At 61.1% G+C, this 113,749-nt stretch carries 102 protein-coding genes, 2 tRNA genes, 3 pseudogenes and 1 riboswitch (1 of these 108 cut by a window edge); of the genes and pseudogenes, 42 read left to right on the top strand and 65 right to left on the bottom strand.

The features are described from left to right. From QMX88_RS07430 to QMX88_RS07400, 7 genes are all read left to right on the top strand, one after another. Window positions 1-170: the final stretch of an urease accessory protein UreD gene (locus QMX88_RS07430; protein ID WP_282367819.1), read on the top strand. The gene continues 676 nt to the left of window position 1, outside the view; the window shows 170 of its 846 coding nt (coding positions 677-846); the start codon falls outside the window, past its left edge; its stop codon occupies window positions 168-170. A gap of 198 nt (window positions 171-368) precedes the next feature. After that, window positions 369-671, top strand: coding sequence for an urease subunit gamma (locus tag QMX88_RS07425; protein WP_020293711.1), 303 nt, complete (start codon window positions 369-371; stop codon window positions 669-671). 61 nt (window positions 672-732) lie between these two features. Further along, window positions 733-1,284, top strand: a complete 552-nt coding sequence (locus QMX88_RS07420; RefSeq protein ID WP_282367810.1) for a GNAT family N-acetyltransferase — start codon at window positions 733-735, stop codon at window positions 1,282-1,284. A 26-nt stretch (window positions 1,285-1,310) separates the two neighbouring features. After that, window positions 1,311-1,847, top strand: coding sequence for a GNAT family N-acetyltransferase (locus QMX88_RS07415; protein WP_282367809.1), 537 nt, complete (start codon window positions 1,311-1,313; stop codon window positions 1,845-1,847). Next, the gene (locus QMX88_RS07410; RefSeq protein ID WP_282367808.1) at window positions 1,844-2,149 is read left to right on the top strand and encodes an urease subunit beta; all 306 of its coding nucleotides are present in this window, start codon (window positions 1,844-1,846) and stop codon (window positions 2,147-2,149) included. Before QMX88_RS07415 ends, QMX88_RS07410 begins: the two co-directional genes overlap by 4 nt. A 161-nt stretch (window positions 2,150-2,310) precedes the next feature. Next, the gene (gene ureC, locus QMX88_RS07405) at window positions 2,311-4,011 is read left to right on the top strand and encodes an urease subunit alpha (protein ID WP_172610566.1); all 1,701 of its coding nucleotides are present in this window, start codon (window positions 2,311-2,313) and stop codon (window positions 4,009-4,011) included. A gap of 273 nt (window positions 4,012-4,284) precedes the next feature. Continuing rightward, complete coding sequence (locus tag QMX88_RS07400) at window positions 4,285-5,418, top strand: sensor histidine kinase (RefSeq protein WP_282367807.1); 1,134 nt, start codon at window positions 4,285-4,287, stop codon at window positions 5,416-5,418. A gap of 581 nt (window positions 5,419-5,999) precedes the next feature. Here QMX88_RS07400 and QMX88_RS07395 read toward each other — a convergent pair. Together QMX88_RS07395 and cbpA are read right to left on the bottom strand one after the other, a co-directional pair. Beyond that, window positions 6,000-6,296, bottom strand: a complete 297-nt coding sequence (locus tag QMX88_RS07395) for a chaperone modulator CbpM (protein WP_282367806.1) — start codon at window positions 6,294-6,296, stop codon at window positions 6,000-6,002. A 2-nt stretch (window positions 6,297-6,298) separates the two neighbouring features. Further along, complete coding sequence (gene cbpA, locus QMX88_RS07390; RefSeq protein ID WP_172610563.1) at window positions 6,299-7,258, bottom strand: curved DNA-binding protein; 960 nt, start codon at window positions 7,256-7,258, stop codon at window positions 6,299-6,301. A gap of 294 nt (window positions 7,259-7,552) precedes the next feature. Here cbpA and QMX88_RS07385 point away from each other — a divergent pair, with 294 nt between their 5' ends. Continuing rightward, window positions 7,553-8,818, top strand: a complete 1,266-nt coding sequence (locus QMX88_RS07385) for an Hsp70 family protein (protein ID WP_282367805.1) — start codon at window positions 7,553-7,555, stop codon at window positions 8,816-8,818. A gap of 420 nt (window positions 8,819-9,238) precedes the next feature. Here the strand turns inward: QMX88_RS07385 and QMX88_RS07380 are convergent, their stop codons facing one another. Continuing rightward, window positions 9,239-10,249, bottom strand: coding sequence for an AI-2E family transporter (locus QMX88_RS07380; RefSeq protein WP_133774480.1), 1,011 nt, complete (start codon window positions 10,247-10,249; stop codon window positions 9,239-9,241). Window positions 10,250-10,437: 188 nt separating this feature from the next. After that, the gene (locus QMX88_RS07375) at window positions 10,438-10,728 is read right to left on the bottom strand and encodes a PsiF family protein (RefSeq protein ID WP_122533784.1); all 291 of its coding nucleotides are present in this window, start codon (window positions 10,726-10,728) and stop codon (window positions 10,438-10,440) included. Between the two features lie 151 nt (window positions 10,729-10,879). Here QMX88_RS07375 and QMX88_RS07370 point away from each other — a divergent pair, with 151 nt between their 5' ends. Next, window positions 10,880-11,764: a DMT family transporter gene (locus QMX88_RS07370; protein WP_282367803.1), complete on the top strand. Its 885-nt coding sequence runs from the start codon at window positions 10,880-10,882 to the stop codon at window positions 11,762-11,764. 26 nt (window positions 11,765-11,790) lie between these two features. On the opposite strand, the gene QMX88_RS07365 is transcribed toward QMX88_RS07370, so the two are convergent. Together QMX88_RS07365 and QMX88_RS07360 are read right to left on the bottom strand one after the other, a co-directional pair. Continuing rightward, complete coding sequence (locus QMX88_RS07365) at window positions 11,791-12,027, bottom strand: hypothetical protein (RefSeq protein WP_037015625.1); 237 nt, start codon at window positions 12,025-12,027, stop codon at window positions 11,791-11,793. A gap of 58 nt (window positions 12,028-12,085) precedes the next feature. Further along, window positions 12,086-12,285, bottom strand: a pseudogene (locus tag QMX88_RS07360) (triacylglycerol lipase); the annotation flags it as partial. Window positions 12,286-12,459: 174 nt separating this feature from the next. Between QMX88_RS07360 and osmE the strand changes: the two are divergent. Both osmE and QMX88_RS07350 read left to right on the top strand, forming a co-directional pair. Continuing rightward, window positions 12,460-12,798: an osmotically-inducible lipoprotein OsmE gene (gene osmE, locus QMX88_RS07355; RefSeq protein ID WP_133774484.1), complete on the top strand. Its 339-nt coding sequence runs from the start codon at window positions 12,460-12,462 to the stop codon at window positions 12,796-12,798. A gap of 288 nt (window positions 12,799-13,086) precedes the next feature. Further along, a complete protein-coding gene (locus QMX88_RS07350; protein WP_065987767.1) occupies window positions 13,087-13,620 on the top strand; it encodes a ferritin-like domain-containing protein in 534 nt (177 codons plus the stop codon). Window positions 13,621-13,948: 328 nt separating this feature from the next. Here QMX88_RS07350 and QMX88_RS07345 read toward each other — a convergent pair whose 3' ends face one another. Next, window positions 13,949-16,018: an AsmA family protein gene (locus QMX88_RS07345; RefSeq protein WP_282367802.1), complete on the bottom strand. Its 2,070-nt coding sequence runs from the start codon at window positions 16,016-16,018 to the stop codon at window positions 13,949-13,951. A 315-nt stretch (window positions 16,019-16,333) separates the two neighbouring features. Here QMX88_RS07345 and QMX88_RS07340 point away from each other — a divergent pair, with 315 nt between their 5' ends. The 7 genes from QMX88_RS07340 to QMX88_RS07310 all read left to right on the top strand — a co-directional run bounded on the left by QMX88_RS07340 (window position 16,334) and on the right by QMX88_RS07310 (window position 21,509). After that, on the top strand, window positions 16,334-16,555 hold the full coding sequence (locus tag QMX88_RS07340) for a hypothetical protein (RefSeq protein ID WP_122533791.1): 222 nt from the start codon (window positions 16,334-16,336) through the stop codon (window positions 16,553-16,555). Window positions 16,556-16,805: 250 nt separating this feature from the next. Continuing rightward, on the top strand, window positions 16,806-17,438 hold the full coding sequence (locus QMX88_RS07335) for a TetR family transcriptional regulator (protein ID WP_192171470.1): 633 nt from the start codon (window positions 16,806-16,808) through the stop codon (window positions 17,436-17,438). A gap of 207 nt (window positions 17,439-17,645) precedes the next feature. Next, window positions 17,646-18,146: an urease accessory protein UreE gene (gene ureE, locus QMX88_RS07330; RefSeq protein WP_192171068.1), complete on the top strand. Its 501-nt coding sequence runs from the start codon at window positions 17,646-17,648 to the stop codon at window positions 18,144-18,146. Further along, complete coding sequence (locus QMX88_RS07325) at window positions 18,143-18,817, top strand: urease accessory protein UreF (protein WP_282367800.1); 675 nt, start codon at window positions 18,143-18,145, stop codon at window positions 18,815-18,817. The genes ureE and QMX88_RS07325 overlap by 4 nt, the downstream gene beginning before the upstream one ends. A 58-nt stretch (window positions 18,818-18,875) precedes the next feature. Continuing rightward, window positions 18,876-19,490 carry an urease accessory protein UreG gene (gene ureG, locus QMX88_RS07320; RefSeq protein WP_037015648.1) on the top strand — a complete coding sequence of 205 codons (615 nt, stop codon included), beginning with the start codon at window positions 18,876-18,878 and terminating at the stop codon, window positions 19,488-19,490. A gap of 33 nt (window positions 19,491-19,523) precedes the next feature. After that, window positions 19,524-20,096: a HupE/UreJ family protein gene (locus tag QMX88_RS07315; protein ID WP_282367795.1), complete on the top strand. Its 573-nt coding sequence runs from the start codon at window positions 19,524-19,526 to the stop codon at window positions 20,094-20,096. A 276-nt stretch (window positions 20,097-20,372) separates the two neighbouring features. After that, window positions 20,373-21,509, top strand: a complete 1,137-nt coding sequence (locus QMX88_RS07310; protein ID WP_282367793.1) for an AGE family epimerase/isomerase — start codon at window positions 20,373-20,375, stop codon at window positions 21,507-21,509. A 334-nt stretch (window positions 21,510-21,843) separates the two neighbouring features. Here QMX88_RS07310 and QMX88_RS07305 read toward each other — a convergent pair whose 3' ends face one another. The 8 genes from QMX88_RS07305 to amaB form a co-directional block, all read right to left on the bottom strand. Further along, complete coding sequence (locus QMX88_RS07305) at window positions 21,844-22,614, bottom strand: SDR family oxidoreductase (protein ID WP_065987776.1); 771 nt, start codon at window positions 22,612-22,614, stop codon at window positions 21,844-21,846. 770 nt (window positions 22,615-23,384) lie between these two features. Next, window positions 23,385-24,101, bottom strand: coding sequence for an ABC transporter ATP-binding protein (locus QMX88_RS07300; protein WP_065987777.1), 717 nt, complete (start codon window positions 24,099-24,101; stop codon window positions 23,385-23,387). Then, entirely contained in the window at window positions 24,098-24,973 is an 876-nt protein-coding gene (locus tag QMX88_RS07295; protein ID WP_192171073.1) for an ABC transporter ATP-binding protein, read from the bottom strand. The genes QMX88_RS07300 and QMX88_RS07295 overlap by 4 nt, the downstream gene beginning before the upstream one ends. After that, window positions 24,973-26,268: a high-affinity branched-chain amino acid ABC transporter permease LivM gene (livM, locus tag QMX88_RS07290; protein ID WP_192171074.1), complete on the bottom strand. Its 1,296-nt coding sequence runs from the start codon at window positions 26,266-26,268 to the stop codon at window positions 24,973-24,975. Before livM ends, QMX88_RS07295 begins: the two co-directional genes overlap by 1 nt. Window positions 26,269-26,270: 2 nt before the next feature. Next, on the bottom strand, window positions 26,271-27,185 hold the full coding sequence (locus tag QMX88_RS07285; protein WP_037015668.1) for an ABC transporter permease subunit: 915 nt from the start codon (window positions 27,183-27,185) through the stop codon (window positions 26,271-26,273). A gap of 184 nt (window positions 27,186-27,369) precedes the next feature. Then, window positions 27,370-28,506 (bottom strand): ABC transporter substrate-binding protein, encoded by a 1,137-nt coding sequence (locus QMX88_RS07280; RefSeq protein ID WP_282367785.1) that lies wholly within the window; start codon window positions 28,504-28,506, stop codon window positions 27,370-27,372. 356 nt (window positions 28,507-28,862) lie between these two features. Next, window positions 28,863-30,146 carry an L-pipecolate oxidase gene (gene amaA / locus QMX88_RS07275; protein WP_282367783.1) on the bottom strand — a complete coding sequence of 428 codons (1,284 nt, stop codon included), beginning with the start codon at window positions 30,144-30,146 and terminating at the stop codon, window positions 28,863-28,865. A gap of 233 nt (window positions 30,147-30,379) precedes the next feature. Then, entirely contained in the window at window positions 30,380-31,870 is a 1,491-nt protein-coding gene (gene amaB, locus QMX88_RS07270) for an L-piperidine-6-carboxylate dehydrogenase (protein WP_282367781.1), read from the bottom strand. A 156-nt stretch (window positions 31,871-32,026) separates the two neighbouring features. Here amaB and QMX88_RS07265 point away from each other — a divergent pair, with 156 nt between their 5' ends. The 4 genes from QMX88_RS07265 (at window position 32,027) to QMX88_RS07250 (ending at window position 36,501) form a co-directional block, all read left to right on the top strand. Continuing rightward, window positions 32,027-32,932, top strand: a complete 906-nt coding sequence (locus QMX88_RS07265) for a LysR family transcriptional regulator (RefSeq protein WP_282367779.1) — start codon at window positions 32,027-32,029, stop codon at window positions 32,930-32,932. 301 nt (window positions 32,933-33,233) lie between these two features. Further along, window positions 33,234-34,433: a nicotinate phosphoribosyltransferase gene (gene pncB, locus QMX88_RS07260; RefSeq protein WP_192171079.1), complete on the top strand. Its 1,200-nt coding sequence runs from the start codon at window positions 33,234-33,236 to the stop codon at window positions 34,431-34,433. A gap of 60 nt (window positions 34,434-34,493) precedes the next feature. Further along, window positions 34,494-35,321 (top strand): ammonia-dependent NAD(+) synthetase, encoded by an 828-nt coding sequence (gene nadE / locus QMX88_RS07255; protein WP_282367777.1) that lies wholly within the window; start codon window positions 34,494-34,496, stop codon window positions 35,319-35,321. A 151-nt stretch (window positions 35,322-35,472) separates the two neighbouring features. Beyond that, complete coding sequence (locus QMX88_RS07250) at window positions 35,473-36,501, top strand: DUF1338 domain-containing protein (RefSeq protein ID WP_282367775.1); 1,029 nt, start codon at window positions 35,473-35,475, stop codon at window positions 36,499-36,501. Here QMX88_RS07250 and azu read toward each other — a convergent pair whose 3' ends face one another. Then, a complete protein-coding gene (azu, locus tag QMX88_RS07245) occupies window positions 36,502-36,948 on the bottom strand; it encodes an azurin (protein ID WP_282367773.1) in 447 nt (148 codons plus the stop codon). A 425-nt stretch (window positions 36,949-37,373) separates the two neighbouring features. Between azu and QMX88_RS07240 the strand changes: the two genes are divergently transcribed. Continuing rightward, the gene (locus QMX88_RS07240; RefSeq protein ID WP_192171083.1) at window positions 37,374-37,604 is read left to right on the top strand and encodes a hypothetical protein; all 231 of its coding nucleotides are present in this window, start codon (window positions 37,374-37,376) and stop codon (window positions 37,602-37,604) included. 146 nt (window positions 37,605-37,750) lie between these two features. On the opposite strand, the gene QMX88_RS07235 is transcribed toward QMX88_RS07240, so the two are convergent. The 9 genes from QMX88_RS07235 to rpsF all read right to left on the bottom strand — a co-directional run bounded on the left by QMX88_RS07235 (window position 37,751) and on the right by rpsF (window position 50,884). Continuing rightward, window positions 37,751-38,647, bottom strand: a complete 897-nt coding sequence (locus tag QMX88_RS07235) for a transglutaminase family protein (protein ID WP_192171084.1) — start codon at window positions 38,645-38,647, stop codon at window positions 37,751-37,753. After that, window positions 38,647-41,148 carry a circularly permuted type 2 ATP-grasp protein gene (locus tag QMX88_RS07230; protein WP_282367770.1) on the bottom strand — a complete coding sequence of 834 codons (2,502 nt, stop codon included), beginning with the start codon at window positions 41,146-41,148 and terminating at the stop codon, window positions 38,647-38,649. Before QMX88_RS07230 ends, QMX88_RS07235 begins: the two co-directional genes overlap by 1 nt. Before the next feature lie 136 nt (window positions 41,149-41,284). Then, entirely contained in the window at window positions 41,285-44,578 is a 3,294-nt protein-coding gene (locus QMX88_RS07225; protein ID WP_282367768.1) for a transglutaminase family protein, read from the bottom strand. A gap of 247 nt (window positions 44,579-44,825) precedes the next feature. Continuing rightward, the gene (locus tag QMX88_RS07220) at window positions 44,826-47,126 is read right to left on the bottom strand and encodes a YgiQ family radical SAM protein (protein ID WP_282367766.1); all 2,301 of its coding nucleotides are present in this window, start codon (window positions 47,124-47,126) and stop codon (window positions 44,826-44,828) included. 127 nt (window positions 47,127-47,253) lie between these two features. Then, a complete protein-coding gene (gene dnaB / locus QMX88_RS07215; RefSeq protein ID WP_065987793.1) occupies window positions 47,254-48,651 on the bottom strand; it encodes a replicative DNA helicase in 1,398 nt (465 codons plus the stop codon). Between the two features lie 150 nt (window positions 48,652-48,801). Then, the gene (gene rplI, locus QMX88_RS07210) at window positions 48,802-49,248 is read right to left on the bottom strand and encodes a 50S ribosomal protein L9 (RefSeq protein WP_122533812.1); all 447 of its coding nucleotides are present in this window, start codon (window positions 49,246-49,248) and stop codon (window positions 48,802-48,804) included. A 19-nt stretch (window positions 49,249-49,267) separates the two neighbouring features. Then, the gene (locus QMX88_RS07205; protein WP_282367762.1) at window positions 49,268-50,164 is read right to left on the bottom strand and encodes a hypothetical protein; all 897 of its coding nucleotides are present in this window, start codon (window positions 50,162-50,164) and stop codon (window positions 49,268-49,270) included. 38 nt (window positions 50,165-50,202) lie between these two features. Further along, window positions 50,203-50,433 (bottom strand): 30S ribosomal protein S18, encoded by a 231-nt coding sequence (gene rpsR / locus QMX88_RS07200; RefSeq protein WP_037015707.1) that lies wholly within the window; start codon window positions 50,431-50,433, stop codon window positions 50,203-50,205. Between the two features lie 28 nt (window positions 50,434-50,461). Further along, window positions 50,462-50,884 (bottom strand): 30S ribosomal protein S6, encoded by a 423-nt coding sequence (gene rpsF, locus QMX88_RS07195; RefSeq protein WP_065987796.1) that lies wholly within the window; start codon window positions 50,882-50,884, stop codon window positions 50,462-50,464. Window positions 50,885-50,984: 100 nt separating this feature from the next. Between rpsF and QMX88_RS07190 the strand changes: the two genes are divergently transcribed. Continuing rightward, the gene (locus tag QMX88_RS07190; RefSeq protein ID WP_282367752.1) at window positions 50,985-51,146 is read left to right on the top strand and encodes a hypothetical protein; all 162 of its coding nucleotides are present in this window, start codon (window positions 50,985-50,987) and stop codon (window positions 51,144-51,146) included. Window positions 51,147-51,149: 3 nt separating this feature from the next. Here QMX88_RS07190 and rlmB read toward each other — a convergent pair whose 3' ends face one another. Together rlmB and rnr are read right to left on the bottom strand one after the other, a co-directional pair. Further along, window positions 51,150-51,899: a 23S rRNA (guanosine(2251)-2'-O)-methyltransferase RlmB gene (gene rlmB, locus QMX88_RS07185; RefSeq protein WP_282367750.1), complete on the bottom strand. Its 750-nt coding sequence runs from the start codon at window positions 51,897-51,899 to the stop codon at window positions 51,150-51,152. Further along, window positions 51,896-54,514 (bottom strand): ribonuclease R, encoded by a 2,619-nt coding sequence (gene rnr, locus QMX88_RS07180; RefSeq protein WP_282367748.1) that lies wholly within the window; start codon window positions 54,512-54,514, stop codon window positions 51,896-51,898. The genes rlmB and rnr overlap by 4 nt, the downstream gene beginning before the upstream one ends. A gap of 213 nt (window positions 54,515-54,727) precedes the next feature. On the opposite strand from rnr, the gene QMX88_RS07175 reads away from it, so the two are divergent. Together QMX88_RS07175 and QMX88_RS07170 are read left to right on the top strand one after the other, a co-directional pair. Beyond that, a tRNA-Leu gene (locus QMX88_RS07175) sits at window positions 54,728-54,814 on the top strand. 195 nt (window positions 54,815-55,009) lie between these two features. Beyond that, window positions 55,010-55,096 (top strand) — tRNA-Leu (locus tag QMX88_RS07170). Between the two features lie 74 nt (window positions 55,097-55,170). Here the strand turns inward: QMX88_RS07170 and QMX88_RS07165 are convergent. The 12 genes from QMX88_RS07165 to QMX88_RS07110 all read right to left on the bottom strand — a co-directional run bounded on the left by QMX88_RS07165 (window position 55,171) and on the right by QMX88_RS07110 (window position 70,280). Beyond that, window positions 55,171-57,105 carry a methyl-accepting chemotaxis protein gene (locus QMX88_RS07165; RefSeq protein ID WP_282367746.1) on the bottom strand — a complete coding sequence of 645 codons (1,935 nt, stop codon included), beginning with the start codon at window positions 57,103-57,105 and terminating at the stop codon, window positions 55,171-55,173. Between the two features lie 162 nt (window positions 57,106-57,267). After that, window positions 57,268-58,560 (bottom strand): adenylosuccinate synthase, encoded by a 1,293-nt coding sequence (locus QMX88_RS07160; protein ID WP_122533816.1) that lies wholly within the window; start codon window positions 58,558-58,560, stop codon window positions 57,268-57,270. 54 nt (window positions 58,561-58,614) lie between these two features. Then, window positions 58,615-59,802 carry an ATP phosphoribosyltransferase regulatory subunit gene (locus tag QMX88_RS07155; RefSeq protein ID WP_282367743.1) on the bottom strand — a complete coding sequence of 396 codons (1,188 nt, stop codon included), beginning with the start codon at window positions 59,800-59,802 and terminating at the stop codon, window positions 58,615-58,617. Between the two features lie 290 nt (window positions 59,803-60,092). Further along, window positions 60,093-60,962 carry a protease modulator HflC gene (gene hflC, locus QMX88_RS07150; RefSeq protein ID WP_122533818.1) on the bottom strand — a complete coding sequence of 290 codons (870 nt, stop codon included), beginning with the start codon at window positions 60,960-60,962 and terminating at the stop codon, window positions 60,093-60,095. Continuing rightward, window positions 60,962-62,143 carry an FtsH protease activity modulator HflK gene (gene hflK, locus QMX88_RS07145; protein ID WP_282367739.1) on the bottom strand — a complete coding sequence of 394 codons (1,182 nt, stop codon included), beginning with the start codon at window positions 62,141-62,143 and terminating at the stop codon, window positions 60,962-60,964. Before hflK ends, hflC begins: the two co-directional genes overlap by 1 nt. A 96-nt stretch (window positions 62,144-62,239) precedes the next feature. Beyond that, entirely contained in the window at window positions 62,240-63,541 is a 1,302-nt protein-coding gene (hflX, locus tag QMX88_RS07140) for a ribosome rescue GTPase HflX (protein ID WP_192171093.1), read from the bottom strand. A gap of 12 nt (window positions 63,542-63,553) precedes the next feature. Beyond that, window positions 63,554-63,814 (bottom strand): RNA chaperone Hfq, encoded by a 261-nt coding sequence (gene hfq, locus QMX88_RS07135; RefSeq protein WP_019691505.1) that lies wholly within the window; start codon window positions 63,812-63,814, stop codon window positions 63,554-63,556. Between the two features lie 105 nt (window positions 63,815-63,919). Further along, window positions 63,920-64,891: a tRNA (adenosine(37)-N6)-dimethylallyltransferase MiaA gene (gene miaA / locus QMX88_RS07130; protein ID WP_282367732.1), complete on the bottom strand. Its 972-nt coding sequence runs from the start codon at window positions 64,889-64,891 to the stop codon at window positions 63,920-63,922. Continuing rightward, on the bottom strand, window positions 64,891-66,867 hold the full coding sequence (gene mutL / locus QMX88_RS07125; protein ID WP_282367825.1) for a DNA mismatch repair endonuclease MutL: 1,977 nt from the start codon (window positions 66,865-66,867) through the stop codon (window positions 64,891-64,893). Before mutL ends, miaA begins: the two co-directional genes overlap by 1 nt. 5 nt (window positions 66,868-66,872) lie before the next feature. Further along, on the bottom strand, window positions 66,873-68,312 hold the full coding sequence (locus QMX88_RS07120) for an N-acetylmuramoyl-L-alanine amidase (RefSeq protein WP_197983590.1): 1,440 nt from the start codon (window positions 68,310-68,312) through the stop codon (window positions 66,873-66,875). A 13-nt stretch (window positions 68,313-68,325) separates the two neighbouring features. Then, window positions 68,326-68,796 (bottom strand): tRNA (adenosine(37)-N6)-threonylcarbamoyltransferase complex ATPase subunit type 1 TsaE, encoded by a 471-nt coding sequence (tsaE, locus tag QMX88_RS07115; RefSeq protein WP_192171096.1) that lies wholly within the window; start codon window positions 68,794-68,796, stop codon window positions 68,326-68,328. Continuing rightward, the gene (locus QMX88_RS07110; RefSeq protein ID WP_282367720.1) at window positions 68,784-70,280 is read right to left on the bottom strand and encodes an NAD(P)H-hydrate dehydratase; all 1,497 of its coding nucleotides are present in this window, start codon (window positions 70,278-70,280) and stop codon (window positions 68,784-68,786) included. The genes tsaE and QMX88_RS07110 overlap by 13 nt, the downstream gene beginning before the upstream one ends. 62 nt (window positions 70,281-70,342) lie before the next feature. Between QMX88_RS07110 and queG the strand changes: the two genes are divergently transcribed. Then, on the top strand, window positions 70,343-71,461 hold the full coding sequence (queG, locus tag QMX88_RS07105) for a tRNA epoxyqueuosine(34) reductase QueG (protein WP_282367718.1): 1,119 nt from the start codon (window positions 70,343-70,345) through the stop codon (window positions 71,459-71,461). 12 nt (window positions 71,462-71,473) lie between these two features. On the opposite strand, the gene QMX88_RS07100 is transcribed toward queG, so the two are convergent. Both QMX88_RS07100 and orn read right to left on the bottom strand, forming a co-directional pair. Continuing rightward, window positions 71,474-72,085 carry a trimeric intracellular cation channel family protein gene (locus QMX88_RS07100; protein WP_122533826.1) on the bottom strand — a complete coding sequence of 204 codons (612 nt, stop codon included), beginning with the start codon at window positions 72,083-72,085 and terminating at the stop codon, window positions 71,474-71,476. 117 nt (window positions 72,086-72,202) lie between these two features. Further along, the gene (gene orn / locus QMX88_RS07095) at window positions 72,203-72,739 is read right to left on the bottom strand and encodes an oligoribonuclease (RefSeq protein WP_282367713.1); all 537 of its coding nucleotides are present in this window, start codon (window positions 72,737-72,739) and stop codon (window positions 72,203-72,205) included. 113 nt (window positions 72,740-72,852) lie between these two features. Here orn and rsgA point away from each other — a divergent pair, with 113 nt between their 5' ends. Beyond that, entirely contained in the window at window positions 72,853-73,884 is a 1,032-nt protein-coding gene (rsgA, locus tag QMX88_RS07090) for a small ribosomal subunit biogenesis GTPase RsgA (RefSeq protein ID WP_192171099.1), read from the top strand. 133 nt (window positions 73,885-74,017) lie between these two features. Here the strand turns inward: rsgA and motB are convergent, their stop codons facing one another. Continuing rightward, window positions 74,018-75,073, bottom strand: a complete 1,056-nt coding sequence (motB, locus tag QMX88_RS07085) for a flagellar motor protein MotB (RefSeq protein WP_282367709.1) — start codon at window positions 75,071-75,073, stop codon at window positions 74,018-74,020. A gap of 3 nt (window positions 75,074-75,076) precedes the next feature. Beyond that, a complete protein-coding gene (motA, locus tag QMX88_RS07080; RefSeq protein ID WP_037015764.1) occupies window positions 75,077-75,928 on the bottom strand; it encodes a flagellar motor stator protein MotA in 852 nt (283 codons plus the stop codon). Between the two features lie 213 nt (window positions 75,929-76,141). On the opposite strand from motA, the gene QMX88_RS07075 reads away from it, so the two are divergent. The 4 genes from QMX88_RS07075 to QMX88_RS07060 all read left to right on the top strand — a co-directional run bounded on the left by QMX88_RS07075 (window position 76,142) and on the right by QMX88_RS07060 (window position 81,532). Further along, the gene (locus QMX88_RS07075; protein WP_282367703.1) at window positions 76,142-77,677 is read left to right on the top strand and encodes an HDOD domain-containing protein; all 1,536 of its coding nucleotides are present in this window, start codon (window positions 76,142-76,144) and stop codon (window positions 77,675-77,677) included. Between the two features lie 46 nt (window positions 77,678-77,723). After that, window positions 77,724-78,539, top strand: a complete 816-nt coding sequence (gene rhdA / locus QMX88_RS07070; RefSeq protein WP_282367701.1) for a thiosulfate sulfurtransferase — start codon at window positions 77,724-77,726, stop codon at window positions 78,537-78,539. Between the two features lie 52 nt (window positions 78,540-78,591). Beyond that, the gene (asd, locus tag QMX88_RS07065) at window positions 78,592-79,461 is read left to right on the top strand and encodes an archaetidylserine decarboxylase (protein WP_192171473.1); all 870 of its coding nucleotides are present in this window, start codon (window positions 78,592-78,594) and stop codon (window positions 79,459-79,461) included. 286 nt (window positions 79,462-79,747) lie between these two features. After that, a complete protein-coding gene (locus tag QMX88_RS07060; RefSeq protein WP_282367699.1) occupies window positions 79,748-81,532 on the top strand; it encodes a molecular chaperone in 1,785 nt (594 codons plus the stop codon). Between the two features lie 43 nt (window positions 81,533-81,575). On the opposite strand, the gene serB is transcribed toward QMX88_RS07060, so the two are convergent. Further along, window positions 81,576-82,793 (bottom strand): phosphoserine phosphatase SerB, encoded by a 1,218-nt coding sequence (serB, locus tag QMX88_RS07055; RefSeq protein ID WP_282367697.1) that lies wholly within the window; start codon window positions 82,791-82,793, stop codon window positions 81,576-81,578. Between the two features lie 130 nt (window positions 82,794-82,923). On the opposite strand from serB, the pseudogene QMX88_RS29590 reads away from it, so the two are divergent. Together QMX88_RS29590 and QMX88_RS29585 are read left to right on the top strand one after the other, a co-directional pair. Next, window positions 82,924-83,674 (top strand): annotated as a pseudogene (locus QMX88_RS29590) (AhpA/YtjB family protein); the annotation flags it as partial. Between the two features lie 74 nt (window positions 83,675-83,748). After that, window positions 83,749-84,453, top strand: a pseudogene (locus tag QMX88_RS29585) (histidine kinase); the annotation flags it as partial. A 55-nt stretch (window positions 84,454-84,508) separates the two neighbouring features. Here the strand turns inward: QMX88_RS29585 and QMX88_RS07045 are convergent. The 11 genes from QMX88_RS07045 to QMX88_RS06995 form a co-directional block, all read right to left on the bottom strand. Next, entirely contained in the window at window positions 84,509-85,216 is a 708-nt protein-coding gene (locus tag QMX88_RS07045) for a PqiC family protein (protein WP_282367692.1), read from the bottom strand. 180 nt (window positions 85,217-85,396) lie between these two features. Next, window positions 85,397-87,664 (bottom strand): DNA topoisomerase IV subunit A, encoded by a 2,268-nt coding sequence (gene parC, locus QMX88_RS07040; protein ID WP_192171107.1) that lies wholly within the window; start codon window positions 87,662-87,664, stop codon window positions 85,397-85,399. 10 nt (window positions 87,665-87,674) lie between these two features. After that, complete coding sequence (locus QMX88_RS07035) at window positions 87,675-88,157, bottom strand: retropepsin-like aspartic protease family protein (protein ID WP_192171474.1); 483 nt, start codon at window positions 88,155-88,157, stop codon at window positions 87,675-87,677. A gap of 35 nt (window positions 88,158-88,192) precedes the next feature. After that, window positions 88,193-89,170: an esterase-like activity of phytase family protein gene (locus tag QMX88_RS07030; RefSeq protein ID WP_282367689.1), complete on the bottom strand. Its 978-nt coding sequence runs from the start codon at window positions 89,168-89,170 to the stop codon at window positions 88,193-88,195. Then, window positions 89,170-91,074: a DNA topoisomerase IV subunit B gene (gene parE / locus QMX88_RS07025; RefSeq protein ID WP_282367687.1), complete on the bottom strand. Its 1,905-nt coding sequence runs from the start codon at window positions 91,072-91,074 to the stop codon at window positions 89,170-89,172. Before parE ends, QMX88_RS07030 begins: the two co-directional genes overlap by 1 nt. A gap of 90 nt (window positions 91,075-91,164) precedes the next feature. Continuing rightward, window positions 91,165-91,782 carry a YqiA/YcfP family alpha/beta fold hydrolase gene (locus QMX88_RS07020; protein WP_282367685.1) on the bottom strand — a complete coding sequence of 206 codons (618 nt, stop codon included), beginning with the start codon at window positions 91,780-91,782 and terminating at the stop codon, window positions 91,165-91,167. 143 nt (window positions 91,783-91,925) lie between these two features. Beyond that, a complete protein-coding gene (gene cpdA / locus QMX88_RS07015; RefSeq protein WP_282367683.1) occupies window positions 91,926-92,735 on the bottom strand; it encodes a 3',5'-cyclic-AMP phosphodiesterase in 810 nt (269 codons plus the stop codon). Window positions 92,736-92,842: 107 nt separating this feature from the next. Continuing rightward, the gene (locus tag QMX88_RS07010; protein ID WP_282367681.1) at window positions 92,843-93,052 is read right to left on the bottom strand and encodes a hypothetical protein; all 210 of its coding nucleotides are present in this window, start codon (window positions 93,050-93,052) and stop codon (window positions 92,843-92,845) included. 2 nt (window positions 93,053-93,054) lie between these two features. Beyond that, on the bottom strand, window positions 93,055-93,462 hold the full coding sequence (locus QMX88_RS07005) for a hypothetical protein (protein ID WP_282367680.1): 408 nt from the start codon (window positions 93,460-93,462) through the stop codon (window positions 93,055-93,057). A gap of 138 nt (window positions 93,463-93,600) precedes the next feature. Next, complete coding sequence (locus QMX88_RS07000; RefSeq protein ID WP_065987826.1) at window positions 93,601-94,053, bottom strand: DUF1249 domain-containing protein; 453 nt, start codon at window positions 94,051-94,053, stop codon at window positions 93,601-93,603. After that, on the bottom strand, window positions 94,044-94,661 hold the full coding sequence (locus tag QMX88_RS06995) for an NUDIX domain-containing protein (RefSeq protein ID WP_192171113.1): 618 nt from the start codon (window positions 94,659-94,661) through the stop codon (window positions 94,044-94,046). Before QMX88_RS06995 ends, QMX88_RS07000 begins: the two co-directional genes overlap by 10 nt. A 219-nt stretch (window positions 94,662-94,880) precedes the next feature. On the opposite strand from QMX88_RS06995, the gene QMX88_RS06990 reads away from it, so the two are divergent. Beyond that, window positions 94,881-95,627, top strand: coding sequence for an RsiV family protein (locus tag QMX88_RS06990; RefSeq protein WP_282367673.1), 747 nt, complete (start codon window positions 94,881-94,883; stop codon window positions 95,625-95,627). On the opposite strand, the gene cytX is transcribed toward QMX88_RS06990, so the two are convergent. Both cytX and thiC read right to left on the bottom strand, forming a co-directional pair. After that, window positions 95,596-96,885 carry a putative hydroxymethylpyrimidine transporter CytX gene (gene cytX / locus QMX88_RS06985; RefSeq protein ID WP_282367671.1) on the bottom strand — a complete coding sequence of 430 codons (1,290 nt, stop codon included), beginning with the start codon at window positions 96,883-96,885 and terminating at the stop codon, window positions 95,596-95,598. The two genes, QMX88_RS06990 and cytX, sit on opposite strands and share 32 nt — an antisense overlap. Window positions 96,886-97,070: 185 nt before the next feature. Next, window positions 97,071-98,987 carry a phosphomethylpyrimidine synthase ThiC gene (gene thiC, locus QMX88_RS06980; protein ID WP_282367668.1) on the bottom strand — a complete coding sequence of 639 codons (1,917 nt, stop codon included), beginning with the start codon at window positions 98,985-98,987 and terminating at the stop codon, window positions 97,071-97,073. 171 nt (window positions 98,988-99,158) lie between these two features. After that, window positions 99,159-99,263: riboswitch (TPP riboswitch) on the bottom strand. Between the two features lie 182 nt (window positions 99,264-99,445). Here thiC and QMX88_RS06975 point away from each other — a divergent pair. The 3 genes from QMX88_RS06975 (at window position 99,446) to QMX88_RS06965 (ending at window position 101,440) form a co-directional block, all read left to right on the top strand. Continuing rightward, complete coding sequence (locus QMX88_RS06975; RefSeq protein WP_192171120.1) at window positions 99,446-100,885, top strand: TolC family outer membrane protein; 1,440 nt, start codon at window positions 99,446-99,448, stop codon at window positions 100,883-100,885. Window positions 100,886-100,962: 77 nt separating this feature from the next. Then, window positions 100,963-101,190: a type II toxin-antitoxin system RelB family antitoxin gene (relB, locus tag QMX88_RS06970; protein WP_074892231.1), complete on the top strand. Its 228-nt coding sequence runs from the start codon at window positions 100,963-100,965 to the stop codon at window positions 101,188-101,190. Further along, the gene (locus QMX88_RS06965; protein WP_237251850.1) at window positions 101,174-101,440 is read left to right on the top strand and encodes a type II toxin-antitoxin system RelE family toxin; all 267 of its coding nucleotides are present in this window, start codon (window positions 101,174-101,176) and stop codon (window positions 101,438-101,440) included. Before relB ends, QMX88_RS06965 begins: the two co-directional genes overlap by 17 nt. Window positions 101,441-101,578: 138 nt before the next feature. Here the strand turns inward: QMX88_RS06965 and waaA are convergent, their stop codons facing one another. Next, entirely contained in the window at window positions 101,579-102,853 is a 1,275-nt protein-coding gene (gene waaA, locus QMX88_RS06960) for a lipid IV(A) 3-deoxy-D-manno-octulosonic acid transferase (protein ID WP_282367647.1), read from the bottom strand. 163 nt (window positions 102,854-103,016) lie between these two features. Between waaA and QMX88_RS06955 the strand changes: the two genes are divergently transcribed. The 4 genes from QMX88_RS06955 to QMX88_RS06940 all read left to right on the top strand — a co-directional run bounded on the left by QMX88_RS06955 (window position 103,017) and on the right by QMX88_RS06940 (window position 106,396). Continuing rightward, on the top strand, window positions 103,017-103,349 hold the full coding sequence (locus QMX88_RS06955; RefSeq protein WP_133774590.1) for a DMT family transporter: 333 nt from the start codon (window positions 103,017-103,019) through the stop codon (window positions 103,347-103,349). Between the two features lie 63 nt (window positions 103,350-103,412). Further along, window positions 103,413-104,588 (top strand): NAD(P)/FAD-dependent oxidoreductase, encoded by a 1,176-nt coding sequence (locus QMX88_RS06950; protein ID WP_282367640.1) that lies wholly within the window; start codon window positions 103,413-103,415, stop codon window positions 104,586-104,588. Next, window positions 104,585-105,394: an aldo/keto reductase gene (locus QMX88_RS06945; RefSeq protein ID WP_282367638.1), complete on the top strand. Its 810-nt coding sequence runs from the start codon at window positions 104,585-104,587 to the stop codon at window positions 105,392-105,394. The genes QMX88_RS06950 and QMX88_RS06945 overlap by 4 nt, the downstream gene beginning before the upstream one ends. Before the next feature lie 36 nt (window positions 105,395-105,430). Continuing rightward, on the top strand, window positions 105,431-106,396 hold the full coding sequence (locus tag QMX88_RS06940) for a metal ABC transporter ATPase (protein WP_282367635.1): 966 nt from the start codon (window positions 105,431-105,433) through the stop codon (window positions 106,394-106,396). A gap of 8 nt (window positions 106,397-106,404) precedes the next feature. Here QMX88_RS06940 and QMX88_RS06935 read toward each other — a convergent pair whose 3' ends face one another. From QMX88_RS06935 to QMX88_RS06905, 7 genes are all read right to left on the bottom strand, one after another. Further along, a complete protein-coding gene (locus QMX88_RS06935; protein ID WP_282367633.1) occupies window positions 106,405-107,217 on the bottom strand; it encodes a hypothetical protein in 813 nt (270 codons plus the stop codon). Between the two features lie 67 nt (window positions 107,218-107,284). Next, complete coding sequence (locus QMX88_RS06930; RefSeq protein WP_282367631.1) at window positions 107,285-107,995, bottom strand: hypothetical protein; 711 nt, start codon at window positions 107,993-107,995, stop codon at window positions 107,285-107,287. Beyond that, complete coding sequence (locus QMX88_RS06925) at window positions 107,995-108,969, bottom strand: glycosyltransferase family protein (RefSeq protein ID WP_282367629.1); 975 nt, start codon at window positions 108,967-108,969, stop codon at window positions 107,995-107,997. The genes QMX88_RS06930 and QMX88_RS06925 overlap by 1 nt, the downstream gene beginning before the upstream one ends. A gap of 73 nt (window positions 108,970-109,042) precedes the next feature. After that, on the bottom strand, window positions 109,043-110,467 hold the full coding sequence (gene hldE, locus QMX88_RS06920; RefSeq protein ID WP_192171128.1) for a bifunctional D-glycero-beta-D-manno-heptose-7-phosphate kinase/D-glycero-beta-D-manno-heptose 1-phosphate adenylyltransferase HldE: 1,425 nt from the start codon (window positions 110,465-110,467) through the stop codon (window positions 109,043-109,045). A gap of 151 nt (window positions 110,468-110,618) precedes the next feature. Beyond that, the gene (locus QMX88_RS06915; RefSeq protein WP_282367624.1) at window positions 110,619-112,022 is read right to left on the bottom strand and encodes a PIG-L deacetylase family protein; all 1,404 of its coding nucleotides are present in this window, start codon (window positions 112,020-112,022) and stop codon (window positions 110,619-110,621) included. A gap of 1 nt (window position 112,023) precedes the next feature. Beyond that, window positions 112,024-112,920, bottom strand: coding sequence for a GNAT family N-acetyltransferase (locus QMX88_RS06910; protein WP_282367622.1), 897 nt, complete (start codon window positions 112,918-112,920; stop codon window positions 112,024-112,026). Then, a partial coding sequence (locus tag QMX88_RS06905) for an ATP-binding cassette domain-containing protein (RefSeq protein WP_282367619.1) occupies window positions 112,914-113,749 on the bottom strand: 836 nt, incomplete at its 5' end. The genes QMX88_RS06910 and QMX88_RS06905, both read right to left, overlap by 7 nt.

The raw sequence follows: 113,749 nt of genomic DNA, 5'->3' as shown, positions 1-113,749 counted from the left end.
AACATTCCCCCGTGCGCGGCGACCTGAGCCAGCTGCCCGGGCTGATCATCGCCCGTTGCCTGGCAGACGAAGCCCTGCATGCGCGGGCCTGGCTGATTGCATTATGGAAGCTGCTGCGCCCTGCCCTGTTGGGCCGGGAAGCGGTGGCGCCGCGGATCTGGAGCACTTGATGGGACGCGTTGCCCGACCCGCTCCCTCGGGGCACGCATAGACATGCTGTAGGAGTGAGCTTGGTCTGGGCCGCATCCGGACGATAGCGATTCATCAGATAGGGACATGTCTCCGACACACCGCTATCGCGAGCAAGCGCACTCCTACAGATACATTGCAGCGCTGACTTATTCAGTTATTTAAGACGGACAAAACCCATGGACCTGACACCACGCGAAAAAGACAAGATGTTGATCTTCACCGCAGGCCTGGTGGCCGAGCGGCGGCTGGCACGCGGTGTGAAGCTCAATTACCCGGAAGCGATGGCCTTCATCTCCGCCGCCCTGCTGGAAGGTGCGCGGGACGGCCAGACCGTCGCCGACCTCATGCACTACGGGACAACTCTGTTGACCCGTGAACAGGTGATGGAGGGCATCCCGGAAATGATCCCGGAAATCCAGGTCGAGGCCACCTTTCCGGACGGCACCAAGCTGGTCACCGTGCATCAACCGATTGCCTGAGCGGCGCATCGACGCTGAGATGCCCACTGAAACAGCCACACAGGAACCCGTGGAAACGAACATGACCTATTCGATTCGTGACGCACTGCTGACGGACATGCCGGCCGTGCTGGCCATCTACAACGACGCCGTGCTCAACACCACGGCGATCTGGAACGAGCAACCGGTGGACCTCGCCAACCGCGAAGCCTGGTTCGCCGCGCGCCAGGCCCAGGCGTACCCGATTCTGGTGGCGGTCGACGCCAACGATCAGGTGCTGGGCTATTCGTCGTTCGGTGACTGGCGGCCATTCGAAGGCTTTCGCCACACCGTTGAGCACTCGGTTTACGTGCGCGCCGATCAACGGGGCAACGGCCTGGGTCCGCTGCTCATGAAAGCGCTGATCGAACGGGCCCGCGCCTGCGACAAGCACATGATGGTCGCGGCCATCGAAAGCGGAAACGCGGCGTCGATTCACCTGCACGCGCGCGAGGGTTTCATCACGACCGGGCAGATGCCCCAGGTCGGCACCAAGTTCGGCCGCTGGCTGGACCTGACCTTCATGCAACTGGACCTGTCGCCCGGCGCCTCTGCTCCACCCTCGCAAGCGCCCGGCATCAAGCCTGTCGCCTGAATGTTCATTCTGAAAGGATTTCGTCCATGAATGCCGCCCACTTACGCCGCGTCACGCCAGAAAGTTTTGCCCACTATCGCCCGGGTCTGGTGGCGCTATTGCTCGACGCCGTGCAAGACGGCGCGTCGGTCGGGTTCATGGCGGATCTAGGCGCCGAGGAGGCTGCCGACTGGTGGGACGGCGTCAAAGCCGAGGTCAAGCAGGGCAACGTGCTGCTGTGGGTGGTGGCAGAAGAAGACCAGGTGCTGGCGACGGTGCAATTGGCGCTGTGCCAGAAGGCCAACGGTCTGAACCGCGCCGAGGTGCAGAAATTGCTGGTGCTCAGTCAGGCGCGTCGGCGCGGGCTGGCAACTCAATTGATGACAGCGGTCGAGCAAGCGGCCCAGCAGCATCAGCGCGGGCTGTTGTTTCTGGACACGCTGGCAGGTTCCGATGCTGAAGATTTCTATCGCGCGCTGGGTTACGAGCTGTCTGGCATGCTGCCGGACTACGCCTGCAACCCCGACGGCGAATACAAGGCCACGGCCATTTACTACAAGTTACTGTCGAGGAAGAGCGCATGATTCCTGGTGAGTACCAGATCCAGCCCGGCGACATCGAGCTCAACGCCGGTCGCCGCACCATCACCCTCAGCGTCGCCAACAGCGGCGACCGGCCGATTCAGGTCGGCTCGCACTTTCATTTTTTCGAGACCAACGACGCCCTGACCTTCGACCGCGCCGCCAGCCGGGGCATGCGTTTGAACATCCCGGCCGGCACCGCCGTGCGCTTCGAGCCAGGGCAGGCGCGGGAGGTGGAACTGGTGGACCTGGCCGGGTTGAGGCGGGTTTTCGGGTTTGCCGGGCGGGTGATGGGGGATTTGTAAGGCTGTTTCTCTGTGGCGCGCGATTGCCCGCCAATGATCGTTCCCACGCTCTGCGTGGGAATGCAGCCCCTGACGCTCCGCGTCATACATCGGACGCAGAGCGTCCAGCGAGGCGTTACCACGCAGAGCGTGGGAACGATCCATGAATTCAAGGAATCGCCATGAAAATTTCCAGACAAGCCTACGCCGACATGTTCGGCCCCACTGTCGGCGACCGTGTGCGTCTGGCCGACACCGAGCTGTGGATTGAGGTCGAGCAGGATTTCACCGTCTATGGCGAGGAAGTGAAGTTCGGCGGTGGCAAGGTCATTCGTGACGGCATGGGCCAGGGCCAGGGCGTGGCTGCCGAAGTCGTCGACACGCTGATCACCAACGCACTGATCGTCGATCACTGGGGCATCGTCAAAGCCGACGTCGGTCTCAAGGACGGGCGCATCGCGGCCATCGGCAAGGCCGGCAACCCGGACATCCAGCCCGGCGTGACCATCGCCATCGGCGCGGCGACCGAAGTGATTGCAGGCGAAGGCATGATCCTCACCGCCGGCGGCGTCGACACCCACATCCACTTCATCTGCCCGCAGCAGATCGAAGAAGCGCTGATGAGCGGCGTCACCACCATGATCGGCGGCGGCACCGGCCCCGCGACGGGCACCAACGCGACCACGGTCACGCCCGGCAAGTGGCACATGATGCGCATGCTGCAGGCCGCCGAAGCGTTCCCCATGAACATCGGCTTTACCGGCAAGGGCAACGTCAGCCTGCCCGAGCCTTTGATCGAACAGGTCAAGGCCGGTGCCATCGGCCTCAAGCTGCACGAAGACTGGGGCACCACGCCTGCAGCCATCGACAACTGCCTGAGCGTCGCTGATCAGTACGACGTGCAGGTGGCGATCCACACCGACACCCTGAACGAATCCGGCTTCGTCGAAACCACCCTGGCGGCGTTCAAGAACCGCACCATTCACACCTACCACACCGAAGGCGCCGGCGGCGGTCACGCACCGGACATCATCAAGGCCTGCGGCTTCCCTAACGTGCTGCCGAGCTCGACCAACCCGACCCGGCCGTTCACCCGCAACACCATCGACGAGCACTTGGACATGTTGATGGTCTGCCATCATCTGGACCCGAGCATCGCCGAAGACGTCGCGTTCGCCGAGAGCCGCATCCGCCGCGAAACCATTGCCGCCGAGGACATTCTTCATGATCTGGGCGCATTCTCGATGCTCAGCTCCGACAGCCAGGCCATGGGCCGCGTCGGCGAAGTGATCATGCGCACCTGGCAGACCGCCGACAAAATGAAACGCCAGCGCGGGCCATTGCCTGGTGACGGCGAGGGAAATGACAACTTCCGCGCCAAACGCTACATCGCCAAATACACCATCAACCCGGCCATCACCCACGGCATCAGCCATGAAGTGGGTTCGGTGGAAGTGGGCAAATGGGCGGACCTGGTGCTGTGGCGCCCGGCCTTCTTCGGCGTGAAACCGACGCTGATCCTTAAAGGTGGGTCGATTGCCGCGAGTCTGATGGGCGACGCCAACGCCTCGATCCCGACCCCACAACCGGTTCACTACCGCCCGATGTTCGCCAGCTACGGCAGCTCGCTCCACGCCAGCAGCCTGACCTTCATCAGCCAGGCGGCCTTTGATGCCGGCGTTCCGGAGCAGCTGGGGCTGAAGAAACAGATTGGCGTGGTGAAGGGCTGCCGCAGCGTGACCAAGGCCGACCTCATCCACAACGACTACCTGCCGAACATCGACGTGGACCCGCAGACGTATCAGGTCAAGGCCGACGGCGTATTGTTGTGGTGCGAGCCGGCCGAGGTCTTGCCGATGGCGCAGCGGTATTTTCTGTTCTAAGCGGAGAACTCACTTTCTTTTGGGCGCGAGCTTGCTCGCGAAGGGGCCGGCGCATCCACCCACTCTTTCAATGGCTGAAATGCCGCCTTCGTGAGCACGGTGGGGCGCGACCCCGGTCTCCTACATGGCTTGTTTTGGCTGCCTGACAGCGCTTCAACTGGACGGCAAGCCAACACTAAGAGGAAGCGCACGCAAATGCGTGATGCTTCCTGCAACAACATGGCGGTACTATGCGCGCTCTCATTCAGCGCCCCGCCAGCAAGGTAGTCCCCCATGCGTCTTTCGGACTTCATCGTTCAGAATGTGGATCGCATCGTCGATGAGTGGGAACGGTTTGCGGCCACGCTGACGCCCGCAGCCGCCCAGATGAGTTCAGTCGAGCTGCGCGACCACGCCGAGGCGATCCTTCTCGCGGCGGCGCGTGACATGAACACCGCCCAGACCAAGGCCGAGCGCATCGCCAAGGCTCAGGGCGAAGACATCGGCAAAACCCCGACACTCGATCAGGCCGCCTCCAGTCATGGCGAGCTGCGGCATATCGTCGGGTTTGATCTGGTGCAGATGACCTCCGAATTCCGTCATCTTCGGGCCACGGTCGTGCGCTTCTGGGCAGAAAACCAGAAAGAGCCGCAGGCCAGTCATCTCACTGACATGATTCGCTTCAACGAAGCCATCGACGAAGCCCTGGCCGAGTCGACGGCCGCCTACGCCGATCGCGTGACGCGTTCCCGTGACATCTTTCTCGCCATTCTCGGCCACGACCTGCGCGCGCCCTTGCAGGCCATCGGCATGTCGTCCGAAGTGCTTATGCGCAAAACCGCGCTGACGGACGCCGATCTTGCGTATATCAAGCGCATCAAGAGCAGCAGTCTGTTGATGGGAACGATGATCAGCGATTTGCTGGAGTTCGTTCGAAGCCGTCTCGGCGTCACGTTGCCGGTCGAACGCAAGCCGATGGAGATGACCCTCGCCTGCCGTGAAGCCATTGACGCGGCCACGGCGGGGCAGCCCGATTGCAACGCAGTGTTCACCAGCACCGGTGAGACCCGGGGCGAGTGGGATCAGGCGCGCATCGCGCAATTGCTGCAAAACCTGATTGGCAACGCCTTACAGCATGGCGCGGCGACGCGTCGGGTCACCGTCACGCTCACCGGCAGCGAAAACCACGTGAGCCTCTCGGTGCACAACGACGGCGAGCCGATTGCGGAAGAAGCCATCGGCAGCATCTTCGACCCGCTGGTGCGCTCGGCCAATGAAAAGGCCGGCATCCACAACCCGTCCACCAGCCTGGGCCTGGGACTGTTCATCGTCAAAGAAGTGGTGAACGCCCATGGCGGCGGCATCACGGTTGTGTCGAACGTCGGAGACGGTACGACGTTTACCGTGGAGTTGCCGAAGAAAGGTTAGCAAGCGACTGCGCGAAATCCGCCAAACACCGCGCTGTTGCAGGGGCGCTCGATACCTGTGGGAGTGAGCTTGCTCACGAAGGCGGCAGTCCTGCCGCCGAAGATGTAACGAATGAGAAGGCCTCTTCGCGAGCAAGCTCGCTCCCACAATGACGTCGTCAGCAGGAAGATCGCTATCTGGCAGAAACGCAGCACTTGTGGGAGTGAGCTTGCTCACGAAGACTGCATCCCTGCTGCCGAAGATGTAGCGGAAGGGCCTATTCGTGAGCAAGCTCACTCCCACAATGACATCGTCAGCAGGAAGATCGCTATCTGGCAGAAACGCAGCACTTGTGGGAATGAGCTTGCTCACGAAGACTGCATCCCTGCTGCCAGAGATGTAACGAATGAGAAGGCCTCTTCGCGAGCAAGCTCGCTCCCACAATGACGTCGTCAGCAGGAGGATCGCTATCTGGCAGAAACGCAGCACTTGTGGGAATGAGCTTGCTCACGAAGACTGCATCCCTGCTGCCGAAGATGTAACGAATGAGAAGGCCTCTTCGCGAGCAAGCTCGCTCCCACACTGCCCTCCACGCCAGCCTGTCAGTCGAGAAACCGCCCCAACCGCTGCCTGAGCATGCGGTTTTCCGCCCTCACGTGTTCAAGCTCGTCGAGCAGGTTCAGCGCCAGGGCGACGCCGTCCCATTCCAGCTGCAATTCGTAATGCAATTTGACCGCGCGTTTGGCAATCGACAGCGCCGCGCTGTCGAACAGCCATTCGTCCGGCTGCCTTCCCTGGGGTTCGAGAATGCCATGTTCGACAATCTCGATGACGAAGGCGGCCGGCAGGTCGACCACCTGACAGAACTCCTGCATGTCGATGACCAGGGTGTTGCTCATGATCAGTTACTCCATTGAGCCCTCGGATCGAACGCGGCCTGCTCGGCCAGCTTTTCCCACAGCGCTTTGGTAGCCTCATCGGTGGATTTGGGCATGACGATTTTCAGTTGTGCGTACAGATCGCCGCGCTGGCCCTGCTTGTTCAACAGACCATTGCCTTTGACCCGCAGCCGCTGGCCGTTCTGGCTGTCCGGACGGATGGTCAGGTTGATCTTGCCGGTCAGTGTCGGGACGGCCACTTTTGTGCCGAGCGCCGCTTCCCACGGCGCGATCGGCACCGTGATGATCAGGTCGTGGCCCTCGACGTCGAACATCGGATGCGGCGCCAGACGGATGATCAGATAGAGATCGCCCTTCTCGCCACCGGCCACGCCGGGAGCGCCCTGCCCCTTGAGGCGAATGCGCTCGCCATCGGTGACGCCCGCCGGGATCTTCACGTTCAGCGTCTTGGTGATGTCCGCCATGCGCTGGCCGTTGGCGCTGTGCTGCGGCACTTTGAAGCTGATCTGCTTGGACTCGGTGGAGAGTGTCTCCTCCAGAAACACCGCCAGTTCCATCTCCACATCCTGCCCTCGACGCCCCGGGCTCTGCGCCCGACCGCCTTGCTGACCACCACGATTGCCGAAGATGGAGCTGAAGAAGTCGGAAAAATCTCCGTCCTCGAAGCCGCCGCCGCCAAAACCCGGCCCTGCGCCCGCGCCGCCACGGCCCTGCCAGCCAGGCGGCGGCTGGAACCGGCCCTGACTGCCGTATTTGCGGATCTCGTCGTATTCGGCGCGCTTTTCCGGATCGCTCAGCGCTTCATAGGCCTCGGAAGCCTCTTTGAATTTGTCTTCCGCGCCAGGCTCTTTGCTGACGTCGGGGTGATACTTGCGCGCGAGCTTGCGATAGGCGGTCTTGATTGTCTTCTCGTCCGCCGTCGGCTCTACGCCAAGGATCTTGTAATAGTCTTTGAAGTCCATCTGACGGTCACCCAATTCTGGAATATCCAGCCCAGTCCGCACCGCGTTTCACATGTGAACGCTGGCAGCGTTGAACGTTGCAAGGTTATCGGCACGCAGTCGCGCGAAATGAAACGCTGTCCAGACCGGCCAAAAGCATTAAGAGTTGCCTGCTAGATTGGGGCTCGGGGCCGCAGTTCAAGACATGCGCGCGAAATAGATGCCCGGCGGCTGATAAACCGACGTTTCGCGCTACGCATCCGGCGCGCACTCGCATACACTGCGCGGCCGTTTTTTGACTGGTATGCAAAGCAGATGAGCACTCCATCCCCGGCCCGTGCCCTTGGCATCGATTTCGGCACGTCCAACTCCACGGTCGGCTGGCTGCGTCCCGGAGCGGAAACGCTGATCGCGCTGGAGGACGGCAAGATCACGCTGCCTTCGGTGGTGTTTTTCAATATCGAAGAGCGCCGCCCGGTCTACGGTCGCCTCGCCCTTCACGAATACCTCGAGGGCTACGAAGGCCGCCTGATGCGCTCGCTCAAGAGCCTGCTGGGTTCCAAGCTGATCAAGCACGACACCAGCGTGCTCGGTACGGCGATGCCGTTCAAGGACCTGCTCGGGCTATTCATCGGCGAACTCAAGAAACGCGCCGAAGCCTCGGCCGGTCATTCCTTCGAGCAAGTGGTGCTGGGCCGGCCGGTGCATTTCGTCGATGACGACGCTGCCGCCGATCAAGAGGCCGAAGACACCTTGGCCGACGTGGCGCGCAAGATCGGCTTCAAGGACGTTTCCTTTCAGTTCGAGCCGATTGCGGCGGCGTTCGACTACGAGTCGACCCTGGACCGTGAAGAGCTGGTGCTGATCGTCGACATCGGCGGTGGTACGTCGGACTTCTCGCTGGTGCGTCTTTCCCCGGAGCGTCGGTTGATCGATGACCGCCACAGCGACATCCTCGCCACCGGCGGCGTGCACATCGGCGGTACCGACTTCGACAAGCAGCTGAGCCTGCAGGGCGTGATGCCGTTGTTTGGTTATGGCAGCCGCATGAAAAGCGGCGCCTACATGCCGACCAGCACGCACATGAACCTGGCGACCTGGCACACGATCAACTCCGTGTATTCGCAAAAGTCGCAACTGGCGCTGGGCAGCATGCGCTATGACATCGAAGACACCCAGGGCATCGATCGGCTGTTCAAGCTGATCGAGCAACGCGCCGGTCACTGGTTGGCGATGGAAGTGGAAGAGACCAAGATCCAGCTGACCGAAGCGGACAGCCGTCTGGTGCCGATGGACCGCGTCGAACCCGGCTTGAGTGTCGACCTGACGCGGCAGCTGTTCGAATCGTCCATCGATGCGCTGCTCGAACGCGTGCGCGGTAGCGTGACGAACCTGTTGAATCAGGCAGGCGTGGGCGTGACCGATGTCGACACCGTGTTCTTCACCGGCGGCTCCAGCGGCATCCCGGCCCTGCGCAACAGCGTCGCCGCCATGCTGCCCAAGGCCCGGCACGTCGAAGGCAACATCTTCGGCAGCATCGGCAGCGGTTTGGCGATCGAAGCGAAAAAACGCTACGGCTGATTCGCAGCTGTCTTGCCCTCAGTGGGACCGCATGCTCTTAGTGGGACCGCATGCACTTGTAGGACTGGCTTTAGCCGGGAAGGCGTCGGGTGTCACGCCGCAAATCTTATGGTGCACAAGCCGGCCCCTTCCCGGCTGAAGCCGGTCCTACTGACCGCATGCAAATGTAGGACTGGCTTCAGCTGGGAATGCGTCGGGTGTCACGCCGCAAATCTTATGGCTCACCCACTGGCCCCTTCCCGGCTGAAGCCGGTCCTACTAAGACACCGCGTGCACATGTAGGACTGGGTTTAGCCGGGAAGACGCCGGGTGTCACGCCGCAAATCTTATGGTGCACCCACTGGCCTCTTCCCGGCTGAAGCCGGTCCCACTGACCGGGTGCAGCGGTGAAAAGGGTTCAGATCTCTTGAGCACCAGTCGCTATACCAACTCCGCCCGGCGCAGTTCGCTTTTCAGGTACGCGTAATAAATCGGCCCTGCGACCACGCCCGGCAGGCCGAAGGCAGCTTCGAAGATCAGCATCGCCAGCAGCAATTCCCACGACTTGGCGCTGATCTGCCCGCCGACGATCCGTGCGTTGAGGAAATACTCGACCTTGTGGATCACGATCAGATACCCCAACGCCGCCATCGCCACCCAGATCGACAACGACATGCCGACGATAAAGATCAGCGTGTTGGACATCAGGTTGCCCACCACCGGAAGCAGGCCCAGCAGAAAGGTCAGCACGATCAGGGTTTTGGTCAGCGGCAGGTGCACGCCACAAAGAGGCAGGATCACCGCCAGGAAGATCGAGGTGAACGCCGTGTTCAGCAGCGAGATCTTGATTTGCGCGAAGACGATATTGCGGAAGGCTTGGGTCAGCAGGTGCAGACGCTCGAACAGCGCCGCCGCCAATGGCTTGCGCTTGGTGACATCGGGGATGCGCTGCAAGGCGATAATCGCGCCCAGCACCATGCCTATCAGCAACGTCACGAACATGTGCGCCGCGCCCTTGCCGAGCAGTTGCAGCTCGCCGAGGTGCTTGGTCAGCCAGGCGCTGAGCGACACCTGAAACTCGGTGGCGCTGGCCGGCAGGTAGTTGTCGATGAAGGGCGGCAGCTGACCGCGGGCGCGGTCCACCAGAATCATGAATTTATCCAGCGACGCGCCGGGGTTTTCCGCTTCGTGCAGCAAAAAGCTGATCGCGCCGGCAAACAGCAACGCCAGTACGGTCACCACCAGAGTGCCCAGCAACGCCACCGCCAGCCACCGCGCGCGCTCGCCGGCAATCAGCCGTTGCAGCTGCGGCGTGAGCATGTCGACCAGCTCATACACCAGCAAACCCGCCAGCAGACTGGGCAGAAGGTTGAGCGGCAGGACCAGCAGCAACCCGCCGAACACGAGAATGCAACTGGCCAGATAGACTTGACGGGGCGTAAACGTTGGCATACAGCCTCAAAACGAGCGGCGTGAAGGATGGGCAGTCTGCCAGCGTTCTGAGTGGAGAACCAGCGACGCGAAAGCCCTTGAGGGCTCAAGCGCAAGGAGGCTGCGATTGCAGGCCAGATCATCGTCCGCAATCGCAGAAAGTACAGGGGCTGGCGCCGCTTTTCAGCGCCTGGAATCCGCTCGGAAAATTATTTCTTTTTAAGACAATCGCTCATGAATGCCTTGCGCGCATCGCCCTTGAGCGCCTGGGTACTGGCCGTAGCGTTGCAGGTTTTCATCTTCTCCTGCTGAGTGGCGGCAGGCGCAGGCGCGGCCTTCAGGCAGGTGCTCATGAACGCCTTGCGCTCGTCGCCCTTCAGGGATTTGGCCGAGGCATCGGCATTGCAGGTGGTCATCTTGTTTTGTTGCGCGGTGGCGGCAAAACCCTGGGCGCTCAGCAGCAGGCCCATCACTAGCAGAGGAATACGCAGCATCGTCATCGGTTTTCTCCGGAAGCGCCAAGCACCTGCATGGCTTTCAAAGCAGTGTAGTCAAAGAATGTTGCTGCATATTTCTGCAAATGCACAGCGTGCGCTGGACGTGCGGACTGACAGGCCGATAATGGCGCCTCATTCAACAGCCGGTTCGCTCATGCAATACCTTTATCCACTGCTGACCGTCATGATCTGGGCGGGCAACAACGTCATCACCAAGGCCGCCGCCGGGCGTATTTTCCCGGCTGAAATCGGCTTCTATCGGTGGTTGCTGGCGGGGGTGTTGTTCACGCCGTTTCTGCTCGGCCCCGTGCTGCGCAACCTGGCGCAGATCAAACCCATCATTGGCAAAGTGGTGGTGCTGGGCGTGCTGGGCATGGCGATTTATCAGAGCCTGGCGTACTACGCGGCGAATATCACGACGGCCACCAACATGGGCATCATTCTGTCGCTGGTGCCGGTGATGACGCTGGGTATGTCGATCGCCAGCCTCGGCACGCGGCTGACTGCAGGCGCACTGGTCGGTGCAATTGTGTCGTTTGCCGGCGTCTTATGGGTGGTGTCACAGGGGAGTTGGAGCTTGCTGGTTGCCCACGGCATCAACATCGGCGACGTGATGATGCTTGTCGCAACGCTGGCCTATGCGACCTACAGCACGCTGCTGAAGAAATGGCAGTTGCGCATGCCGCCATTGCAGCTGCTATACCTGCAGATTCTGGTGGCGATCATTGCGCTGTTTCCACTGTTCGTGATTTCACCGAAGACTGGCTTGAACGCGAGCAACATTCCGTTGGTGCTCTATGCGTGCATCCCGACCTCGATGCTCGCGCCGCTGCTGTGGATGAAAGCGATTTCCATCCTCGGACCCAGCCGTACCACGTTGTTTTTCAACCTGGTGCCGATCCTGACGGCGCTGGTTGCCGCGCTCGCGCTGGGCGAGCAACTGGCGTCGTATCACTTTATCGGCGGTGCCCTGACGCTGGGCGGGGTGATCCTGGCAGAACGCTGGACCACACCGCTGCGCAAGGCCGCAATCCGTTAAACCTGTCTGTCGGATGAACCCGGCAGTCAGGCTTTGTCGTGATCCTCCGCAGCGTGAATCGACACATCGGTAATGCCCAGCACATGGGGCAGACCGATGGTGTCTTCACCGGTATCGAAGGGGTCATCTTCAACGGCCACGTTGTGCTTGAGCGCCAGCTCGTGCACAACCTCGATGATCGGCACGTCGAGGTTTTCAATCAGATCGACATGGTGCTCACCGGCCAGCGTGTACTCGATTTCATAAAGCTCTTTATCGCTCATCGCATCTCTTCCTACGCGACCTCACGGGTCGACTGATCACGAACTACGGCCAAATAAGTCAAAGACCGGCGGCTTTGAGACGCGCGGCGTGTTTCAGGAACCACCCAGGGGATTGGCTCCCTTGCCCACCAGACCGAAGTGCTGGTTGACGATGTCGAAATGGTCGAGCGGGTAGTCATCGCTGATTTAAACCAGGTGAGAACTGCATCTCCCGACCATGCCATCAGATTGACCTCGCTGTTTCGCGAACGTGCGAGCAATTTTCGGCCGGTGAGATTTGACGACAATCGGCCCAGGATGGCCCGGAATTGTTCCTAAGGGCGACAGGTGCGGGTAATGCCCCATCGCCATCAATTTGATCGAACTCTTTTGCCTCTCCAATGCTCCTAAGAGCAACGGGCCAACAATGGCCTTTTTCGCGGAGCGATTCGAATGTTCAAGCAATCCCTGGCAGTAGTGATTTCCATGGCCGCATTGGCTGGTTGCGCATCGACCACCCTGCCCAACCCGGTTGATTACGCGACCTATCGCAATGAGCCGCTGGTCAAGCAAGTCGAAGAAGGCATGACCAAGGAACAAGTCCTGACCATCGGCGGCACGCCATCGACAACTGTTCAGCGTCGCGCCCACCCCGGCACTTGCAACAACTACGTGCTGAATCGCGAAGGCCATCAGCAGGCTTACTACGTCACCTTCGACAACAATGGCCGCGTCAACAGCAAGGGCTTCATGACGTGCGAACAGCGTGACGCCAACGAACGCGCCATGTGATCTAACGCCGTTGGTTTGAATGGATGAGTCCACCCGTAATCACTGTGCCGGTGCATCGCAAGGATGCCCGGCACTGCCGTGATCGCGGGGGATTCGTCCTGAAGCACGCTCGCCCCGCTTTGCCCCACGCTGAAAAACCCCCGCGTCAAAAAGTCCCTCAACAAAAATCAAACTTTTGCCAGTGCCCACCACTCACACCTTAAGACCCCGATCCTGCCGGGCGCCTGCTTCAGGCATGGCGCAACAGAGCGCGACGGAAAAAAACCGGAACAGCCCTGGAGAAATCTGATGATCAATCTGCACCCAATGACCGATGTCGCCACCCTGCGAGAGCGCGCGCGCAAAAACGTCGAAGACGGCGCCGTCACTGAAGGCTACAACGGTGATCGTGATGAGGTCCTGCGTTTGCTGAACTCGTCGCTGGCCACCGAACTGGTCTGCACCCTGCGTTACAAGCGCCATTACTTCATGGCCAAGGGGATTAAATCCCACGCAGCAGCCGATGAGTTTCTGGAACACGCCAATCAAGAACTCGAACACGCTGACAAGCTGGCCGAGCGCATCGTGCAGCTGGGCGGCGAGCCGGAATTCAACCCGGACCTGCTGAGCAAGAATTCCCACGCCCAGTACGTGGCCGGCAACACGCTGAAAGAGATGATTACTGAAGACCTGGTCGCCGAGCGCATCGCGATCGACAGCTACCGCGAAATCATTCAGTACATCGGCGACCAAGACCCAACCACCCGCCGCATCTTTGAAGAGATCCTGGCGCAGGAAGAAGAGCACGCCGACGACATGGCCGACCTGCTCGACGGCCTCTGATACGCAACACGCAATGCAAAAAGCCAGGGCACAGGCCCTGGCTTTTTTGTGGGTGACTTTCAGGCGGGATATTTAGGGTATACCGAGCTATTCGCGAGCAAGCTCGCTCCCAGAAGGGCCAGATCAACAAGACGCCGAATCAGGCGCCGAACCCGGTTATGTGTGAGCGAGCTTGCTCGCGAAGAGGCCCGCACATCCGACGCATGTCAGGCGGCCGTGATGCCGCCTTCGCGAGCAAGCTCACTTCTACAGGACCGGGTACAACGCAAGCCCGCGCCGAAGCCGGGCATATTGAGGAAGTGAAGACGGCACAGATCCGGTGCCGAACTCACTTCACCGTTTTCGGCGCCTTGCCCGAGCGCATCTGCTCCAGCAACGCGGTGCACTGGTTAGGCGCGTCCCCGCTGCTCGGCGCTACGAGTGCCAGCAATCCCGCCGCCGGCCCCACTGCCGCGCCCAGCAGCACCATGCCGGCTCCGCGCAGCAACAGCGGACCCGACTCCACGCCCGCATTGGGCTTGCTGAACGGCCCGCGCACGTACAGCGGCGAACGCAGGGAGAAGACCCGGAAGCCTTTCGATTCCGGCGTGATCTTCATGTCCAGTTGTTCGGTCTTCAGGTTCGCCGTGCCGTCGACGTAAATGATCGCGTTCTCGGTATCGAACACGAACACCTTGGTGCTCGCCAGGCCGTCCTTGAAGCCCACATCAGTGGCCGCGCAGTTGATCTTCACGTCCTTGTCGCCAAACAGCTTGCCGACCACATAGTTACCCACGTTCAGCCCGGCAATCTCCATCAGGCCACGGCTGACAGCGCCGTCGTTCACCAGCATTTTCAGCTCGCCGTTGGAGGTGCCCAGCAAGGCAGCGACCGAGTTGCCGCGGCCACTGAGATCGGCATCACCGTTGAGCTCACCAAAGCTGGTTTTCATCGGTTCGAAGGTCGGGAACAGCTGCTTGAGCTTGAAGCCGCGAGCCGACAACTTGGCGCGGCCTTCCAGCGGCTGGGTATGGCCGTTCAGTTTGATATCGGCGTCGAGCTTGCCGCCGGCGACACCGAAGCGCAGCGGCTGCAGGCTCAGTACGCCATCGTTGAGCACCACGTGGGTGTACAGATCGGTGAACGGCAGGTCGGCGCTCTGCACGATGCGCTTGCCGGTGAACTCAACGTCGGCGTCCATGGCAGCCCAGCGGTCGGTCTTGAACTCCTCGACCGGCAGCACTTTGCCTGTCGGCTGCTTGCTCTCGCCGCCGCGGGTCTTCTGCTCGGCGTTGGAATCGGCGCCGATCAGCGGCTTGAGGTCAGTCATCAGCAACTGATTGGACACCAGCGCGCCGGTCAGCTTGGGACGCGGTTCGCTCGCCACGAAGCCGAGATCACCGTGGATATCGCTGTCACCGATCTTGCCGTTGAAACCCTTGTACTGAAACGACGCACCGGCCGGGTCATGCAGTTTGGCGACGAGGCGGCCATCGGTGGCGTACGGTGGGGAATCCGGCAGGGTCACGCCGGTCAGCGGATACAGGTTGCTGAGGCTGTCGCCGGACAGTTTCAGCCGCAGGTCCAGTTCACCGAGGTTCTGCGGATCGGTCACGGTGCCCGCGATGGCGACACGCAAGGCGCCCGCACTGACGTCGGCCTGTACCGGGAATGGCAGCGCGGCGTCTTTCAGCGCCAACAGACCACCCACTTTGCCGCTGCCGTTGAGTTTCTGGCCGTGATACTGGCCTTTGGCGGTAAAGCCGAAAGCGTAATCCTGAGCCGAAGCGCCCTTGTCCTGGACCTTCTTCGCCTCGCTGCTGCCGACGATGTCGCTGTAGGGAATCGGCTTGCCCAGCGGGTCGATGACCACGTCAACGGCCGTGTTGATCTTCTGGTCGTTGTAGCTCACGAAGCCTTTATCGAAGCCGATCGAGCCGATGTCCACCACCCAGCTCGAGGGTTTGGCGTTCGGGTCGCTCTTAGGCAGATCGAACACCCAGTTGGCGCGGCCATCGGCCAGACGCTCAATTTTCGCATTGGGCTCGGTCAGGTTGATACGTGGAATGACCACGCGCTGGGCCAGCAGCGGCAAGGGAGACAAGCGCAGATCGACGCGCTTGAGCGTGACCATCTGCGGCGTCTTCGACCATTCCGGGTTGCCCAATGCGATGTCTTCCGCCGACATATGCGGCCATGGCACCCAGGCGCGCCAGCCGCCTTCGTCGGGCTCACGGTGCCAGCTCACGGCCAGATTGCCGTTGATGGCAAAGGGGCGATGCAGTTCTGCAGACACCTTTTCATTGATGGTCGGCTTGAGCCGGTTCCAGTCGAACGTGGCGATCACAATGATCAGAATCACCAGCAACAGCAGCAGGATTGCGGCTGTCCAGGCGAAAATTTTACGGCCTCGCGTCATTGCGTCATCTCCCCAAAACCGACGCGCCGTCCAGGGCGCGTCTCGTACGTCGTAACGGTTCGACTGAGAAAAGCCGCGTCGGTTTGATGAAATCTGTATTCAGGGTCAGAAAAGTTCCGCCCCCCGCCCATACCGTACGTCCAGACGATCGCCACTGTTGATCCGAAACGCGCTGAGAAGCCCGCCCGGCAAGGGGTCCGCAGCCGCATCATTTCTGTCGATGGTCACCATCAGCCCGCTGAACTTCTTTATCCACAGGTCAGCGGTAAAATCGCCAGCACGTTCACACAACCCTTTACACCCGAGCATCCTTCCATGAAACGCCAATTGATTGCCCTGACCCTTTCCCTACTTGCCTCGAGCGCGTTTGCGATGCCTGCCAGCGAACAAGCGATCCTTGGCGAAGCGAAGGCGACGCAGCATTCCGGTTTGCCGACCGTTGCGCAGGACGGCCCGGATCGATTGATCAATCAATACCAGCGCGTTGCCGACAACGGCCCTGATCGGCTGATTCAGCAGTATCAGCGGGTTTCCTGATTCTTACCCGTTGCATCGAAAAGCTTCCCGGCTAAAGCCGGTCCTACGGAAACAACGCGGCGCTGGATTAGTGGGACCGGCTTTAGCCGGGAAGAGGCCGGTTTGAGCACCCTCAATCCGCCAGCATAAGCGCGAGAACCGCCCGGCCTTGATCGCCGGGCTTTTTATTGCCCGACGTGAAACCGGGTTCGACGCCACGCAAACGCATTTGCTAGAGTTGCGGCCCATGCCTTCATCAGATACACGCCCCATGCTGCCCCGCGCCGAACAGAAACAGCAGACCCGCCATGCCCTGCTCGATGCAGCCCGGGGCCTGATGGAGAGCGGACGTGGTTTTGGCAGCCTGAGCCTGCGCGAAGTGGCGAAAACCGCCGGCATCGTGCCCACCGGTTTCTACCGGCATTTCGATGACATGGACCACCTCGGCCTAGCGCTGGTCAGCGAAGTCGGCCAGACCTTCCGTGAAACCATCCGCCGCGTGCGCCACAACCACAACATCGACAGCGGCATCATCGACGCCTCTATCCGCATCTTTCTGGATGTCGTGGCCGCTAACCGCTCGCAGTTTCTGTTTCTGGCGCGCGAGCAATACGGCGGCTCGCTGAAAGTCCGTCAGGCGCTTGGTGCACTGCGCGAAGGCATCATCGCCGACCTCGCGACCGACCTGGCGTCGATGCCCAAATTCCAGCACCTGAACACCGACGACCTCTCGGTCATGGCCGACCTTGTGGTCAAAAGCGTATTCGCCATGCTCCCTGAGCTGATCGACCCGCCGCCCCCGGCCTTGGCCGCACACCTGACCCCGCGCGCGAAAATCACCCAGCAACTGCGCTTCATCTTTATCGGCGCCAAGCGCTGGCAGGGACTGGGCAGCACCGAGTGACCCGCGACGCTTCACGGCTCTGCATTACGCCCAAACCCTTCACCCCGCACCACCGAAGTGCGTTGCTGCGACTGATGCACCGATAAGACGCATCCGATAGCTCTGCCCATTCATCGCTGCACCGTATTCAGGCAATTTCTGCGCTTCACGCCTGTTGGCAAGGCACTTGCTCTAGCCCTTGCATCGCACATTGCTGGAAGCTTTCTGATGCTCGTCATTCATCAAAGAACCGAACCTCAGGCTGAATGGGCCGCAGAGCTGCATTTGATTTTCGAGGCCCGGAGCAAAAGCCGGCTGCGCTGTTTCAGTGCCGAAGGTGAAGACGTCGGGCTTTTCCTTGAACGGGGTCAGCCGCCGTTGCGTGACGGAGATTTCCTCAAGGCTGAAGACGGCCGGATCGTGCGTGTCTGCGCGCGCCCTGAACAACTGATGCACGTGACCTGCAGCAACGCGTTCGAACTGACCCGCGCGGCGTATCACTTGGGCAACCGCCATGTGGCGCTGCAAGTGGGCGACGGCTGGCTGCGTCTGCTCGACGACTACGTGCTCAAGGCCATGCTCGATCAACTGGGCGCCACCACCGAATCCATCGAAGCGCCCTTCCAGCCTGAACACGGGGCCTACGGTGGCGGCCATCACCACTCCCGCGCCGGTGAAGAAGATTTCAATTACGCGCCGCGCATTCATCAATTCGGCGTGCGCACGTGAACGCTGCCTGGGCGCTGCTGCGTCTGGCGAGCCCGCAATTGCCGATCGGCGGTTACAGCTATTCCCAAGGCCTGGAAATGGCGGTCGAGCAATCCACCGTTCACGACTCGGCCAGCGCCGCCCGCTGGATTGGCGACCAATTGCTGCTCAACCTTGCGCGATTCGAAGCGCCGCTTTTACTGGCGCACTGCACGGCGGCTGCCGAAGACGACTGGGCGACGTTGCTGCAATTGAGCGAAGGACACCGCGCCAGCCGCGAAACCCGCGAGCTGCATCTGGAAAGTCGGCAGATGGGTTACTCGCTGCAGCAATTGCTCAACGGCCTGCCGGAAATGGATCAGCCCGCACGGGATTTTCTGCAGCGCATGGGCGAGCCGCATCTGGCGCTGGGCTGGGCACTGGCTGCGCGCGCCTGGCAGATCAGTCCTCAGGACGCGCTCGCCGCCTGGCTCTGGAGCTGGCTGGAAAACCAGCTGGCGGTGCTGATGAAAACCCTGCCACTGGGGCAGCAAGCCGCCCAGCGCCTGACCAGCGAGTTGCTGCCGCTGCTGCAGAACGCCCAGCAGCACGCGACCGCGCTGAATCCTGAACACATCGGCAGCGCGCCATTCGGTCTGGCGCTGGCGAGCATGAACCATGAGCGGCAGTACAGCCGCCTGTTCCGATCATGAGGTGGCCGCCATCGGCGCAGCGCCTCGAACCGCACAACCTGCTTAACGGAGAGAACGAATGAACAGCCAACCTTTGCGCGTCGGCATCGGCGGTCCGGTCGGTTCCGGCAAGACCGCCCTGACCCTCGCGCTGTGCCTGGCCCTGCGAGATCGCTACAACCTGGCGGTGGTCACCAACGACATCTACACCCGTGAAGACGCTGATTTTCTGGTGCGCAACGAAGCACTCGCGCCTGAGCGCATCATCGGCGTGGAAACCGGCGGCTGCCCGCACACGGCGATCCGCGAAGACGCGTCGATCAATCTGGAAGCCGTCGACCAGCTCAATCGGCGCTTCGAGGGTCTGGACCTGATCATCGTCGAATCCGGTGGCGACAACCTGTCCGCGACGTTCAGTCCGGAGCTGTCGGACCTCACCATTTATGTGATCGACGTGTCGGCGGGTGACAAACTGCCGCGCAAGGGTGGCCCCGGCATCTGCAAATCCGATCTGCTGGTGATCAACAAGATCGACCTCGCGCCGCTGGTGGGTGCCTCGCTGGAGATGATGGACCGCGACACGAAGAAGATGCGCGGCGACAAGCCGTTCGTGTTCAGCAACCAGAAAACCGGTCACGGCCTGGAGCAGATCGTCGCATTCATCGAGCGCCAGGGCCTGCTGACTGCGGCCTGATTCGTACATCTTAAGGACTCAAGGAATTCATTCATGAACGGCAAAAAAGTATTCGGCGCGTTGGCGCTGCTCCTCGTTCCGGCGCTGGCCTTCGCCCACCCCGGCCACGACGAAAGCGGTCTTGTGGCAGGCATCAGCCATCCATTGGGCGGCATCGATCACCTGCTGGCGATGATTGCTGTCGGGCTCTGGGCTGCACAGCAAAAAGGCGCCGCGCGCTGGGCGCTGCCGTGCACGTTTGTCGGCACCATGCTGCTCGGCGGCTTGCTCGGGTTTGAAGGGCTGGCGCTGCCTGCACTGGAAAGCGGGATTGCGGCCTCGGTGTTTGCGTTGGGCTTGGCGGTGGCGCTGGCGGTGCGTCCGCCACTGATCGTGGCCGTGGCGGCGACGGCGCTGTTTGCGCTGTTCCACGGCGTGGCCCATGGTCTGGAGCTGCCGGAGATGTCGAGCCCTTGGGGTTACGCCCTCGGTTTCGTCGGCGCGACCGCTGCACTGCACGCGGCGGGTTATGCCGTGGTGCGCTTCCTGCCAACGGCGGCGGCCCCGGTCGTGCGGATCGCAGGCGCCTTGTCGGCGGCGACCGGCGTCTGGTTGTTCGCGGGCTGAATGACGCTGCGATAAAACCAGACCGCAGATATATGTCTACCGACAGGTCAATTGTGGGAGCGAGCTTGCTCGCGAAGAGGTCCGAACATCCGCTCAATCTTCAGCGGTTGAAATACCGTCTTCGCGAGCAAGCTCACTCCTACAGGGATCGCGTTTTGCGTTGAACGGCAGGCATTTCCGATAGGGCTTGGCGGGGATCAATTGATCCCCGCTGCCCCGCTCGCCTCGCCTCCTGCTACCATGTCGCGCAATTTGCCACTGCCGTGACGCCATCCAATGCCTGACGCTTCCCTCCCCACCGCCAAGTCTGAACTGTCCGCCCTGTTCACTGAGCTGCAGCAGCACTTCATGGGCGTGGTCGTGCCGTTGTGGCAAGGCCCGGGGTGGAATGCCGAGATGGCGTTGCCGTTCGAGGCGCTCGACGCTCAGCATCGGCCTCTGCCGCCACAGCGCTACCGGGCCATGGCCTGTGCGCGCCAGCTGTTCCTGTTTTCAAGCCTGATCGATCACCCCGACGTCCCCGACGCCGCTACCCGAGCGGCGGCGCTGTTTCGTTCGTTGCAGCAGCATTTTCACGATGCCGAGCACGGCGGCTGGTTCTACAGCATTGATCCACAGGGCGCGCCGCTGGACCGTCGCAAGGACCTCTATACCCACGCCTTCATCGTCTTCGCCTGCGCGCATTACTGGGGCAAGGTCCGTGAGCCGCTGGTGGAGTCGGTGCTCAATGCCGCCCTGAACGTGGTCGCCGAGCGCTTTGCCGACGGCGATGGCTTGTATGAATCCGTGCTGGCCGAAGACTGGTCTTCGCTGAACGCCGGCCCGCTGCAGAACCCGCTGATGCATCTGGCCGAAGCCTTTCTCGGCACACTGGCCGTGCGCGACGACGCTGACACGCGGGCGGCGCTGGATGGGTTGGTGGACGCCATGCAACGACGCTTTGTCGATGTTGAGCATGGGGTGATGCTGGAGAAACCGCTGGACGCTGTGGATAACTGGTCCGAGCCGGGTCACCAGTTCGAATGGTTCTACTTGCTGGCGTCTTCCGCGCGGCTGCGGGGCACGCCGCTGTATCGCTCGCTGGAGACCGCGTTCGCCCACGCCGAGGCACAGGGCGTCGATCAAACGACGGGCGCGGTCGCGGCGATGCTGGAAGTGGACGGCTCCGTGAAAGACGGCACGCAGCGTATCTGGGCCCAGGCTGAATACCTGCGCGCGTTGACCTTGCGGCCTGATAGCGAGCACCTGCTGGCGCGTCAGTTGAACGCGCTGCAAGCGCAGTTCCTGCACCCCACCGGCTGGAACGAATGCCTCGACAGCCAGGGGCAGATCAGCCGCAGCGACATGCCGTCGACGACGCCGTATCACCTGGCGACCTGCTACATCGGGTTGGCCGAGTATTTCAGCGGCTGAGCTGACTCCCTGATGGTCATCCCATCAGAGATTGGCGAAGCCCCTGTGGGAGCGAGCTTGCTCGCGAATGGGCAGGTACATCCGCTAAAGATTCAGCAATTGAAATGCCGTCTTCGTGAGCAAGCTCACTCCCACAATTTGACCGCGCTCGGCACCTGATTCTGCGCCTTACTCAACCCCGTGGGAGCGAGCTTGCTCGCGAATGGGCAGGTACATCCGCTAAAGATTCAGCGATTGAAATGCCGTCTTCGTGAGCAAGCTCACTCTCACATGGACGGCGCTGCTTTCTAAAACGCGCCGCGTGCCGGGCGGCGCTAATCACCTAAAACCCTACTTACTTCTCCCCACGACTGCGATCAATCGCAAACCCGGCCCAGGTCTGGCTCACAGGCATCAGCTCCAGGCTGTTGACGTTGACGTGGGCCGGGGTGTTCATGATCCAGAAGATAGTGTCGGCGATGTCTTGGGGCTGGATAGGCTCTGCACCTGCGTAGGTCGCGTCGTACTTGGCCTGATCGCCGCCGAAGCGCACGAGCGAGAACTCACTCTCACACAAACCCGGCTCAAGGTTAGTCACGCGTACGCCGGTGCCGACCAAGTCGTTGCGCAGGTTCAGCGAAAACTGTCCGACGAACGCTTTGGTGCCGCCATAAACGTTACCGCCCGGGTACGGATAATTCCCCGCCACCGAACCAAGGTTGACGATGCTGGCGCCGCGGCCGTATGCAATCAGACGCGAAAGCAGCGTGCGCGTCGTGTAAACCAGCCCTTTGATATTGGTGTCGATCATGGTGTCCCAGTCATCCAGATCGCACTTGGGTGCAGGATCGATCCCCAGCGCCAGGCCCGCGTTGTTGATCAGGCCACGAATCTTCGCGAATTCAGCCGGCAGGCTTTCCACAGCGCGCTCCACGCCTGCGCGATCGCGCACGTCCAGCGTCAGCGTGTGCACCTTGGTCTGTTTCGACAATTCAGCGCTCAGCGCCTGCAAGCGGTCTTCACGGCGACCGGTCAGCACCAGTGACCAGCCCGCCTCGGCAAAACGACGGGCGCAGGCTTCGCCGAACCCGGAAGTGGCCCCGGTAATGAATACGGTAGAGGTCATTTCTTTCTCCTGACTAAAGATGCGGGCTTATCAAGCCAAGCGGGAATGTCACGCAAGCTGCGTTGCGTGTAAGAAGGTTCTGGAGAATGCCCGCGCAGACAGGCCGGGATCAAGCACCATCAGCAACATCGTCATACAACTGCTTTGCTGTATAAAAAACAACCAATGACTCCAAGGCCTTATGCCATCTGGCCTGCAGACACTTTTGCCCACCTTATCCACAGTCAGACAACCATTTTCTGGGGGCAACTCGAAACGCCGGAAGTCCCGGCATACGGGGCGTGTGGGTAACTCGAACGATGTTTTTACTTGACCGGCCATGGGCCATCTGCCGTCCAATTCACCCGGGACTTGGGTGCGCGGACAGGAATGACGCGTCGAGGCCAGAGATTGCGCTATCTGCGGCGGTCTTTCCAACGGTTGCGCACAGACTTATCCACAGGCGGGCGCCGCTTAAAGACTGTATAAAAAACCAGCCAGAACAACGTTGACAAACCCCCGCAAAATACCGGCCGAAACGACTGATCAAAAATTGATCAGAAGGCTGTAAGCCACGTAATCAAAGGCTTGCAGCCAGCTGCTGACAACTTATTCACAGTCACCTCCACAGTAAAACTGAACAAGTCAAAAGCGTGACAAAACAGCGATTTGCAGCGGCTATATGTCGCGTTTTCGCAACTGCCCAAAATTGTTTTCCACAATTCCACTTCCCCACAAAAAAGCCCCGGGAGTTATCCACCCGGGGCTTGTTTTAACAGCAGGATCAGGAATCAATGACCGCCGAGATAGGCGTTCCTGACCTCCTCGTTGGTGAGCAATTCCTTACCCGTGCCGGTCAGACGAATCTCGCCGTTGACCATCACGTAAGCGCGGTCCGACAGCTTCAGCGCATGGTTGGCGTTCTGCTCGACCAGGAAGATGGTCATGCCGGTCTGCGCCAGCTCACGCAGCGTCGCGAAGATCTGCTTAACGATGATCGGCGCCAGCCCCAGGCTCGGCTCGTCCAGCAACAGCAACTTGGGACGGCTCATCAGCGCGCGGGCGATGGCGAGCATTTGCTGCTCGCCGCCGGACATGGTCATTGCCCGCTGGTTACGACGCTCCTTGAGCCGCGGAAACATCTCGAACATGCGCTGCATGTCTTCGCTGGCGTGTTTGTCGCCGATGGGGATGGTGCCCATCATCAGGTTCTCTTCCACCGACATGTCCGGGAACACGCGGCGGCCTTCCGGCGATTGCGCGATGCCGTTGGACGCAATGTAGTGGGACGACTTGTGGGTGATGTCGGTGCCCTGGTAGATGATCTGGCCGCTGGCCGCGCGCGGCTGGCCGAAGATCGACATCAGCAGCGTGGATTTGCCCGCGCCGTTGGAGCCGATTAGGCTGACCGTCTCGCCCTCGTCAATGTGCATCGAGACTTTCTTCAGGGCCTGGATCGGCCCGTAATACACGTCGATCTCTTTCAGTTCGAGGATCGGCTTACTCATACCAACTCCTCTTCATCAGCGCCCAGATACGCTGCGATCACTTTCGGATCGTTGCGGATCTGTTCCGGTTTGCCCTTGGCTATCACGTTGCCGTGGTCGAGCACGACGATGTCGTCGGAAATCCCCATGACCATGCCCATGTCGTGCTCGATCAGCACGATGGTCATGTCGTGATCGTCGCGCAGGTGGCGAATCATGCCGCTCAGCGCTTCGGTTTCCTGCGGGTTCAAACCCGCCGCCGGTTCGTCCAGGCAGATGACCTGCGGACGCGTGCACATCGCCCGCGCGATCTCCAGACGGCGTTGCTGGCCGTAGGAAAGCTCACCGGCCAGACGGTTGGCGCAGTCCACCAGATCCACCACTTCGAGCCAGTAGAACGCGGTGTTCATGGCGTCGTCTTCAGCCTTGCGATAGGCCTTGGTGTTGAGAATGCCGGCGAGCATGTTGCGATTGACCCACATGTGCTGTGCAACGAGCAGGTTCTCGACGACGGACATTTCCTTGAACAGGCGAATATTCTGGAAAGTTCGCGCAAGCCCCGCACGGTTTACCAAATGTGTGCCGCCGAACATCTTGTAGTACAGCCGGCTGCCGAAGCGCTTCGGCGAAGCGAAGTCGGCGGCGCGAAACTGCTCGCCGAGCAACTGAATGACGTTGGTTTTCTTGCCCCGCGCATTGAGCTCGATGCGCCCGCCGGTGGCTTTGTAAAAGCCGGTCAGGCAGTTGAACACCGTGGTCTTGCCGGCGCCGTTCGGGCCGATGAGGGCGAAGATCGAGTTGCGCCGCACTTGCAGGCTGACGTCGCTGAGGGCCTTGATGCCGCCGAAGTGCATCATCAGGTTTTCGACGGACAGAACGATTTCGTCGCTCATCACGCGCCCTCCACTTTGGCCAGCACGCCTTTGCGTGGCTGCACGCCGGTACGGCTGATGCGAATCAGGCCACGGGGACGCCAGATCATCATCAGCACCATGAGGATGCCGAACAACAAGACGCGGTATTCCGCGAAGCTGCGCAGCAGTTCCGGTGCAACGGTCAGCACGAACGCCGCAATGACCACGCCGACGGTCGAGCCCATGCCTCCCAGCACGACGATAGCGAGGATCAGCGCCGACTCGAAGAAGGTGAACGAGGTCGGGTTGACGAAGCCTTGATAACTGGCGAAGAACACCCCCGCCAGACCGGCCGTCGACGCGCCGATGGTGAAGGCCGACAGCTTGACCAGCACGTGATTCAGGCCCATCGAGCGGCAGGCGATCTCGTCTTCACGCAGCGCTTCCCACGCGCGGCCTACCGGCATGCGGGTCAGGCGGTGTTTGACGTACAGCACCGCCAGCACCACCAGAAACAGCACGGTGTAGATGAAGATGAATTTCAGGTCGGGGTTGTATTCGAAGCCGAAGTACTCGTGGATCGGGATGCCGCCGTCTTTGGCGCGACGTCCGAATTCCAGCCCGAAGAAGGTCGGCGAAGGCACCGGCACGCCGTTCGGGCCGCCGGTGAACGACAGCCAGTTATTGAGCACCAGACGAATGATCTCGCCGAAGCCCAGGGTCACGATTGCCAGGTAGTCCCCGTGCATGCGGAGCACCGGAAAGCCGAGAATGCAACCGGCAAGCGCCGCAGCGATCGCCGCCAACGGCAGCGCCGACCAGAACCCCAGGCCCAGGTACTGATAACCCAGCGCCAGGCCGTACGCGCCAATCGCATAGAAGGCGACGTAACCCAGATCGAGCAGACCGGCGAGGCCGACCACGATATTGAGGCCCAGTCCCAGCAGCACGTAGATCAGGCCAAGGATCACCACGGTCAGCACGTACTTGTCAGCGAAGATCGGGAAGATCACTGCGATGAGGATCATCAGCGGAATGATAAAACGCAGGCGCGTCTTGTAACCCGGCGGCAGCACGTGCACGCCAGAGCCCGAGCTTTCGAAACTCTGCGCGATGGCCACGCCCTTCGGCGTCTGCAGGAACAGGCTCATGAAGAAACGACCGACAACGACAACGCCGACGAGCACGGCGACGCGGCCCGGTTGCAGGTTGAAGCCATAGCCATCCAGCACGATGCCGACAATCGGGCCGAACACGATCAGCGCCAGCAGCCCGGCGATCACCGCGTCGATCAGGCTTTGTTTGATATCAATGGGTTTAGTAGGTGCAGACATGGTTATACCTTCGCCACAAGTGGGCGACCCAGCAGGCCTTGGGGACGGAAGATCAGAATCACTACCAGCAGGCCGAAACTGAACACATCTTTGTAGTCGGAGTTGATCAGCCCGGAGAACTGCGACTCGGCAACCCCCAGGATCAGGCCGCCAAGCATGGCCCCCGGCAACGAACCAATGCCGCCGAGTACCGCTGCGGTAAACGCCTTGATGCCGATGACGAAGCCGGCGAAGAAGTCGAAGGTGCCGTAGTTCATGGTGATCAGCACGCCAGCCAATGCCGCCATGGCCGCACCAATGACGAATACGTAGGAAATCACCCGGTCGGTGTTGATGCCCAGAATCGAGGCCATCTTGCGATCCTGTTGCGTGGCGCGGCACATCCGGCCCAGCTTGGTGTACTTGATAATGTAGGTCAGTACGCCCATGCCGACGAAGGCAGCGATCAGGATGAAGATTTTGGTGTAGGTGATCTGTACGAAACCGCTGCCGACATCGAAGCGCATGGCGCCTTCGAGCAGGGTCGGAACGCCTTGCTGGCGTGGGCCCTGAGCGATCTGCGCGTAGTTCTGCAGAATCAGGGAGATGCCGATCGCGCTGATCAGTGGCGCCAGACGGGTCGAGTTACGCAGCGGTTTGTACGCCACTCGCTCGATGACGAAACCGTACACACCGGTGACCACGATGGTGAAGATCAGTGTGCCAAGAATCAGAAAGGGGAATGACTCAACGCCGAAGAATGACAGCACGGCAAGGCCGATGGCTGCGAGGTAGGCGGAGATCATGTAAACGTCGCCGTGGGCGAAGTTGATCATGCCGATGATGCCGTAGACCATCGTGTAACCGATGGCGATCAGGCCATAGACCGAGCCCAGTGTCAGGCCGTTGACCATTTGCTGCAGGAAAATACCGTCCATCACGCACGCTCACGAACTTGAAAGGCCGACCTGGCGCGCGCGACCATTCCCTCGTGAGGAATAGAGCGGCGCACACAGTGGCAACAGAAGAAATCCGGCGCCGCCGTCAGACAGCGCCGATTACCGGATCAGGCTGTTTCCTGGCTCACCCCCGGGAAACAGCAGATCCGACTAAGCGCTTAACTCACTTCTGCTTTTCGAGCTGGTGGTATTTGCCGTCCTTGTCCCACTGGTAAACCACGTAGTCAGAGACTTTCAGGTCGCCCTTGGTGTCCCAGGCTTTCTCGCCCATGACGGTTTTGACCGGGTGAGCCTTGAGGAACTTGGCAGCGTCTTCGCCTTTGTTCGACTTGGCGCCGTTGAAGCCAGCGGCCAGGGCCTGAACCGAAGCGTAAGCGTAGAGGGTGTAGCCTTCTGGCTCGTAGCCGGATTTGCGGAACTGCTCAACCACGGCCTTGCTGTCTGGCAACATGCGCGGGTCGGCGCCGAAGGTCATGTACACGCCATCGACGTATTGCGCGCCGCCAGCAGTGGTGACCAGTTCGTCAGTGACAACGCCGTCGTCGGACATGAATTTCACGTCTTTCAGGCCTTGTTCACGCAGTTGGCGAACCAGTGGACCGGCTTCCGGGTGCAGGCCGCCGAAGTAAACGACGTCAGCGCCGGCGCCACGAATCTTGGTGACCAGGGCGCTGAAGTCTTTCTCGCCACGGGTCAGACCTTCTTCCAGCACAGGCTTCACGCCGCGAGCGGTCAGCTGCTTGGCGGTGGCGTCTGCCAGGCCTTTGCCGTAGGTGTCCTTATCGTTGATGACGGCGATCTTCTTGCCCTTGAGCACGTCGACGATGTAGTCGCCGGCAACGATGCCTTGCTGATCGTCACGGCCGCACATACGGAACATGGCGCTCAGGCCGCGCTCGGTAACGGTCGGGTTGGTGGAGCCAGGGGTGATCGCGATGATGCCGGCTTCGTCATAGACTTCCGACGCCGGGATGGTCGAGGAGGAACAGAAGTGACCGACAACGCCGGCAACTTTGTCAGACGCCGCCTTGTTGGCAACGGCAACGGCCTGTTTCGGTTCGCACGCATCGTCGTAGGCGGTCAGCACGATTTTATCGCCGTTGACGCCGCCCGCAGCGTTGATGGCATCGGCAGCTGCTTGAGCGCCCTTCATGTATTGCTCGCCGAACGAGGCATTGGCGCCGGTCATTGGGCCAGCAACGCCGATCTTGATGTCGGCTGCCTGCGCAAATGAAGCCGCACCCATGGCAGTAGCCACGGCGAGTGCAAGAAAGCCTTTTCTGTAGAACGTCTGCGACATGAGTTGGTGCTCCTGGGTTTTTTAATTAGCACTGCGACCACGAAGCTGCTGCGAGCAAGTGGCGTGCCATCGGTTTTTTATTCTTGAGAAACTCGTCGTTTTGTCGCTATCCGACTGATTTCTGCCCTTTTTCACGGGGCGTGCAACCGTCTAAACCGCGCAAGGTGCAACCTTGCGACTTTAAAAGAGCAACCGCAGGGAAGCAGGCGCGCAACCGCGCCGCCTTCACCTGTACAACCCTGTTGTTACAGCCTGCGTCACCGAACTGCACACCGTCGGTGCGGATCCGCTACGGGACGCACCATTTGAGGGTAGTGGATGTAGGAGAAATCGTTGTTTTGAAGAGAAAATTCTTCTCAGATCACGATTCTGAGGCACTGGCCCGCATGGTATAGCGAAAAGCCAGCCTCGTACAAAGAGCTGCGCAGTCCAACGGCCGCCAGCGGCTGCATCTGCGCAAAGGGGATGGGTAAGACACTGGCGTTGCCGCTGCACAGATAATCGGCGAAGGCTTTGCCAACCACCGTCCCTGTGGTGTTGCCGCGTCCGTTGTAACCGGTGACAGCGACCAGTCCTGGTGCAGGCTCGAACATTCGCAGCAAGTGATCGGGCGTAAACGCGATGCAGCCGGTCCATGTGGATTCCCACTCCACCGGTTTGAGGTACGGGAAATAATGCTGTTGTACGCGATCGGCCCACGCCTTCAAAAACCAGCCGGGCTTCTGATTGCCATTGCCCAGACTGCCCAACAACAGCCGACCATCCGCATCCCGACGAATGCTGCTGAGTACCTGCCGCGTGTCCCAGGAACCCTGCCCGCCTGGCAAAATCTGCCGAGCAGCGTCTTCGGTCAGTGGCGCCGAGGCCACTTGATAGTAATAGCCAGGGAAAAAGTTGCGTCGCAGCTCGGTCCACTCGCCCTCGGTGTAGGCGTTGGACGCGATAACAACTTGCTCGGCAAGCACCGCGCCGTTTTGGGTGATGACGCACCAGCGCGAGCCCTGACGTTCAAGGCGTTTGACCGGCGAGTGATCGAAACGCTGACCGCCCAATTGCGTGACGGCCGCCGCCAGCCCGCTGGTGTAGGCCATCGGGTTGATGGTGCCGGCGCGGTGATCGAGCAAGGCGGAAGTGATCTCGGTGGTGCCGGTTGCTTCCTGACAAGCCTTGCCGGTGAGCAATTCCACAGGCGCGCCGCGACGTTTCCATTGTTCCTCACGGCTGCGCAAGTCCAGCTCACCCTTGGCGTTGTGGGCCATGTGCAGCGTGCCTTTGCGCGTCGCCTGACACTCGATGCCGTACTTTTCGATCAGACTGAATACCAGCGACGGCGCATTGCCGAGCATGGTGTTGAGCTGGCTGCCGACTTTCTTGCCGAAGCCGGCTTCAATTTCGTCAGGCGGAATCCACAGGCCGGCGTTGACCAGTCCTACGTTCCGGCCGGACCCGCCCTGCCCGGTGCGATGGGCTTCGACGACCGCGACGGTCTTGCCCTGCTCAAGCAGATGAATGGCCGCCGACAAACCCGTGATGCCTGCGCCGATGACGCACACATCGACAGTCACTTCCCCGCGCAACGCGGGCGCTTCCGGCCTTTGCGGCGTCAGCGTTTCCCACAGACACTCTTCGCGTAACGGCATCGCAAACCCTCGGAAAGAGACAGCCAGACCTGATCGTTCCCACGCTCCGCGTGGTAATGCAGCCGATGACGCTCCGCGTCACTACAAGCAGGCGCAGAGCGCCTATCGAGGGCGTGCCCACGCAGAGCGCGTGGGTACGATCACCTAAATCTGTGGGAGCGACCGGGGTGGCGCTCCACCTTGCTCGCGAATGAAGTCAACGCGGTGCGATGACTACACTCCGTCACTGCTAATCAATCAAACGTAATCCCCTGCGCCAGCGGCAGTTCGCGGGAGTAGTTCACCGTGGCGGTCTGGCGACGCATGTAGCCCTTCCACGAATCCGAGCCGGACTCGCGACCGCCGCCGGTTTCTTTCTCGCCACCGAACGCGCCACCAATCTCTGCACCACTCGGGCCAATGTTGACGTTGGCAATGCCGCAATCGCTGCCCAACGCCGAAATGAACTGCTCGGCCTCGCGCACGTCAGTGGTGAAGATGCAGGACGACAAACCTTGGGGCACGTCGTTGTTCAGGCGCACCGCCTCGCTGAATTCTTCGTAGCCCACGACGTACAGAATCGGCGCGAAGGTTTCGCTGCGCACGACATCGCTCTGCTCCGGCATTTCGACGATGGCCGGCGAGACGTAGTAAGCGTCGGGAAATTTATCTTCCAACTGGCGCTTGCCGCCAAACACCTTGCCGCCTTCGCTTAACGCCTGTTCCAGCGCCTCCTGCATGTTTTCATAGCTTTGCTTGTCGATCAGCGGGCCGACCAGATTGCCTTCCAGCGGATGCCCGATACGCACTTTGGCGTAAGCCGCTTTCAAGCGCTCGACGAACTCGGCCTTGACCGACGAGTGCGCAATCAGACGACGCAGGGTGGTGCAACGCTGACCCGCCGTGCCGACAGCGCTGAACAGCACGGCACGCACGGCCAGGTCCAGATCGGCACTCGGGGTCAGAATCATCGCGTTGTTGCCGCCCAGCTCCAGAATGCTGCGGGCGAAACGTGCGGCGAGTTTCGGCGCCACTTCGCGGCCCATGCGCGTGCTGCCGGTAGCGCTGATCAACGCAACGCGGGCGTCATCGACCAGCGCTTCACCGGCTTCGCGGCCGCCGACGATGCATTGGGTGAGGTACTGCGGAGCGTCCGAGAACTCAGCGGCGACTTTATCGAACAGTGCCTGGCAAGCCAGCGCCGTCAGCGGGGTCTTTTCCGACGGCTTCCAGATCACCGAGTTACCGCAGACCAGCGCCAGTGCGGTGTTCCACGACCAGACCGCAACGGGGAAGTTGAACGCGCTGATGACGCCGACGACGCCCAGCGGGTGCCAGGTTTCACGCATGTGGTGGCCCGGGCGCTCGGAAGCGATGGTCAGGCCGTACATCTGACGCGACAGGCCGACGGCGAAGTCGCAGATGTCGATCATTTCCTGCACTTCACCCAGACCTTCCTGTGTGATCTTGCCGGCCTCCCACGACACCAGCTCGCCCAGGTCGGCCTTGTGCTTGCGCAGCGCTTCGCCAAACAGGCGGATCAGCTCGCCACGCCGGGGCGCAGGCACTTTGCGCCACGCTTCGAAGGCGTGGTCGGCGCGGGTGATGCGCTGCTCGACTTCGGCGGCGCTTTCCCAGTTCACCGACGCCACCTGACTGCCATCGATAGGCGTGTGAACAGGCTTGTCGCCCTGTTGATAAAGCGCGGCATCGACACCGAGTCGGGTAAGCAGGTCGTTGAGCATGGTTTCTCCTGAAACTGATCGTAAGCGCGAAAGCGGAATGCCAAATATGGGTTATTTCGTCAGCCTCTAGTAATAGCTGGCGGGCGGCACTGCAACAAACGACGATTAAGCGAGATATCATTCCGTTTTTTCATGCTGACGCTGAACGAGCCGAATATGCTGAGCAAACGCCATCTCCCGTCGGTCACCGCGCTGCAATGTTTTGAAGCGGTGACCCGCCACCTGAGTTTTACCCGCGCGGCCGAGGAGCTGAACCTCACCCAGAGCGCGGTCAGCAAGCAGGTCGCCCAGTTGGAAGAATTGGTGCAACACCTGTTGTTTCGAAGGGTTCGTCGGCGCCTGCAATTGACGCCAGCCGGTGCGCTGTACCTGGGCGAAGTGCGCAAAGTGCTCACGCAGATGGAAATGTCGACGCACTTCCTGCGTTCCTACGGCGGCGAAACCGAAGTCCTGCGGGTGTCGACACCCTCGACCTTCGGTGCCCGCTGGCTGGTGCCGCGCCTGAAGGGCTGGCGCATGCGTCATCCGCACATTCATCTGGATCTGGTCAACGAACAGGAAAGCGATGACCTGGCCCAGAGCCGCTGCGACCTGTCGTTCTATTTCGGCGGTGGCGCCCGGCCCGGTGCCGAGAGCGTGAGGCTGTTCAGCGAAGAGCTGATCCCGGTCTGCGCCCCCGGCAGTTTACCGATTGAGCCCTTCACAGATCCTACGCAATTGACCGATCTGGTTCTGCTGCAAAATGCGCATCGTCCACAGGCCTGGCATGACTGGTTCGAGAGTCAGGGCTACCAGACGGAACACAGCTACCACGGGCCGCGTTTCGAAACGATCTACATGTGCATTCGCGCGGCGCAAGTGGGATGCGGCGTCGCGCTGCTGCCCCGGTTTCTGGTCGAAGAAGAACTGGCTGACGGCAAACTGATCATCCCATGGCCCCATGCCCTGCCGAGTCAGGACGCCTATTACCTCGCCTATCCGGAGCACGCGGCCGAAGTGCCGAAGATTCGCGTGTTTGTGGAATGGATGCTCGAACAGCTCAACGAGCCAACGCCGCAGTGAGTTAGGGGGGCCCGCCTGTCGCACTGGATACACGCGGTGTTCGTAGGACCGGCTTCAGCCGGGAAGAGGCCCTTTTGCATACGATCACATCTGCGGCGTGACCACCGACGCCTTCCCGGCTAAAGCCGGTCCCACAATCGCTGAAACATTTCTGCCCCTCTTCCACGACGACTGGCATTATGTCGGCCATCGTCAATAACAAACCGGACGTACCGCCACAGCGCTACCGCAAGGTTGTATGCGACACCCAATTGAATCCCGGGCCGCACCTTGGCGGCCCGCTGCTGGCTGGAGCGACACAATGAGTGAGAGCGCTTTCGCGGACCGCATCGTGCAGAACCTGCTCGATACCGACCTCTATAAGCTGAGCATGATGCAGGCCGTGCTGCACAACTACCCCAACGTCGAAGTCGAGTGGGAGTTTCGCTGCCGCAACGGTGAAGACCTCAGGCCGTATCTGGCCGAGATCCGCCATCAGATCGAGCAGCTCTGCGAACTGTCGCTGAGCATCGAGGAAACCGGTTTCCTCGAACGCATCAACTTCATGAAGCCCGACTTCCTGCGTTTCCTCGGGCTGTTCCGCTTCAACCTGCGCTACGTCCAGACCACCATCGAAAATGACGAACTGTGCATCCGCCTGTCTGGCCCATGGCTGCACGTGATCCTCTTCGAAGTGCCCGTCCTGGCCATCGTCAGCGAAGTCCGCAACCGACACCGCAACCCGGAAACCTTGCTCAGCCAGGCCCGCGATCAGTTGTACCGCAAGTTCGACTGGCTGACCGCCACCGCCACCGCCGATGAACTGGCGGAACTGAAAGTGGCTGACTTCGGCACGCGCCGGCGCTTCTCCTACGCGGTGCAGGAAGACGTGGTTTCAGTGCTGAAAAAGGATTTCCCCGGCCAGTTCGTCGGCACCAGCAACGTGCACCTGGCGCGCAAATTCGACCTCAAACCCCTTGGCACCATGGCCCACGAATGGATCATGGCCCATCAGCAACTTGGCCCGCGGCTGATCGACAGCCAGATCGCCGCGCTCGACTGCTGGGTGCGTGAGTACCGAGGCCTGCTGGGTATTGCGCTGACCGACTGCATCACCACCGATGCCTTCCTCGGTGATTTCGACCTGTTCTTTGCCAAGCTCTTCGACGGACTGCGCCACGATTCGGGCGATCCTGTGCAGTGGGCCGAAAAATGCATCCGTCATTATCAGAAGCTGGGCATCGAGCCGATGAGCAAGACGCTGGTGTTTTCCGACGGTTTGAATCTGCCCAAGGCGCTGGAAATATTCCGCGCGCTGCGGGGTCGCATCAACGTTAGCTTCGGGATCGGCACCAACCTGACGGCAGACATTCCAGGGATCAAGCCGATGAGCATCGTGCTGAAAATGACCGCCTGCGCCGGCCAGCCCGTGGCAAAAATTTCCGACGAGCCCGGCAAAACCCAGTGCAAGGACCCGGAGTTCGTGTCCTATCTGCGCCACGTATTCAAGGTGCCAGCCTGAGTCGAGCACCGACCGCCGCCCCTTTTCCATGCCATTCCTTTTTTGCTCAAGGAGTCAATCATGCAAGACGTACAGCGCGAGATCGCCCGGCAGCTCAACGTCCAGCCGCCTTTCGCCAATGACGAAGCGCTGCAGGCGGAAGTCAGCCGCCGCGTGCAATTCATCAAGGACTGCCTGAACAACGCCCGCCTGAAAGTGCTGGTGCTCGGCATCAGCGGTGGCGTGGATTCGCTGACAGCGGGTCTGATGGCCCAACGCGCCATCCGCGAGCTGCGTGAGAGCACCGGCGACAATGCCTACACCTTCATCGCCGTGCGCCTGCCGTACCACATCCAGCACGACGAACATGAAGCCACGGCATCGGTGGATTTCATCAACCCGGACGAGCGCCACACGGTGGACATCGCGCCCTCGGTGAAAGCGCTGGTTGATCAGATCAAAGCCTTCGAAGGCCAGGCCGCCAGTGCCGTGGATTTCGTAAAAGGCAACATCAAGGCCCGGACGCGGATGGTCGCGCAGTACGCCATTGCCGGCGTGAAAGGCGGTCTGGTCATCGGCACCGACCACGCCGCTGAAGCGGTCATGGGCTTCTACACCAAGTTCGGCGACGGCGCCTGCGACCTGGCGCCGTTGAGCGGTCTGGTGAAGAATCAGGTCCGCGCGATCGCCCGCAGCTTCGGCGCGCCGCAAAATCTGGTCGAGAAAGTCCCCACCGCCGACCTCGAAGAACTGGTCCCCGGCAAACCGGACGAAGCGGCCCACGGCATCAGTTACGCAGAGATCGACGCCTTCCTGCACGGTGAGCCGGTGAAGCAGGAAACCGCCGAGATCATTGTCAGCACCTACCGCAAGACCCAGCACAAACGGGATCTGCCGTACGCGCCATAAGGCTCGGTTATGAAGATGCCCGATGGGTTTGGATGAAAATCCATCGGGCAGCATTCAAAAACGGAATGAACCCGTTATTTCTTTTCGCTTGATGGCGCTCGCCATCACGGCTTACATAGCGCTCTGACTTCCCCGCCCAGAGCCGCTATCCATGACTGCTTTCCAAGGCCTCTTCTCCCTCGTAGCGTCCACCGTCGGCCAGCCCGCTGCGGCATGGCTCGAACACCGCGTCGAGGTGCCCCAGGCGCTGGGCGAGTTTTCCTGGTCTGACGAGGCAATCCATCGGGTCTGGCTCGCTGAAGCGTTGAACCTGTGCCTGTTCCACAAGCTGGTCGAGGCCGTGCCTGACGGGCTGCGCTACGTGGACGAGCAATCCGAGGGCGGCCGCAAGGTGGTGTTTGACCACGGCGCCATCCGCACCGTCGACTGGGCGGACAACGGCGAATTGCCGCGCGGTCGTCAGGCCTTCTCGCGCCTGCTCGAGCCGCTGGGTTTCACCGATGTGCGCACCTATCCGCTGACCAAACTGAACATGACCGGCTGGGGCTATCGCCAGATGGACCTGCCGGAAGACATCGCGCAGTTCTTCGTCTCCGAACTGCACCCCGGCCGACTCAGTCAGCCGTTTCAAGAGGCGGTCAGCCGTGTCGTCGGTTCGAGCCGCGACCCGTTGAGCCCTGAAGACTTGAGCGTTCTGAGTCGCCTGCGCACGACCCGGCATTGCAGCCTCATGGAAGCCACTCAGCTGCTACCGGCGCTGTATCGCGCGTTTGGCCGCCAACACGGCGTTGTTCGGGAAGATGACTATCGCCAGCTGCTGAGCGAAAGCGCGGAAATGGCGTGGATCGCCACCGAAGGCAACAGCTTCAATCACCTGACCGATCGGGTGGTGGATCTGGAAGCGACGGTGGCCGAACAGCATCGGCGCGAGCGGCCGATGAAGGACAGCATCGAGGTGTCAGGTTCGGGAAGGGTCATGCAGACCGCGTACAAGGCCTGCACGGTAAACCGAGGGCTGTTGACCGCCGAGGGCGTCGTGGTGACGCACAAGGTGCCAGGCTCATTCGTGGAGTTCATTCAGCGCAAGATCGACCCTGACAACGGCAAGATCGATCTCAACTTCGACAGCAGCAACGCCCAGGGCATCTTCAAGATGACCGACTCGAAGCAGGCACAATGATCACTTCAGCGTGACAGTGCCTTTCATCATGCCGATGTGGCCCGGGAACGAGCAGAAGAAGCCATATGCCTGGGCCGAATCCAGCCTGGATACGTCGAACGTGACCGCATCCGACTCGCCTCCGCCGATGACTTTGGTGTGGGCAATAACGCGCGCGTCACCGTCCTTCAGATAATCCTTGTCGATGCCGACGCTCATGCCGTCAGTGGCGATCTGCGACATGTCATCGAATTTGCTGATGACCAAGTTGTGGCCCATGACCGCCTTCGGCAGGCTGCCCGTGTGTTTCAGGTTGACGGTGAACTGCTTGCAGCTCTTGTCGATTTCGATGGCCTTGGTGGTGAACGTCATCTGGTCGGTGGAATCGACTTCGACCGAGCATTCGGCCGCCAGCAGGTGCCCACTGGCCAAAGTCAGAACGGATGCAGCGACAAGCTTGCGAATCATGGTGCGTCTCCTGGTGGGGCAGCCCTTTATTTTGTATACAAAGACTGCCCTAAATTAGAACAATGCATCAACCGTTATTACTGAGCGCCTCTGATCGGCCTCTATCAGGGCCATCGAGACAATCAAACAGTCAGCGCTACGATGGCTGCATAAGATCGTCCTGTCACCCATCTTCAGGACGATCCCATGCAACTTTCCAGCATTTTCCGCAGCTTGCTCGCCGCTTACGCCTGCGGCGCATCGGGCAATTACGACCGCGCCAGCCAGGATTACGGCGTCTATAAACGCGCGGTTTTCAACGGCTGAGACCTGTAATGGCGGGCGACTGACCGTGATTGATGATCGGGTGAGGAAAAATACCACGCCGGTTTTGCACCATTCTCAGGCAGAATGTGCTGACTTATCGTCTGTCTCGAGGACTGCCCATGGCCAAACCCAACTATTCCTTCGCCAAACGCCAACGTGATCTGGCAAAAGAGCAAAAGAAAGAGGAAAAAGCACAGCGCAAGCAGGCCGAGAAGGCTGAAGCAGAGGCTGGAGAAGGTGCAGTCGTAGACGGCGAAAACGCCGAAGGCGCCACTGAAGCTGAACACTCTACCGATGCTGAAGGCTCCACCGAAGTAAAAGGCTCCGCTGAAGAAAAGCCTGCTGAGTGATCATCTGATTCAGCGCAATGGGATGGATGAACGCGAGAACCTGTAGGAGTGAGCTTGCTCACGTTGGGGTTTCGCCATGATCCATCCATTGGCTGACACCCCGATATCGCAGGCGCGCTCACAGCCCAGTCGACACCAACGCCCGCCTAACCCGTAATCGGCATCACCGTCACCCGCACTTCCGGATCGTGGCTCCCGCCTCCCAGAATCACCCCCCGCAATGGCGACACGTCAGAAAAATCCCTCCCCCACGCCAGACTGATGTGCTCAAGCGCAGGCTGAACGTTGTTGGTCGGATCGAAATCCACCCAACCCAACACCGGACAGAACACCGACACCCACGCGTGGGACGCATCGGCGCCAATCAGCCGTGGCTGGCCGGGCGGCGGCTGGGTCAGCAGATAGCCGCTGACATACCGCGCCGCCAGCCCGCGCGAGCGCACGCACGCCAGCATCAAGTGAGCGAAGTCCTGACAGACACCCCGTCGGGTTTCCAGCACTTCCACCAGCGGCGTGGCCACCTGAGTCGCCTCGCCATCGAACGTGAACTCTTCGAATATCTTCTCCATCAGCGCCTGCGCGCACAGCAGCATCGGCCGTCCGGCGGGAAAGCAACTGGCGGAAAACTCGACGAAGGTCTGCTTCAGATGCACGTAGGGCGATTCGAAGCGATACCGGCAGGCGTCAAGGATATCCGGCGCCATCCTCGAGGCGCTGTAAGTCAGTCGATGCTGCGCCTCGTCCCATGGAGCGGACCCATTGAAATCCAGCTGCGGTCGTTCCAGCACCTCAATGCGCAGGCGCGCGTTGACCTGCAGCTCATCATGGGGACGTTCGAATGCCAGCCGCGTCAGCGGATTGCCGAACACGTCCAGCTCATCACGGCGCGTGGTCGGGGTCGGGCTGATGACCAGATGCTGCTCAAGGCAGCGCTGCCAGGGACTGCGCCGCGGCCACAGATGGGCGAGCTGCTGGGCCAGGGAAACCGGGCTGTCGTATTTGTAGTGGGTGTCGTGGAGGACTTGATACTGGGCGCTGTTCATCAGACCGACACCGTGCGCTGGCTGACATCATCGACGTGGGCGAAATGACGCAGCGCGAGCCGGTCCGAAACGTGGCCGCTGGTCTCGCCGATGGTTTGCAGCAGATCCGCCAGCCCATCCAGTGCTGCCTTGATGCTGCTCTCACCGAACAACCCTTCTTCCAGGCAACCCAGATCGAACACCGCCAGCCGCTGAATCAGTGTCGCGAGGCTGTTGTCTTGAGGCACACCGAAATCCTCGTTCATGCGCTTCACCGAGCGCGCCACCAGCTTGAGCTGAAACAACACCGCGTGGGGGTTCTGATCGTCCAGCACCAGCAGGTCGAGCACCGGGATCAACTGCGGCAGGGCCAGATAGCGCGAGCGGTAGGTGATCCCGCTGTTGCCCAGCTCCAGCAGCCCGTCCAGGGCGTCCTGATGAAACACCGCCTCGCTGCGCAGGAACGCCGCCAGCGTCGTACAGAGAAACTGCAAGCGCTCGATGCGCCGCCCTATCATCAGGAAGCGCCAGCCCTCGTCGCGGGTCATGTCGTCCAGGGCAAAACCGGACAGCGCCGCCAGCGACATCACCAGCCGGTTGAGGAAATCCAGCAACTCACCGAAATCAGGGCTCTCGGTCTCCAGGCTCAGGGCTTCACGCTGCAATTCCACCAGCGCCTGCCAGTTCTCGCGGGACAACTTGCCGCGCACCTGTGACGCCGCCCACTGCAGGCGCTGCAAATTGGAACGCAGGCTGAACGGCCAGTCGTCACCCAACAGCGCTTCAAGCAAACGCTCATGCAGCTCGCTCGGCTCATCTTCGTCCTGGAGCGGAAGCAGATTCAACCGTTCGGCCAGCTCGACCGCTGCTTGCAAAGCGACTGGATCATCGCCGTCGACATAGCGCGTCAGCATGATCCGCAGCAGGCGCGCGCTGTTGTCGCAGCGCTCGCAATAACGACCGAACCAGAACAGGTTTTCCACCACACGCGACGGTAGGTACGGGTCGCGGCGGATCAAGTCGTGCACGCCCAGCGAGTGACGGTTTTTCCACGGTTCACTACCCAGGGGTCGCTCGCCAAGAATCCAGGTGTCCTTGCTTGCGCCGCCGCGCTGCATCGACACCACGTCAGCGTCGGCATCGGCCGCCACGCGGGTCAAGCCGCCCGGCAGGACGCGATAGCCATCGGCCGTTGCCACCGCGTAAACGCGCATGCCGATGGCGCGGGGCTGCAGCTGACTGTCCTCACCCTGCCAGACTGGCGCGTGGGACAACTGCGCCAATTCCTGCGCGACGTAGGCATAAGGCCGGGCTTGCATACGCGCGGCAAGGGCCTGGCGGTCATCGTCGCTGAGATCGCGGCCGAAGACCGGGGCGAAACTCTGGGACGGGAACGCAGGCTTGATAAGCAGCTCCGGCATCTTCTCCAGCGCCTGGGCCAGCACCGGCGGCTCGCCGCACCACCAGGTGGCGATCGACGGCAGCAGCAGCTCTTCACCAAATAAGTGTTCATTGATCTTTGGCAGAAACCCCAACAGCCCCGGCGATTCCAGCACGCCGCTGCCCAGGGCATTGGCGACCAGCACGCGGCCCTGTCGCACCGCTTGAAGCAGGCCCGGCACGCCCAGCGCGGAATCCGTGCGCAGTTCGAGTGGGTCGCAAAAATCGTCGTCCAGACGGCGCATGATCGCGTGAACACGACGCAACCCGCTGAGGGTTTTCAGGTACACCGTCGCGTCGCGCACGGTCAGGTCGCTGCCTTCCACCAGTGGATAACCCAACTGACCGGCCAGATAAAGATGCTCGAAATAGCTCTCGTTGAAACGCCCAGGTGTTAGCAGTACCACCAGCGGGGCTTCGTGGCTGGTGGGTGCCTGGCGCGCGAGGGTTTCCTGCAGCGACCGGAAGAAATTCGAGAGGTGCTGGACTTGCAAATCCCGGTACAACTCGGGAAACGCCCGCGACACGATCAGCCGGTTTTCCAGCGCGTAACCGGCACCCGACGGCGCCTGAGTCCGGTCGGCGGTGACCCACCAGCGACCGTCGGGCGTGCGCGCCAGGTCAACCGCGTACACATGCAGAAAAGTGCCTTCAGGCGGCTTTACGCCTTGGCATGGCCAGAGAAAGTTGTTGTGGCCGAACACCAGCTCCGCCGGCAGCAGACCTTCGGCGATCAGTTCCTGCGGGCCGTAGAGATCAGCCAGCACGGCATTGAGCAAACGCGCGCGCTGGGCGATGCCGGCCGCCAGTGGCTGCCACTCTTCCATCGGAATCACGTGGGGCAGCATGTCCAGTTCCCAAGGACGATCGGCGCCCTTGGGGTCGGCATAGACGTTATAGGTGACGCCGTTTTCCTGAATCTGCCTGGCGAGCAGCGCCTGACGCTGGATGAGCTGCGCAGGTGTGCTGCGCTGGAGATGCTCGTACAGCCGCTGCCAATGGGGCCGAACGGCGCCGCTGGCATCCAGCATCTCGTGGTAGGTACCCGGGGTGAGCGGATAGTGGTCAAGCAGGTCAGGCATGGAAGGCTCGGCAGACAACAAAAGGACTCGAATCAACTGCGCTCAGAGTAGCGCAGACAACATGACACGCAGGGGCGCTTTCCATGTTTAGACGTGCGGCACGGCGACCTGACCCCACGTCAGGCCGCCGGCGCGATTACCGATGCAGGCGCAAATCCAGGGTCATCGGCAGTTCATCGTTGAGGGTTAGCGTGGGGACGTCCAGTTTGCCGGGACTGTGTCCGACCCGGAAGAACCGCGCCAGACGTCGGCTTTCCGCTTCGTTGGCATTCACCGGCAGGGTTTCGTAATTGCGCCCGCCAGGGTGGGCGACATGATACTCGCAGCCCCCCAGCGAACGCTGCATCCAAGTGTCGAGAATGTCGAAAACCAGCGGCGCATGCACCGGGATCGTCGGCTGCAAGGCATTGGTCGGCTGCCAGGCGCGATAACGCACCCCCGCGACGAACTCGCCTACGCGCCCGGTCGGTCGCAGCGGCACCGGCACGCCGTTGCAGGTGAGCATGTAACGCTGCGGTGGCAGGCCGGTGACCTTCAACTGCAAGCGCTCCAGTGATGAGTCCACATAACGAACCGCGCCACCCGCTGCACCCTCCTCGCCCAACACGTGCCACGGCTCCAGGGCCTGGCGCAGCTCCAGCTCGATACCGCTGACGGTGTAATCGCCGACCTTCGGAAAGCGAAACTCCAGATGCGCCGCGAACCACTCCGCGCGCACGGGATAACCGGCGCTGTTGAGCTCGGCGATGACGTCGGCGAAATCCTGCTCAATGAAATGCGGCAGCATGAAGCGGTCGTGCAGCTCGGTGCCCCAGCGCGCCAGTTTCGCCGGTGCATAGGGTTCGCGCCAGAAACGCGCGACCAGTGCCCGCAGCAACAGCTGCTGCGCCAGACTCATGCGCGCGTGGGGCGGCATCTCGAAGGCGCGTAGTTCCAGCAAGCCTAACCGGCCGGTCGCACCGTCGGGAGAGTACAACTTGTCGATGCAGAATTCGGCGCGGTGGGTGTTGCCGGTCACGTCGATCAGCAAGTTGCGCAGCAGCCGGTCCACCAGCCACGGCGCGCATTCTTCGCCCGGCTCGGGCATTTGCGAGAAGGCGATTTCCAGCTCGTACAACGAGTCGTTGCGCGCTTCGTCGACACGCGGTGCCTGCGAGGTCGGGCCGATGAACAATCCGGAGAACAAGTAGGACAACGACGGGTGGTTATGCCAGTAACTCAACAGGCTGCGCAGCAGATCCGGCCGGCGCAGGAAGGGCGAGTCGCCCGGCGTTGCGCCACCGAGGACAAAATGGTTGCCGCCGCCGGTGCCGGTGTGGCGCCCGTCGATCATGAATTTCTCGGTGGTCAGCCGGGTCAGACGCGCCTGTTCGTAGAGAAACTCGGTGCGTTCGACCAGCTCATCCCAGGTGGACGACGGCTGCACGTTCACTTCGATCACGCCCGGATCCGGGGTGATGCGGAAGTTCGCCAGACGCGGATCGCTCGGCGGCTCGTACCCTTCCAGCAACACCGGGCAGTGCATGTCCTCGGCCGTCGCTTCGATGGCGGCGACCAGTTCCAGATAGGCCTCAAGGGATTGCAGCGGCGGCATGAACAGATACAACCGCCCGCCCCGCGCTTCGGCGCTCAAGGCGGTGCGGGTCAGCCAATCGGCGGACTCGTCGATCTCGGGTTCGCGCTCGACGCCCGGGTCGCTCTGCTCTGCCAGGCCGTCCAGTCGCGACTGAACCTCGTCGCGGTCGGGCAACTCGGCAAATGCCTGGTTGTGGTCGGTCGGGTGGATGTACGGGTATTCCGCCGCCTTGACCCAAGGCTGGGAAGCCAGTGGCAGGCGATAGCCCAGCGCGGAGTCCCCCGGCACCAGACGGCAATGCTCGTCGCGCAGGTACCAGCGACCACTCTGCCAATGATCGTCGGCGGCGGTTCGCGCCAGCGGCAGCACGTGGCCGATGATGGTGTCCAGCCCTTGGGAAAACACTTTGCGAAGGCGCTCGCGTTCGAGCGGGTCTTCAAGACGCGAAGCTTCGGCGCTGACGTTTTTGGGCAGCGCGCCCTCACGCCACAGGTAATAGAAACGGTCTTCGTAGGCCGGGAAAACGTAGCGCGCCGGCAGCTTCAGCCGCTCGGCCACGCTGCGCAGAAAACTGCCCGCCATCTCGCTGTCGGCGCCATAGTCCCGGGTTTCGTCAGCAACCAGCGCGTTGTTGCGCCACACCGGTTGCCCGTCCTTACGCCAGAAGCAGTTCAGCGACCAGCGCGGCAATTGCTCACCGGGGTACCACTTGCCCTGACCAAAATGAACGATGCCCTGGGGCGCGTAATGATCTCGCATGCGCTGGTACAGCTCGGCCGAGAGCAGACGCTTCTTCGGCCCCAGTGCGGCGGTGTTCCATTCATCCCCGTCACGGTCGTCGATGGACACAAAGGTCGGCTCGCCGCCCATGGTCAGGCGCACGTCGTGTGCCATCAGGTCGTTATCAATCTGCCGGCCCAGCGCCTGAATGTCCTGCCACTGCTCTTCGGTGTAGGGCTTAGTGACGCGGGGCGCCTCCCAGATACGCTGCACCGACATCTCGTGGGTGAACTCGGTGTTGCAGGGCTCGACCATGCCACTGATCGGCGCCGCCGAAGACGGCTCGGGGCTGCACGCCAGCGGAATGTGACCCTCACCGGCAAACAAGCCGGACGTAGCGTCAAGGCCCACCCAGCCAGCGCCGGGCAGATACACCTCGCACCAGGCGTGCAGATCCGTGAAGTCAACGTCGGTGCCGGACGGTCCATCCAGCGCCTTCACATCGGCTTTGAGCTGAATCAAATACCCGGACACAAACCGCGCAGCCAAACCCAGATGTCGCAGTAACTGCACCAGCAACCAGGCGGAGTCGCGGCAGGAACCGGAAGCGTTTTCCAGGGTGTATTCCGGCGTCTGAATGCCCGGCTCCATACGAATCAGGTAACCGATGTCATTGGCCAGACGCTGGTTGAGGCCGACCAGAAAGTCGATCGCCGGAATCGGCGTGCGGTCGATGCTGTCCAGATACGCCTGGAATCTTGGGGTCAGCGGCAGCTTTTCCAGATAGGGCTGCAGCTCGTGATGCTCTTCGCGGGCGTAAGTGAACGGGATCTTCTCGGCGTAGGGCTCAAGGAAGAAATCGAAGGGGTTGAACACCGCCATTTCGGCGACCAGGTCCACTTCGATGCGCAACTCGTCAGTCTTTTCCGGGAACACTAACCGCGCCAGGTAATTCCCCTGCGGGTCCTGCTGCCAGTTGATGAAGTGGTTTTCAGGAAGGACTTTCAGCGAATACGACAACACGCGCGTGCGGCTGTGGGCCGCCGGGCGCAAACGGACAATCTGCGGACCCAGCTCAACCGCGCGTTCGTAGCGGTAATGCGTGACATGGTGCAAGGCAATGTGAATCGACACGGCGTGCCTCCTGCGAGCCTGGACGGTAACGGAGCTGCGCAAGACTTATGCCACCCCGGCAAATCAGGCGCCTCCGGCGTGGAGGTAGCTTGTTCAGCCAAGCACAGCACCAAAATCGCGCCCGCTTCAACGAATGGTGCAAGGGTCGCACGGAAATGAGGCGGGTGGGGTTATTTGCACCGGAATGCAAAACGCCAGCTCGAAAGCTGGCGTTTTGGTGGAGCGAAGAAGCGTTGGCGCGAGGGCGTTAGCGTGGAAAGACCGGCTGACGCGTTGGCTTCTTACCTTTGCCGGGTTTGGCCGCATCCGAGCGATCCTTGGCAGCCTGCTTGTTACGAGCAGCCGCCGCGGCCTTGGCCTCTTCGCGCTTGTCCCAAGGTTTGCTGCCGTCGCTGCCGCGTTGTGGCAAGCCGGTGTGCTGCGTCAGGATCTTGGTGGTCCTGGCAACCTTGTGGCTACCGGCCGGCGTCGAGTTCTTGCGGCGCGCGCTCTGATAGGTGTCGGTTTCCGGCTGGTGCAGCGGGATCAGCTGATGCTTGCCCGGCCCGATCAGATCGGCACGGCCCATTCGCTCCAGCGCTTCACGCAGCATCGGCCAGCCCTTCGGATCGTGGTAGCGCAGGAACGCCTTGTGCAGACGGCGCTGCTCTTCGCTCTTGACGATGGTGACCGAGTCGCTCTTGTACGTGACCTTGCGCAGCGGGTTCTTGCCGGAGTGGTACATGGCCGTCGCACTGGCCATCGGCGACGGATAGAACGCCTGCACCTGATCCGCACGGAAGCCATTGCCCTTGAGCCACAGCGCGAGGTTCATCATGTCTTCGTCAGTCGTGCCCGGATGGGCCGCGATGAAGTAAGGAATCAGGTACTGCTCTTTGCCCGCTTCCTTGGAGTACTTCTCGAACATGCGCTTGAACTTGTCATAGCTGCCAATGCCCGGCTTCATCATCTGGTTGAGCGGACCTTCTTCGGTGTGCTCAGGCGCAATCTTCAGGTAACCGCCGACGTGGTGGGTGACCAGCTCCTTGACGTACTCGGGCGATTCGACAGCCAGGTCGTAACGCAGACCGGAGGCGATCAGAATCTTCTTCACGCCGGGCAGTTCACGGGCGCTGCGGTACAGCTGAATCAATGCCGAGTGATCGGTATTCAGGTTCGGGCAGATGCCAGGGAACACGCACGACGGCTTGCGGCACGCGGATTCGATCTCCGGGCTCTTGCAAGCGATGCGATACATGTTCGCCGTCGGCCCGCCGAGGTCGGAAATCACGCCGGTGAAGCCGGGGACCTTGTCACGGATCTCTTCGATTTCGCGAATGATCGAATCGTGGGAACGGTTCTGGATGATCCGGCCTTCGTGTTCGGTGATCGAACAGAACGTACAGCCGCCGAAGCAGCCGCGCATGATGTTCACCGAGAAACGGATCATGTCGTAGGCCGGGATCTTCTCCTTGCCGTACACCGGGTGCGGGATGCGCGCATAAGGCATGCCGAACACGTAGTCCATTTCTTCGGTGGTCATCGGAATGGGCGGCGGATTGAACCAGACGTCGACTTCGCCGTGCTTCTGGACCAGCGCCCGGGCGTTGCCCGGGTTGGTCTCAAGGTGCAAGACGCGGTTGGCGTGAGCGTACAGAACCGGGTCGTTACGGACCTTCTCCATCGACGGCAGCCGGATGACCGTCTTGTCGCGGGTCATGCGCGGGCTCGCCAGAATCTGCACGACCTTCGCTTCGTTCGGATCCTCGACGTCACCCTTTTCCTGCTCGATGGCGCAGGCCTGGGTGTCTTGAGTGTTCACGTACGGGTTGATGATCTTGTCGATCTTGCCTGGACGGTCGATACGCGTGGAGTCGACTTCGTACCAGCCTTCCGGCGTATCACGACGAATGAATGCCGTGCCGCGCACGTCAGTGATGCTTTCGATCGTCTCGCCATAGGACAGGCGAGTGGCCACTTCGACGATGGCCCGCTCGGCGTTGCCGTACAGCAGGATATCGGCGCAGGCGTCGATCAGGATCGAGTTCCGTACCTTGTCCTGCCAGTAGTCGTAGTGAGCGATGCGGCGCAGCGATGCTTCGATGCCACCCAGAACGATCGGCACGTTCTTGTAGGCTTCCTTGCAACGCTGGCTGTAGACAAGACTCGCACGGTCCGGACGCTTGCCCGCCATACCGCCCGGCGTGTACGCATCGTCGGACCGAATCTTTTTGTCGGCGGTGTAACGGTTGATCATCGAATCCATGTTGCCGGCCGCGACGCCGAAGAACAGGTTCGGCTCGCCGAGCTTCATGAAGTCGTCTTTTGACTTCCAGTCAGGCTGCGCAATGATCCCGACGCGGAAGCCCTGGGACTCCAGCAGCCGGCCGATGATTGCCATGCCAAACGACGGGTGATCGACGTAGGCATCACCCGTGACAATGATGATGTCGCAGGAATCCCAGCCAAGCTGATCCATTTCTTCCCGGCTCATGGGCAGGAAAGGCGCTGGTCCGAAACATTCGGCCCAGTACTTCGGATAGTCAAATAACGGCTTGGCTGCTTGCATATCGATGACCAGTGTTCGTGTCTGGGGGCGATTTTCGCTTGGAAATTCGCGGGCGCGGAGAATAGCACAAATTTTGATCAAATCCGACGGCACAGGTCGGATTAGTGGTTAGCCCTGAACCGGCTACCTACTCATCATCATCAAAGTTGTAACTGCCCGGCGCGAGGTTTTCGAAGCGGGTGTACTTGCCGATGAACGCAAGCCGAATGAACCCGATCGGGCCGTTCCGCTGCTTGCCGATGATGATTTCAGCGATGCCCTTGTGTTCGGTCTCGGGGTGATACACCTCATCCCGGTACACGAACATGATGACGTCGGCGTCCTGCTCGATCGCTCCGGATTCCCGCAAGTCAGAGTTCACCGGGCGCTTGTTGGGACGTTGCTCGAGGGAGCGGTTCAGCTGGGACAGCGCGACCACCGGGCAATTGAATTCCTTGGCGAGCGCTTTGAGGGAACGGGAGATCTCGGAAATCTCGTTCGTCCGGTTATCCCCGCTCGAGCCCGGGATCTGCATCAGCTGCAGGTAGTCGATCATGATCAGGCCGATGTCGCCGTGCTCGCGGACAAGACGCCGCGTACGCGCACGCATCTCCGACGGGCTGATGCCAGCCGTGTCGTCGATGAACAGCTTGCGGTCGTTGAGCAGGTTGACCGCCGACGTCAGGCGCGGCCAGTCATCGTCATCCAGCTGACCGGAACGTACCTTGGTCTGGTCGATACGGCCTAGCGACGAAAGCATACGCATGATCAGCGATTCGCCTGGCATCTCTAGCGAGTAGACCAAAACCACCTTGTCGCTGCGCAGCACCGCGTTTTCCACAAGGTTCATCGCGAAGGTGGTCTTACCCATCGACGGACGGCCTGCGACGATGATCAGGTCAGACTGCTGCAAACCGCTGGTCTTTTCATCCAGGTCGGCGTAGCCCGTGGAAAGGCCAGTGATGCCGTCGCCGATATTGAACAGCGTATCGATGCGGTCAATCGCACGGGTCAGCAGGTCGTTGACGCTGACCGGGCCGCCGGTTTTGGGCCGCGCCTCGGCGATCTGAAAGATCTGCCGTTCGGCCTCGTCGAGAATCTCTTCAGCGGTACGCCCTTCCGGGTTGAACGCACTGTCGGCAATCTCGGTGCTGATGCCGATCAACTGGCGCAGCGTCGCGCGCTGACGAACGATCTGGGCGTAGGCCTTGATGTTCGCGACGGACGGAATGTTCTTCGCCAGTTCCGACAGGTAACCCAGGCCGCCGACCTGGGAGGTCTGGCCTTCCTTGTCGAGCTGCTCGGCCAGGGTGACGACGTCGATCGGTTGGTTCTGATCCGCCAGCTTGGCGATGGCGCGAAATATCAGACGGTGGTCATGACGATAGAAATCGCCATCCGACACCTGATCAAGCACGCGCTCCCAGGCGTTGTTGTCCAGCATCAAACCACCGAGCACGGCCTGTTCGGCCTCGATGGAATGCGGCGGCACCTTCAGGGCAGCGGTTTGCAGATCATATTGCTCGGGAGCGGAGATGTCGTTCATGGCCACACGGAAATCAGGGGGGTTGAATCAGGATACTCAGAAATGACAAAGGGCACGACCTGCGAACAGGAACGTGCCCAATGCTAACCGACCGAGGAGCGAGTCGTCAGTCGGTCAGACTTCTGCACCGAAGCGCAGAAACCATACTGCTTAAGCAGCTACAACAACAACGCGAACGGTAGCTTCAACATCGCTGTGCAGGTGCACGGCTACGTCGTATTCGCCAACGTTACGGATGGTGCCGTTCGGCAGACGAACTTCAGACTTGGCCACTTCAACGCCAGAGGCGGTCAGTGCGTCAGCGATGTCGTGAGTACCGATCGAACCGAACAGCTTGCCTTCGTCACCAGCGGTGGCAGTGATGGTCACTTCCAGCTCAGCCAGTTGGGCAGCACGAGTTTCAGCAGAAGCTTTCTTCTCGGCGGCAGCTTTTTCCAGCTCTGCACGACGCTCTTCAAACGCGGCCACGTTGGCAGCGGTTGCAGCGGTTGCTTTGCCGAAAGGCAGCAGGAAGTTACGACCGTAGCCAGCCTTAACGTTTACTTTATCGCCCAGGTTGCCCAGGTTGGCGACTTTTTCCAGCAGGATGAGTTCCATTTGGTAAAACCTCTTAACTTTAACCTTCACCGTTCGCAGAACCGTTATCGGCATCTTTCGACGCCAGACGGCCGCGAAAATCAATCAGGCTGTCGACAATGGCAATCACCACCAGCAACGGATAGATCAGCTGCATGAACAGCAACAGCGTGACGTACAACCCCACCAGCCAGAACCGTGTCAGGCGCTTTGCAGCCACCAGACCGTGAATCAGGGCCAGGCCCGCGAACATGAGCGGTACGCTGCACAACGGTGTCAGCATCGCCAGTTGAGGACCGAAGTTCGGCCCCACCAACATGCACACCAGCAGCACCAGCATCGGTGCCCGCGGGAGTTTGAGGCTGCGAAATTCGCGCCCGAAACCGCCCGGGTTATACAACAACGCCTGCCAGTACCGCCCAAGGATCAGGCATACCACGCTGACGATCTGCAACAACGCTGCAATCAGGCCGTTGAGGACGGGTGTAATCAGTGCCCCCAGACGCGCTCGCTCATCTACCGACATCTGCTGGTAGACATCACCAAAGACGTGGGGCAAGAGCTTTTGCAGCTCTCCCGCCATGGCTTCGATGGGCTCGCGAAACACCGCGCCCAGAACCACTGCATACAACAATCCAACCGCTACGCTGACCAGCAGCACGCGGACCCAGGACTCGCTGGCACGCAACACGGCGGCCAACCCCCAAGAACCCAGCAACACCATCAGGGTGCGGGGTTCACCGAAATACCACCAGACCAAAGCCGGCAGCAGAGCCCAGGCGAGGACGCCTAAGGCGTCACTCATCCCGCGTCGCAGGAGCACAAGGCAACCTGCGGCAGCACTCAACCAGAACAACAGCGGCAATGCCGCACATCCAACCACTACGAGAGTGGCCTGCATGCGGCCGCGCATGATGAATTCAGCCATGGCGCGCATGCGATCTATCCCTTACTGCGTTTGTCGACTACCTGGTCTCAGCGGCCGTGGCTGTCGGTGTAGGCCAACAGGGCCAGGAAGCGGGCGCGCTTGATAGCGGTAGCCAGCTGACGCTGATAACGAGCTTTGGTACCAGTAATGCGGCTAGGAACGATCTTGCCGGTTTCAGATACGTAGGCTTTCAGGGTGTTGAGATCTTTGTAATCGATCTCCTTCACATTTTCAGCTGTGAAGCGGCAGAATTTACGACGACGGAAGAAACGTGCCATGTAATGGGCTCCTCAAAAGGTCCGTGGATTACTCGTCAGCGTTATCGCTGTTGTCGCTGTCATCACCATCGGCGCCATCGGCGTCGGAGTGCTCAGGACGGTCGCGACGCTCACGGCGCTCACTGCGGTTTTCTTCAGCCTTGAGCATTTCGGACTGGCCAGTAACAGCTTCGTCGCGACGGATGACAAGGTTACGGATCACGGCATCGTTGTAACGGAAGTTGTCTTCCAGCTCGGCCAGAGCCTTGCCAGTGCACTCAACGTTCAGCATCACGTAGTGAGCCTTGTGAACATTGTTGATTGCGTAGGCCAGTTGACGACGGCCCCAATCTTCCAGACGGTGGATCTTGCCGCCGTCTTCTTCGATCAGCTTGGTGTAACGCTCTACCATGCCGCCGACTTGCTCGCTCTGGTCCGGGTGAACCAGAAAGATGATTTCGTAATGACGCATGAATGCTCCTTACGGGTTGTAGCCTGCCGCCAAAGCGGTCAGACAAGGAGTGAATAACACTGGTTTATCTTGCACAGGAACAGGCACATGAGCACCTGCCATGACAGCAAGGGACGCGATTGTAGAGAAGGGGTTGGAGGGGCGCAAGGAGATTGGTGAATATTTGAACAATGGCTTTGAGCTACAAGCTACAAGCTACAAGCCGGAGCGTGACTGGCTCGAGCTTGAGGCTTGCAGCTTGCAGCTTGCAGCTCGCTACTGACGACTACTTCTTGGCAGCCGAGCGCTGGCGCAGGGCTTCGAACAGGCAGACGCCTGTCGCGACCGAAACGTTGAGGCTGCTGACGCTACCCGCCATCGGCAGACGTACCAGATAATCGCAATGCTCGCGGGTCAGGCGGCGCATGCCTTTGCCTTCAGCCCCCATGATCAGGATGGTCGGGCCAGTCAGGTCCTGCTGATACAACTCTTGCTCGGCCTCACCTGCGGTACCGACAACCCACAGGCCGCGTTGCTGGAGTTTTTCCAGCGTGCGCGCCAGGTTGGTCACGGCCACGAGAGGAATGACCTCGGCCGCGCCGCACGCCACTTTCCGCACGGTCGGCGTCAAAGTCGCGGACTTGTCTTTCGGCACGATCACCGCCAGCGCACCGGCCGCATCGGCAGTCCGCAGGCAGGCGCCCAGGTTATGCGGATCGGTGACGCCATCCAGCACTAGGATCAGCGGCGGACCTTCGGTGCGGTCGAGCAGCTCGTCGAGCATCGCCTCGCCCCAGACCTGGCTCGGACTGACATCCGCCACCACGCCCTGGTGAACGCCCTCAACCCAGGCATCCATCTCGCGGCGCTCGGCCTGCCCCACCGACACGCGATTCTGCGCAGCGAGCTCGATGAGCACCTGAACCCGTGGATCGCTGCGCCCTTCAGCCAGCCAGATCTGCTTGACCCGCTTCGGGTGATGACGCAAAAGCGCCTCTACGGCATGAACACCGTAGATTTTTTCCAGCTGACTCATGACTTGGCCTTAGGTTTGCGAACACTGCCACTGCTTGCAGAAGAAGCCGAGCCCGATTTCGACGAACCCTTGCGGTGCTTGCTCGACTTACCGGAGGCGCCAGCGGAATCACTCGTCGACTTTCCCGACGATGCCTTGCTACCACCCTTGGCTTCAGTCAGCAGCGCTTTCTTCATTTCACGGCTTTTGCGCACTTCTGCGTTCTTGGCAGCCGCATCACTTGGCCGATAGGCCTCGGCAACAGGCTCTTTCGCGGTCCGGCGACCGGACTTGGAAGCAGACGACGATTCCTTGGAATCCTTGCCCTTCTCTGCCGCGGCAGGCTCGGACGTCCGACGTTTGCGGCCGATCGGTGCGCTGGTGGTCTTCTCGGACATTTCGAAATCGATCTTGCGCTCGTCAAGATCAACACGCATGACGCGCACTTCAACGGTGTCGCCCAGGCGGAAGCTGCGGCCTGTGCGCTCGCCGGCCAGACGATGGTGGACCGGATCGAAGTGGTAGTAATCACCCGGCAATGCGGTGACGTGAACCAGGCCTTCGACATAGATATCGGTCAGCTCGACGAACAGACCAAAGCCGGTCACAGCCGTGATCACGCCCGGGAACGACTCGCCAACGCGGTCTTTCATGAACTCGCATTTCAGCCAGTTCGTGACGTCGCGGGTGGCCTCATCGGCACGGCGCTCGCTCATCGAGCACTGCTCGCCCAACTGCTCAAGCATCGCTTCGTCGTACGGGTAGATGCGCGCTTTCGGAATGACGGGAGCACCGGCACGACGAACGTGCGGCGTTTCCTGCTTGGAGCGGATCACGCTGCGGATCGCCCGGTGAGTCAGCAAGTCCGGGTAGCGACGAATCGGCGAGGTGAAGTGGGTATACGCTTCGTAATTCAGGCCGAAGTGGCCATGGTTATCAGAGCTGTACACCGCCTGACTCAACGAGCGCAGCATGACAGTCTGGATCAGGTGGTAATCCGGACGGTCCTTGATGGTTTCGAGCAGCGCCTGATAATCCTTCGGCGTCGGGCCGTCTTTGCCCTTGTGCAGGGAAAGACCCAGCTCGCCGAGGAAGGCACGCAGCTTTTCCAGACGCTCGGGCGGCGGACCGTCGTGGACGCGATACAGCGCAGGGATCTCGTGTTTCTTGAGAAACGCTGCAGTCGCTACGTTGGCCGCAAGCATGCACTCTTCAATCAGCTTGTGCGCATCGTTGCGAGTGGTCGGGCGGATCTCGGCGATTTTGCGCTCGGTCCCGAAAATGATCCGGGTTTCCTGGGTTTCAAAATCGATGGCACCGCGAACGTGCCGGGCGCCCAACAGCACTTTGTACAGTGCATAAAGCTGCTTCAGGTGCGGCACGACATCGCCATATTGCTCGCGTAGCTGCTTGGCTTCGGCGGCTTTTGGATGCTCCAGCATCGAGCTGACCTTGTTGTAGGTCAGACGCGCATGGGAGTGGATCACGGCTTCGTAGAAAACGTAGTCAGTCATCTCGCCGGTTTTGGAGATGGTCATCTCGCAAACCATTGCCAGACGATCAACCAGCGGATTCAGCGAGCACAGGCCGTTGGACAGCTGCTCAGGGAGCATCGGGATCACGCGCTCGGGGAAATACACCGAGTTGCCGCGCACCTGAGACTCAGCGTCGAGCGCCGAGCCAAGCTTCACATAGCTCGATACGTCGGCGATCGCCACGTAGAGCTTCCAGCCGCCGGAGAACAGGCGCAGCTTGCCGGGCTTGGCTTCGCAGAAAACGGCATCGTCGAAGTCGCGGGCATCTTCACCGTCGATGGTCACGAACGGAAGGTGACGCAGATCGACGCGGTTTTCCTTGTCCTTCTCTTCCACTTCTGGCTTGAGCTTGGCGGCTTCTTTCAGCACAGCCTCAGGCCAGACGTGAGGGATGTCGTAGGTACGCAGCGCGACATCGATCTCCATGCCGGGCGCCATGTAATTGCCCACCACCTCAACCACGTCACCTTGGGGCTGGAAGCGCGGTGTCGGCCAGTGGGTGATTTTCACCTCGACGAACTGACCGATCTTGGCGCCGTTGTTACGGCCTGGGGTAATCAGCACTTCTTGCTGGATTTTTGGGTTGTCCGGCTGGACGAAACCGATGCCGCTTTCTTCGAAGTAGCGACCCACCACGGTTTCGTGTGCACGGGAAATGACTTCGACGATCACGCCTTCCCGGCGACCGCGACGGTCCAGACCCGAGACGCGCGCGAGTGCACGGTCGCCATCGAACACCAGACGCATTTGCGCAGGGCTCATGAACAGGTCGTCGGAGCCGTCATCTGGCACCAGGAAGCCGAAGCCGTCACGGTGACCGCTGATGCGGCCCAGAATGAGGTCCAGCTTGTCGACCGGCGCGTACGTGCCGCGGCGGGTGTAAATCAGTTGCGCATCGCGCTCCATGGCGCGGAGCCGACGCCGCAAGGCCTCGATCTGATCTTCAGTCGTGAGGCCAAACTCTTCCACCAACTGCTCACGGGCGGCGGGCGAACCGCGCTCGGAAAGGTGCGCCAGAATCAGCTCACGGCTAGGGATGGGGTTTTCGTATTTTTCCGCTTCACGAGCGGCCTCGGGATCGAGGGACTGCCAATCGGCCATTAGAATGAGTTCACCTTATCTGGATGTAATTAGTTTGGCATATACCAGATTGAAACGCGAAGACAGCATTTGCTGGGACTTTTCGCTATTTCAAATTATTTTTGCACGGGGGCTTTACAGCCTTCAATCTCCTCCGTAAGATGCGCCCCACAACGACGGCACTGCCAAGTTGTAGTTGAAATCAAACGAAATATCGAATGAAATCAACGAACTGCCCAGATGGTGAAATTGGTAGACACGCCAGCTTCAGGTGCTGGTGACCGCAAGGTCGTGGAAGTTCGAGTCTTCTTCTGGGCACCATTTCAACGAAACCGAGCTTAGGCTCGGTTTTGTGCATTTTGCGGTTTGAAAAGTCAAGCCTGGCAAAACTGCCCTCAGCGTAGATCACTTCTCCCTGCCCTGTCCCACGCGGCAAATGAATCGCTCAACCGCCTCCCGAAGAAATTCAAAAATTCAGTTGCACTCCCACGAAAAATCTAATTAAATCAGCGCCATGCCCAGATGGTGAAATTGGTAGACACGCCAGCTTCAGGTGCTGGTGACCGCAAGGTCGTGGAAGTTCGAGTCTTCTTCTGGGCACCAAACAAACAAAACCGAGCCAAGTGCTCGGTTTTGTGCTTTCTGGGGGGCTGCAATACCCCCGTCCGTACAGGCGACTACGCCCGGAACTGCCCAAGACTCGCCTTGAGCTGAGCAGCAAGCCTGTCCAGCGTCTTGCCGCTGGCGGTTGTTTCCACCACGGCCTGCGCAGCCTTCTCGGCTTGAGCGTGAATGACTTCTACGCGCCCGCGTACTGCTTGCGCGCCTTGAGCCTGATGCTCTGCCGCACGGGTCGCTAAACCAATCGCCGCATGAACCTGTTCGACAGACAACTGCACCGACTGCTGTAGCCGCGCGCTGTCCTTCAATACCGCCAAGCCTTCTTTGGCCTGACGCCCGGCCAGACCAATCGTTGCCACTGCTTCGCGCGCCCCGGATTGCAGCTTGGCGATGTGCTCCTGAATATCGCCCGTTGAGCTTTGCGTCTTGCTCGCCAACGCGCGCACTTCATCGGCGACAACGGCGAAACCTCGACCGGTCTCGCCCGCACGCGCTGCCTCAATGGCCGCGTTGAGGGCAAGCAGGTTGGTTTGCTCGGCGATGCCATGGATCACTTCCAGCACCACTTCAATCTGCTGGCTTTGCTGCGCCAGCCGCTCGATGACCTGGGAGCCGGTCTCCACCTGCCCGGCCAGCGCCTCAATCAGGCTGCCCACCTGATTGGAGGTGCGTGTGTTTTCATCGGTCGCCTGACGAATGTCCACCACCTGCCGCAATGCTGCCTGCATCGCCTGGCTCTCGGCCTGCGCCTCGTCAGCCATCTGCGCCAGCGCTTGAAGGCTGGCAGCCACTTCATCACGCTGCAACTCGGCGGCAGCGCCGGCGCCCGCATTGCGTTTGCTCATGGCGCCGATCTCAACCCCCGTCTGTTGCGCCACATCGCCCGCCTCTCGAACGATCGGCTGCAATTTGTCGACGAAGCGGTTCACCGCCGCAGCCATATCGCCTATCTCATCGTTGCTGTTGAGTTTGACGCGCTTGGTCAGATCGCCTTCGCCTGCTGCCAGATCATCCAGCGCACGATTGAGCAGCTGCAAGCGCAACACGACGCGGCGCCCCAGCACGATGGCCAACACCACCAGCACACCGAGTCCCACCAGAGACAGCCCGACGCCGATTCTCCAGCGCAACGTGGACGCAGCCTCCTGTACAGCGGAACTGGTATTGGCTGCCATCGCAGTGGCCGACGATTGCGCCGTTTGCAGACGCGAGCGCAATGCGGCAGAACTCTCGGCCGCAGCGCCGCCCAGACTTTCCGAAACCAGTTGATCACCGCTGCCGATCAACGCGACGAAGCGTTTGTCCAACGCCGCCAGATTCTCTTCCACCGACGTGGTCGATACGCCCATGCGTACTTTGCCGATTTCCACACCGTTGGGGCTGATCGAAGCCTCGACGTAATAAACCGAAGGATCCTTCTGCGCCGCATTCAGGACCTTGTCCATGGCACGCTCGCCCTCGCCTTTCGCCAGCAGGGCCTTGATCGATTCGTTCTCACGATTCAGATAACGCGTCAGGTGCTCACCTTGAGCATCGTCGTAGACCACAAAAAGCACGTTCGGATTGCGTTGCGCACGGCGCGCGAACTCTGACAGCGTCGGCGTATCGCCATCCCACATCGCCCGTGGCGCGACAGCAGCCAGCAGCTCGGCCATGTCCGTCGCTGAATCCCGCAGGTCTTTCTCCAGCGTCGCACGCAGTTGCTTCTGTTCGTCTTTCAGACGCGTCGACAGGCCCGCGCTCAGGCGCTGACGTGTATTTTGCGAAAGACTGTCCAGACTGGACGTTACGTCGCCGCTTGCCTGTTCCAGTTCGTCGGCCAAGTGTTGCGAATCTACACTCAGCCGCGCCGCCAGTTCAGCTTCGAGCGCAGTAACGGTGCTCCGAGTGAGGGCGACGGCAACCAGCACCTGCACCACAAGGGCAATACCAAGAGCAATGAATACGGGTCGCAGCAAGCGACTGCGTAGAAGAGAAGTAACAGCCGACACAGGAAATCCCCCACAACACACGCCATTAAAATGATGGCATCGCGTAATACGTGGAATCACAGCAAGGGTCGTGCCGCAGTGGCGGGATTGAATGGAGGTGCAAGCCGACGGACAAAACAAAGGGCCGCCGAAGCGACCCTTTGTTTGTGTTTCAACGACTTATCAATCGAACGGGTGACGCAGAACGATCGTCTCGTTGCGATCAGGGCCCGTCGAAATAATGTCGATCGGTGCGCCAACCAGTTCTTCAAGGCGCTTGATGTAAGCGCGAGCGTTGGCAGGCAGCTCTTCCAGGGTCTTGGCACCCAGGGTCGACTCGGACCAGCCCGGCACTTCTTCGTACACCGGCTCCAGGCCGATGTAGCTGTCAGCGTCGGTCGGGGCGTCGATCACTGCACCGTTCTCGTTCTTGTAGCCCACGCAGATGTTGATGGTCTCGAGACCGTCAAGCACGTCCAGCTTGGTCAGGCAGATGCCCGAGATGCTGTTGACGTCGATGGCGCGACGCAGGATAACGGCGTCGAACCAGCCACAGCGGCGGGCACGGCCGGTGGTTGCACCGAACTCGTGGCCACGCTTGGCCAGAAATGCGCCGACGTCGTCGAACAGCTCCGTCGGGAACGGACCCGAACCCACGCGAGTGGTGTAGGCCTTGGTGATGCCCAGGATGTAATCCAGGTACATCGGACCCATGCCCGAACCGGTGGCGATGCCGCCGGCAGTGGTGTTCGAGCTGGTGACGTACGGGTAGGTACCGTGGTCGATGTCCAGCAACGAACCCTGGGCACCTTCGAACATGATGTCTTTGCCGGCGCGACGCATTTCGTGCAGCGTGGCGGTCACGTCGAGCATCATCGGCTTGAGCAGCTCGGCGTATTCCATGCACTCGTCGAGTGTCTTCTGGAAGTCGATGGCCGGCTCTTTGTAGTAATTCACCAGAACGAAGTTGTGGTAATCCAGCAGCTCGCCCAGCTTGGCGGCGAAGCGTTCGCGGTGGAACAGATCACCAATGCGCAGGCCACGACGCGCAACCTTGTCTTCGTAAGCCGGGCCGATGCCACGACCGGTCGTGCCGATCTTGTGCTCGCCACGGGCTTTTTCACGGGCCTGATCAAGGGCCACGTGATAGGACAGGATCAGCGGGCAGGACGGGCTGATGCGCAGACGCTCGCGCACCGGAATGCCCTTCTCTTCCAGCTTGGTGATTTCGCGCATGAGTGCATCAGGCGCAACAACCACACCGTTGCCGATCAGGCACTGCACGCCTTCGCGCAGAACGCCGGACGGAATCAGGTGCAGGACGGTTTTTTCGCCGTCGATCACTAGCGTGTGGCCAGCGTTGTGGCCGCCTTGATAGCGCACTACCGCGGTTGCATGTTCGGTCAGCAGATCAACGATCTTGCCTTTGCCCTCATCACCCCATTGGGTGCCCAGGACTACGACATTCTTACCCATAACACTTGTCCTCATTCGCGCAAACTTGGTGCCGGCAGCGGCCGGCGGGGAAACTCAAGAGGCCAGCGGCATTACCTGCCAACGCTCGCCCTGCTGAATCAATTGCCGATCGCAGTCGGCGTCTTGCGCCGCTGAAACCGGTTGGCCTGGCAAGGCCTGAACCACACGCTGACCTTCTGCGCGCAGCTGACAGACCTTCTGCCACAGCACCGCATCAGTGCTGTCCGGCATCCAGATACCGCCTGACGGTAGCTTGATCTGCGCCTGACCGCGTGTGACCAGGGTTTTCAAATCGGTGGAAAAACCCGTTGCCGGGCGCGCACGACCGAAGTCGGCACCAATGTCATCGTACCGACCGCCTTGAGCGATCGACTGGCCAACACCCGGGACGAACACCGCAAACACCACACCGGTGTGGTAGTGGTAGCCGCGCAATTCGCCGAGGTCAAAATACAACGGTAGCTCAGGAAACCGGGCCGACAGACGTTCGGCGATTTCCTGCAGATCATCCAGCGCTTCGATGACCGGCGCCGGCGCATTCGCCAGACGGTCGCGAGCCTGCGCCAACACGCTACGGTCGCCACACAGATCCACCAGCGCGCGCAGCATGCTGGCCAGATCCGCCGACAGACCTTCGGTCAACGCAATGACCTCGTCGATGGCTTTGCGCTGAAGTGCATCAAACAGCTGTTGCTCGACTTCGCCGGACAACCCGGCAGCGCGGGCAAGGCCGCGGTAAATCCCGACGTGGCCCAGGTCCATATGGACGTCCGGCACGTCAGCCAGTTGCAGCATCGCCAACATGAGGCTGATGACTTCGACGTCGCTGCTCGGGCTCGCATCGCCGTACAACTCGGCACCCAGCTGGATCGGACTGCGCGAGGACGACAACGCACGCGGCTGGGCATGCAGCACGCTGCCTGCGTAGCAGAGACGGCTCGGGCCTTCACGGCGCAATGTATGCGCGTCGATGCGGGCGACCTGCGGCGTGATGTCCGCGCGGAACCCCATCTGCCGACCCGATTGCGGGTCGACGACTTTAAAGGTGCGCAGATCCAGATCCTGGCCTGCACCGGTGAGCAGCGATTCGAGGTATTCGATGTGCGGGGTGACGACAAACTCGTAGCCCCAGCTCTGAAACAGATCCAGCACCTGACGACGCGCGACTTCAATACGCGCAGCTTCCGGCGGCAGTACTTCTTCGATGCCATCCGGCAGCAGCCAGCGGTCAACCGTTGTCATTACGCCTTTCCCCTATGATCCGGGCGGCCGGCCCTTGGGCAAGCCTTGAGTGAAGCAGACAGCATTCTGCGGACGCAGGGCAAGGAAACCTCCCCTGCCTGATGCGCCGCAATAGCGTGAACACTGTCCTCGAAAAAACTGCCGCGCACGGAACACGCCACGGCCAATCAATCGTGCAGACGCAAAAAAGCCGGGAATTTCCCGGCTGCCGCATCATACACACGTTTTGTCGCGCGATCACCCCGACGGGCAGTTTTGCCGCCCGGCGGAGTGATCAAGTGCTGATGCGATTACGGCTTGGACTTTTGCAGATAGCGGAAAAACTCGCTGCCTGGGTCAAGCACCATCACGTCGCTTTTGTTGGCGAAGCTTTCACGGTAGGCGCGAAGGCTACGGTAGAACGCGTAGAACTCCTGATCCTGACCGTAGGCCTTGGAGTAGATCGCGGACGCTTGAGCATCACCATCACCGCGCGCCTCTTCGGACTCGCGATACGCTTCAGCCAACAGAACGCGGCGCTGACGATCGGCGTCGGCACGAATGCCTTCAGCCAGTTCGTTACCCTTGGCGCGATGCTCGCGGGCTTCACGCTCACGCTCGGTGCTCATGCGCTCGAACACGCTGCGATTCACTTCCTTCGGCAGATCGATAGCCTTGACCCGGACATCGACCACTTCGATGCCCAGCTCTTTGCCGGCCATGGTGTTGAGCGACGCAGTGATGTCAGCCATCAGCGCGTCACGCTCACCCGAGACCACCTCGTGCAGGGTGCGCTTACCGAACTGGTCGCGCAGACCGGACTCGAGACGACGGGAAAGGCGCTCATCGGCGATCTGCTTCAGGCCGGATGTCGCGGTGTAGAAACGCTCAGCGTCCTTCACACGCCACTTGGCATAGGCATCAACCATTACGGCTTTCTTTTCCAGCGTCAGGAAACGCTGAGTCGGCGCATCGAGAGTCATCAAGCGACCATCGAACTTGCGCACCTGATTCACGTAAGGAATCTTCACATGCAGACCTGGCGAAACATCCGCCTGAACCACGCGACCGAACTGCAGGAGCACCGCGCGCTCGGTCTGAGCGACGATGTAGAAGCTGTTCCATGCGACCACGGCCAACACGACGCAGACAATCAGGGCAACCAGAGATTTATTGCTCATCAGCGAGTCTCCCTAGTGCGCGTGTCACGCTGCTGTTGCATGTCCGCTGCCCGTGAGCCCGGGTCTGCCGGTGCAGCAGCGGCGCCGCCGGCGGTAGACGAATTGGAACCGTTACGGCTGCTATCGATCATTTTGTCCAACGGCAGGTAAAGCAGGTTGTTCTGACCTTTGTCGCCGGTCACGAGTACCTTGCTGGTGTTGCTGAAGACTTCCTGCATGGTGTCCAGATACAGACGCTCACGCGTGACTTCCGGTGCCTTGCGGTACTCGGCGACCAGCTTGGTAAAGCGATCCGCCTCACCCTTGGCTCGAGAGACCACTTCATCGCGATAACCGTTGGCGTCTTCGACGATACGCTGAGCCTGACCACGCGCCTCCGGAATCACACCGTTTGCGTAGGTTTCAGCCTGGTTGCGTGAGCGTTGCTCGTCTTCACGGGCGCGGATCACGTCATCGAACGCTTCCTGGACTTCGCGCGGCGCCGCAGCGCTCTGCACGTTGACCTGAGTCACGGTGATGCCGGTGCGATAGGTATCGAGGAAGCGCTGCAGCCGCTCCTTGATTTCGCTGGCCATCAACTCACGACCTTCAGTCAGCACCTGATCCATGGCGGTCGAACCGACGACATGACGCAAGGCACTTTCGGTCGCATGCTGCAGGCTGACTTCAGGCTGATCAACGTTCAGCACGAAATCCTGCAGATTGGTGACTTTGTACTGCACAGTCAGTGGCACTTCGACGATGTTCTCGTCTTCGGTGAGCATCTGGCCCTGCTTGCTGTACGCACGTTCGCGCGTCACGTTTTCGAGGTACTTGCGATCGAACGGCGGGAAATAGATGTTCAGACCCGGCCCGACGGTTTCGTAGTACTTGCCGAAGCGCAGCACAACGGCCTGCTCCTGCTCGTCGACCACATAGATTGCGTTGTACAGCCAGATGGCGAGCAGCACGACCAGACCGATGCCGAGCAGGCCAAGGCCACCGCCCTTGCTCGATCCACCGCCGCTGCCGCCGCCATCGCCACTGCGTTTCTTGCCACCACCGAACAACCCATTCAGGCTTTCCTGCAGCTTACGGAAGGCCTCGTCGAGATCCGGTGGCCCCTTGCGGTCGCCGCCCTTGCGCTTACCACCCCAAGGATCCTGATTATTCGAGTTGCCACCCGGCTCATTCCAAGCCATAGCGCTCTCCATCTGATAAAGCAAAGACGCGCCCGCGGCGCGCCGACCAATGCTACAGAATGCCCGTCAAAGCGGTACAACCGCTTTGTCAGGCTTTTATTGCAAAGTGTGTTGCTCGATGAATTCGAGCGGCTGCAGTCCTTCGCGACTCACCAGGCGATTGAATTCAACTCGGGGTAACCGAACAGCCAGAAGACTCTGGCCTTCTTCGTCGTGTTCTTCGCTCTGCACCGCGCCCAAGTTGAAAAACTGGGCACGCAACCGGGCGAACTCCTGCGTCAGGCGCAACGTCCCCACAAAGAGATCATTGCCCAATACTTCAGCGATGGCTTGCCTGAGCAAATCCAGACCGCGTCCGTCACGGGCAGAAACCCAGACCCGCTGCGGCTTGCCATCAGCATCGCGTTGAATCTGCGGCTCCACCCCTTCGAGCAGATCGAGTTTGTTATAGACCTCGAGCATCGGCAAGTCCTGGGCGCCAATCTCGCCCAGCACCACCATGACCTGCTCGATCTGCTCAAGGCGATCGGGCTCGTGAGCGTCGATCACATGCAGCAGCAGATCGGAGTTGCTCGATTCTTCGAGCGTAGCCCGAAAGGCCTCGACCAGCTTGTGCGGCAAATGGCGGATAAAACCCACCGTATCGGCCAGCACAATCGGCCCGAGGTCTTTGACTTCAAGGCGGCGCAGGGTCGGGTCGAGGGTCGCGAACAGTTGATCGGCAGCGTAGACATCGGAGTCGGTCACCGCATTGAACAGCGTTGACTTGCCGGCGTTGGTATAGCCGACGATCGACACCGTAGGGATATCGGCGCGGGACCGGCCACGACGAGCCTGATCACGCTGACTGCGGACTTTTTCAAGCCGGCCCTTGATCTGACGCAAGCGCACACGCAAAAGACGTCGGTCCGTTTCAAGCTGGGTTTCACCCGGGCCGCGCAGACCGATACCACCGCCCTGACGCTCAAGGTGAGTCCAGCCACGGACCAGCCGCGTACTCATGTGTTCAAGCTGGGCCAGTTCGACCTGCAGCTTGCCTTCGTGGGTGCGCGCCCGTTGGGCGAAGATGTCGAGAATCAGGCCCGTACGGTCAAGCACGCGACACTCAAAAACACGTTCGAGGTTACGTTCCTGACTGGGTGTAAGGACATGATTGAAGATGACGATATCTGATTTTTCGGTTTTGACCAGGTCGCGTAATTCCTCGACCTTGCCGCTGCCCACCAGATACTTGGCCGTAGGCCGATGTCTTGGCACGTTGACGAACGAGACAATATCGGCACCGGCCGACAGCGCCAGTTCCCTGAACTCCTGCGGATCTTCGCGCGCCTCAGGGTCCTGACCATCCAAGTGAACGAGGATCGCCCGCTCACCACCACTGTGGCGCTCAAAGAACAAAGCAGACTCCTATCAGGCGTTACCTGGCTCGGCGTCAGCCTGCTCGGATTCGGTAGCGCTAGGCAGACGAATCGGGCGGACAGGAACGACAGTCGAGATGGCGTGTTTGTAGACCATTTGGCTGACAGTGTTCTTCAGCAAAATAACGAACTGGTCAAAAGATTCGATAGTGCCTTGCAGCTTGATGCCGTTTACCAGATAGATCGAAACCCCAACCTTTTCTTTACGCAAAGTGTTCAGGTAAGGGTCTTGTAGCGAATGCCCTTTTGACATGTGCCGCACTCCTTTAAGGATCAATAGAATAAATTTCGAAAACGTTGGCTTGGGCCGCTACCTCCCGAAGGCTATCCCCCAAGGATAGACGGCTATTGCAAGGACTCAGCTCAATATGGAGACCGACCCCAGGTATTTCAAGGCGCGTGACAGATTGTCGCTAGCCAGGCTGTCCAACCAGTGCAAATCCTGCCAGCTGCGCAACCAGGTGAACTGCCTCTTGGCCAGCTGGCGCGTGGCAATGATGCCGCGCTCCTGCATCTCATCCCGAGTCAGCTTGCCGTCCAGATGATCCCAGACCTGGCGATACCCTACAGCTCTTATAGACGGTAAATTCGAGTGCAGATCACCCCTCGAACGTAGCGCTACGACTTCTTCAACGAATCCTTCATCAAGCATTTGCCTGAAACGCACAGCAATTCGGTCGTGGAGCACCTTGCGATCCGTCGGTGCGATCGCGAGATTTGCGACAGTATAGGGCAATTGATGACGCCCCGAAGCGCTCGCTTGAGCACTTTGCGCACTTTGTTGTTCACGGTGCGCGGTCATGCTCATTCCGCTCACCCGAAAGACTTCCAGCGCACGAACCAGCCGCTGAGGATCGTTGGGGTGAATTCTCGCTGCCGACACCGGATCGACGCTCGCCAGCTCATCATGCAATGCCTGCCAACCCTGACTGGCCGCTTGCGCCTCAATCTGCGCACGAATCTCGGCGTCAGCCGCAGGCATATCGGCCAGGCCTTCCAGTAGAGCCTTGAAATACAACATCGTGCCGCCCACCAGCAGGGGAATTTTTCCCCGGGCGGTAATTTCCCCCATCGCCTGCAAGGCATCGGTTCGAAAATCCGCCGCAGAGTAGCTTTGGCCGGGGTCGAGGATATCGATGAGCCGGTGCGGATACTTTTCCAGAAGTGCTTTTGATGGCTTGGCGGTGCCAATGTCCATGCCGCGATAGACCAGCGCGGAATCCACGCTGATCAGCTCACACGGAAGCACCTTGGTCAGCTCGATGGCGAGATCGGTTTTCCCGGCGGCGGTCGGCCCCATCAGGAAGATGGCCGGAGGAAGAGCACTCATCAGCGACCGCGCAGGAATAGTTTGTCCAGATCATCCAGACCCAGCTGAGTCCAGGTGGGCCGTCCGTGGTTGCATTGACCGCTGCGCTCGGTGTTTTCCATGTCACGCAGCAGGCCGTTCATTTCCGGAATGGCCAGACGCCGGTTGGCGCGAATCGCGCCGTGGCACGCCATGGTGCCGAGCAGCTCATTCATGTGCGCTTGAACACGGTCGCTGGTGCCGTACTCCATCAGATCGCCCAGCACGTCGTGCACCAGTCGATTCGCCTCAGCCTGCTTGAGCAGTGCAGGGATCTGCCGGATCGCGAGCGTCTCTGGCCCCAGGCGCTGTAGTTCGAAGCCCAGTTGCTGGAAGGTTGCCATGTGCTCCTCGGCGCAGTCGGCCTCTCGCTGGCTAACCGCGATGGACTCCGGCACCAGCAGCGGCTGACCGCTCAGGCCTTCGCTGGCCATGGCGATCTTCAAACGTTCGTACATGATCCGCTCGTGGGCGGCGTGCATGTCCACCAGCACCAGGCCGTGGGCGTTTTCCGCGAGGATATAAATGCCCTTGAGCTGAGCGAGGGCATAACCCAGCGGCGGCACATCGCCTTGGGAGTCGGGCAACGCGACGCTGCCTGCACCCACCGGAGCCTGTGCGCCGGGCAGCGGGGCAAAGAATTCGCTATAAGCGGCACGCGCCTCTTCAGCCGGAAGCACCGACGACGGCCGCGGCGTGTACTGATACTGATAACCTGCGCCGCTGCCAGAGCCGGGGGCGGATCCGGCGGGCGGGTTCCAGGCCTGACCCTGTGGCGTCTCGAGCACGTTATTGGCCAAGCGCATTTCGCCCTGGGGCCCGAACTCGCCGGCATCCGGCCCGCTTGGGCGCACCAGCGCGGTGACCGAGGTCGTACCTGCAAGCTGATCCTCAGGCCGTACATCGCCGAGCGCCCGATGCAGCGTACCGTAGAGGAAATCGTGAACCATGCGCCCGTCGCGGAACCGCACTTCATGCTTGGTCGGGTGAACGTTAACGTCGACGACCGCCGGATCGACTTCAAAAAACAGCACGAAGGTCGGATGCCGGCCGTTAAACAATACGTCGCGATAAGCCTGACGCACCGCGTGGGCAACCAGTTTGTCGCGGACCGCGCGGCCGTTGACGAAGAAATACTGCAGATCGGCCTGACCGCGGGAGAACGTCGGCAGTCCGACCCAACCCCATAACCTCAGCCCATTGCGCTCGACCTCGATCGGCAGCGCCTGTTCCAGAAACCCGGGGCCGCAAATAGCCGACACCCGTCGCGCACGCGATACGTCATCGCGCGCTTCGTGCAGGCTCAGGACGGTCTTGCCGTTATGGCGCAAGTGAAAGGCCACGTCGAAACGCGCCAGCGCCATGCGCTTGATGACTTCCTGGAGATGATCGAACTCGGTTTTCTCGGCCTTGAGAAACTTGCGCCGCGCAGGGGTGTTGAAGAACAGGTCGCGCACTTCCACGGAGGTGCCGACAGGGTGCGCAGCAGGCTGAACGCGCGAAGCCATGTCGCGGCCTTCGGTCTCGACCTGCCACGCCTGATCAGCATCGCGGGTGCGCGACGTCAGGGTCAGACGGGCCACGGAGCTGATCGAGGCCAGCGCCTCACCTCGGAAACCAAGGCTCATGACGCGCTCAAGGTCTTCCAGCTCGCGGATCTTGCTGGTGGCATGTCGGGCCAGCGCAAGGGGCAGGTCATCGGAGGAGATGCCGCCACCGTCGTCGCGAACACGCAGCAGCTTGATGCCGGCCTGCTCAACGTCGACATCGATACGACGCGCGCCGGAATCGAGGCTATTTTCGAGCAGCTCCTTGATTACTGATGCCGGTCGCTCGACGACCTCGCCCGCAGCAATCTGGTTGGCAAGCCGTGGGCTGAGCAGCTGGATACGCGCGGCTTCTGCCGCAGGCAAATCCGCGCTTACGCTGACATCCAGTTCCTGATCACCGAGCAACATGTCAGTCACGGCTCACCTGCCAGTTCTGCGCTGGGGATTCTCAATTGCTGGCCGACTTTTAATTCGTCAGAACTTAAATGATTGGCGGTGCGAAGCATCGGCATGGTCATGTCGTAGCGCGCCGCGATCATGCTCAGCGATTCGCCGGGACGCACCGTGTGCTCGCGCGCACCCATGGCGAGTTTGCCGTTGTCCCGCAGCCAGGCGATGTACGTACCTTGCGGCGGATTCTGCTGGAAGAACTGCTTCACGCCGGCGGTAATGGAACGCGCCAACGCTTGCTGGTGGCTTGCACCTTCCAGCTTGTTCGCTTCCGCCGCGTTGGAGATAAAGCCGGTCTCGACCAGAATCGACGGAATGTCCGGCGACTTCAGCACCATGAAGCCGGCCTGCTCGACGCGGGATTTGTGCAACGAGGTCACGCGGCCGATGTTGGTCAGAACCTTCTGGCCGACGTTCAGGCTTGAAGTCAGCGACGCGGTCATCGACAGATCAAGCAGTACGCCGGCGAGCATGCGGTCTTTGTCATCGAGGCTCACAGCCCCGGCGCCCCCGATCAAGTCGGAACGGTTTTCACTGTCCGCCAGCCAGCGTGCGGTTTCAGAAGTCGCGCCGCGCTCGGACAAAGCAAACACCGAAGCCCCGAACGCCGCCGAGGAAGGCGCCGCGTCGGCGTGAATGGAGACGAACAGATCAGCGCCCTTGGCGCGTGCGATTTCCGTGCGCTTACGCAGCGGGATGAAGTAGTCGCCGGTGCGGGTCAGCTCTGCGCGATAGCCCTTCTCGCCGTTGATCTGGCGCTGCAGCTCCTTGGCAATCGCGAGCACGACGTTCTTTTCTTTCTCACCGCGGCCGCCGGACGCGCCTGGGTCTTCGCCGCCGTGACCGGCATCAATGACGACAACAATGTCACGCTTGCCATTCGGCACAGGGGTGAGTTTGATTTCAGGTTTGGACGGACTGACCGGCACCGCAGGCGTCGCCGGAGCAGCGGTGGCCGGGGTATCGGCAACCGACGGCGGCGGATTGGCATCGGCGGCGTTGTCGTACAGATCGACGACCAGACGGTTGCCGTATTGCTGGTTCGGCGCGAGGGTGAAACTCTTTGGTGTCACCGCCTTTTTCAGGTCGATGACCACGCGCAGGTCGTCAGGCGTGCGCTGCGCCGAGCGCATGCTGGTGATCGGCGTATTGGCCGTCGGCACATTCAACGCACCACCCAGGGTGGCGCCATTGATATCAATGACCAGACGATCAGGGGACTGCAGCGTGAAGACGCTGTGCTGAACGGGGCCAGACAGGTCGAAAACCAGCCGAGTGTTATCCGGAGCACGCCATAAGCGGACACTTCGTACCTGTGAAGCGGCCAACGCGTCGACAGCCAGTGTCGCCAGCAGCAGTCCAATCACAGTAACCAGCGCGCGCATGCGCATACCAAACCCCATATCTAATGAATTTCTATTTAAACGACGGCGCCAAAGCGGCACACCACTGCTCACCACGGGAGCTTTTAGGGCTCAGCGTCAGCGCTCGACCTTGATCGAGCGGCCTTATGGTAATGATCAGGTCAGGCTTTGGCAAAAAGCCTGCACCAAGATTGGGCCATTCGATGAGACAAAGGGCATCGCCTTCGAAATAGTCCCGGATGCCGAGGAATTCTAGCTCTTCTGGATCAACAAGTCGGTAGAGATCAAAGTGATACGCGCGGTTTCTCCCAATTTCGTAAGGTTCTACCAGCGTAAACGTCGGACTTTTAACCGCGCCAGTATGGCCAAGGCCGCGAATGATCCCTCGGGACAGCGTGGTCTTGCCCGCCCCCAGATCGCCCTCCAGAAAAATAATCCCATTGCTTTCAGTCACTTGGGCAATACGTGCGCCGAAGTGGGTCATGGCCTCTTCACCCATGAGCTCCAGGGTTAGCTCAGACACGGTTGGTGCTCCTCCAGAAGCTGGCGAATAACAGGAATCAGATCAGCGGCAGCGAGCCCTCGCCCGCTGGCGCCACATTGCTCACCGGCGAGGGCGTGCAGCCAGACACCCAGACAGGCAGCGTCGCAGGCGCTCATCTTTTGCGCCATCAGCGCGCCGATGACACCGGACAGCACATCGCCCAGCCCGCCGGTCGCCATCGCCGGATGGCCATGATTGGCCAGTGAGAGGTCACCCGCAGGGTTGGCGATCAGGCTGCCGCTGCCTTTTAAAACGCATACAGCGTTAAATTTTTTAGCCAGCGCCCGCGCCGCAGCCGGACGATCGGCTTGAATGTGTTTGGTATCGGTGCCCAGCAGCCGCGCGGCTTCGCCAGGATGCGGGGTGATTACGCTGCCCTCGGGCAGTTGCACCGTGCCGGTCGCCAGCTCGTTCAGCGCGTCAGCATCCCAGACCTGCGGCAACGGCGCGTTGGCAGCCGCCGACAACAGGCTTTTCCCCCAACTGTGCTGACCGAGGCCCGGACCGACCACCAGCACCGACGCGGGCTCGATCAAGGCGCGCAACTGGTTGGCCGAGCTGATGCCGGCGCTCATGACTTCGGGGAATCGCGTCAGCGCGGCGCTGACATGTTCCGGCCGCGTTGCCAGCGTGACCATGCCCGCGCCGGTGCGCAGCGTGCTTTCAGTGGTGAGCAATGCCGCGCCGCCGAAGCCCCGATCGCCGCCCACCACCAGCACGCGGCCGAACATGCCCTTGTGCGCAGTGCGTGAGCGAGGGGCCAGGGTAGGCAGATTGAAGGTATCCAGCCGTCTGACGCTCACTGGCGTCTGCCGAATGATCTCGGCGTCCGCCTGCAAGTCATCGAACACCAGCTCACCCACCAGCTCGGGCGCATCGCCGGTGAACAGCCCGACCTTGAGGCCGATGAAGGTGACGGTCAGATCGGCGTGAACGGCACAACCGAGGGTTCGCCCCGTGTCCGCGCACAGTCCCGAAGGGAGATCGACGGCCACGACGGGCAACTCACTGTCGTTGATGGCTTCAATGGCCGCAGCGTAAGGCGCGCGCACGTCGCCCGTCAGTCCAGTCCCCAGTAACGCGTCGACCACGATGCCGGCCAGCGCCTGCTGTTGCCATGACTGAATATCGACATTGGCGGCGACGGCCTCTTCATAGGCCGAACGGGCATCGCCGGCCAGCGCGTCGCAATCACCCACGGCCAGCACGTTAACTTGCCAACCGGCACGTCGGGCCAGCGCAGCAATGAGATAGCCGTCACCTGCGTTATTGCCGCGACCGGCCATCACCGTCAGCTGTTTGTCCTCAGGCCAACGGCGGCGTATTGCCCGCCACGCGGCATGGGCGGCCCGTTGCATCAGCTCGAAGCCGGGCGTGCCGGCGGCAATCAGGCGCGCATCGAGGTCGCGGACCTGAGCGGCGCTGTACAGTGCGTCGGGAAATGGGGGTTTGCTGTGCAACATGCGTCTTTGGGCTCCGATGTCTGGCAGAATTATACGCACCTGCGCCCCGGTGTCCTCCTTGCATGTCCGCGATAACTGTAGATCCATCCACAGCCTCAACGCCCCTCTCGGCGGCCGGGCTGACCGACCTTGCCCAATCGATCAAGGCGTGGGGGCGCGAGCTTGGCTTTCAGCAAGTCGGGATCTCGGGGCTGGACCTGGCTGAGCATGAGCAGCACTTGGAGCGATGGATCGACGCCGGGTACCACGGCGAGATGGACTATATGGCAGCGCATGGCAGCAAACGTTCGCATCCGGACGAGCTGGTGCCAGGAACCCTGCGCGTGGTGTCGTTGCGCATGGACTATCTTCCCGGCGACACGCAGATGGCTCAGTTGCTGGGGCAGCCTGAGAAAGCCTACGTTTCCCGTTACGCGCTGGGCCGTGATTACCACAAGCTGATCCGCAAGCGCGTGCAGCAACTGGCGGAGCGTATTCAACAGGCGATCGGGCCATTCGGGTTTCGCGCGTTCGTCGACAGCGCACCGGTGCTGGAGAAGGCCATTGCCGAGCAGGCCGGGCTGGGCTGGATCGGCAAGAACACCCTGGTGCTCAATCGCAAGGCCGGCAGTTATTTCTTCCTCAGCGAACTGTTCGTCGACCTGCCGCTGCCGGTAGACGCGCCACACACCACCGAGCATTGCGGGCGCTGCACCGCCTGCCTGGACGTCTGCCCGACCAATGCGTTCGTCGGGCCCTACGTGTTGGATGCGCGCAAGTGCATTTCCTACCTGACCATCGAGCTAAAGACGTCGATCCCCGAAGACTTGCGCTCACTGATCGGCAATCGGGTGTTTGGCTGCGATGACTGCCAGATCGTCTGCCCGTGGAATCGCTTCGCCCGGCCAACCGATCAGACAGACTTCAAGCCGCGCCACGGCCTTGATAACGCCGAATTGACGACGCTTTTTTTGTGGGATGAAACGACCTTCCTGAGCAACACCGAAGGCTCACCGTTGCGGCGCGCCGGGTATGAGCGGTGGCTCAGAAATCTGGCCGTGGGGCTGGGTAACGCGCCGTCGACCATCCCCGTGATCGAAGCGTTGAAAGCGCGGCGGGAGCATCCGTCTGAGATGGTGCGCGAGCATGTGGAATGGGCGTTGCGGCAGCATGAAGCCAGGGCCCCAGGACGCTTGCTGTAATAACGCGCTGACTCAATGCCCATCCTTGTAAACAAACTTCGGCATTTCCCAGCGAAACCTGATCGCCAGCAGCCGCAGTAACAGCCCGCCAAACAGAGTAATCAGCGTGCCCTGCTCCACCGGCAAGCCGGCGTACTGACACAGTAAAAAGCACCACGCGGCGGCGAACGACACGCTGGCATACAGCTCGCGGCGGAAGATGAGTGGGATGTCGTTGCAGAAAATATCCCGCAGGATCCCGCCAAACACGCCCGTAATCACCCCGCTCACGGCGGCGACGGTCATGCTCAAGCCCATGTCCAGCGCGGTCATGCAGCCGATCAGTGTGAACGCCACCAACCCCAGCGCATCGAGCACCAGAAACAGCGAGCGCAGATGGCGCATCAGCGGTGCGATGAAAATCGTCACCAGCGCCGCGACGCTGGTGAGGATCAGATATTCCGGGTGCTTGACCCACGTCAGCGGGTAATGCCCCAGCAGCACGTCGCGAACCGAACCGCCACCCAATGCCGTGATGCACGCGATCAGCACCACACCGAACCAGTCCATGCCGCGACGGCCTGCGGACAGCGCGCCGGTCATGGCCTCGGCCGTAATAGCGATCAGGTAGAGCATCAACAACATGGCGGCAGTCCCTGCGAGAGAGGGGCGCAGTCTACCCACTCGACCCGGGCACCAAAAGAGAGTGTTTAGCTTTGCGTCCTCTTCCGGCGACCGCGCTTGGCCGCCGGCGCCCTGTCATCAGGACTTGATGAAGTGCTCGCGATAGAAACGCAGCTCGGCGATCGACTCACGGATATCGTCCAGCGCCAGGTGAGTGCTGCCCTTCTTGAACTTGAGATCAGGCGACCAACGTGCGGCCAGCTCCTTGAGCGTCGAGACGTCGAGGTTGCGGTAGTGAAAGTAGTTTTCCAGCGTCGGCATGCGCTTGTACAGGAAGCGACGATCCTGGCAGATGCTGTTGCCGCAGATGGGCGAACTGCGCTCGGGGACCCACTGCTTGATGAACTCAAGCGTCATGGCCTCGGCTTCGTCGTTGGAGATGTTGCTTTCGCGCACGCGCTGAGTCAGGCCGGAGCCACCGTGCTGACGGGTGTTCCACTCGTCCATGCCGTTCAGCAGCTCATCGCTCTGGTGCACCGCGATGACCGGGCCTTCGGCCAGGGTGTTGAGTTCGCTGTCGGTGATGATCGTTGCCATCTCGATGATGACGTCGTTATCAGGGTCCAGACCGGTCATTTCCAGGTCGATCCAGATCAGATTCTGTTTGTTCTGCATATGTCGGCTCCTCAGCGTTGGCGCGCAGTTTAGCCCACCCGGGCGTGCTAGACTCGCTCGCGCTTTATCAAATCAGCACCTTTATGCGTCTTCAAACGGAACACTGAACACCCATGGCCAAACGCCAACTCAATCGCCGCCAGAACTGGCGCATCGAAAAGATTCAGGGCGAACGCGCAGCGCGCGCCGCAAAACGTGAATCAACCGCTCTCGAAACGCTGGAAGGCGGCGATCTCGGTCCCGAGCAAACGGGTCTGGTCATCGCGCATTTCGGCGTGCAGGTAGAAGTCGAAGCGCAGGAAGGCGAGCTGCAGGGTCAGGTTTTCCGCTGCCACTTGCGCGCCAACCTGCCAGCACTGGTGACCGGCGACCGAGTCGTCTGGCGCGCGGGCAATCAGGGCATCGGCGTGATCGTTGCGCAACTGCCCCGCGATACAGAACTGAGCCGCCCGGACAGCCGGGGCCAGCTCAAGCCGGTCGCCGCCAACGTTGACCTGATCGTCATCGTTTTCGCACCGATGCCCGAACCCCATGCCAACCTGATCGATCGTTACCTGGTGGCTGCCGAGCACGCGGGGATTCGCCCGCTGTTGCTGTTGAACAAGTTTGACTTGATCGACGATCAGAACGCCCCGGCGCTCAATGCGCTGCTGGCCGTTTATCGCACGCTGGGTTACCCGGTGCTGGAAGTGTCGGCTCACCACGGCGACGGCATGCAGCAATTGCAGGACCAGCTGGATGGCCACATCAGTGTGTTCGTCGGCCAGTCCGGCGTCGGCAAATCCTCGCTGGTCAACAGCCTGCTGCCGGAAGTCGGCACCCGCGTCGGGCCGTTGTCGGAGTATTCGGGTCAAGGCACGCATACCACCACCACCGCGCGCCTGTTCCACTTCCCGCGCGGCGGCGACCTGATCGACTCACCGGGTATTCGTGAATTCGGCCTCGGTCACGTCAGCCGCGCCGACGTCGAAGCGGGCTTCATCGAGTTCAATGATCTGCTCGGCCGATGCCGCTTCCGTGACTGCAAGCATGACCGCGAACCCGGCTGTGCGTTGTTGCAGGGCCTTGCAGACGGACGCGTGCAGCAGCAGCGCATGAACAGCTATCGCTCGATTATCGCGAGCCTGCCGGAAAGCAGTTATTGATTCAGCGGTAGTGGCCAATCCGATTTAGGCCTTCCCGGCTGAAGCCGGTCCTACTGACTGCGGGCCCGTTAATTGAAACGCGCACACAAAAACGCCGCGATCATCGCGGCGTTTTTGTGTCTGCAACCCAGTATCAGTTCTTGGTGTCGTCGATCTTCAACTGGCCCTGATCGAAGATGTTCAGCTTCTGCCGAATCTCGTGGGGCTGGGCATAAGCCTGTGGGTCAACGGCAGGTGTGGAAGTGGACGCCCCTGGCTGATTGGCCGGCGCTGTAGCGCCAGGTACAGGCGATGGCGCAGGAGCTCCTGGTGCATCCGGGGTTTGCGGTGCTTCACCTGAATTCTGCGCGCCTTCGATCCGCTGCTGCGCTTTCTTGGTCATCACCACAATGTCGATGCGACGGTTGATCGGGTTTTGCGGGTGCTCCTTGTCATACAGTGCCGAAGACGCATAACCCACTACGCGCGCCACCTGCTGATCCGGATACCCTCCCGCGACGAGCGCCCGGCGTGCGGCATTCGCTCGACCGGAGGACAGCTCCCAGTTACCGAAGCCATTGTTACCAACAAAGGGCGTCGCGTCGGTGTGTCCGCTGATGCTGACTTTGTTCGGCACGGCTTTGATGGTGTCGGCCATGGCCAGCAAGATGTCTTCGAAATACGGTTTGAGCTTCGCGCTGCCGATGTCAAACATCGGGCGGTTTTCGGCGTCCATGATCTGGATGCGCAAACCGTCCTGAGTGATCTCGAACAGAATCTGGTCCTTGAACTTCGCCAGTTGCGGATTCTCGTTGATCTTGGTCTGCAACTCTTGCAGCAACATCTCCAGGCGGTCCTGCTCGACCTGCTCGGCGGCGGCATCCTGCTGGTCTGCATCAACGGGCACGCGATCCGGCGCAGGCGTGGATTGCACTTCCGGGTTGAGCGTCTGGTTAGGGGACATTTCCGGCGAACCGCCCAGGTCAATCACATAGGGCGAGCCGCTGTCGGAAAAACCGACCGGGTCCTTGAAGTAACCGGCGATGGCAAGCAGTTGCTCGGGGGTGGCCGACGACATCAGCCACAGCACCAGGAAGAACGCCATCATCGCCGTCGCGAAGTCGGCAAAGGCGATTTTCCAGGCGCCGCCGTGATGCCCCCCGCCGTAGCGCTTGACGCGCTTTATGATAATCGGCTGATTATTTTCCATGGATCAACGACCGCGGACAGCTTGTTCCAGCTCGCTGAAGCTGGGGCGATGGGCCGGATACAGAACCTTGCGACCGAACTCCACGGCCAGCGAAGGCGGCACGCCGGACGCCGATGCTACGAGCGAAGCCTTGATCGATTCATAGACGTTCATTTCTTCCTTGGCATCGTGGGCCAGGGAAGTAGCCAACGGACCGAAGAAACCGTACGCCGCAAGAATACCGAAGAAGGTCCCCACCAGCGCCGCGCCGACGTGCATGCCGATCGCGGCTTTGTCGCCGGAACCCAGGGAGGCCATGGTCACCACGATACCCAGTACCGCAGCAACGATACCGAAACCCGGCATGGCGTCGGCGACACCGGTCACTGCGTGGGAAGGATGCTCGAGCTCTTCTTTCATGCTCAGCAGTTCCATGTCGAACAAGCCTTCCAGCTCGTGGGGTGCCATGTTGCCGGAAGACATGATGCGCAGGTAATCGCAAATGAAAGCGATCATGCGGGTGTCTTTGAGCACGCCAGGGTATTTGGCGAAAATCGGGCTGTTCTCGGGCTCTTCAATGTCGCCTTCGATGGCCATCATGCCTTCGCGGCGACTCTTGTTGAGGATCTCGTAGACCAGGCCCAGCACTTCGAGGTAGTAGCCGTGGGTGAACCGGGTGCTGAACATCTTCAAGGACTTCTTGATGACCAGCATGGTCATATAGCCCGGGTTGGCTTGCAGGAATGCGCCCAGCGCCGCACCGCCGATGATCATGACCTCGAAAGGCTGGATCAACGCAGCGATCTGACCGTGGGACAGTACGTATCCGCCGAGAACGCTCGCGAAAACGACGATGATGCCGATAATTTTTGCCATAGGTAGAGAATACTTACTGAGTCGGGTTCATGGTCATTGTGCGAGAAGCGCTTGAAACTCTTGTCCTGCTTATCGGCATGAATGCGCCAGACTATAGTCAGATCACAGGAAAATGCTGACCGATGCGTGGCGCAGGACGTTGCGTCCATGAGGGCCAGCATGATGCCAGTACCCGACATTGATCAAACCCTCCCAGCCGTACGGGTGTTGTGAATGCAATCAGATAAAGCTACTTCGCTCCCTGTTCCGCGCACCCTCGATACCTGGATAAAGCAGCTCGACAGCATCGCCTTGCCGGTGCCCGCGGTGGCGTATCAGCGCGTGCAGGCGGCATTGACCGACAGCCGCCGCTCGCTGCGCGATATCGCCGATCTCATGCAGGACAGCCCGGCGCTGGTGCTCAACGTTTTGCGCGAAGCCAACCTGAACAGCCCCGCCACGGCTCAGCCTGCGGAGAGTCTTGAAGTCGCCATCAACCGCCTGGGTCTGGCGCGTACCGAGGCGCTGCTGGCGCGGTTGCCGAGTGTCGATGCACGGGATATCCCCATGGCGCTGCGCCAGATACAACTGATCAGTCAGCACGCCATGCAACAGGCTTACGGTTTGTTCGCCAATCAACTGGCCCGGCTGTGGCAGGACATCCATCTGGGCAGCCTGCTGTTTCTCTCGCCCCTCTGGCCGTTGGCGCTGGCCCACCCCAAACTGCTGGAAGAGTGGGAGTTGCGGGTTATCCACAAGGGCGAATCTGCCAAGACCGTGGAGCAGGCACTGTTTGGCGTGCGGCTGGTGCGTTTGTGTCAGGGGCTGGCGCAGCACTGGCGCCTGCCGATCTGGGTGACCCAGGGCTACGAACTGCTGACCTCCCAGCAACGCAATCTGGTGAAAGTGTTGCGCATCGCCCATAGCAACAACGACCCACTCAAGCAGCAACAGCAACTCGACGCCGATCTGCCGCTGCGGCGCTGGCTTAACCAGCCCGCCAATACAATTCTGCTGGCCAACGGCCTCGCGCTGTCGGCGCACCAGGCCTGGGACACGCCGCATAACCTGCGCTGGCAACTGCTGACCAGCCTGTATCTGCAACAGTCACTGGATCATCTCCAGCAGCAGGTTCACCAGAATGCGGCGGCCAGCGCTCGCCAGCATTCCGGCCTGGATATCTGGCACCCGGCGCAGGCTTTGCTTTGGCCGTGGAGTGCACGACGAGTACATAAAGGCTTGCTGCCTGCCCCGCCCCCCTCGCCCGACGCCTTGCAGCTGTGGCGCAAGCACTGCGCCGATCTGTTGAAAGAGCCCGGCATTTTCATCAACGCGATACACCTGACCACCTGCGCCCGGGATGCATTGGTGGCGGCAGGCATGCAACGAGTGGTGTTGCTGATGACCGATCGCAAGACCGACAGCCTGCGCGTGCATCAGATCGCAGGCGTGGACAAGTCGGCCGCTGCATTGCTGGTGCCCTACAAAGACAGCACCGTGCTGCAACGCCTGCTCGCTCAACCCACGCAATTGCGCCTGACACCGGCCAACAACGCTCAGTTCTCGGCGCTGCTGCCGCCGCAGCTGCGCAATCTGTTCAGCGGGGAAAACCTGCTGATTCGCTCACTGGCCAGCAATGGCCGTGTGGTGATGATGGTGGTGGCTGATCAGGGCGGGGGGCCGTTTTCCGAAGTGTCCGTCCAGGCGTTCGGAAAAACCGGTCAGTGCATCGAGAAGGCGCTGACCACCTTTAGCCATCGCAATGGCTGACGGCTGAGCTACAATTCGCAACCTTTTCGCGATCCGGAGACGCTAGATGTCTGCCTTTTCAAGCTTGCCGCTGGTCATCGAGCCCGCAGACCTGCAAGCACGCCTCAGCGCGCCAGAGCTGATTCTGGTCGACCTGACCAGCCCGGCCCGCTACGAGGCCGGCCACATTCCCGGCGCGCGATTCGTCGATCCGAAACGCACGCAACTGGGCCTGCCACCTGCGCCGGGACTGCTGCCCTCGCACACCCATCTTGAAGCGCTGTTCGGCGAGCTGGGCCACAACCCCGAGGCGGTGTACGTGGTCTACGACGACGAAGGCGGCGGTTGGGCCGGCCGCTTCATCTGGCTGCTCGACGTCATCGGACACAAAAAGTATCACTATATCGACGGTGGCCTGCCCGCCTGGCAGGCCGAAGGTCTGCCGCTGTCGTCAGAGGTGCCACAGGCAGTCGGCGGTCCGGTCTCGCTCACCTTGCACGACGAGCCCACGGCCACCCGCGAATACCTGCAAAGCCGCCTCGGCGCCGATGACCTGGCGATCTGGGACGCTCGCGCGCCAACTGAATATTCCGGCGAGAAAGTCGTCGCCGCCAAGGGAGGTCATATTCCCGGCGCCGTGAACTTTGAATGGACTGCCGGCATGGACCAGGCACGCCACCTGCGCATCCGCAAGGACATGCCGCAGATCCTCAAAGACCTGGGCATTACCCCGGAGAAAGAAATCATTACCCACTGCCAGACCCATCATCGTTCGGGCTTCACCTATCTGGTGGCCAAGGCGCTGGGTTACCCGAGGGTCAAGGGCTACGCAGGCTCATGGGGCGAGTGGGGCAACCATCCGGACACCCCGGTCGAGAAATAATCGGCGCCCGATGTGGCATAGATCCGTATTCCCTTTTTCAAACGTTTTAGGAATCTTGATGAAACAGCGTCTGTTTATCCTTTTCCAGTATCTGCTTCCCCATCATCTGCTGTCGCAACTGGCGGGCTGCGTGGCCGAATGCCGCGTGCGCTGGTTCAAAAATGCCTTCACCCAATGGTTTGCGCGACGCTACCAGGTCGACATGTCCCAGGCTCAGGTCGAGGACATCACCGGGTACCCGCACTTCAACGACTTCTTCACCCGCGCCCTCAAACCGGGCGCGCGTCCACTGGACCCAACGCCGGGCGCGATCCTTTCTCCCGCCGATGGCGCGGTCAGCCAACTGGGCCCAATTGAACACGGCCGCATCTTCCAGGCCAAAGGCCATAGCTACAGCGTACTGGAACTGCTCGGCGGCGATGCGCGCCTGTCCGCGCCGTTCATGGGTGGCGAATTCGCCACCGTTTACCTGTCGCCGAAGGACTATCACCGTGTTCACATGCCGCTCGCCGGCACCCTGCGCGAGATGGTCTATGTGCCCGGCCGGCTGTTCTCGGTAAACCAGACCACGGCGGAAAACGTACCAGAGCTGTTCGCCCGTAACGAACGCGTCGTGTGCCTGTTCGACACCGAACGCGGACCGATGGCCGTCGTGCTGGTCGGTGCCATGATCGTTGCCTCGATCGAAACCGTCTGGGCCGGTCTGGTCACGCCGCCGAAACGCGAGCTCAAGACTTTCCGTTACGACGAAGCCGCGCGCGCACCCATTCATCTGGAAAAAGGCGCCGAGCTGGGTCGCTTTAAACTGGGTTCTACGGCCATCGTGCTGTTCGGGCCCAATCAGGTGAAGTGGTCCGAGCTGCTGGCGGCCGGTTCTGCCGTTCAGATGGGTCAGGGCATCGCGCTGCCATTGCAGGCCTGATTCTTGCCTTAACTCTTACCCGAGAGGCGTGATGCTGTTTTTCTGGCGCGAACTGCTTTAAGCCGTCGCGCCACATCACGCTTCATCAGGGATTGCCGGGGCTGGGCGCAGGACAATGTGCCCAGGCTGCGACCGTTGCAGGATGCTGCTAAAGTCCAGTTGTCAGCGCTGTAGGAAACTTCGCTTTCAGTGGACGTAAACGTGCTCTTTTCTCTCGGCGAGGGTGCTTGCCCCCGGAGTTGGACGCCGCCGTTCAGTCCTGTCGTTGTTGGAGTTTGCCCGTCACATGAGTAATTTAAGTCTCCCACTGTTGTTGCGCGCACCTGTGCCGACGCAGTCGAGCCTGTCGTTCTGTGACGCGACGCCCAAAGACTTGAAGCGCTGGATCGCTACGCTGCCCAAGGCCAATCTCGGTGAAATGGCCCGCCAGCTCTATCAAGGGCTCGGCGAGCTGAACCAGTTGCTCACCCCCAGCGACAACCGCATGCAGCTCCTTGAACTGCTTCGCCCGGAAGTTTTTTTCGTGTGCAAGCATCTGGAGCGTCACTTCCTGAACCAGTCCGTGGTTCTCGAAGAGCGTCCGCGCAAGGTCGCCAATCTGTGCCAGGCCCTGCAAAACCACCTCGCCATCGGCTACAAACAGATCATCGCGCGGGTGGCCGTCAAGCTCAGCAAAGACCGCATCGGCCTGCTGACCACCGCCCTTCAGCGCGCGCTCAGCTGCCTGAACGGCCCGCTGATCCGCGCCAATCAGCTTTACTGCCCGGTGCAGGACGGCCTGTGGCTTGAGCTGCACCAGATCTATCAGATCGCCCGCCAGCATCAGTTGCACAACGTGCCCGTCGCCGACAGCCTCGCCCACAACACCCAGGCGATGAGCGTTGAACAGACTTACGTCGTCGCGCTGCTGATGGGCTGCTCGCGCTGTAATCAGATGCGCCAGCACAACATCGGCAAGCTGGCAGAGGCGCTGGATGCGTGGAGCGCGATGGTCACGCTGCAGCAGCCGCTGGACAGCCACAGCCTGTACGCGGTGTCGCCGGGTACGGACACGGCACCGCGCTACGCCGCGCTGTACGACGACGATCAGCGGCCGAACCTGCTCGGCATCGACCCCCGTCCTCTATCGGCTGCACTGGAGCGTTACACCGAAACGCCTGTTGAAGAACGCTCGAAATCCGCGCTGAAAGTGCCACCGGGGTTGTCCATCGACGTCCTGCAGCACCTTGCCGCTGCTTGGGGTGATGTCTCAGAACGTGCGTTTCAACGCACCCCGGGGCAAGGCACCCTCACCGTCTGCGTGGGCATGAGCGCTCTGCATTATTACGTCGGCGGCCAGCAGTCTTTCAGCGACCTCCTGCAAATGTCGACCCTGTCCAAAGTCGCCGAATACACGCTGCAGCCCTTGAAGCCGGTCAAGCATGATCCGTGGGCGCAGACGGCGGACGCGCAACGCAATGGCACGTCCGACAGCATGTTGCCGTTCGAGGAAATCGAATACAAACGTGATGACGCTGAAGGCAATGCGGCGTCCGACGGGCAAAAGAGTTTTCCAACGTACACGCTGCACATCGTCAATCACAGTCCGGGCGGCTACTGCCTGGCATGGCCGAAGGAAGTCCCGGACCAGTTGCAGGCCGGTGAGATGATCGGCATTCAGGACCATGGGCACGGCTGGAGCATCGCGGTGGTCCGCTGGGTGCGGCAGGTCCGTGGCGGTGGCATGCAGATGGGTGTCGAACTCATAGCCCCTTTCGCTCAGGCATGTGGCATGCAACTGACCCGTGCCGAGCAGAGCAGTCAGTTTTTGCGCGCGTTGCTGTTGCCGGAAGTTCGCGCCATCGACGTGCCCGCGACGGTCATCGCTCCGCGCCTGCCGTTCGAGGACGGCTCCAAGGTGCTGATCAATACCAGTGGCGAGCAGCGACGCGCGAGCCTGAGCAATCGTCGGGCGACGACGGGCAGCTACAACCAGTTTGAGTATCAGATTCTTGAAGGACCGAAGAAGGTTGCGACGCCAGACGCCGGCGGCCCGGAGCAGGAATTCGATTCGCTGTGGACGGTGCTCTGAGCCATTGAGGCATCCGTTGCAGATGCCTCAACCTCCACGCTTGTTAAGCGCTGCGCCCTTCCCGGTCGCGGAACCCCAGCAAATACAGCACGCCGTCCAGGCCCAGCGTCGAGATAGCCTGCTTCGCTGACTGCTTGACCAGCGGCTTGGCGCGGAACGCCACACCCAGGCCGGCGATGGCGAGCATCGGCAGGTCATTGGCGCCATCGCCCACTGCGATGGTCTGCTCCAGACTCAACCCTTCTTTGCCGGCGAGTTCGCGCAGCAGATCGGCCTTGCGCTGGGCATCGACGATCGGCTCGATCGCGTTACCCGTGCACTTGCCGTCCACCACTTCCAGCTCATTGGCGAAGATGTAGTCGATGCCCAGTTTGGCCTGTAACTGGCGAGCGAAGTAGGTAAAACCACCTGACAGGATCGCAGTCTTGTAACCCAGCCGCTTGAGTTCGGCGAACAGCGTTTCTGCGCCTTCGGTCAAACGCAACGAGGCGCCGATCTCGTCCAGCACCTTCACATCCAGGCCTTTGAGCAGCGCCAGTCGCTCTTTGAAACTGGCGCGGAAGTCCAGCTCGCCACGCATGGCGCGCTCGGTGATCTCCGACACGCGCTCGCCGACGCCGTGGGCCTTGGCCAGTTCGTCGATGACCTCGGCCTCGATCAGGGTCGAATCCATGTCGAACACTGCCAGACGCCGGTTGCGGCGGAACAGTGAATCCTGCTGGAACGCGATATCAACGTTCAGCTCTTGGGCAACGTGAAGGAATTCGGCCTGCATCTGCTGGGGATCGACTGGCTCGCCGCGCACGGAAAACTCGATGCAACCCTTGCTCTTCTCGGTGGGCATGTCCAGCGGCATCCGCCCGGAAAGGCGGTCGATGCGGTCGATGTTCAAGCCATACTTGGCGGTGATCGCGCTGACCGTCTGCAGTTGCTCGGCGGTGACCTTGCGGGTCAGCAGCGTCACGATGTGCCGCGCCTTGCCCTGACCGTCGACCCAGTGCTGATAATCAGCTTCGGACACGTGGGTGAAACGGACCTGCTGACCCAGTTCGTCGACTGTCGCCTGCACGTTCTGGCGCACTGCTGCGCCTGCCTCGGTGTCGGGGATTTCGACCAGGAGGCCGAACGACAGCGCGTCGTGAATCACCGCCTGACCGATGTCGAGAATGTTCACGCCGCCTTGGGCCAGCACACCGGTGATGGCCGCAGTGAGACCCGGACGGTCTTCACCGGTGATGTTTATCAGGACGATTTCGCGCAAGGCGCACCCCCGCAGTGGAAAAAAACCGCATTCTACGCACTTTCAGTGACCGCCGGGCACAGCCAGCGCTTTGCCGCCACAGGGTCGCTCGCTATACTGCGCCCCAACTTCACCAAGAGAGCCGTGCTCAGTGAACCGGCCCACGCCAGTAAAAACCGATAATTTCTTCTTGCTGATCTTCCGGGCATTGCGTCACCGACGTGTACCGATTGCTTTGCGCATCGCCAGCCATAACGTGATCCTCGTCGCGCTGGCTCTGGTGATCTACGCCTGCGTCATGGGTTTGCAATTCAAGCAAGCCATGCACGAACAGGCCGACGCATTGGGGCAAGCCCTGACCACGCAGACCGCCACGTCCGCCACTGAACTGCTGGTGTCCAACGACATCCTCAGCCTCAACGTGCTGCTGGGCAATCTGGTGAAAAACCCGCTGGTGGCCCACGCGGCTATTTATAGCCCCGACAACCGCATTCTTGCCGAAGCCGGTCAGCGTCCGAAAAACGGCTTGCTGGGCGAGGCGGAAGGTCTCTACGAGATCAAGATCACCTTCCAGGACGTGGTCGCCGGCACGCTGCGCATCAGCCTGGACATGGCTCAGTTTCAACAGCCGCTGACCATCAGCCTCCAGAGCATGGCGATTCTGGCCGGGATCCTGCTGGCACTGGCGCTGGCCTTGAGCTTGCGCCTGGGGCGCCATATCTCCACGCCGATGCTGCAACTGCGCATGTGGCTGCGCTACATCGATCCGTACACGCCGGCCACTGATCGTCAGGACGAGATCGGCGATCTGGCGCGCCAGCTGAAGACTTCCTACGCGCCGCCAGAACCGGAACCGGCTCCCATTCCCGAGCCTGCACAGGTCGAGGAAGAAGACGACGCCTCCCCCGAGTTTGACAGCAGCGACCTGAACGACCCTGACTTCGACGACGCGCCAAAGCCACGCGCGACGGTGATCCCGGCTCGACGTATCGTCGCCGAGGAAGATGAAGACGACGAGGAGGATCCGTTCGCGGACCTTCGCGATCACTCTCCCGCCGCGCCAAAACCTGCGCCGCGTCCGATCCTTCCGGTCGTTCCATCGCAGCCGCAGTACAGCGCCGTGCTGGCCGTGCAGCTGGGTTCGCAGGAGCAACTTCGCCGCCTGCCGCGCACGCGTCTGACCGAGCTGCTCGAGCGCTACCGTGACTGCATCGATCAGGCCGCCTCGCTCTACGACAGCGAGCTGCACACCCTGAACGACGGCAGTTCGCTGATGGTGTTCAGCACCCAGGACAGCGGCGATGACTACCTGACCAACGCCATCTGCTGTGGCGAGTTGCTCCGTGCATTGAGCCATGCGTTGCAGATCGAAGTCGCCGACAGCGGCATCACCCTGCAATTGCAGCTGGGCCTGACACTGGGCGAAGGCTTGCACGGCATGAACCAGATCGATCTGCTGCTGACCGAAACCGCCCAAGATGCCCTGGCCCTGTCGCAACACAGCCGCAACCTGCTGCTGGTGGAGCGCAAGATCAGCGAAGACCCGACCATCCGCCAGCGCGCGCGCATTCGCCCGATTGCGAGCCCTGAAGGTGCCAGCTGCGTGGAGCGTCTGATGGAGCCGTATCCGTCAATGCTGGAGCGCCAACTGGCGCGCATGCACGAGGCGCGCAAGGTCTAAGCGTCAGCCACAAAAAAAGCCCGCATCGCTGCGGGCTTTTTTGTGGGCGCTGAGTCTAGAAGCGGAACACTTCCAGATCGGTGCGAATCGGTGATGCCATCGGGATCTTTGGCTTGTCCTGATCAGTCCGGGTTTTTGCCGGCGTTGCGGCCTTCTTCGGCACGTCTGCCACATACGGCTGGCTGGCGATAGGCTTGACCGCGACGCTCAGCTTGTCCGCCAGGCGTTGCAGCAGAATCCCTTGAGCCTTCACCTGCGCAGCTGAAGAGCCTGCATGTGGCTCTTCCAAGTGAACCAGCTTGCTGTCGCGCACATTGCCGCGACGGTCGAGCAAGCGCCACTGGGCATCCAGTACCGCCGGCTGCTTCTCGCCTGAATCCAGGCGGGTGATGGACAACACCACCTGGACATCCGGCGTGAAGTTGGCAGCGGCCGGCGCCATCACCACGCGTTGGCTGTCGAGCTTCCAGGCGAGCTGGCGCAGCAGCAGTTGATCGATATCGGCAGAAAGACTGCCCGCCCAGCGACCGTCGGTGGACGCCTTGAGGCTGCCGTCCGGTTGCCGCTGTAATAATGTTTCACGTTGCAGATAGTCAGCAATCGCCACAGGGCCCAGTAAAACGGCGACCCCGCCGGTATGTTTCGGTTGCCCAGGATCGCCGCTGTCCAACTGATAGAGCGACGTGGGCTGATGAACGCTGCAACCGGCCAAACCCAGAACGCCGGTCAACAACAGCACACAGGGAACACGTAGAAAATTCATCATCCCTTCCAAGTGAACGCCGTGTAACGCGTCCACGCTGTTAAATACTTTGAAAACATGAAGGCATTCCGCCATGGCGGCGCCAGAGGACGTCATATCATCCGTGAATATGCGCGTTGACTCCAGCGATTCTGCGTCGCTCTCGTGACGAAACGAAGAGCGACCGCCGAACCAACCGCTTTAGCCCGCGGTTTCCACCAACAGCGCATCGACGCGCTGGAAACCACGGGGCAGTTTGTTGCCCCGTCGTCCACGTTCGCCCTTGTAGTGCTCCAGATCGTCAGGCTTGAGCGACAGATTGCGCTTGCCCGCCTGCAGCACCAGCGTGGCGCCGTCGGGAACTACGGCCAGATCAGTCACGTACTCTTCCCGGCTGGCAACGCGCTCGCCCGGAATGCCAATGATCTTGTTGCCTTTGCCCTTGCCCAGCTGCGGCAGATCGCTGATTTTGAACACCAGCAAGCGGCCTTCGGTGGTCACGGCGGCGAGCCAGTTCTGCTCGCGATCGGGCACTGGACGCGGCAGGATCACCTTCGCCCCGGCCGGCAAACTCAGCAACGCCTTGCCGGCCTTGTTCTTGGCCTGCAGGTCTTCGCCCTTGACCACGAAACCGTAGCCGGCGTCGGACGCCACCACATACAGCGAATCGTCTTCCGGCATCAGCACACATTCGAAAGTCGCACCGGGCGGCGGCGTCAAACGACCGGTCAGCGGTTCGCCTTGGCCACGGGCCGATGGCAAGGTGTGCGACGGCACCGAATAACTGCGACCGGTGGAGTCGATAAACACCGCAAACTGGTTGGAACGACCCGGGGCCAGGGCCTTGAAGCCATCCCCGGCCTTGTAAGAGAGCCCGGTGGCGTCGATTTCATGACCTTTGGCGGAGCGAACCCAGCCTTTTTCCGACAGCACGACCGTCACTTTCTCGTTCGGCAGCAGATCGTGTTCGGTCAGGGCTTTGGCTTCGGTACGCTCGACGATAGGCGAGCGACGGTCGTCGCCATAGGTTTCGGCATCCTTGATCAGCTCGGTGCGTACCAGTTTCTTCAGCTTGGCCTCGCTGCCCAACAGGGCTTGCAGCTTGGCTTGTTCCTTGAGCAATTCATCCTGCTCGGCGCGCAACTTCATTTCTTCCAGTCGCGCCAACTGACGCAAACGGGTGTCGAGAATGTAATCAGCCTGGATTTCGCTCAGGGCGAAACGCGCGATCAGCGCGGCTTTCGGGTGCTCCTCTGTGCGGATGATGTGAATCACTTCATCCAGGTTGAGGTAAGCGATCAACAAACCATCCAACAGGTGCAAGCGACGCTCAACCTTGTCGAGGCGGAATTGCAGGCGGCGACGCACGGTCTGTACCCGGAACTCCAACCATTCGACCAGCAGGGCGCGCAGGTTTTTCAGCTGCGGCTTGCCGTCCAGGCCAATGATGTTGATGTTGACCCTGTAGCTCGACTCCAGGTCGGTGCTGGCGAACAGGTGCTGCATCAGCGCATCGTGGTCGAAATGCTTGCGGGCGCCCGGGATGATCACGATCCGGCACGGGTTTTCGTGGTCGGACTCGTCACGCAGGTCAGCGATCTGCGGGGCCTTTGACGGCTTGGCCTGCATCATCGCCGCGATCTGCTCCAGCACCTTGGCACCGGACACCTGATGCGGCAGCGCGGTGACAATGATGTCGCCGTCTTCGATGTGGTACACGGCGCGCATACGCACCGAGCCCTTGCCGGTTTCGTACATTTTCAGCAGGTCGGCGCGGGGCGTGATGATTTCCGCTTCGGTCGGGTAGTCCGGGCCCTGGATGTGCTCACAGAGCTGTTCGACCGTTGCCTTGGGCTCATCGAGCAAACGCACACAGGCTGTCGCGACTTCACGCAGGTTGTGCGGCGGTACGTCGGTGGCCATGCCCACGGCGATGCCGGTGGTGCCATTGAGCAGAATGTTCGGCAGGCGCGCGGGCAAAACAGCGGGTTCGTCCAGCGTGCCGTCAAAGTTCGGCACCCAGTCCGCGGTGCCCTGCCCCAGTTCGGAAAGCAGCACTTCGGAGTAACGCGACAGACGCGCTTCGGTGTAGCGCATGGCCGCGAATGACTTGGGATCGTCCGGCGCACCCCAGTTGCCCTGGCCGTCGACCAGCGTGTAGCGATAGCTGAAGGGCTGCGCCATCAGCACCATGGCTTCGTAGCAGGCCGAGTCGCCGTGGGGGTGGAACTTGCCGAGCACGTCACCGACGGTGCGTGCCGACTTCTTGTGCTTGGCGTCAGCATCCAGGCCCAGCTCGCTCATCGCGTAGACGATGCGTCGCTGCACGGGCTTCAGGCCATCACCGATATGCGGCAACGCCCGGTCCATGATCACGTACATGGAATAGTTGAGATAGGCCTGTTCGGTGAAGTCAGCCAGCGATCGGCGTTCTACGCCATCCAGGCTGAGGTCAAGGGAGTCGCTCATGCGGGCCTCATCATTTTGTCGTCTGGCGCAGCAACAATGTGCCGCCGCGCTGTGTGAATTCGAGTTGTTTCACGGCGCTCATGCCCAGCAGCACCTGTTCACCGTCCAGACCGGGCACCACCAGGGCGCGCACGTTGTTCAGGACGATGTCGCCAATCTGCAACCGTTGCAGGGTGGTCCGGAATGCATCGGTGCGTCCGTTGGCCGTGCTCACCTGAACGCGCTCGCCGCGCTCAAGGCGCAGCGTCTGCGCGACGCTCTCCGGCACGGCGACATTGGTCGCGCCGGTGTCGAGCATGAACTGCACGGGGCGGGTATTGATTTGCCCGGTCATGACGAAATGCCCGTCACGATTGCTCGCCAGTGTCACCTCGACATAGCCGTCCCCATGTTCGGAGGCGACGATGGTATTCGGATTTTCCTGCCGCTGCTCCCACTCGCCAAAAAACCGCGTTGCCAGAAACAGCGCCGCCGCCCAGGCGATGATCATCATCAGCCGCCCGGCGCGTTTGCCGGGAAGTGCCTGGGTCAAGGCTTGCCGCTCCAGCCACCCTCGGGCGCGGCAAAGCGCCAGACGACGGGACGTTTTTCGCCATCGGCGCGAGCACCGAAGTTGTTGTCCGTACCGACCCACGCGCCTTTCTCGTCAACGATCAGCGCTTCGGTCAGGCCGTATTTCTGGTCGTACAGCCGGTTGGGCTGCAGCGCCTCTTTGGCGAACGACCAGCAGGTTTCCAGCTGACCTGTCGCCACCGTCCGGCGGCAGATGCGGTAAGCCGCGCGCTCCAGGGTGTACAGCTTGCCCTTGTACAGCGAGATGTCGGAATAGTCCTTGGAGACCGCCTTCCCACCCAGCTCGGGCGGCAAAATGTCATTGCCCGAGTCGACTCTCAGGATGCAACTGGCATCACAGGCCCAGCCGTCCTTGCCAAGCCTGGCGGTCAGCAGGCCACGCTTGTCACGTTCGGCGGCGAGCCATAGTTGATCGCCTGCCGGGTTGACCGCGATGCCTTCGAAGATGGCGTTGAAATGCTGCAGCATCCCGGCCGACTGCGCTTCCTCGACGACCTTTTTGGGCAGATCCAGCCAGACCGGCGCGCCTTCGACTGGCACCTTCAGCACGGCGGCATAGGCTTCGCTGACGAGGTAACGGTTGCCCGCCGCGTCGCAACTCACACCTTCAAAGTCCAGATCACCGCCACGAATCAGCGCCGAGGCTTTGGCCATGCTGCGCAGGGTAGCGGACAAGCCGCTGTCCGGGATCGGCGGGATTTCCAGTGTCTGTGCCTTGGCTTTCCAGACCGTTGCCGAGGTGTCGAGGCTATAAAGCAGGGTGTCGTCGCGGTCCGAAACGGTCCACAGCACGCCGTTGCAGGACGCAAGGCCGGACAGGTTGCCGCCGATCATGTCATCCACCGGATGCTCCGACAGCAGCTTGAGCTCGGGCAATGGCGCAGCGAAAACAGGCGTGACGACCAACAACAGCGCTGCAAACCAGCCCCGCATCAGACCAGCACCTCGGCCAGATTGCCTTTGGATTCGAGCCAGCTCTTGCGGTCGCCCGCGCGTTTCTTGGCCAGCAGCATGTCCATCATTTCCGACGTGGCTGTGAAGTCATCCAGGGTCAACTGCACCAGTCGACGGGTGTTCGGGTCCATGGTGGTTTCGCGCAACTGCGGCGGGTTCATCTCACCCAGGCCTTTGAATCGGGTGACCTGCGGCTTGCCGCGCTTCTTCTCGGCCACGAGTCGGTCGAGAATGCCGTCGCGTTCGGCTTCGTCCAGTGCGTAATAAATGTCTTTGCCCAGGTCGATGCGGTACAGCGGCGGCATGGCAACGTAGACATGACCGGCATCCACCAGCGGGCGGAAATGCTGAACGAACAAGGCACACAGCAGCGTCGCGATGTGCAAGCCGTCGGAGTCGGCGTCGGCCAGGATGCAGATTTTGCCGTACCGCAGCTGGCTGATGTCTGCGGCCCCCGGGTCGACCCCGATCGCCACGGCGATGTTGTGCACTTCCTGGCTGGCAAGCACTTCGCCGCCGTCGACTTCCCAAGTGTTCAGGATTTTCCCGCGCAACGGCAAGATGGCCTGAAATTCCTTGTCCCGCGCCTGTTTGGCGGAGCCGCCAGCGGAGTCACCCTCGACCAGGAACAGCTCGGAGCGCATCGGATCCTGACCCGCGCAATCCGCCAGCTTGCCCGGCAGTGCCGGGCCTGACGTGATGCGTTTGCGCTCGACCTTCTTGCTCGCCTTGAGACGACGACCGGCGTTGCTGATTGCCAGTTCAGCCAGTTGCATGCCCATTTCAGGGTGTGCGTTGAGCCACAGGCTGAAGGCATCCTTCACCACACCGGAGACGAACGCTGCCGCCTCGCGGGACGACAGCCGCTCTTTGGTCTGGCCGGAGAATTGTGGCTCCTGCATCTTCATCGACAGCACGAAAGCGATGCGTTCCCAGACGTCTTCGGGCGCCAGCTTCACGCCGCGCGGTAGCAGATTACGGAACTCACAGAAGTCACGCATCGCGTCCAGCAGGCCCTGACGCAGCCCATTGACGTGGGTGCCGCCCTGGGCGGTGGGGATCAGGTTGACGTAGCTTTCCTGAACGCTGTCGCCGCCCTCGGGCAACCACAGGAGCGCCCAGTCGACGGCCTCTTTGTTGCCCGCGAACACGCCGCAGAACGGCTCGTCCGGCAGACGCAGGAAATCGACAACCGAATCCTGCAGGTACGAGCGCAGGCCGTCCTCGTAATGCCACTCGACCTTCTCGCCGGTGCCTTTGTCTTCGAAACTGACCAGCAGGCCTGGGCACAGAACGGCCTTGGCCTTGAGCACGTGCTTGAGGCGGCTGACCGAGAATTTCGGGGTGTCGAAGTATTTGGGGTCCGGCGCGAAGTACACGCTGGTGCCGGTGTTGCGCTTGCCGACGGTGCCAACCACGGCCAGTTCGCTGGCCTTGTAGCCGTCAGCGAAGGACATTTCATATTCGTTGCCATCGCGCTTGACCCGCACCCGAACCTGGGTAGAAAGCGCGTTGACCACGGAAATCCCGACGCCGTGCAGACCGCCTGAGAACTGGTAGTTCTTGTTGGAGAACTTGCCGCCGGCGTGGAGCTTGGTGAGGATCAGCTCAACGCCCGACACGCCCTCTTCCGGGTGGATGTCCACGGGCATGCCGCGACCATCGTCGGAGACTTCCAGCGAGTTGTCGGCATGCAGAATGACCTGCACGGATCGGGCGTGGCCTGCCAGCGCCTCGTCGACGCTGTTGTCGATGACTTCCTGCGCCAAGTGGTTGGGGCGTGAGGTGTCGGTGTACATGCCCGGCCGTTTGCGGACCGGGTCGAGGCCCGAGAGGACTTCGATGGCGTCTGCGTTATAAGAGCTAGCGCTGGGATTGGCCATGGGGTCTCGTCATCAAGTCGTTCATGAAATTTCGGAGTAGCACTGGTTTTACAAGACTGTTCTACATATTTGTTGCAGCAATGGCTCGGGTCAGAGCCCGCTCAGATCAACGCCCTGGAGCAAGGCGGGGGCGAACCCGGCAAAGCTCAACAGCGCTGGTATTTTTGCAGCGAAGCCCTGAAAGCCGTGATCGCCGCCTGCTTCGATGCGCAATGCACAGGCCCGATAGAAGCTATGGGCGCGGCGGTAATCCAGCGTTTCGTCGCCCGTTTGCAGCCACACCTGAATACGCTGCGGATCCTGTGGAGCAGGCACTTCCAGCTCGGCCAGCGCCGTCACGTGGTCATGCGTCAGCTCCCAGCTCTCGCCGGTATAAAGGTTTTGTTGGGTGCCGAGAAAACCATCGAAGAGCTGATGCGGATTGACCGCCGGGTTGATCAGCACAGCCTTGAGGCCGTAGCGCTCAGCCAGGTGAGTCGCATAGTAGCCGCCGAGCGAGCTGCCGACCAGCAGCGGCCGGCCGAGCTCCTCGATCGCGGCCTCCAGCTGAACCAGCGCCTGCCGCGGATGATGATGCAGCTCGGGCACGCGCACGTATTCGCTCAAACCCAAACGCGCCATCAGCGTCGTCAGCTGTGTGGCTTTCTGCGACTTGGCCGAGCTGTTCAAGCCGTGAATATAAAGAAGCGTCGATTGATCCTGGTCCACGCAGTTGCCTCCCAAACGGCAATCGATACATCCCGGATGGGCTGGCCTGTCGGCGCTCATCAGGGCAAAGCCACGCAGTTTACAGGGTCAACTGCGTAAAGACTCGCCTGTTGATGAATCGCTGCACATCAAGGAAATGTCTTTCAATAGCCCGCGCCGTTGATGTCGACGTCGAACAGATCGGGGGCGATGCGTGAAACACCGGTTTCGAGCCGGCCGTCATCGTGAAGACGCAGCCAGCGATAGCCGGGCGCAAGGTCGTCGAGCCCGAAATCCACGCTGTTCGGCGCGAACTGGATGCAGGTTGAAGGCGAAGCCATTAGCCGCACGCCGTCGCGAAGCTGATCGAACTCCTGATGCACATGACCCCAGAGCACCGCACGCACCTGAGGAAACCGATCCAGCACCGAAAAAAGCGCCTCGGGATTGCGCAAACCGATGGGCTCCATCCATGCCGCCCCGATGGGTACCGGATGATGATGCAGGCACACCAGATGATGCCGCTCCGGCGCTTCGCTCAAGGCCTGAGCGAGCAATTGAAGCTGACCGTCTTGCAGATAGCCGGGGACAGACCCTGAAACAGCAGAATCAAGCAAAGTGATCCGCCAGTGACCGACATCGACGACAGGTTCGAGAAAGTCGCTGTTCTGCGCAGCAATCGCCATCTCCCTCAGCTCGTCGTGATTCCCCGGAATCCAGCGCGCGGGCGCATTCAGGCGATCACTCGCGTCGCGAAACGCTTGATACGACTCGACCGTGCCGTCCTGAGACAAGTCACCGGTAGCCAGCACCAGATCGATCGCCGGCTGCTCGCTCAGCACAAGCTCGACCACCGCATCCAGACTGGCCCGCGTGGGCATGCCCAGCAGCGCGCCGTCCGCTTCGGCGAACAGATGACTGTCGGTCAGTTGAACGACCAACACGGATGAGGAATGAGAGGATGCGCTCGACAATGGCCATCTCCTTGAGCGGATGTGGCCGGATTATGGTGTGAGATCGGTGCGGCGGCAAACCTGGAAATGAGGTGTGGATGCCACTTACAGCATTCGGTCGGCATGCGTCAGCGCCTGCGTTGCAGTTTGAGCAATTTGCCAAGACCAAAGCCCCCTGCAAACAGCCCAATGCCCGCGCTCAGGAATAACCATGGGAGCGCCTGTTCATAGGTGATTTCAAGGAATGCGATCATGAGCGACAAAGGGAGGCAGAAGCCAAGAATTGCACCGGCACAACTCCCTGCCAACCGAACACTCCAAACGATCAACTTCGACACTTTCAGCGCCACCTAACCGGACAGTTGCTCAGAATTGACTCATCGGCTCCACCTGCCAAAAACAGTTCTTCAACAAAACTGACACAGTTGTTTGGGATACCAAACCAGTACCACGGATCGACACTCAGCTCATTCAATTTCCGTTGAGCTCCATCTGGATTGGGTAGAAAGACTCGGCGTCTGAACAATTCGGTTTTGCCCGATTCATCCAGGTAGCGCCTATAACCCTGCTCGGGCATGAAGTAGGGTCTAGACGCCAACCCTGCAATATGGAAATAGTAAAAGCCGACCTTGATCAAGGCGTGGCCGCAGACATTTGGCCCATCCCCGCTCACCACAACCAGGGACGTGTTATCCCAGTTGAAGGGGATCTCCCCACACACCTCGAGATGGACTCCTATGTAGCTCATGTTTTCTTCCTGAAAGTTAAGTCGGCAGAACCTAACCTCAGGAAAACATTGTGAAAAGCGCAAAGCCTTGCAAAAGATAATTTTCAGAAAGGCCCTTCAGACATTGCCTACAGAACATAAGCGGCGAAGGGGGTCAGATCAGCGCACCGCCTCAAACTCATGCCCGCAGGCCAGGCAATGGCTCAGCCATTCACCCAGAAACACGTTGAGCTGGGCCTTTTCGTCGGGCTGGTGCATGTCGGCGTTGGGATAGGGATAGATGCCCTGAAAGCGGCGTGCATGTTCGGCGCCGATGACTTCGGCCATGCGGGCGTCGTGGTAGACCTGCACTTCGAGCACGGGCACCGGCAGCCACGGCAGGCTGTGTTCCTGGCGCACTTGCAGCGTGGTGGTGTACGGGCAATCGAGGATGACCTCGACCGCCAGCACGCCCAGCATCTGGTCGCCCTGGGTCACGGCGACCCGGCGAGAGCGTTGTTGATTGCGCATATCGGGCAGCAAACGCATCAAGCGCGCGTAGTTCGCCTCGCAGGCAGCTTGCAGCCCGGCGAGGTCGACACGGTAGCGCTCGCGCAGAAGATTCACGACCATAGCCCCCTTACTTCGGCGCGATTGAGCGCCAGCCATTGCATTGCAATAATAGTTGCGGCGTTAACGATGCGCCCGTCTTTGACGGCTTGCATCGCGTCGTCGAATGACCAGACCGAAACCCGGATGTCCTCGGCTTCTTCTACCAGCCCGTGCAGCCCACCTGCCCCCTCGCTGTCGCATTTGCCCAGGTACAAGTGCACGAACTCGTTGCTGCCGCCCGGCGATGGAAAGTATTTGGTGATCGGCCAAAGGGCGTTGAACGTTAGCCCAGCTTCCTCTTGTCCCTCGCGGTGAGCAACCTCCTCGGGCTCCTCTTTTTTATCGATCAGGCCGGCGACCATTTCGATAAGCCAGGGGTTTTCATGCTTGCCGATGACGCCGACGCGGAACTGCTCGATGAGCACGACTTCATCGCGTTTGGCGTCGTAGGGCAGCACGCAGACCGCATCGTGGCGAACGAACAGTTCGCGCTTGATTTCCGGGCCCATGCCGCCCGCGAACAATTCGTGGCGCAACTGAAGACGGTCGAGCTGGTAAAACCCTTTGAAGCAGGTCTCACGGTGTTTAATTTCGTAATTCGTCGGCGTCGATCTGTTGCTATCCGTCATAGATTTCTCACTGCTTGAGCACTGTGTCCGGGCCCATCCTAACGCGCTGTGGTGCGGGATGCAGCCCTTTGAGTTCGCAAAACCGGTCACCGGGGTAGACGACCGCCGGGGAAAGCACTCTAATCCGCCCGATGGCGAACTGATTGCGCCACCTACAGTCGAAGGACGTTGCCGTTACCTCCCACGTGACGCCCCCTTATGCCGATGCCAAGGATCAACATGTCTTTTCTGAAGATCATTTCACTGGCCTGCGTGGCCCTGATTTTGGGCGCCTGCCAAAGCCTGTTCCAACCCAATCCGCGCAGTCCGCTGACCGTTCAGCGTGACGCCTCCGAGCTGATCAAGCCCGGCTGCACCACCGATGATTGCCCGCTGGTAAACATCGACACCGTGCATTTCCCCGATGAGCCGAAACTTGACGAGATCGTCCAGCGCACCCTGCTGCAACTGACCCGCAGCGACAGCGATGGTCCGGTGCCGCCAACGCTGAAGGCGTATCAGGAGCAATACCTGAGCCGCGCGCCAGCGCGCAACAGCAGCTACCTGCAGGCCAAAGTACGTGAGCAGCATGACGGAATCGTGGTCGTCGAGCTGTCCAGCTACGTTGATTCAGGCACTGGTCAGGGTAATCCGGGCCGCGCGTTCATCAACTATTCGCGCCAGCAACAGCGCGTGCTGACCCTGGCGGACATGCTGATCCCGGGTCAGGAAGCTGCATTCTGGGACAAGGCCCGCTTGGCGCATCAGGCCTGGCTGATCAGCAGCAAGCTGGACAAGGACAACGAGTTCCAGAACATGTGGCCTTTCAAGCAAACTTCCAACATTGCTCTGACGTACGGTGCGGTGATTCTCAAGTACCCGGTGACAACCATCGCCCCCTACGCCATGGGCCACATCGAGCTGAAGATTCCGTACCCGCAGCTGAACGGCATCATCAAGCCTGAGCTGTTTCCCGGTCGGAGCTGATCGCTTTATTGAGTATCAGCTGCAACACGCCAGCGACAATAAGCGCTGGCAGCGTTGCACCGATGTCTGGATACAGATTCGCCAGCAGATGGTAGGTGCAGATCCCGCCGATCCACGCCAGTAATGCCGTCCAGCTCAGGCCCTTCGTTACGGTGCCCTGACGGCGGCGACGCAGGATGAAGTGATCCACCAGCACCACGCCGAACAGCGGCGCGAACACGGAAGCGATCATCAGCAGGAAGTTCTGGTACTGCGCCAGCGGCGCAAAGCAGGCGATCAGTGTGCAGACGACGCCAATGGCCAGCGCCAGGTGCTCGACTTTGGCCTTCAGCAGAAGGCCGCTCGACACGGCTGCACTGTGAATGTCGGCGAACGCGTTTTCCGATTCGTCCAGCAGGATCAGCAGCAACGGAATGCCCATCCCCGCGCCAGCCAGTGCCAGCAACAGCGCATTGGCTTCACCACTTGGCGCGAAGGCCAGGGTGTACGCCACGCCAAGGGACATCAGCCAGAAATTGCCGATGAAGAAGCCCAGCGCTGTGCCGCCGAACACGCCGGCGGCGCGCTTGCCGAACCGGGAATAGTCCGCAATCAGCGGCAGCCACGACAGCGGCATGGCGATAGCAATATCGAAACCCACGGCAAACGGCATCGAACCGTCTCCCGCCCGCGCCCACAGGGCCGTCAGGTCAGCCTTGCTGAACAGATTGAACGTCAGCCAGGCGCACGCGGCCAAGAGCAGCCAGATGCCCCATTTGCGCAGGATTTGCCGAACGAAGGCCAAAGGGCCACTCACCGCCAGCAAGGTCGCGAGGGCACCGAAGACGATTGTCCAGAGCATCGGGCTGGCCCAGAGGCTGCCTTCGGAAAAGGCGCCCGCGCCCAACAGGCTGGCGGCGTCGCGCATGACGATGATTTCGAACGAGCCCCAGCCCACCAGTTGCAGCAGATTGAGAATCGCCGGAACGCCTGCGCCTTTGCTGCCGAGGCTGAGCTTGAGCGCCGCCATCGATGACAGGCCGGTGTCACTGCCAATCACGCCAACCGCGGCGAGCAGCAAAACGCCCACCAGTGTGCCGAGCAGGATCGCCAGCATCGAGCCGGACATGCCCAATCCCGGCGCAAGCAACGCGCCGGTCTGCAGGACCATGAGGCCGATGCCGATGGAAAACCATAGAGAGAACAGATCGCGCCCGCCAAAAACCCGCTTGGCAGCGGGCACGGGGGCGTCGGGTGAATAGGTGCCGGGTGTGTTCACGTTTTTTATCTCGAAGAGACTAATCGCTGATCGTTAGTTGATCGTTCCCACGCTCTGCGTGGGCACGCATACCTGGATGCTCTGCGTCCTAAGTGACGCAGAGCGTCAGGGGCGGCATTACCACGCAGAGCGTGGGAACGATCGCGGCCTGCTTCTCCTTGCAGCTTGTGACTTGCCGCTTGCCGCTAAACCTTCTTATAAAGCTGACTGCCTTCCTGCCTGAACCGCTCGGCCTGCTCGCGCATGCCTTCGTCCACCGACACGTCCACCGCGCTGATCTTCTGGTTGGCGGCGTACTCGCGCACTTCCTGGGTGATCTTCATCGAGCAGAATTTCGGCCCGCACATGGAGCAGAAATGCGCGACCTTGGCTGAGTCTTTCGGCAGCGTCTCGTCGTGGTAAGCACGCGCGGTGTCCGGGTCCAGCCCGAGGTTGAACTGGTCTTCCCAGCGGAATTCAAACCGCGCCTTGCTCAGCGCGTTGTCACGAATCTGCGCACCGGGATGTCCTTTCGCGAGGTCCGCTGCGTGGGCGGCGATCTTGTAGGTAATGATCCCGGTCTTGACGTCGTCCTTGTTCGGCAAGCCCAAGTGTTCCTTGGGCGTGACGTAGCAGAGCATCGCGCAGCCGAACCAGCCGATCATGGCCGCGCCGATGCCCGACGTGATGTGGTCGTAACCCGGTGCGATGTCAGTGGTCAGCGGGCCGAGGGTGTAGAACGGCGCCTCGTCGCAGCACTCCAGCTGCTTGTCCATGTTCTCTTTGATCAACTGCATCGGCACGTGGCCCGGGCCTTCGATCATGCATTGCACATCGTGTTTCCAGGCGATCTTGGTCAGCTCGCCAAGGGTCTCCAGCTCGCCGAACTGCGCTTCGTCGTTGGCGTCGGCAATCGACCCCGGACGCAGGCCGTCGCCCAGGGAGAAGCTGACGTCATAGGCCTTCATGATTTCGCAGATGTCGTCAAAGTGGGTGTAGAGGAAGTTTTCCTTGTGATGGGCCAGGCACCATTTGGCCATGATCGAACCGCCACGGCTGACGATCCCGGTCACGCGCTTGGCGGTCAGCGGCACGTAACGCAGCAGTACACCGGCGTGAATGGTGAAATAGTCGACGCCCTGCTCCGCCTGTTCGATCAGCGTGTCGCGGAACAGCTCCCACGTCAGGTCTTCGGCCGCGCCACCGACCTTTTCCAGCGCCTGATAGATCGGCACGGTGCCGATGGGCACCGGCGAATTGCGGATGATCCACTCGCGGGTTTCGTGGATGTGCTTGCCGGTGGACAGGTCCATGACCGTGTCCGAACCCCAGCGAATGCCCCACGTCAGTTTCGCCACTTCTTCTTCGATGGACGAACCCAGCGCGCTGTTGCCGATGTTGCCGTTGATCTTCACCAGAAAGTTGCGCCCGATGATCATCGGCTCGAGCTCAACGTGGTTGATGTTGGCGGGGATGATCGCGCGACCGCGGGCGATTTCCTCGCGCACGAACTCGGGGGTGATCTCTTTCGGAATGCTCGCACCGAAGCTGTGGCCGGGGTGCTGCTGGGTGAGCAGGCCGGCGGCGCGGGCTTCCTGCAGCTTCATGTTCTCGCGGATGGCGACGTATTCCATCTCGGCGGTGATGATGCCCTGACGCGCGTAGTGCATCTGGCTGACGTTGGCGCCCGCCTTTGCCCGACGCGGATTGCGCACATGGGCGAAACGCAGCCGGGTCAGTTCGGCATCGGCCAGGCGTTGCTGGCCGAAGTTCGAGGTCAGCCCCGGCAGGCGTTCGGTGTCGGCACGGGACTCGATCCACGGCGAGCGCACGTCGGCCAGTCCTTTGCGCACGTCGATGATGACGTTGGGGTCGGTATAAGGGCCGGAGGTGTCGTACACGCAGACCGGTGCGTTGAACTCGCCGCCGCTGTCTGTTCCAGAGCTCTTTGTTTCAGAGAAGGCCGTCGGCGTGACGTCCAGGCTGATCTCGCGCATGGGCACGCGGATGTCCGGACGCGAGCCCTGAACGTAGATTTTCTGCGAGCGGGTAAACGGTTGAACCGACCCCGAATCGACTTGGGCGGATTCACTCAGATTGGCGTTTTTTAGTGTTGTACTCATCACGGGCTCTCCAGGACATCATCCAGCAGCGGAATGAATTGTCGGAGTTTGAGCCTGATGAACACGGACGGATGCACCCTGAGACGGCATGGATGCTGAGAATCGAAAGGCGCGGACTGTTCAGAAAATGAACAAAGACGACCCCGGACGACACTCAAGAGGACTCGCCGGGAGACGAGAAATCTTGTTCCCTACGCAGGCGCTAACCTGATCAGGTTCAACGGGATCCGGATTATCCGATCTCAGCCTCATATCAAGGCACCCCGACAAGAACGGCGTCAGTCTAGTCGCGGCGCAGGGCAAACGCCAAGCGCGGAATTCAAACGCGCGTTAAATGGCTGATTTGCCCGATTGTTGTCCCTACCCGCTGGAACTACACTCGCTACGCGTCGCCAAAGCCATCTGGATCAGACGCAACGTCACCGTCTTCATACCGCTTGAATTACTAGGGAATGTCTATGCTGCGCAAACTTTCACTGGCCATTGCCGTGTCGTGTGCTTCGAATGCGATGGCCGGGGCAGCAGACATGCCGCTGCCGACCAGGACCGGTTTGGTCAGTGTGTATCAGGAAGCGGTCAACAATAACGCCGATCTCGCGGCAGCCCGCGCCAGCTATGACGCGCAAAAGGAAATCGTGCCTCAGGCACGCGCCGGTCTGTTGCCGAACATCTCCGGTGGCGCCGACATCAATGACACCCGCACCTCGATTGACCAACCCTCCGCCGTCATCAGCCGCAGCGGCACGGTCTATCGCGCGACCTTGAGTCAGCCGATCTTCCGCGCGGACCGCTGGTTCCAGCTCAAGGCCGCGAAGGACGTCAACGAGCAGGCGATCCTGCAGCTCTCGGCCACCGAGCAGAACCTGATTCTGCAAAGCGCCGAAGACTATTTTGCGGTGCTCCGCGCACAGGACAATCTGGCCTCGACCAAGGCAGAGGAAGCGGCGTTCAAGCGCCAGCTCGATCAGGCCAATGAACGCTTCGACGTCGGCCTGTCGGACAAGACCGACGTGCTGCAGGCCCAAGCCAGTTACGACACCGCCCGCGCTGCGCGGATCGTTGCCAAGCGCCAGGTGGACGATGCCTTTCAGGCGCTGATCACCCTGACCAACCGCGACTACAACTCCATTGAAGGCATCGTGCACACCCTGCCAGTGCTCGCACCGACGCCCAACGATGCGAAAGCCTGGGTCGACACGGCAACCCAGCAAAACCTGAATTTGCTGGCCAGCAACTACGCCGTCAGCGCCGCTGAAGAGACTTTGCGTCAGCGCAAGGCGGGCCACGCACCCACGGTCGATGCGGTAGCGCAGTACGAGAAAGGCGACAACGACCCGCTGGGTTTCACCAACCCCAATTACACCGGCCAGAGTTTCCACGGCAGCGTCGAGCAACGCACCATCGGCCTGCAGGTGAACATACCGATTTACAGCGGCGGCCTGACCAGTTCCCAGGTCCGCGAGGCTTACGCTCGTCTCGGTCAGAGCGAGCAGCAGCGTGAAGGCCTGCGTCGGCAAGTGGTGGAAAACACCCGCAACCTGCACCGCGCGGTGAACACCGATGTCGAGCAGGTGCAGGCGCGCAAGCAGTCGATCATCTCCAACCAGAGCGCGCTGGAAGCCACGGAAATCGGTTATCAAGTGGGGACGCGCAACATCGTCGACGTGCTCGATGCACAGCGTCAGCTGTATGCGTCGGTGCGCGACTACAATAACACGCGTTACGACTACATCCTCGACAACCTGCGCCTGAAGCAGGCTGCCGGCACGCTGAGCCCGGGGGATCTGCAGGATCTGTCACGCTTCCTGAAAGCCGACTACAACCCCGACAAAGACTTCCTGCCGCCTGATCTGGCGAAAGAAGCGGCGAAGAACTTCGAGCGGCCGACGGAGCGGTGACAGGCCGATTGAAAGGTTCCGGCGACCCGAGTAGCATCCGCGCGATACAGTGAATACATGTATTGCGGAGAAGTCGCATGCCTACCTCAATTCGCCTCACCCCCGAGACTGAAGCACGTCTCGACGTTCTCGCGGCTAGCACCGGCCGGACCAAAGCCTTTTATTTGCGTGAAATTATCGAGCAAGGTTTACCTGAGCTTGAAGAGTATTACCTGGCAGCGGACGTACTCGAACGCGTCCGAAAGGGCAAGGAAGCCACTTATTCATCCAGCGATGTAAGAAAAGAGCTTGGCCTGGACGATTAAGTACACCGAGACGGCAAAGAAACAGCTCAAGAAGCTCGACAAGCAAACCGCCCGGCGCGTGCTTGACTTCATGGACGAACGGGTGGCTGTCAGAGACGACCCTTGCAGCGTGGGGAAAGCGCTAACAGGTCCCAAGGGCGGGCTGTGGCGCTATCGAATTGGGGATCTACGAGTAATCTGCGATATCCAAAACGGCGAGCTAACCATTTTGGTCATCGAACTGGGCAATCGTCGGGAGGTTTACCGGTAGCACCTTCATGTCCCGCTCAACCACTCTGCTACCGCTTCGCGCCAAGTCCCGGGCAAGCGCGCTCATGCATTGGATTTGCGCGGAACGCACGATTGTCGTTATGCGCAAGCCCTCAAGATGACCGCTTGCTCGCCAACATTAGCCCAACAACCGCCCAATCCCATCCAGCAACCTCTGCAACGCCCCCTGATTGGCCTTCATCACGGCCAATCCGGCATCGGCCATCGCCTTTGCTTTCTCGGGATGGTCGATCAACCCTCGCACTGCAGCGGCCAGTGCGGCCGAGTCACTGACCTCCTCCAACGCGCCGGCATTACGCAGCATCGTGGCGATTTCGAGGAAGTTGAACAGGTGCGGGCCGCTGAGAACGGGCTTATCCAGCGCCGCAGGCTCCAGGAGGTTATGGCCACCGTTGGGCACCAGGCTGCCGCCGACAAAGGCGATGTCGGCCAGCGCATACAGAAACAGCAGCTCCCCCATGGTGTCGCCCACCAGAACCGAGGTCTCCGGCGTTACCGGCTCGGCCGTCGAACGACGAACGCTGGCGAATCCTTGCTGCTGACTCAGCTCAAACACGCCATTGAACCGCTCGGGGTGACGGGGCACGAGGATCAACAGCGCGCCGGGATGGGTTTCCATTACCGTGCGATGGGCCGCCAACACCACCTCGTCTTCGCCCGCGTGGGTACTGGCGGCAATCCACACCGGACGCTGCAAGGTCTGCCATTGCTCACGCTGCTGAGCAGCGCCTTCCAACAGTTGGGGATCGATGCTCAGGTCAAACTTGATCGAGCCCGTCACGGTGACGCACTCGGGCCGAGCGCCCAGGTCACGGAAGCGCTGGGCCTCGGTTTCGGTCTGCACGGCAATCAGGCTCATCTCTGCCAGCATCGGCCGAGTCAGCCCGGCGAAGCGTCCGTAGCCGCGAGCGGAACGCTCTGACAACCGCGCGTTCGCCAGCACCGTCGCAATGCCGCGCTTCGCACACTGATGAATGTGATTGGGCCACAGCTCGGTTTCCATGATCACGCCGATCTTCGGCTGGATGTGATCGAGAAAACGCCCGGCTGCCCACGGAAAGTCATAGGGCAAATAGCAATGCTGAACGCGCGGCTCGTTGGCGAACAGCGACTGAATGCGCTCCGAGCCGGTCGGCGTCATGCAGGTGATGGTGATCGGCAATTGCGGATAGCGGGCCAGCAAGGCGCGAATCATCGGCGCGGCGGCGATGCTCTCGCCCACCGACACGGCATGCACCCAGATTCCGCCGCGCTGCATGGCGGGCAAGCCCATGGCGAAGCGCTCGCCGATCCGTTTCGCGTAGGCTGGAGCCTTGCGCGAACGCAGCCACAAGCGCAGGGCGATCAATGGGAGGCCGAGGTGGAACAGGATGCTGTAGAGGGTTCTATTCATGGGCGCGGAGTTTATCAGCCAAACGCTGTCAGATTTCCATCGAGCTTCGCACATATCTTGCCCGGCGCATTTCGCCAGCCGCCACCCCGCCAGCCCGAAAGGCGCCGGTTGTTCAGTACCGGGTAAGCCGCTTTAATGACGGCCATTGAAAAGGAGCTACACCATGTCTGCGTACTACCTGCTGGCCATCGCCATCTGTGCCGAGGTCATCGGCACAGTGTCCATGAAAGCGGTCAAAGGCCTGAGCACGCCGATCCCGCTGCTGTTGGTAATCGTCGGCTACGCCATTGCGTTCTGGATGCTCACGCTAGTGGTGCGCACCATCCCGGTCGGCGTGGCCTACGCGGTGTGGGCGGGCATGGGCATCGTCATGGTCAGCATCGCGGCGCTGTTTATTTACGGCCAGAAACTGGACTTGCCCGCCATCGCCGGCATGGGCCTGATCGTCGCGGGCGTCGTGGTCATCCAGCTGTTCTCGAAGACGGCCGGTCATTAAGGGGGTTACTGAAAAGTGCCTTCCCCTATAATGCCGGCATTCGTTTCGCCATTTGAGGTGCCCATGTCATCTGCTATTTCCACTGACGTCCTGATTGTCGGCGCGGGCGTTGCCGGTCTCTGGCTCAACGCGCGGCTGCGGCACCAGGGCTTTTCAACGGTGGTGGTGGAAAAGGCCAGCCTGGGTGGCGGCCAGACACTCAAATCCCAGGGGATCATTCACGGCGGCGCCAAATACGCCCTGCACGGCGCACTGTCTGGCGCATCGGAAGCGATCGCCGACATGCCCCGTCGCTGGCGCGAAGCGCTCGCCGGCAAAGGCGAGCTGAACCTCTCAGGCGTACGCCTGCTGTCGGAAGCCCATTACCTGTGGTCGCCCGGCACCCTCGCCGGCAACCTCACCAGCTTCTTCGCCAGCAAGGCCGTGCGCGGGCGTGTTGATCAGGTCAAGGGCAGCGACCTGCCGCCTGCGCTTCAGGATCCGCGCTTCAAAGGCAAGGTGTACCGTCTGGCCGAGCTGGTCATCGACATCCCCAGCCTGGTGAAAAAACTGGCGGAGCTGGCGGGCGACAGCCTGCTCGCGGGCCAGGACATCCAACCGCTGCGCCGCGACGGCGAACTGGTCGGGCTGCGCGTCGACGGCCGCGAGATCCATGCACAGCGAGTGGTGCTCAGTGCCGGCGAAGGCATGGCCGATTTGCTCAAGGCGCTGAACGTGAGCCAGCCGGCCATGCAACGCCGCCCGCTGCACATGGTGCTGGTCAAAGGCCCGACGCTCAAACCGCTGTATGCCCACTGCCTGGGCGGCGGTCCTAAACCACGGATTACGGTGACGACGCATCCGGCGGCGGACGGCCAGTGGGTCTGGTACCTGGGCGGCGACATTGCCGAAGCCGAAGGCGTGGCCCGCAACCCCGCCGAGCAGATCACCGCCGCGAAAAAAGAGCTCGCGAATCTGCTGCCCTGGGTGGATCTCAGCCAGGCGCAGTTCGCCACCTTGCGCGTGGACCGTGCCGAGCCACAGCAAAGCGGTCTGGTACGCCCGGACAACGCCTTTGTCGACGTGCAGGGTCGCTTGGTGGTCGGCTGGCCTACCAAACTGGCGCTGGCCCCCGACTTCGCCGATCGCGTGCTGGCCTCGCTGTCCCGGGATGACATTCACCCGACTCCGCAACCACCGCACACCGACTTCCCCAAGCCGCCACTCGCCATTCCTGTCTGGGATCAACTGCTGCCATGAAGACCCTGCACGATCTGCATCGGCCGCTCGGCAGCCTCGGCATCAACGTCTCACCCTTGGGCCTGGGCACGGTAAAGCTGGGCCGCGATCAGGGCGTGAAGTACCCCAACGGCTTCACCATTCCCGACGACGTCGAAGCGCAGATGTTGCTGAAGCTGGCGCGGGATCTGGGCATCAACCTGATCGACACCGCCCCGGCGTACGGTCGCAGCGAAGAGCGCCTCGGCCCGCTGTTGCGCGGGCAGCGCAAGGACTGGGTGATCGTCAGCAAGGTCGGCGAAGAATTCGAAGCGGGCCAGTCACGGCACGATTTCAGCGCCGCCCACACGCGCCTGTCCGTGGAGCGCAGCCTGCAGCGCCTGGAAACCGACTTTATCGATCTGGTGCTGGTGCATTCCGACGGCAACGACCTGCACGTGCTCAACGACTGCGGCGTCTACCAGACCCTGGCCGAACTCAAGGCTGAGGGCAAGATTCGCGGGTTCGGGTTCTCTGGCAAGACCGTCGAAGGCGGTCTGCTGGCGCTGGAGGACGGCGACTGCGCGATGGTCACGTACAACCTCAACGAACAGGGCGAAAAGCCGGTCCTCGACTACGCTGCTGCACACGGCAAAGGGGTGCTGGTCAAAAAAGCGCTGGCCAGCGGGCACGTTTGCCTGAGCCCCGGTGTCGATCCTGTGAGGGCCAGTTTCGAGCTGCTGTTTAAACATCCCGGCGTCACTGGTGCTATCGTCGGCACCATCAATCCGCTGCATCTGGCCCATAACGTGGCAACCGCCGCTGCCGTCATCCGTCGTCAGCCCTGAGACAAACGGCCGACCCCAACGCAAGAAGGAGCCGATATGCCGCGAACCCTGATCCGAAAGAACCCCAGCAACTTCAAGACCCTGCCGTTATTTGTCGAAGCCACCCCGGAAAGCCTGACCTACCAGAGCATCGGGATGCCGCTGAATTTCACCCAGACCCTGGCACGGCGTCGCAAGATCGACGTGGAGGACAGCGAACGGTTTTCCACCGAACTGGCCAATCTCGGTGTCTCGGTGCGCCTGACCCTGCGCTGGCAGAACCGCGATTACTGGGTGCTGGTTCGCCAGCGCCGTCAGGACCGTGGCGATGTGGTGCTCAAGCTGATCTCCGGCTACGTTCCCGCCCACGAACTCAACCTGCCGTTGCACACGGCGGTGCAGGAAGTCGCCGAGGAATGCCTGATCGAGACGCCCCAAGGCTGGCTCGGCGGACGTTTCAACGACACTTGGCTGCCAGTGCCCTACGCGGCAGCGTTGCATTACCGCGAAGCGATGCCCTTTCGCCTCACGCCGCTTTCCGGCGCGGCACGCCCTGTACGTTGCGGCAGCCTGACCCTGATTGAGCGGCCCCGCGCTTACGTGCATTTGCCGACGGCGTCGTTGCAACTGATCTACGACATGCGCCTGGAAGTGCCGAAAGAGGCTCGCCCGCTGAGTCTGTTTCACGTCGATGAAAGCCTGGAGAACAATGAGCTGGTGGCGCGCCTGAATCGCAGCAAGCCGGATCTGTACCTGATGCCGCTGGAAAACGGCTCGCCCCTGCCCGAGCTGTACACCCTGAAGAAAGACAAGCTTTCGCCCGCCGGTACGCGCGGCCTTTATCTGGCCGAGAGCTTCGCCCCACAAGAAGGCTGGGTGGTACGCGAGGAGCGGATTCGCTGGAAGGACTGGCTGGTGCAGCAGGGCCTGACGCCGAAGAAAAAGCCCAAATCAGGTCTGACCAAGCTGCGGATCAAAGCGAGGCGGCTGGTCAGGCTGGTGCGCAGCGGCCTGCACAAGTAGGCCGCCACTCAGCTCTTTTCAGTGAGGCGTTTGTCACGCCAGGTGCGCAGCCGGGCGAAGAAGTGGAAATAGCGGTTCTCACGCTTGCCCATCCCGCGCTTCGGTGAGAACGACTCTTCAGCGAAGGCGCCGGTGATGCGCACTCGCGAGGCGGTGGTTGGCAGCGTGCAAACGCGGGCGTCGGCCTCAAGCAGGGCGTACTTGAGCAAACGCTCCGAGTGCAGCTTGCGGCCCGTCACTTCGCAGAACTCGAAGATGCGCTCCACCCGTTTGCCATAGGCGCGGTAGACGTCGCGGCCGCAAATGGCGAAACGATCGTTCAGCCCGCCCCACCACTGCCAGTCCGGAATATAGGCGTTCAGCCGCCGTGCCTGTGGCGAATGAAAGACATAACCTGGCAGCGGCGAATGGAAGAAATTGTCCGGCCGCACGAACACCACGAAGTCCGGATCGAACGACTCCATCATGCCCGTGACCGTGTGCAGGGAATTGAGCTGATAGATCAGGTTGCGCAGGGAGACATGCTCGTCGCCCCAGGTGTCGCCCATCGCCTTGACCCGCTCGAAATCCCAGCGATCCAGCACGCCGTCCGTGGACTCGAGAACCCCCGTCATCGACTGGAAAACGTCGTAGTTCTGCGCCTTCAGCTCACCCTTCTCCGCCGAGCGCTGGTTATGCACTTCGTCGATCTTGTAGAGGTGGTAGAAGCATTTGACGTTGCTGCCCTTGGGCAACTGGCCAAGGACGTTTTCCTCGATGGAGGGAAAACAGATTTCCGAGTTGCGCGGAATACCAAAAAACGCGACCGCAATGTTCAGCACTGACAAACTCTCCGGGATCAATGGCGATGCGCCTGGACACGCGCGCTCAAGCGGCGGACGGCCTCGTTCATCTACGAAATAACAGCGTGCGCCACCAACTCCGGGGCTTGAGGGCGATCACTTCGACGTCGGCGCCCAGCAGCCAGTTGCGCTCATAGTCCCAGGCGTGGCCGCCCCAGAGCTTGCCGGCTTCGTTTGAGAAACCGAGGGTCATGAGCCTGTAGCGGTAACCGGCATGAGCGCGCAGCCAGTCGAGCAGCACCAGCACGTTGAAACCCGTGGAGGGACCGACGAAGCGCTTGCCGTTGGGACGATCGACCGGGTAACGCTCGGCCAGGGCCGGCAACGGAATGCGGTCCCAATACAGCGCAACCTCAGGCAGCGGGCACAGCGGCACGGCGCATCCCACCAGCAGCGTGAAGCAACGCGAGCCCGGTTGGGCAGTGAACTTCTGTACGTCATCGGTTGAAGGCAGGCCAAAGAAATAACAGTCGGGCGCGTTGAAGCCGTGGACGAACAGGTTGACGCTTTCAGGCTTTAGCAGGGCGGCCTTGATGCACAGATTGAAGCTGACCACCACATCGTCGGCACCCACGCCCAAGGCATCGAAATCGGCTGGGGTGATGGCTGGATTGTTGGCGATCAGGATGACCCGTGCAGCGTTCGCCAGGCACTGGCGCAGCGCAGCGGAAAGCGCGCCGAATACGTCCTGATCGGCGCCCGGCAATACAAGGGGTTCACTCGGCGCGGTGCTGTCGTGGTTTGACGGCAACGTCATCAGGCCGGCACCTGCATGCCATGGCGCCACTTGACCCAGGCACGGGTCAGCGCCGACGGACGTTGCCACGGGCGCATCGGCCTCTGAATTTCATCGGCCAGATCGCGGCCCACGCGGGCAAAGGCATAGCGCTCTTCGGCGAATCTTTGGCCTTCGCTGGCGATGCGCGCGGCAAGCTCGGGATCACTCTGCAGCAGGCGGATCTTCTCGACGGCTTCGTCTTCGGAGTGGTAGAACATGACGTTTCGCCCCTCTTCGAACCCCAGCAGCTCGTCCTCTTCACCCTGGCTCCATGCGAGCAGCACGCAGCCGCAGGCCATGGCTTCGAAATTCTTGATCATGAACTCGCCCATGCCGATGTCGGCACTGACGAAAATCCTGATGCGATTAAGCGTTTCAAGGTATTCGGCGCCAGAGGCCGTGCGCGTCACCAGCATGCCAGCGCGCTGCGCGAGGTTTTCCACCAGTTGCTTGCGCTGGGAATACTCGCGGCTTTTCAGGCTGCCCAGGAAGCCCACCGGAATGTCTCGGGGTTGACCGAGATTGCGCAGCATTTCCTGGTCGTAGCCCTTGGACACGAACACCGCATCAAGGCCTTCGCCGCGCATGCGCCGCGCAACCACCGCACCGGAAACCAGTGCGCGACTCCACGGCAGCTGCCGGTACAAGCGTGAATACATGCCGTGGTATTTGCTGGCGCTCATGTAGTTCTGATACGCATCGTGCTCAAGAAAGATCAGCCCCGGAATGCACTTGAGCACCGCGCGCTGGCGAGCAAGCCGTTTGACCCGGGAGAAAATCACCACCCGGTCGTAGCGCTGATAGTCGACCAAGGCCAGAAACGGCCCGAGATTCAGCTGCTGTTGCTTGCTCAGGCGAAAGATGACGCAGTCGTCACAATGCTGCCGCACGGTGTCGTACAAACCGTCCAGTATGACGCGCTGTTCATCCATCACCAGTAACATGACTTTCATACGTTCATATACCGAACTGCGAATACAAAAATGGCAGCGGCAAGGGGTGCCACTCTGCGCTGCGGGCGTCGGATCAGTCCTGACTGCGGATCTTGTCGACGATGGCTGTCGTCGAGCTGTTGGCAACCAGTCCCAGCACTTTCACGGTGCCGCCATAAGAGCCGACGATGTCGGCGCCGACGACTTGGTCAACCGAGTAGTCCCCGCCCTTCACCAGCACGTCCGGACGCACATGGGTCAGCAGGTTTTCCGGGGTGCCTTCGGGGAAGCTGATGACCCAGTCCACCGCACCCAGACCGGCCAGCACGGCCATGCGTCGATCAACGCTGTTGATCGGGCGGCCCGGGCCTTTCAGGCGACTCACCGACGCGTCATCGTTGACCGCCACGATCAGCCGATCGCCCTGGGCGCGGGCCTGTTCCAGGTAGGTGACATGGCCGGCGTGCAGAATGTCGAAACAGCCATTGGTGAAGACGATGGTTTCGTTGTGGGCACGGGCGTCGTCGATTGCCAGCAGCAGCTGATCGAGGGTCAGCACGCCGCGCTCGGAACCTTCGGCGCGCTGGATGGCGCGACGCAACTCGGGAGCGCTGATCGCGGCAGTGCCGAGCTTGCCCACGACGATGCCCGCCGCAAGGTTCGCCAGCGCGACCGCGTGCGGCAACTCCTCACCCGCCGCAATGGCCGCTGCCAGGGTGGAAATAACCGTATCCCCAGCACCCGTCACATCGAAGACCTCCCGCGCGCGGGCCGGAAGGTGCAGCGTCGGTTGGTCCGGGCGCAGCAGGGTCATGCCGTGTTCGCCACGGGTGACCAGCAACGCACCCAGATCGAGGTCCTTCATCAGCGCCGCGCCTTTGGCGACCAGCTCTGCCTCGTCGACGCAATGGCCAACGATGGCTTCAAATTCACTGAGATTGGGGGTAATCAGGCTGGCGCCACGGTAGATCGCGAAGTCTTTACCCTTGGGGTCGGCGAGCACGGGAATGCCACGGTCCCGGGCTGCCTTGATCAGCACTTGATGATTCTTCAGCGCGCCTTTGCCGTAGTCGGACAGGACCAGCACCTTGATACCGTCGAGCAAGGCATCGACCTCGCGGCTCAGGGCCTCGGGGTCAGTGGCAAAGGGTTCTTCGAAGTCGATGCGCAGGAGCTGTTGATGCCGGCTCATGACGCGCAATTTGACGATGGTGGGCTGATGGGCGATGCGCTGGAAGCTGGCGATCACGCCAGCGGCCTTGAGGCTGTTGCTCAGGCTGTCGGCGGCTTCGTCGGTGCCCGTCACGCCGACCAGGGACGCCTTGGCGCCCAGCGCAGCAATGTTCAACGCCACGTTGGCGGCACCGCCCGGACGGTCTTCGATCTGGTCGACTTTGACCACCGGCACCGGTGCTTCAGGGGAGATTCTGGAAGTGCCACCGTGCCAGTAGCGGTCGAGCATGACATCGCCGACAACTAACACTTGAGCCTGATCAAAACGCGGCATGGACAACTTCATCGAACAACCCGTGGCAGAAATGGACAAGGACGGAATCTTAGCACAGCGATCAGCGCTGGCTGGCCGGTTGGCCTCGAATCCCTTAGTGCTTCAAACAGCGCTTCAGATGGCGCTTTAATTGGTGCAACGAATGGCGCATCGACTGTTGCAGCTATGGGCGCGGAAAGCGGCGAACCCAGAACACCTCGTGACGGCGCACGGCCTTGCGGAAGAATTCGTCGTCTCCCGTCAGCGGCCATTCGCGACCGGCCAGCCAGCGTTGAATCTGTCGGCGCAGGCGCTTCTTCAGGGGTGGCGCTCCCTGGAGGTCATGCTGCATCGCCAGAGCCATGGCCTTATCCAGTTGCACGTCCGAACTGAGCGACGTACTCCAGAGCTGATCCACTGAAGGCGCCTCTACAAACGGCGGCAGCGCGACGCCTTTACCGGCCAGCCCCATGGGCCAGCGGTCGTTGTCGTGCAGGTGGTTGGCGTAGAACAGCGCCACCTCGGGCGTGTGCGCGCTTCTGCCCACCGCCTGGTATAACGCTTGAGTCGTGGCGATGTGGTCAGCGTGGGGGTCGAGTTCCGGGTGCGGCATGACAATGACGTCCGGTCGATGCGCGTCGAGCAACGCTGCAAGATCAGCCACAAGATTGTTCCAGGTCGGCGCGCCGTCCTGATCACCCGGCAACGGCAAAGGATTGTGCTGCCGCGCACTGCGGATGTCGGTCTCTGAGGAGTCGCGAGAACCAAACGGCTGATCCGGCGACTGTGCCATGGCCGGCAGTTGCAGGCAGTAATAGCCCAGTTGCACGCACTGGCTCTGGGGCACACCGCCCCACAGCGGAATCGCCAGGCTGTCCCAGGTACGCAGACGCCCCTTGAGCCGGGCAGCATCGGCGCGGTTCAGCCCCAGTCGTTCGTAGCGTTCGGCTTCGATTTCGCCCTGAGTCACCGTGACGATGCTGCAATCGGCGGCATGGCTGTACAGGCCAAAGGCTGCCAGTTCGGCGTCGTCGGCGTGGGGCGCGAGGATCATCAACCGTTGCTGCCGGTAATCCGGGTTGCTCAATACGAACAACCGCCCGGCGTTGGCGATGCGGCAGAAGCCGCCTTTGAGGCGCAATGTGCTGTCCGCGACGACGTCCCGCTGGCCGGTGAGGTTCACGTAGCGACGCCCGGCAAACCCTCGCTCGAAATCCTGGCGGTCGTCGCCTGCCAACACGTAGGGGTCCAGCCAGCGACCGAGCCAGCTGCTGCGCAGGTCGAGTTCCAGCAGCAGCGTTTCGCCTTCGCCCAACGGCTCGCTCAGCTGCAGCATGCCGTTGACGACAGAAACAGGCTGCGCCTGGGCCGCGTCAGGAAACTGGTAGTGGTAATCGCTCTTGGGCGAATAAAACAGATGGTCGGAGAACCAGGCTTCGTGGGCGATCCAGGCGGCAACGATCAGCAACGGCACCAGCCACCACGCGACCCAGATGCCAATGCCGATCAGCAGCACCAGACCGATAATCAGCGCCAGACGCTTGTTGCGCCGATGTCGTTTCAGAAGCTGCTGCTTGCGCCCGGACATGTCATCCAACCTTGTAGACAGGCACCGTCTGGCACCAGCGGTCTTTGTATTCGCGATCGGAGCGGCCGAAGGAGTAGCGCAAAGGCTTGTTCACCGCCCTCGCATCAGCCCAGGCGTTCTGGGTGTTGACGAAGCTCAGCACGCTGCCGGCGCTCAACGCCTGATGGGCCGGATCGACACCGCCGTTGATGTATTCCACCGACACCCAGTGTGGCGACTCGACCCTGTACAGCACCTGAGCGGCAATGGGCTTGCCCTCCAGCAGGATCATCGAGCCGGTCATGAACTCGCGCATCAGCTCGAACACCCTGGCCAGATGATCCTTGCCCGGCACGTCGAAGCCCCAGCGCGCATGAAACAGGCTGGAGTAAATGCGGGCTTGTTCCTCGGACGTGAAATCCAGCATCGGCTGCACGACCCCGCCCGCCTCCTCAAGCAAACGCTGCTCGCGGCGCTGGTTGTAGCGGAATTTCTTGGAATAGTCCTCAGGCGCGCGGGCGATCGCCAGGCTCTCGGCTTGCGGCTTGAGGGTGTCGATCTGACCGGCGTTCAACTCCGACACGTAACTCATGCGCTGGCGTACCGGCACTGTCACGCCGGGCGCAATCGGCAGAATGATCTCTGCATTGCCCAGATCGAACACCCGCCGATTACGCTGCTTGAGTACCTTCTTGGCCAGCGCCAGATCCCGGCCCCAGCAGGCCACCGCACCAACGACGTTGCCGTCTTGCAGCCAACCCAGATAACGGACCGGAATGTCAGCCAGCCCGGCCAGGCGCTCGATCACATGCGGGTGCGTGGCAACGCTGCCGCCGAACTGCTGCCACGCGGTGGCGTAGGTGGTCGCATCAATCGGGGTCCAGCCTCGCTCACGCCATGCGCGCAAGTGACTCAGCATGCATCGACTGCCCGATCGATTTCGACTGGCTCGTCTTCTTCGAACTGTTTGGCATGCAGGCGCGTGTAGTAGCCGTTCTGCGCCAGCAGCTCGGCATGGGAGCCGCGCTCGACAATGCGGCCTTCGTCCATGACCAGAATGACGTCGGCTTTTTCGATGGTGGTCAGGCGGTGGGCGATCACCAGCGTGGTGCGGCCCTGCATGACCTTCTCCAGGGCTTTCTGGATATGGCGCTCGGACTCGGTATCCAGCGCCGAGGTCGCTTCGTCGAGAATCAGCAGCGGCGCGTTTTTCAGCAGCGCGCGGGCAATCGCCAAACGCTGGCGCTGGCCCCCGGAAAGCAGCACGCCGTTCTCGCCGACGAGGGTCTGGTACTGCTGAGGCAACTTGTCGATGAATTCGTCCGAATAGGCATCGGCCGAAGCTTTCTTGATCTCTTCCAGCGGCACGCCCGCCAGATCGCCATACGCGATGTTGTTGGCAATCGTGTCGTTGAACAGCGTGACGTTCTGGTTCACCAGCGCGATCTGACGACGCAGGCTGCGCAGGGTGTAGTCCTGAGTTTCGACGCCATCGAGAAGAATCTGGCCCTGCACGTGATCGTAGAAGCGCGGAATCAGGCTCGCCAACGTGGATTTGCCGCTGCCGGAGCGGCCCACCAGCGCGACCATCTGGCCGGCTTCGGCGACAAAACTCACGTCATTGAGCACGCGCTTTTCCGTGCCTGGGTAGGTGAACGTGAGGTTTTTGACCTCCAGACGGCCTGAAACCTTGTCGCGCTCTACGGTGCCCAGGTCCTGCTCGGTCTGCTCATCCAGTTGCTCGAAGA

The sequence above is a fragment of the Pseudomonas sp. PS02290 genome, from assembly GCF_029960075.1.
GTDB lineage: Bacteria > Pseudomonadota > Gammaproteobacteria > Pseudomonadales > Pseudomonadaceae > Aquipseudomonas.
This window is presented reverse-complemented; position numbering and strand designations above follow the sequence as displayed.

What these genes read in the sequence shown, in the direction of transcription:
- QMX88_RS07425 (WP_020293711.1), top strand. Translation starts at nt 369, where the DNA reads ATGGACCTGACACCACGCGAAAAAGACAAGATGTTGATCTTCACCGCA.
- QMX88_RS07420 (WP_282367810.1), top strand. Translation starts at nt 733, where the DNA reads ATGACCTATTCGATTCGTGACGCACTGCTGACGGACATGCCGGCCGTG.
- QMX88_RS07415 (WP_282367809.1), top strand. Translation starts at nt 1,311, where the DNA reads ATGAATGCCGCCCACTTACGCCGCGTCACGCCAGAAAGTTTTGCCCAC.
- QMX88_RS07410 (WP_282367808.1), top strand. Translation starts at nt 1,844, where the DNA reads ATGATTCCTGGTGAGTACCAGATCCAGCCCGGCGACATCGAGCTCAAC.
- ureC (WP_172610566.1), top strand. Translation starts at nt 2,311, where the DNA reads ATGAAAATTTCCAGACAAGCCTACGCCGACATGTTCGGCCCCACTGTC.
- QMX88_RS07400 (WP_282367807.1), top strand. Translation starts at nt 4,285, where the DNA reads ATGCGTCTTTCGGACTTCATCGTTCAGAATGTGGATCGCATCGTCGAT.
- QMX88_RS07395 (WP_282367806.1), bottom strand. Translation starts at nt 6,296, where the DNA reads ATGAGCAACACCCTGGTCATCGACATGCAGGAGTTCTGTCAGGTGGTC.
- cbpA (WP_172610563.1), bottom strand. Translation starts at nt 7,258, where the DNA reads ATGGACTTCAAAGACTATTACAAGATCCTTGGCGTAGAGCCGACGGCG.
- QMX88_RS07385 (WP_282367805.1), top strand. Translation starts at nt 7,553, where the DNA reads ATGAGCACTCCATCCCCGGCCCGTGCCCTTGGCATCGATTTCGGCACG.
- QMX88_RS07380 (WP_133774480.1), bottom strand. Translation starts at nt 10,249, where the DNA reads ATGCCAACGTTTACGCCCCGTCAAGTCTATCTGGCCAGTTGCATTCTC.
- QMX88_RS07375 (WP_122533784.1), bottom strand. Translation starts at nt 10,728, where the DNA reads ATGACGATGCTGCGTATTCCTCTGCTAGTGATGGGCCTGCTGCTGAGC.
- QMX88_RS07370 (WP_282367803.1), top strand. Translation starts at nt 10,880, where the DNA reads ATGCAATACCTTTATCCACTGCTGACCGTCATGATCTGGGCGGGCAAC.
- QMX88_RS07365 (WP_037015625.1), bottom strand. Translation starts at nt 12,027, where the DNA reads ATGAGCGATAAAGAGCTTTATGAAATCGAGTACACGCTGGCCGGTGAG.
- osmE (WP_133774484.1), top strand. Translation starts at nt 12,460, where the DNA reads ATGTTCAAGCAATCCCTGGCAGTAGTGATTTCCATGGCCGCATTGGCT.
- QMX88_RS07350 (WP_065987767.1), top strand. Translation starts at nt 13,087, where the DNA reads ATGATCAATCTGCACCCAATGACCGATGTCGCCACCCTGCGAGAGCGC.
- QMX88_RS07345 (WP_282367802.1), bottom strand. Translation starts at nt 16,018, where the DNA reads ATGACGCGAGGCCGTAAAATTTTCGCCTGGACAGCCGCAATCCTGCTG.
- QMX88_RS07340 (WP_122533791.1), top strand. Translation starts at nt 16,334, where the DNA reads ATGAAACGCCAATTGATTGCCCTGACCCTTTCCCTACTTGCCTCGAGC.
- QMX88_RS07335 (WP_192171470.1), top strand. Translation starts at nt 16,806, where the DNA reads ATGCTGCCCCGCGCCGAACAGAAACAGCAGACCCGCCATGCCCTGCTC.
- ureE (WP_192171068.1), top strand. Translation starts at nt 17,646, where the DNA reads ATGCTCGTCATTCATCAAAGAACCGAACCTCAGGCTGAATGGGCCGCA.
- ureG (WP_037015648.1), top strand. Translation starts at nt 18,876, where the DNA reads ATGAACAGCCAACCTTTGCGCGTCGGCATCGGCGGTCCGGTCGGTTCC.
- QMX88_RS07315 (WP_282367795.1), top strand. Translation starts at nt 19,524, where the DNA reads ATGAACGGCAAAAAAGTATTCGGCGCGTTGGCGCTGCTCCTCGTTCCG.
- QMX88_RS07310 (WP_282367793.1), top strand. Translation starts at nt 20,373, where the DNA reads ATGCCTGACGCTTCCCTCCCCACCGCCAAGTCTGAACTGTCCGCCCTG.
- QMX88_RS07305 (WP_065987776.1), bottom strand. Translation starts at nt 22,614, where the DNA reads ATGACCTCTACCGTATTCATTACCGGGGCCACTTCCGGGTTCGGCGAA.
- QMX88_RS07300 (WP_065987777.1), bottom strand. Translation starts at nt 24,101, where the DNA reads ATGAGTAAGCCGATCCTCGAACTGAAAGAGATCGACGTGTATTACGGG.
- QMX88_RS07295 (WP_192171073.1), bottom strand. Translation starts at nt 24,973, where the DNA reads ATGAGCGACGAAATCGTTCTGTCCGTCGAAAACCTGATGATGCACTTC.
- livM (WP_192171074.1), bottom strand. Translation starts at nt 26,268, where the DNA reads ATGTCTGCACCTACTAAACCCATTGATATCAAACAAAGCCTGATCGAC.
- QMX88_RS07285 (WP_037015668.1), bottom strand. Translation starts at nt 27,185, where the DNA reads ATGGACGGTATTTTCCTGCAGCAAATGGTCAACGGCCTGACACTGGGC.
- QMX88_RS07280 (WP_282367785.1), bottom strand. Translation starts at nt 28,506, where the DNA reads ATGTCGCAGACGTTCTACAGAAAAGGCTTTCTTGCACTCGCCGTGGCT.
- amaA (WP_282367783.1), bottom strand. Translation starts at nt 30,146, where the DNA reads ATGCCGTTACGCGAAGAGTGTCTGTGGGAAACGCTGACGCCGCAAAGG.
- amaB (WP_282367781.1), bottom strand. Translation starts at nt 31,870, where the DNA reads ATGCTCAACGACCTGCTTACCCGACTCGGTGTCGATGCCGCGCTTTAT.
- QMX88_RS07265 (WP_282367779.1), top strand. Translation starts at nt 32,027, where the DNA reads ATGCTGAGCAAACGCCATCTCCCGTCGGTCACCGCGCTGCAATGTTTT.
- pncB (WP_192171079.1), top strand. Translation starts at nt 33,234, where the DNA reads ATGAGTGAGAGCGCTTTCGCGGACCGCATCGTGCAGAACCTGCTCGAT.
- nadE (WP_282367777.1), top strand. Translation starts at nt 34,494, where the DNA reads ATGCAAGACGTACAGCGCGAGATCGCCCGGCAGCTCAACGTCCAGCCG.
- QMX88_RS07250 (WP_282367775.1), top strand. Translation starts at nt 35,473, where the DNA reads ATGACTGCTTTCCAAGGCCTCTTCTCCCTCGTAGCGTCCACCGTCGGC.
- azu (WP_282367773.1), bottom strand. Translation starts at nt 36,948, where the DNA reads ATGATTCGCAAGCTTGTCGCTGCATCCGTTCTGACTTTGGCCAGTGGG.
- QMX88_RS07240 (WP_192171083.1), top strand. Translation starts at nt 37,374, where the DNA reads ATGGCCAAACCCAACTATTCCTTCGCCAAACGCCAACGTGATCTGGCA.
- QMX88_RS07235 (WP_192171084.1), bottom strand. Translation starts at nt 38,647, where the DNA reads ATGAACAGCGCCCAGTATCAAGTCCTCCACGACACCCACTACAAATAC.
- QMX88_RS07230 (WP_282367770.1), bottom strand. Translation starts at nt 41,148, where the DNA reads ATGCCTGACCTGCTTGACCACTATCCGCTCACCCCGGGTACCTACCAC.
- QMX88_RS07220 (WP_282367766.1), bottom strand. Translation starts at nt 47,126, where the DNA reads ATGCAAGCAGCCAAGCCGTTATTTGACTATCCGAAGTACTGGGCCGAA.
- dnaB (WP_065987793.1), bottom strand. Translation starts at nt 48,651, where the DNA reads ATGAACGACATCTCCGCTCCCGAGCAATATGATCTGCAAACCGCTGCC.
- rplI (WP_122533812.1), bottom strand. Translation starts at nt 49,248, where the DNA reads ATGGAACTCATCCTGCTGGAAAAAGTCGCCAACCTGGGCAACCTGGGC.
- QMX88_RS07205 (WP_282367762.1), bottom strand. Translation starts at nt 50,164, where the DNA reads ATGCGCGCCATGGCTGAATTCATCATGCGCGGCCGCATGCAGGCCACT.
- rpsR (WP_037015707.1), bottom strand. Translation starts at nt 50,433, where the DNA reads ATGGCACGTTTCTTCCGTCGTCGTAAATTCTGCCGCTTCACAGCTGAA.
- rpsF (WP_065987796.1), bottom strand. Translation starts at nt 50,884, where the DNA reads ATGCGTCATTACGAAATCATCTTTCTGGTTCACCCGGACCAGAGCGAG.
- QMX88_RS07190 (WP_282367752.1), top strand. Translation starts at nt 50,985, where the DNA reads ATGACAGCAAGGGACGCGATTGTAGAGAAGGGGTTGGAGGGGCGCAAG.
- rlmB (WP_282367750.1), bottom strand. Translation starts at nt 51,899, where the DNA reads ATGAGTCAGCTGGAAAAAATCTACGGTGTTCATGCCGTAGAGGCGCTT.
- rnr (WP_282367748.1), bottom strand. Translation starts at nt 54,514, where the DNA reads ATGGCCGATTGGCAGTCCCTCGATCCCGAGGCCGCTCGTGAAGCGGAA.
- QMX88_RS07160 (WP_122533816.1), bottom strand. Translation starts at nt 58,560, where the DNA reads ATGGGTAAGAATGTCGTAGTCCTGGGCACCCAATGGGGTGATGAGGGC.
- QMX88_RS07155 (WP_282367743.1), bottom strand. Translation starts at nt 59,802, where the DNA reads ATGACAACGGTTGACCGCTGGCTGCTGCCGGATGGCATCGAAGAAGTA.
- hflC (WP_122533818.1), bottom strand. Translation starts at nt 60,962, where the DNA reads ATGAGCAATAAATCTCTGGTTGCCCTGATTGTCTGCGTCGTGTTGGCC.
- hflK (WP_282367739.1), bottom strand. Translation starts at nt 62,143, where the DNA reads ATGGCTTGGAATGAGCCGGGTGGCAACTCGAATAATCAGGATCCTTGG.
- hfq (WP_019691505.1), bottom strand. Translation starts at nt 63,814, where the DNA reads ATGTCAAAAGGGCATTCGCTACAAGACCCTTACCTGAACACTTTGCGT.
- miaA (WP_282367732.1), bottom strand. Translation starts at nt 64,891, where the DNA reads ATGAGTGCTCTTCCTCCGGCCATCTTCCTGATGGGGCCGACCGCCGCC.
- mutL (WP_282367825.1), bottom strand. Translation starts at nt 66,867, where the DNA reads ATGTTGCTCGGTGATCAGGAACTGGATGTCAGCGTAAGCGCGGATTTG.
- QMX88_RS07120 (WP_197983590.1), bottom strand. Translation starts at nt 68,312, where the DNA reads ATGGGGTTTGGTATGCGCATGCGCGCGCTGGTTACTGTGATTGGACTG.
- QMX88_RS07110 (WP_282367720.1), bottom strand. Translation starts at nt 70,280, where the DNA reads ATGTTGCACAGCAAACCCCCATTTCCCGACGCACTGTACAGCGCCGCT.
- queG (WP_282367718.1), top strand. Translation starts at nt 70,343, where the DNA reads ATGTCCGCGATAACTGTAGATCCATCCACAGCCTCAACGCCCCTCTCG.
- QMX88_RS07100 (WP_122533826.1), bottom strand. Translation starts at nt 72,085, where the DNA reads ATGTTGTTGATGCTCTACCTGATCGCTATTACGGCCGAGGCCATGACC.
- orn (WP_282367713.1), bottom strand. Translation starts at nt 72,739, where the DNA reads ATGCAGAACAAACAGAATCTGATCTGGATCGACCTGGAAATGACCGGT.
- rsgA (WP_192171099.1), top strand. Translation starts at nt 72,853, where the DNA reads ATGGCCAAACGCCAACTCAATCGCCGCCAGAACTGGCGCATCGAAAAG.
- motB (WP_282367709.1), bottom strand. Translation starts at nt 75,073, where the DNA reads ATGGAAAATAATCAGCCGATTATCATAAAGCGCGTCAAGCGCTACGGC.
- motA (WP_037015764.1), bottom strand. Translation starts at nt 75,928, where the DNA reads ATGGCAAAAATTATCGGCATCATCGTCGTTTTCGCGAGCGTTCTCGGC.
- QMX88_RS07075 (WP_282367703.1), top strand. Translation starts at nt 76,142, where the DNA reads ATGCAATCAGATAAAGCTACTTCGCTCCCTGTTCCGCGCACCCTCGAT.
- rhdA (WP_282367701.1), top strand. Translation starts at nt 77,724, where the DNA reads ATGTCTGCCTTTTCAAGCTTGCCGCTGGTCATCGAGCCCGCAGACCTG.
- QMX88_RS07060 (WP_282367699.1), top strand. Translation starts at nt 79,748, where the DNA reads ATGAGTAATTTAAGTCTCCCACTGTTGTTGCGCGCACCTGTGCCGACG.
- QMX88_RS07045 (WP_282367692.1), bottom strand. Translation starts at nt 85,216, where the DNA reads ATGAATTTTCTACGTGTTCCCTGTGTGCTGTTGTTGACCGGCGTTCTG.
- parC (WP_192171107.1), bottom strand. Translation starts at nt 87,664, where the DNA reads ATGAGCGACTCCCTTGACCTCAGCCTGGATGGCGTAGAACGCCGATCG.
- QMX88_RS07035 (WP_192171474.1), bottom strand. Translation starts at nt 88,157, where the DNA reads ATGATGATCATCGCCTGGGCGGCGGCGCTGTTTCTGGCAACGCGGTTT.
- QMX88_RS07030 (WP_282367689.1), bottom strand. Translation starts at nt 89,170, where the DNA reads ATGCGGGGCTGGTTTGCAGCGCTGTTGTTGGTCGTCACGCCTGTTTTC.
- parE (WP_282367687.1), bottom strand. Translation starts at nt 91,074, where the DNA reads ATGGCCAATCCCAGCGCTAGCTCTTATAACGCAGACGCCATCGAAGTC.
- QMX88_RS07005 (WP_282367680.1), bottom strand. Translation starts at nt 93,462, where the DNA reads ATGAGCTACATAGGAGTCCATCTCGAGGTGTGTGGGGAGATCCCCTTC.
- QMX88_RS07000 (WP_065987826.1), bottom strand. Translation starts at nt 94,053, where the DNA reads ATGGTCGTGAATCTTCTGCGCGAGCGCTACCGTGTCGACCTCGCCGGG.
- QMX88_RS06995 (WP_192171113.1), bottom strand. Translation starts at nt 94,661, where the DNA reads ATGACGGATAGCAACAGATCGACGCCGACGAATTACGAAATTAAACAC.
- QMX88_RS06990 (WP_282367673.1), top strand. Translation starts at nt 94,881, where the DNA reads ATGTCTTTTCTGAAGATCATTTCACTGGCCTGCGTGGCCCTGATTTTG.
- thiC (WP_282367668.1), bottom strand. Translation starts at nt 98,987, where the DNA reads ATGAGTACAACACTAAAAAACGCCAATCTGAGTGAATCCGCCCAAGTC.
- QMX88_RS06975 (WP_192171120.1), top strand. Translation starts at nt 99,446, where the DNA reads ATGCTGCGCAAACTTTCACTGGCCATTGCCGTGTCGTGTGCTTCGAAT.
- relB (WP_074892231.1), top strand. Translation starts at nt 100,963, where the DNA reads ATGCCTACCTCAATTCGCCTCACCCCCGAGACTGAAGCACGTCTCGAC.
- waaA (WP_282367647.1), bottom strand. Translation starts at nt 102,853, where the DNA reads ATGAATAGAACCCTCTACAGCATCCTGTTCCACCTCGGCCTCCCATTG.
- QMX88_RS06955 (WP_133774590.1), top strand. Translation starts at nt 103,017, where the DNA reads ATGTCTGCGTACTACCTGCTGGCCATCGCCATCTGTGCCGAGGTCATC.
- QMX88_RS06950 (WP_282367640.1), top strand. Translation starts at nt 103,413, where the DNA reads ATGTCATCTGCTATTTCCACTGACGTCCTGATTGTCGGCGCGGGCGTT.
- QMX88_RS06945 (WP_282367638.1), top strand. Translation starts at nt 104,585, where the DNA reads ATGAAGACCCTGCACGATCTGCATCGGCCGCTCGGCAGCCTCGGCATC.
- QMX88_RS06940 (WP_282367635.1), top strand. Translation starts at nt 105,431, where the DNA reads ATGCCGCGAACCCTGATCCGAAAGAACCCCAGCAACTTCAAGACCCTG.
- QMX88_RS06930 (WP_282367631.1), bottom strand. Translation starts at nt 107,995, where the DNA reads ATGACGTTGCCGTCAAACCACGACAGCACCGCGCCGAGTGAACCCCTT.
- QMX88_RS06925 (WP_282367629.1), bottom strand. Translation starts at nt 108,969, where the DNA reads ATGAAAGTCATGTTACTGGTGATGGATGAACAGCGCGTCATACTGGAC.
- hldE (WP_192171128.1), bottom strand. Translation starts at nt 110,467, where the DNA reads ATGAAGTTGTCCATGCCGCGTTTTGATCAGGCTCAAGTGTTAGTTGTC.
- QMX88_RS06915 (WP_282367624.1), bottom strand. Translation starts at nt 112,022, where the DNA reads ATGTCCGGGCGCAAGCAGCAGCTTCTGAAACGACATCGGCGCAACAAG.
- QMX88_RS06910 (WP_282367622.1), bottom strand. Translation starts at nt 112,920, where the DNA reads ATGCTGAGTCACTTGCGCGCATGGCGTGAGCGAGGCTGGACCCCGATT.